This is a genomic window from Herbaspirillum sp. LeCh32-8 (genome assembly GCF_017814915.1).
In the GTDB taxonomy this organism is placed as follows: Bacteria; Pseudomonadota; Gammaproteobacteria; order Burkholderiales; family Burkholderiaceae_D; genus Herbaspirillum.
In genome coordinates, this window is record NZ_JAGIPZ010000009.1 from 1 (window position 1) to 115,343 (window position 115,343).

Consider the following 115,343-nt stretch of genomic DNA (forward strand, 5'->3'; position numbering starts at 1 on the left):
GATTGTGGTCTAAACATGGGTCAACTTAGGGTGCAAATTTCCTGGAAAAGTGGGTCAGTTTTCAGTGCAATTCAACAGCACCGATCTAGCAAGATGCAAGACTTGCAAAAACACATCGCAATCAGCCTCATCAAGCTGCTCACCAGTGAAAAATATTGTGGCATCACTTCTACAAGCAAGCTTTGTATTTTCGTGCTGCGACCTCGCCCCACGCCCTATGGGAGCAAACAGATTGGAGCGCGCAAGGTGATTAGGCATCGCTCTTTGATGTTCCTCCCAGGGCGGGAGGTATGTCCGCGCCGGAACAGCGGCTGATCGAGCGAAGCTACGGTTTTCAATTTTGCGGAGTATCGCATCTGACCTGGCTCGATATTGCGCCCTGCGCAACGTATTGAGATCACCCAGGTCAGCTTCCCCCGCTAAAGAAGTCTCTAGGGGAATCAATCCTTCACTCCCATCAAGAATTGAGATTGCTGGTTTAGCAACTGCTGAACCTTCGTGGGCCTCCCACGCTTTGGAAGCTTTCTCGATGGGTGACTGACATCGCTCATACATTGCTGGTCGATGTACGCTGCAACATCGATCAACCGGAATAGACGTTTCCGGCCGATCTTGAAGGAAGGGATCGGGTACTGATTCTTGGACAACTTGTTACGGATGGTCTGCTCATGCTCGCTTGTGATCTCACTGAGCTCATGAACAGACAACGTGGGGGGATAGTGATTGCCGAGAAAATCGACAGTAGAAATTGATACCTGGAGCATCTGAACACCTTGTGTAAGGAGCCAACCCATTGGGTTGGCGTCACACGAGTCGTGTCCGGTGTCCCTCGCGCAAGTACGTCACGCGGCTTCACGGCTGTTCGTTTTATTTTCCCAAGCAAATGAATCCGCAGTTCTCGCAACCTGCTGATCCCACCTGCTCTCTCCAAGCGCTACCTTGGGGCCGTATCACATTAGCGTTGGCCGTCCCTGATCACGTATTTTTAAGCGGTCAAACCATCATGCTCGCACCTCATCCCATCGGCGCCATACCATGATGGATTTTTCATATGGCCGCCGTAAAACGAAGAAGAAGTTTGGCGAATTATAATCGCATGTACCGACTGTAGATCAAGCATTTTTTGCCCCAATTGCTTGTCCAAAATTTGTCCAAATCGGGACTGTGTTGATACGGTAGAATGAAAAATAATTGGATGTAATTGAAAATACCGAATCTCTCCCAAGCCTTTGTTTTCATTCTAAATTTATAAAAATTTAGCTTTGAAATCAAAGCTCTAGAATTTTCAGAATCGGCCTTCTAAGCCGTAGGTTAGGGGTTCGATTCCCTTAGGGCAGGCCAGTTTTCCCCTCCATCAGTTTCCCCGTCGTTGTCAGCCCTGCCCGCCCTGCTGGTAGATGTCCGGCCGCGAAATGTGCCAGACGAAGTCTCCCCGGTTGATCGCCTCGAAACCGCAGCGCGCGTACAGCCACGGCGCGGTCGACGTGGTCAGCATCACGCGGCGCAGCTTTTGCAGCGTCGGGTGCTGGTTGCAGGATTCGATCAGCCAGCGGCCCAGGCCGTGGCCGCGCAGGTCTTCGACCATGAACACGTCGCACAGGTAGCCGAAGGTGGCGTGGTCGGTCACCACGCGGGCGAAGCCGATCTGCTGGCTGCCGCGGTAGACGCCGAAGCACAGGCTGTTGGCGATGGCCGTGCGCACGGTGTTGAGGTCGATGCCGGGCGACCAGCTGGAGGCCGTCAGCACGCTATGGATCAGTGGAATGTCCAGCCGGTCGGGATCGGTGTCGATGAGGTAATCATCGCGCCGCCAGATCAGGTGTTGGCTCATGCTCTTCCCTTGTTTTGATGATTGTTGGAATGTTGTAGTGGAAACAGTTTAGCTTTTGCGCAAATGATGCGCCAGCGTCGGGGCCGCCGTGCAATCCGGGCGCGCTTGCCATCCAGGCAACATTGATTGCCCCACCGATGGCTTGAAACACCGCTTGCAATTCCGTTACACCTCCTGCGGCCGTCCTGGCCGACCATAGGATCACCGTTTTTGCGCCGGGTTTCGCATTGATGCGATGGAGACCTCAAATTCTACCGGCGCCGCATCCAACACAACTCAGGAGAGACGTCGTGAACAAGAAGACTCTGGCCTGGGCCGCCTGCCTGGTGTTTTCGCTGGTTTCCGGCATGCCCATGGCGCAGGCCCAATCGAATTATCCCGTTTATCCCACCGCCTCTTATACCCAGGAGCAGCTGGACCAGATGCTGGCGCCGGTGGCGCTGTACCCGGACTCGCTGCTGGCACAGGTGCTGATGGCCGCCACCTATCCGCTGGAAGTGGTGCAGGCGCAGCGCTTCGTCGAGGCCCGCCCCGGCTTGCAGGGCGACGGCCTGGCGCGCGCGGTGGCGCCGATGCCCTGGGACCCCAGCGTGAAGTCGCTGGTGCAGTTCCCCTCGGTGTTGGCAATGATGAACGACCGCCTGGACTGGACCCAGCAGCTGGGCCAGGCCTTCCTGGCGCAGCAGGGCTCGGTGATGGATACCGTGCAGGATCTGCGCGAGCGCGCCCAGGTGGCCGGCAGCTTGCAGTCCAGCCCGCAGCAGCGCGTGCTGGCCGATGACGGCCTGATCGTGATCGAGCCGATCAACCCGCAGGTGGTCTACGTGCCCTACTACAACCCGGTGGTGGTGTACGGCAGCTGGTGGTGGCCGTCGGCCCCGCCGATGGTGTGGACGCCGCCGCCGCGTTATCGTCCGCCGCATTACAGCCCGGGCGTGGCGGCCAGCATCAGCTTTGGCAGCGGCATCGGCGTGATGCGCGCAGCCTTCGGGGATGCGCGCCCGGACTGGCGCCAGCGTCAGGTGATGGTGACGCAGACGCGCATCACCAACGTGACCAACGACAACGTCACCAATAACGTGACGATCAATCGCAACGTGACCGTCAACCAGCGCCCGGTGGTGTGGCACCACGACGCCCGCTTCGGCGGCCCGCGTGCGCAAGCGGGACAGCGTCCGGGCCAGACCCCGCAGCAGGCCGGTGGCCGGCCGGAAGGACCGCGCGGCGCGCCGCCACAGCAGGCGCAGCAACAAGGCCAACCAGGCCCACAGGCGCATCCGGCAGCCCAGTTCGCCCCGCCGGCAGCGCAGCCGGGCCGCCCTGCCCCGCAACCCAATGCCCAGCAGCGGGTGGTGCAGCAAGACCAGGAACGCCAGCGTGAAGCGCGCGAGCAGCAACTGACGCAGACGCGTGAAGTCCAGGTGCAGCAACGCCAGCGTGAGCAACAGGCGCATGAGCAGCAACGCCAGCGCGAGCAGATGGTCAACGACCAGCAGCGTCAACGCGAACAGATGGCGCGCGACCAGCGGCAACAGCAGCAAGCCCAGGAGCGCAACGTGCAGCAACGCCAGCAGCAGATGCACGACATGCAGATGCAGCAGGCCCAGCAGGCGCGCGAACAGCAACATCAGGCGCAGCAGCAACAGCAGCAGCGCCAGCAACAGGAGCAAGCGCGTCAGCACCAGGAACAGGCGCGCCAGCAGCAGGATCAGGCTCGTCGCGAGCAGCAGGCGCGGCCGCCGCAGCATGATCGCCGCGACGAGCGGCGTGACGATGGCAAATAAGCCACGGCCCGCAAGCTGCCGGTTTGCGGCGGGCGGGGTTGCCTGCCGGAAAACCGGGCCGCCGACGGGTCGAATCGGCACCCCGGATCAGGTATAATCCTGCACTTTCCAGAGCTTTCCGAACATGCCGCGCGTGCCCGCCGGGCCACGCATGCAGGGCCATCAAGGGTTGGATTTTCCAGCCCTTTTTTCGTTGGCCTCCGTGACGGCAGCCAGTCCCGAACCGACAGATCCGACATGCAAGAACCCAACGACATCAACGACGCAGACGCAACTGCCGCCGCCGACGCCAATGACACCGGCAGCAGCCGCAAGGCCTCGACCGACCTGATCGCGCGCGAAGTGAAGCGCCGCCGCACCTTCGGCATCATCTCCCACCCTGACGCGGGTAAAACCACGCTGACCGAAAAGCTGCTGCTGTTCTCGGGCGCGATCCAGATGGCCGGCACCGTCAAGGCGCGCAAGAGCGCGCGCCATGCGACCTCGGACTGGATGGAGATTGAAAAGCAGCGCGGCATCTCGGTGGCCAGCTCGGTGATGCAGTTCGAATACCGCGACCACGTGGTGAACCTGCTCGACACCCCGGGCCACCAGGACTTCTCGGAAGACACCTACCGCGTGCTGACCGCGGTCGACTCGGCGCTGATGGTGATCGACGCCGCCAAGGGCGTGGAAGAGCAGACCATCAAGCTGCTCAACGTCTGCCGCATGCGCAACACGCCCATCATCACCTTCATGAACAAGCTGGACCGCGAAACCCGCGATCCGCTGGAACTGTTGGACGAGCTGGAGTCGGTGCTGAAGATCCAGTGCGCGCCGGTGACCTGGCCGATCGGCATGGGCAAGAATTTCCGTGGCGTATATCACCTGTTGCGCGACGAGATCATGCTGTTCAAGGCCGGCGAAGAGCGCGCCAACGGCAACGTGGAAATCATCAAGGGCATCGACAACCCCAAGCTGGCCGAGATGTTCCCGCTGGAGATCGAACAGCTGAAGATGGAAGTGGAGCTGGTGCACGGCGCCTCCCACCCCTTCAGCCTGGACGACTTCCTGGCCGGCGTGCAGACGCCGGTGTTCTTCGGTTCCGCGGTCAACAACTTCGGCGTGCGCGAGATCCTCGACGCGCTGCTGGACTGGGCGCCGGGCCCGGGCGGTCGCGATGCGACGGTGCGTGAGGTCAAGCCGGTGGAAGAGCCGTTCTCCGGTTTCGTGTTCAAGATCCAGGCCAACATGGACCCGGCGCACCGCGACCGCATCGCCTTCCTGCGCGTGTGCTCGGGCCGCTTCGAGCGCGGCATGAAGCTGAAGCACCTGCGCCTGAACCGCGACATCAAGGTGTCTTCGGTGGTGACCTTTATGGCATCGAGCCGCGAGCAGGTCGAAGAAGCCTACGCCGGCGACATCATCGGCCTGCCCAACCACGGCAACATGCAGATCGGCGACAGCTTCTCCGAGGGCGAGATGCTGCAGTTCACCGGCATCCCCTACTTCGCGCCGGACTTCTTCCGCGTCGCGCGCATCCGCAACCCGCTGAAGATCAAGCAGCTGCACAAGGGCCTGCAACAGCTGGGCGAGGAAGGCGCGGTGCAGGTGTTCAAGCCGGTCACCGGCAGCGACCTGATCCTGGGTGCGGTGGGCGTGCTGCAGTTCGAAGTGGTGGCGAGCCGCCTGCTGAACGAATACGGCGTGGACGCCGTGTTCGAAGGCACCAGCATCAGCAGCGCACGCTGGGTCACCTGCGACGACAAGAAGAAACTGGCCGACTTCGAACGCTCCTCCGCGGGCGCCAACCTGGCCACTGACGCCGCCGGCAACCTGGCTTACCTGGCCAGCTCGGGCGTGAACCTGCGCCTGACTCAGGAGCGCTGGCCTGAGGTGGTGTTCCATGCCACGCGCGAGCACGCGGCCAAGCTGGATTGAGCTGCATCGTGATGCATTGAAAACGCCCGGTCAGGCTTGGTCTGACCGGGCGTTTTTTATCATTCTCCCTGCACCGCTCCCGCACTTCACCCTTCACCGTCGTCCCGGCGCAGGCCCGGATCCAGTATCGTCCGTTGTATCCAGATGCCGCCGGTGGAGCTCAACGAACGACACTGGGTCCCTGCTTTCGCAGGGACGACACGGCGTTGATGATCAAGCGCGATGCGATGGACTGAACTACCGCAGAAAGACGACTGGCGGCGTTAGGTGATCAAGGGCAATACGATGAACCGTTCAGTCGGTGTCAATTTGTCTGCCGTCGCCGTTGCGACATCTGCGCGATACTGCTGGCCCTCTCACCCCGCCGTCATCCCGGCGCGGGCTGGGATCCAGCGTCGTCCGTTGTATCCAGCTGCCGCTGGTGGAGCGCAGCGAACGACACTGGGCGCCTGCTTTCGCAGGGACGACGGCGCCGATGATCAGGCGCAATGTGATGGGCCAACCGGCCGGCGGCGGGCGACAGACGGCGTCAAATGATCAAGCGTGATGAGATAGATTGGCCGCCCCCCCTGATCCCATGCTCCGTCGCTCCTGCGAAAGCAGGAGCCCAGTGGCGTTTTTTCTCGTAGCGTACTTGCATGGGGTGTAAGTACGCACCAAACAAAAAAGCCGACCAAAAGGTCGGCTTTTTTACTTGCGGAAATCGACAGCTTACTTGGCAGCCTTCTTGAAGGCTTCCACGCCCGCCAGGATTTCTTCGCGGGCGGCGTCCGGGCCTTCCCAGCCTTCAACCTTGACCCACTTGCCCTTTTCCAGGTCCTTGTAGTGCTCGAAGAAGTGCTTGATCTGGTTCAGGCGCAGTTCGTTCAGGTCTTCCGGCTTTTGCCAGTGGGTGTAGATCGGCAGGATCTTGTCGACCGGCACGGCCAGCAGCTTGGCGTCGATGCCCGACTCGTCGCTCATCTTCAGCACGCCGATGGGACGGCAGCGCACCACCACGCCCGGGATCAGCGGGAACGGGGTGATCACCAGCACGTCGACCGGGTCGCCGTCTTGCGACAGGGTCTGGGGGATGTAGCCATAGTTGCACGGGTAGTGCATGGCGGTACCCATGAAGCGGTCGACGAAGATCGCGCCGGTGTCCTTGTCCACTTCGTACTTGATCGGATCGGCGTTCATCGGGATTTCGATGATCACGTTGAAGTCATTCGGCAGGTCGCGGCCGGAGGGGACGTTGTTCAGGCTCATGGGATTCTCACTAAGGGGAAAGAAAACAGAAAAGCGGAATTCTGGATCGCGCAACTCTACGAATAAAGCGTCGGAATACGCAGAAAGCGGCAATTATAGCGGCATTCTGGCCCGCGCCCGCCCTTCCCCGCGGAAAAGCTCATCAGCAGCGTTTCTACGCATCAAGGCGAGTCGAGCACCTACCCGTACGATCCAGCGACTGCCGCCAACATAGCGGCGGCAACTTACGCCAGCATGACGGCGCCGGCAGGCGACAAAAAAGGCGGAAGGGCCGGGGCCGCTTCCGCCTTTGTCAGGATCCCGGCGATTTGGTTCAGCGAATGGCGGTCGCCAGCGCGCACTGCTTGTAGTGGGCTGCGGCTTTTTCAGGCTGGTCCAGCGCCTCGTGCAGCTGGGCCAGGGCCAGGTGCGACTCGCGCACGGTGCGCGGCTCGATGGCGTCCGACAGGGCCTGCTCCAGGTGGCGCTGGGCCTTGCCCCACAGCTTCTGGCGCAGGCAGAACATGCCCAGCGTCAGCGCCAGCTCGGCGTCGGTCGGGTTCTTGGCCAGCCAGGCTTCGCAATGCTCGATCTGCACCAGCAGCGCGGCCGAACCGGCCTCGGCGGTCGATTCGCGGTACGCGCGCAGCAGGCGGATGTCCCAGTCGGCGGCCAGCGCGCGCTCCAGCAGGGTGCGCGCCTCGTCGTGCAGGCCGCGGCTGGAGAAGGCGTGGGCCGCACGCGCGGCAATGAAGGGCTTGAGCTTGTCGGCGCTGGGCACGCCGGACCACAGCAGGCGGATCGACTCGGCGTCGTGCGAGCGGTCCGACATCAGGGCATCGTAAGACATCTCGCGCAGGCGGTTCGACAGCGCCGGATGCAGCGCATTGCGCTTGTCCAGCGTCTGCACCAGGCGCAGCACCTCGGGCCAGTTCTTGGCTTGCTGGTTGGCCTTCAATGCCCATTGCAGCGCCTGGATGTGACGGGTGCCATTGGCGTTGAGTTCTTCAACGGTTTCCAGCGCCTGCTTGAAGTGGTGCTCGTCGACCTGCAGCTCCAGCGCGGTCATCAGGCGCGCGGCCTTCAGGCTCGGATCGACTTCGGTGCTGGCCAGCCAGATGTCGCGACGGTCGCCCTGGCGCATGCGGTGGGCGGCGCGCGCGCCGATCAGGGCGGCGATGCCGGCGTTGTCGACCAGGTCGGAGGCTTGCGTGGCCGACTTTTCAGCCTGGCCGAAGCGACCTTCGAAGTAGGCCTTGAGCGAGTCGCGCAGGGCCTTGTTGCTTTCATTCTCGCGCTTGGCGCGGCGATAGGCGATCACGCGGCCGGGCAGCTTCTGCGTCAGGCGCACGGCGCGGATGACGACGTAGATCGCCAGGAACAGCGCCAGCACCAGGAAGATGAAGAAGTTCAGCGAGAGGTCGATGCGGTACGGCGGGTAGAACAGCACCACGTTGCCGGGATTGAAGCGCGCCAGCACGGCCAGGCCGATGGCGGACGCGAACAGGGTAAGAAGCCAGAGCAGAATTTTCATATCGCTATCCCGTCTGCGCTCAACGACGTGCTTTGTAGTTGCGCACCGCGTTCAGGCTCTCGGCCAGCGTCGGCATCTGGATGGCCAGGTTGCTGCCCTGCACCTGCTTCAACAGCGACTGCGTGGTCTGCACTTGCTTGGCGCGGGTGTCGAAGTACTTGGCGATGGTGTCCTGGGCCGCCGACAAGTCGTTGCGGAAGGCGAACTCGTTGCGCGAGAGCAGCGCCAGGCGCGCGTTCAGCAAACGCAGCTTGAGGTTCTCGCGCACGAAGTAGGCCTGGCCCGGCGACAGCAGGATCGCCTCGGGCGTTTGCACTTCGCGGATACGCACCAGCTGGCGCAGCTCGGCCAGCATCTCGGTGCTCATGCTTTGCCAGGTGTCCTGCGCGCCGGCCAGCCATTGCGACCAGGCCGAAGGCTCGACAGCCGGCGCGGCGTCGGCCTTGCCCTTGGCGGGCTTGGCGTTGGAGGCCTTCACGGGTGCGGGTTGCGGCGCCATGCGCGGCTTGGGTTCGCTGGCCGACTCGACCGGCTTCTCATCCACCAGCAGCGGCATGTTGTCGACCTGGCCGATGGCGCTGTCCAGGCGCACGGCGATGCCGGCGATGTCGACCTGCGGCAGCGCCTTCAGGCGGTCGATGTCACGCGCGATGGCGCGGCGGATGGCGATGAATTGCGGCTTGTCGGAGCGCGACAGGCTCTTGTCGGCGTTCTGCAGCGCGATCAGTGCACCCTGCACGTTGCCGGCCAGTTCCAGCTGCTGGTCGGCGGTCGACAGCACTTCCTCGATCTCGGAGAGCGCCCAGTCGTCGCGGTTCTTGTTCAGGTCCTGGTACATCTGCTCCAGCGCCAGCTGCTGGCTCTGGGACTCGGCCTGTTTGCTGTCGAGCACGCTGACCTTGGATTGCAGTTCCTTGGTGCTTTCCTGCACTGTCTTCAGGACGCCCTTGAGCTCGTTGTTGCTGTTGTCGCCCGTCTGCAGGCGCTGCGCGACTTCACCGCGCAGCTCGCGCAGTTCGGTGCGCGACAGCCACCACTGGGCGGCCAGGGCGACGATCACCAGCAGCAACAGGATGGTCAGTATGCGCTGGCGGCGGCGCAGGGGCGCGGTGCCGTCCGGGGCCGATGAATAGAAAGTGGGAGCCGACGTGTTGCTGTAGCTCGCCTCCGGCTTGGTCTCCGGCAGATTGGACTCTGGTGTGGATTGCTGTTCGGTCATGGGCAGGATTGTAACGCGGCAAGTAGTCGTTCGTCGCCCGAACCGGTCAGGGTTACCGCACAAAAGCCCAGCGACTGGGCGACCTGCGCGATCCTGTGGTGCGAGACGAAGATCCGTTGTCGTTGCAGTTTTACCACACGATCATCGCCTCCGGCTAGTCTTGTCATCTCGAGCAAATTGCGCAAGGCCTCGGAACTGGTGACCACCCAGTCCGCGCCGTCATCGGCCAAAGCCAGCAAGCGCGCGCGATTGCGCTCATCCAGCGGGGGTGCCAGACGGCGGTAGGCGGTCACGTGCTCAACGGCCACACCCTGCTCTTGCAGGGCATCGCTGAGGAAGTCGCGCCCGCTCTGCCCGCGCACGATCAACGCGCGTTTGCCGCGCAACTGCGCCAGCGGCAAAGTCTTGAGCAGCTCTTCGGAATCCATCTTGCCTTCGCCCTGCGGCGCGAAGATGCGGGCATTGCCCTCATCCACGCCATGCGCGCGCAAGGCAACGCGGCTGCCTTCGCCGACGATGCCGATGGGCAGTCCGCCGGGCCAGGCCGGGATGAAGCGAAACGCAGCGTCGATCGCGTTGGGGCTGACGAACACCACCAGCGCAAACTGATCCAGGCGCGCCAGCGCAGCCTGCAGTTCGGTGGCGTCCGCCACCGGTTCGATGACCAGCAAGGGGAATATCTCGGCGCGCCGCCCCAGCGCTTCCACGCGCGAGGCAAACGGTTGCGCCTGCTGCAGCGGCCGCGTCACCACGACCGGCACAGCGTGCGCAACAAGATCAGGTCGATTCGACATCGGCCTGCGCCTTGCAGGCGGCGAGGATGGCGTCGGCGTCCCTGGCCTTGAGCAGGTCGGCCACCTGTTCACCCAGCGCTTCGGGCGCATCGACCGAACCCTCGGCCTCGGCAGCGGCGCTGCGGCTGCCATCTGGAGTGGCGATCATGGCGCGCAGGTGCACGCGGTGTCCGTCCACGGTGGCGTAGGCGGCCAGCGGAATCTGGCAGCTGGCGCCGAAGATGCGCGAAACCGAACGTTCGGCGGCCGAGGCCACGGCGGCGGTGTCGTCGTGCAGCGGCGCCAGCAGGCGGCGGATGTCTTCACGGCCGGCCGGGATCTCGATGGCCAGCGTGCCCTGCCCCGGCGACGGCAGGCTTTGTTCGGGCGCCAGCCAGGCGCGGATGCGCTGCTTCAGGCCCAGGCGGTTCAGGCCGGCGACCGCCAGGATGATGGCGGCGTAGTCGCCGCGGTCGAGCTTGGCCAGGCGAGTGTCCAGATTGCCGCGCAGCGGCTTGACCACCAACTGCGGATACCGCGCGGTGATCATGGCCTGGCGGCGCAGGCTGCTGGTGCCGATAATGGCGCCGGCCGGCAGCGCGTCCAGTGAGTCATAGTCGTTGGAGACGAAGGCGTCGCGCGGGTCTTCACGCTCCAGGATCGCGGCCAGCTCGAACCCTTCCGGCAGCTCCATCGGCATGTCCTTGAGGCAATGCACGGCGAGGTCGGCGCGGCCTTCGGCCATCGCCACTTCCAGCTCCTTCACGAACAGGCCCTTGCCGCCCACCTTGGACAGCGTGCGATCGAGGATCTGGTCGCCGCGGGTGGTGGTTCCGAGGATACTGATGCTGCACTGCGGATATAATGTTTTGATCCGGTCGCGCACGTACTCCGCCTGCCACATGGCAAGACGGCTTTCACGCGAGACGATGACGATTTTGGAAGGAGGAAATTCTTTCAAGACGGGCTTTCCGATTCAGTCGTGGCACCCGCGGCAGAGGAGACAAAGGAAAGCAGGCGGCCGGCGATTGCAGACTGAAAATAATTAGACAGAGACAAAAATATCGCAGCAAATTCTAGCACGCAGCATCTGGCAGTCCGATCCACAAGCACGACTTTCTCCCTCGAAAACCGCAGCAAACGTTGATCATGGCAACTACAAATCAAACTAAACGCAGTGCCCGCTCCGCTTCCCCATCCACTTCCGTTTCCCGTCCCGCCGACGCCAAGGGCGCAGCCGCCGGCAAAGCCGTGCGCGGCGCCGACAAGGACGCCCCGCTCAAAGAAGACATCCGCCTGCTCGGCCGCCTGCTGGGCGAGGTGGTGCGCGAGCAGGAAGGCGACGACGTCTTCAACGTGGTGGAAACCATCCGCCAGACCGCCGTGCAGTTCCGCCGCGAGTCCGATGCCAAGGCCGGCGCGGAGCTCGACAAGCTGCTGAAAAAACTGACCCGCGACCAGACCAATTCGGTGGTGCGCGCCTTCTCGTATTTCTCGCACCTGGCCAACATCGCCGAGGACCAGCATCACAACCGCCGCCGCCGCGCCCACCTGCTGGCAGGTTCGGCCGCGCAGCCGGGCAGCGTGGCCTATGCGCTGTCGCGCCTGGATGACGCCGGCGTGTCCGGCGCGCAGGTGCGCAACTTCCTCAAGGATTCGCTGGTGTCGCCGGTGCTGACCGCGCACCCGACCGAGGTGCAGCGCAAAAGCATCCTGGATGCCGAGCGCGAGATCGCCCGCCTGGTGGCCGAGCGCGACAATCCGCTGACGCCCAAGGAACTGCGCCACAACACCGAGCTGCTGCGCGCGCGCATCGCCACGCTGTGGCAGACGCGCATGCTGCGCTACACCAAGCTGACGGTGGCCGACGAGATCGAGAACGCCCTCTCCTACTACCGCATCACCTTCCTGCGTGAGCTGCCGGCGCTGTACGACGACGTCGAAGCCGAGATCGACAGCCAGTTCCCCGCACGCGGCAAGTCGCGCGCGGCGCCCGAGCTGCCGCCCTACCTGCAGATGGGCAGCTGGATCGGCGGCGACCGCGACGGCAACCCCAACGTCAACGCCGGCACCATGCAGCACGCGCTCAAGCGCCAGTCGGCCACGATCTTCGACTATTACCTGGAAGAAGTGCACACGCTGGGCGCCGAGCTGTCGATTTCCACCCTGATGGTGGACGCCAGCCCCGAGCTGCTGGCGCTGGCCGAAGCCTCGCCCGACCACTCCGACCACCGCGCCGACGAGCCCTACCGCCGCGCGCTGATCGGCGTCTACGCGCGCCTGGCGGCGACTGCCCGCGCGCTGGGCGTGGTCAACATCCTGCGCCAGGAAGTGGGTGCGGCCGCGCCCTACGACGCGCCGGCCGACTGTGTGGTCGAACTCGAGGTGCTGGTGGCCTCACTGCTGGCCAACCACGGCGCCGCATTGATCAAGCCGCGCCTGGCGGGCCTAAAGCGCGCGGTCGAGATCTTCGGCTTCCACCTGGCCACGCTGGACATGCGCCAGAGCTCGGACATCCACGAACGCGTACTGGCCGAACTGTTTGCCAAGTCCCAGGTCGAGGCCGACTACGCCGGTCTCACCGAAGAGCGCAAGATCGCGCTGCTGCTGGGCGAACTGGCCAAGCCGCGGCTGCTGTATTCGCCTTACCTGCACTACAGCGACGAGACCAATTCCGAGCTGGAGATCCTGCGCACCGCGCGTGAGATCCGTCGCCGCTACGGCGAACGCGCCATCCGCAACTACATCATCTCGCACACCGAGACCCTGTCCGACCTGATCGAAGTGCTGCTGCTGCAGAAGGAAACCGGCCTGCTGCACATCGAAGGCAACCAGTTGAAGGAACTGGAGCTGATGGTGATACCGCTGTTCGAGACCATCCCCGACCTGCGCTGCGCCGCCGACATCATGCGCGGCTGGCTGACGCTGCCGCAGGTCAAGCCGCTGATCACCAGACAGGGCAAGCTGCAGGAAGTGATGCTGGGCTATTCGGACTCCAACAAGGACGGCGGCTTCCTGACCTCCAACTGGGAGCTGTACAAGGCCGAGAACCAGCTGGTGGCGCTGTTCGACGAGGCCGGCGTCAAGCTGCGCCTGTTCCACGGTCGCGGCGGCACCGTCGGTCGCGGCGGCGGCCCCAGCTACCAGGCCATCCTGGCGCAGCCGCCGGGCACCGTGAACGGTCAGATCCGCCTGACCGAACAGGGCGAGATCATCGCCTCCAAATTCTCCAACCCGGAAATCGGCCGCCGCAACCTGGAGCTGCTGGTGGCCGCCACGCTGGAAGCCAGCCTGATGCCGACCGTCGGCGACGGCAAGGAAGCCAGGAAGATCGCCGAGTTCGAGCGCGTGATGGAGGAACTGTCGGAGCGCGCCTATCGCGCCTACCGCAACCTGGTCTACGAGACACCGGGCTTCACCGACTACTTCTTCGCCGCCACCCCGATCGCCGAGATCGCGCAGTTGAACATCGGCTCGCGCCCGGCATCGCGCAAGGCGACCCAGCGCATCGAGGATTTGCGCGCGATTCCCTGGGGCTTCTCGTGGGGCCAGTGCCGCCTGCTGTTCCCGGGTTGGTACGGCTTCGGCAGCGCGGTCTCGGGCTGGCTGGCCGACACCGGCAACGCCAAGGAAACGGCCAAGCGCCTGGCTACGCTGAAGGCCATGTGTAAGGAGTGGCCGTTCTTCGCGGCGCTGCTGTCAAACATGGACATGGTGCTGTCCAAGACCGACCTGGCGGTGGCCTCGCGCTACGCCGGCCTGGTGGCCGACCGCAAGCTGCGCAACACCATCTTCGGCCGCATCACCGACGAGCACGAGCGCACCAGCGCCCTGCTGTCGCAGATCACCGGCAGCAAGGATCGCCTGGCGGCCAACCCGCTCTTGGCGCGCTCGATCAAGAACCGCTTCGCCTACCTCGATCCGCTGAACCACTTGCAGGTCGAGCTGATCAAGCGTCACCGCGCCACCATCGCGGCCAAGCGCACGCCGGAAGAACGCGTGCAACGCGGCATCCACCTGACCATCAACGGCGTCGCCGCCGGTTTGCGCAACACCGGCTGAGCCGCGGTTGCGATCAGGCATGCAAGCCCCGCCGGAGTCTTCCGGCGGGGTTTCTTTATTGCGGCGCGGAAATTCAGGAAAAAGATGATACGTAACGTCTCAAGATGCGGGTTAGCATGCCGATAACCTATGATCAGGATGGCATTTGACCGGCCGACAATTGTGTTGCGCCGGCCGGACAGGCGATGCCGCTTCCTGCGCTGGATCAGTTTTTTGCACCGCAAAAATGACGTTTGCCCGACATGCGCGGGCTTCATTTTGTAAAATTGAACCTCAACAAGGATTACACCGCAGCCGCCGCACGCCGGACATGGCCTCTTGTCGAAGAGCCAAGATCCCGGGCAAGGGGCTCCGTCGAGAACGGCGGCGCGGAGTTCGACACGGGGAATCACACACACATGCGTATCCGGGGAAAATCTCTCGTTTCGTTTTGCATCGGCGCCCTCTTCATCGCCGCAACGACGCTCGTCCATGCCGCGCCCAATTCGGCGCCGCCGCCACCGCTGCAAGCCCAGCGCGTCTCGCTGACCAGCGTCGACGGCAAGGGCGGCCGCGCTACCTCGCTGTACGGCGTCTGGATCAAGTCGCGCAAGTCGCTCGCCGCCGATCGCGGCGGCAAGTTCCCGACCGTGATCGCGCTGCATGGCTGCGGCGGCCTGTACAGCATGGTGCGCGACGGCAAGGGTGAATTCACGCCGCGCCACCTGGCGATGGCCCGCGTGCTGACCGACGCCGGCTACAACGTACTGTTCCCGGACAGCTTCACCCCGCGCGGTCGCCGCTCGACCTGCCAGGACACCTTGGCCCAGCGTGAAGCCAGCGCCATGAACCGTCGCTATGACGTACAGGCGGCGCTGCACTGGGTCGGCACCCAGAAGGACGTGGACATGTCGCGCGTGGTCCTGCTGGGCTGGTCGCATGGCGCCTCCACCCTGCTGGCCTCGCTGAACCTGGCCGACACCGACGTCGCCGTGCGCAAGGTGCAGCCGCGCGCGGCCGTGGCCTTCTATCCGGATTGCCGTCCCTACGCCAAGCCCAGCGAGCCGTTCAAGCCGGCCGCGCCGCTGCTGATCCTGATGGGCGAGAACGACGACTGGACGCCGCCGCAGGCTTGCGAAGCGATGGAAAAGAAGATGACCGGCAGCGATACCGAGATCGCCCTGCGCCTATATCCGGATACCTACCATGACTTCGACGCGCCCGGCATGCCGGTGCACGTGCGCATGGACATCGCCGGCATCGGCAAGCGCGGCGAAGGCGTAACCAGCGGCGCCAACCCCGAGGCGCGCGACCAGGCCTATCGTTCGATGCTGAACTTCCTCGATGCCAAGCTGAATTACTGATCACGCCAAGGCACGCACTCAAACGCGTGCAAGCGCAGTCAGCCAAACAAAAATGCCGGCCACTTTCGTGAACCGGCATTTTTGTTTGGACCCGCGCAGGGCGGGCCCGGGATCACCAGCGCGGAGGATCAGTTGATCAGTTCCTGCATGCCCTCACCCAGCTCCGCCAGCGGCGGCATTTCATCGGTGATGTCGCTGAACTTCACGCCCAGCTTGTCGGCCACATCCGACGGGAAGGTCGACTCCAGCTCGTCGGCGGAGTACTTGTTCTCTTCCGCACGGGCGCGCCATGCCGCCAGGTGCACGATGGCGGCGAACACGTCGAACTTGCCTTCCAGCGGCTGCGGGAAGGCCTTGATGACGGCCGAGAACTCTTCGGGGAAGCGCCAGCGCTTGGCCAGCTCGGCGCCGACGTCGGAGAAGTCGTAGCCGAAGGACTTGCGTTCCACATCCAGGCGACGCGCATCCAGCGGGCCGGCGACCTTGTCCACCTGCAGCGCCTGCTCCGGCATGCCGGCATGCATCACCAGCTGGCCGATGGCGTGCATCAGGCCGACGGTGAAGGCGAAATCGGAGTTCACCTTGACCCGCTTGGCGAGCCACTTGGCGACGATCGCGGTGTCCAGGCTGTAACGCCAGAACAGTTTCAGGTCCACGCCCGGCAGCTTCTTGAAACTGCCGGCCATGCCGGTGGAGACCACCAGCGTGCGCACGGTCATGAAACCCAGCATCAGCACGGCGTCTTCGACGGTACCGATGGTGCGCGAGACGTGGTAGTACGAGGAATTGGCCAGGCGCAGGATCTTGGCGCTGAGCACCTGGTCCGCGGCCAGTTTCTTGCCGATCTCTTCGATGGAGACGGATTCGTTGTTGAAGCTTTCGATGACTTCCTGCACCACCTTGGGAATGCTTGGCAGTGCGGTTTGCTGCTGAAACAGTGCTTCCAAATTCATGACCTTCTCTCCTATAAGACGACCCCCAAAACATCTATCTTCAGCACTTCTGACTTAACTTTTCCGGTTGATTACCGGGTCAGTCATCGCCATTCGAGTATAGCGGCTTGATTTGCCAATCGGGCAAGCTTTTTCTGCTTTGCGGAAGAGACTGCACAGAAACAACAAGCGTAAATAATGCCTCATGGAAACTGCATGAATTCGCAGCTCATCGCTGGGCGTGAGACGGCTTCCCGGGCAATGGAAAAAGCATGCGCGCCACAGCGCGGCGGATGCGAAAAAACCGCATTGCTCAGCATTTCCGGCTGCGAGGGAATACCTTGGCGCTGCTGCGCTTGCTATAATCGCCCATTCTCCGGAATTCCCTATATGACAGACCAATTTTCGAAAAAGAGCGAAGCCTGGTCGGCTCGCTTTTCTGAACCCGTTTCCGATCTCGTCAAGCGTTACACCGCATCGGTCTTCTTCGACAACCGCCTGGCCCAGGTCGACATCCAGGGCTCGCTCGCGCACGCCGAGATGCTGGCCCACCAGGGCATCATCAGCGCGGCCGACTACGCCGAGATCCAGCGCGGCATGGCCCAGATCAAGGGCGAAATCGACGCCGGTAAGTTCGAATGGCTACTGGACCTGGAAGACGTCCACCTGAACATCGAGAAGCGCCTGACCGAACTGGTCGGCGACGCCGGCAAGCGCCTGCACACCGGCCGCTCGCGCAACGACCAGGTCGCCACCGACATCCGCCTCTACATGCGCGGCGCCGTGGACGACATCATCGGCCTGCTGCGCGAACTGCGCAGCGCGCTGCTGGACCTGGCCGAGCAACACGCCGACGTCATCCTGCCGGGCTTCACCCACATGCAGGTGGCGCAGCCGATCACCTTCGGCCACCACGTACTGGCCTACGTCGAGATGTTCGGCCGCGACGCCGAGCGCATGGCTGATGCCCGTAAGCGCATCAACCGCCTGCCGCTGGGCGCGGCGGCTCTCGCCGGCACCACCTTCCCGATCGACCGCCTGCGCGTGGCCAAGACCTTGGGCTTCGACGACGTCTGCCGCAACTCGCTGGACGCCGTCTCCGACCGCGACTTCGCCATCGAATTCTGCGCCGCCGCTGCGCTGGTGATGACCCACATCTCGCGCATGTCCGAAGAGCTGGTGATCTGGATGAGCCCGCGCGTGGGCTTCATCGACATCGCCGACCGCTTCTGCACCGGTTCGTCGATCATGCCGCAGAAGAAGAACCCCGACGTGCCCGAGCTGGCGCGCGGCAAGACCGGCCGCGTCAACGGCCACCTGATTTCCCTGCTGACCCTGATGAAGGGCCAGCCGCTGGCCTACAACAAGGACAACCAGGAAGACAAGGAACCGCTGTTCGACACCGTCGACACGCTGACCGACACCCTGCGCATCTTCGCCGACATGGCGCGCGGCATCACCGTCAAGCCGGACGCCATGCGCGCCGCCGCGCTGCAGGGCTACGCCACCGCCACCGACCTGGCCGACTACCTGGTCAAGAAGGGCTTGCCCTTCCGCGACGCCCACGAAGCCGTCGCGCACGCGGTACGTACCTGCGTGGACAAGGGTTGCGACCTGGCCGACCTGTCGCTGGACGAACTGCGCGCCTTCTCGTCGCTGGTCGGCGAGGACGTGTTTGACGTATTGACGCTGGAAGGCTCGGTCGCCGCGCGCGACCACATCGGCGGCACCGCGCCCAACCAGGTGCGCGCGGCCATCGCGCATATTCGTAACGAACTGAAGTAAGCACCACCCGCCGTTCCCTCGGGAGCGGTCATTCGCATGCCGCGTCGGCGCGCCTTACCCGGGCGCGCCGGCGCGGGTTGTCAAAGCCGGCGCCAGCAGCTTTTTGAGTTATGCTGTGCCGGCTGTATCGAAAGAGGCCGCACAACGGTCTTCAGAGGATGGAGCACAAGTCCCGTTATCCCGGGCGCCTTTTGCATCATCCTCGATGAAGGAGTCACTGTGAACATTCGCGCCGGGCTGCGCGGGTCGAGGCAGTCGATTCCAAAATATCTAACTGAGGAGAGAACTCGATGCAAATCAATACCATGCTCAAGACCATTCCCGCGCTGCTGCTGGGCGCGACCCTGTCGACCGGCGCCATCGCCGCCGACATCAAGCTGGGCGTCGCTGAAGCGCTGACCGGCCCGGCCGCCAAGTACGGCGTGGCCATCAAGAACGGCTTCACGCTGGCCGCCGAGGAAGTCAACGGCAAGGGCGGCGTCAACGGCAACAAGCTGGCCCTGGTCGTCGAAGACGAACAAGGCAAAAAAGAAGAAGCCATCAACGTCTTCAAGAAACTGATCTTCCAGGACAAGGTGCTGGCAGTGTTCGGCCCCACCCTGTCGAACTCGGCCTTCGCCGCCGACCCGATCGCCAACGCCGCCAAGGTCGTGGCCTTCGGCACCAGCAACACCGCTGACGGCATCACCGCGATGGGCCCGTTCACCTTCCGCAACTCCGTGATGGAAGCCGACGTGCTGCCCGTCACCGTCAAGGCCGCCGTGAAGCACTTCGGCATCAAGAAGGTCGCCGTGATCTACGGTAACGACGACGCCTTCACCAAGTCCGGCTACGACGTCTTCAAGGCCACCCTGGAACAACAGAAGATCCCGACCACCACCACCGAGGCCTATGCCAAGGGCGACGTCGACTTCAAGGCCCAGCTGACCAAGATCAAGGCCGGCAACCCGGACGCCATCGTCTGCTCCTGCCTGGCCGAAGAAGCCGCCAACATCATCCTGCAGACCCGCGCGCTGGGCATGAAGCAGCCCTTCATCGGCGGCAACGGCCTGAACTCGCCGAAGCTGTTCGAGATCGCCAAGGACGCCGGCGACAACACCCTGATGGGCAGCCCCTGGTCGTCGGAAAACCTGACGCCGGCCAACAAGGCCTTCATCGCGGCCTACAAGGCCAAGTTCGGTTCCGATCCTGACCAGTTCGCGGCGCAAGCGTATGACGCCCTGTACATCATGGTGGAAGCGCTGAAGAACGTGAAGCTGTCCGGCAACCTGGCCAACGACCGCGACGCGCTGCGCAAGGCGCTGCCGGCCGTGAAGATCGACGGCGCCACCGGCAAGTTCGCCTTCCGCGCTGCACCGGCCGTGGCCGGCAAGCAGGTCGGCTACGACGCCGACCAGGAAGCGATCGTCAACATCGCCAAGGGCGGCAAGTTCGTCCTGCTGAAGTAATCGCCGAAGCGATTCGGCATTCGCAGCACCGCTCTCCTCTGCAAGTACGGACATGGCCGCCGCGTTGGCGGCCATGTCCGCGCCCGAGGCGCGCAAGCATTACCGGCTGCCAATCCGGTTCACACAGCACGGAAGACAGAACAGGCCCGGGTCGACTGACCCGCACGATTCAGCGCAAGGCCGCGGCTCCGTCGATGTAACCAGGGCATCATCGCCCGCCTGCCGAGGGAGTCGTCAGGCGCGAGAGCGAACCCATCACCTAATGCAGGCCCTATGTTAGAACAACAGCTCATCAATGCCCTCTCGCTGGGCAGCGTGTATGCGCTCTTTGCGCTCGGATTCACGCTGGTCTTCGGCGTGCTGGGCGTGATCAACCTTTCGCACGGCGCGATCTTCATGCTGGGCAGCTATGCCGCCCTGCTGCTGGTCGAGCAAATGGCGCTGCCGCTCTGGCTGGCGCTGATCCTGGCCATGGTGGCCACCGGCCTGATCGGCCTGATCGTCGACGTGCTGGTGCTGAAGCCTTTGCGTAAGCGCAATGCACCTCACCTGATCCCGATGATCGCCACCATCGGCGTGGCCATCATGATCACCAACATTTCGCAGGGCATCTTCGGCGCCGAGAACAAGCGTTTCCCGGTGGGCACCATCCCCGAGGAAAGCGTCAGCCTGGGCAACCTGCACATCACTGCGGTGCAGGTGGCGATCGTGGTGATCGCCTTCGTGCTGATGGTGGTGCTGCTGGGCGTGATGCGCAAGACCCAGCTCGGCCGCGCGCTGCGCGCCATCGCCGAGTCGCCCAAGGCCGCCTACCTGCTGGGCATCAACGTCGAAGGCCTGTTCCTGCTGACCTCGTTCGCGGCCGCCGCTCTCGGCGGCGCTGCCGGCGTGCTGGTGGGCGTGTCCTTCAACGCGATCTCGCCCTTCATGGGCCAGCCGATGCTGCACAAGGGCATCGCCGTGATCATCCTGGGCGGCATGGGCGACATCCGCGGCGCGATGATCGGCGGCCTGTTCCTCGGTTTTGCCGAGGTGCTGACGGTGGCCTATATCTCGAGCGACTTCCGCGACGCGGTGGCCTTCGGCCTCCTGTTCCTGATCCTGCTGGTCAAGCCGTCCGGCATGTTTGGCAAAGTGCTGGAAAGAAAGGCATAAGACCATGAGCTTTATGGAATGGTGGGATGGCTTCTGGGCCACCTACAACACAGTCATTTTCAGCATCGGCGTCAACGCCATGCTGGCCCTGTCGATCTACGTGACGCTGTCGTGCGGCCTGCTCTCGCTGGCCAACGCGGCGTTCATGGGCATCGGTGCCTATACCGCATCGCTGCTGACCATGCAGTACGACCTGCCGCTGCCCATCGCGCTGGCCGCGGGCGGCGTGCTGCCGTCGCTGGTGGCGCTGGTGATCGGCATCCCGACGCTGCGCCTGTCCGGCGTCTACCTCGCGATGGCCACCCTGGGCTTCGGCGAGGTGGTGCGCGTGATCGTGCTCAATCTCGACATCACCGGCGGCCCCATGGGCCTGAACGGCGTACCGCCGTTGACCGAGTGGTGGCATATCGTGCTGATCCTGGGCGTGACCATCTACGCGCTGGCGCGCCTGCGCCGCTCCAAGACCGGCCGCGCCTTCGAGGCGATCAAGGAAGACGAAGTGGCGGCGCGCCTGATGGGCGTGAACGTGGCCGGCTACAAGCTCTTGGCCTTCGTGATCGGCGCGGCGATTGCCGGTGTGGCGGGCGGCCTGAACGCCCACTTCACCTTCACCATCGGCCCCAACAACTACGGCTTCGAGAACGCGGTCGACATCCTGACCATGGCGGTCTTCGGCGGCACCAGCAACCTGATCGGCCCGATGATCGGCTCGACCATCCTGTCGCTGCTGCCTGAGGTGCTGCGCCACTTCAAGGACTTCCGCCTGGCCATCAACGGCCTGATCCTGATCCTGGTGGTGCTGTACCTGCCCAAGGGCATCTGGGATCCTCGCCGCATCCGCGGCTTCCTCGGCCGCAATGCCGAACAAGCCGGAAAGAAGGTGAAGTGATGCTGTTACAACTCAACCAGATCAGCAAGAACTTCGGCGGCCTGCAGGTGCTGCAGGGCGTGAACTTCAACGTCAACGAAGGCGAGATCTTCGGCCTGATCGGCCCCAACGGCGCCGGCAAGACCACCGTGTTCAACCTCATCACCGGCCTGTTGCGCGCCTCCTCGGGCAGCATCAGCTTCAACGGCGAAGACATCGGCGAAGTCGCTCCGCACAAGATCACCGAACGCGGCATCGCGCGCACCTTCCAGAACATCCGCGTGTTCAAGGAAATGACGCTGCTGGAAAACGTGGTGGTGGGCATGCACGACCACCTCAACTACGGCGTGGCCAGCATGCTGTTCAACCTCGGCGGCTTCCGCAAGGTCGAAAAGGAAGCGCGCGAGCGCGCGCTGGAGCTGCTGTCGTGGGTGCGCCTGGAGCACAAGGCGCACATGCTGGCCGACAGCCTGTCCTATGGCGAGCAGCGCAAGCTGGAGTTCGCCCGCGCGCTGGCCACCCGCCCCAAGCTGCTGCTGCTGGACGAACCCGTGGCCGGCATGAACCCGTCGGAAAAAACCGAACTGATGGCCGAGATCGTCAACATCAAGCAGCGCGGTTTCTCGATCTTCATGATCGAGCACGACATGCGCTTCGTGATGGGCCTATGCGAGCGCATCGCCGTGCTCAACTTCGGCAAGATCATCGCCGAAGGCACGCCGGACCAGATCAAGAACAATCAGGAAGTGATCGAGGCCTACCTCGGCAAGGAAGAAGCATGACCGGCAACACCAAACCCATCCTGCAGGTCGAGGACCTGGCGGTCGCCTACGGTCACATCGAGGCGGTCAAGGGCATCAGCCTGACCCTGAACGAAGGCGAGATCACCGCCCTGGTCGGCGCCAACGGCGCCGGCAAGAGCACCTCGCTCTTGGCCATCTCCGGCCTGGTAAAGGCGCAGCGCGGCCGCGTGCTGTTCAACGGCCAGGACCTGACGCAGCAGTCGCCGCACAAGATCGTCGAAGGCGGCGTGGTGCAGGTGGCCGAAGGCCGCGCCACGCTGACCACGCTGACCGTCGAAGAGAATCTGGCGCTGGGCGCCTATACCCGCCGTGACAAGGACGGCGTGGCGCGCGACCTGCAGTGGGTCTATTCGCTCTTCCCGGTGCTGAAGAACCGCGCCGCCGGCCTGGCGGGCAACCTCTCCGGCGGGGAGCAGCAAATGTTGGCGATCGGCCGGGCGCTGATGGCCAAGCCCAAAGTGCTGCTGCTGGACGAGCCGTCGATGGGCCTGGCGCCGCTGATCATCCAGGAAATCTTCCGCATCGTGCAGGAGATCAACAAGACCGGCATGACCGTGCTGCTGGTGGAGCAGAACGTACGCCAGGCGCTGCGCATCGCGCAACGCGGCTATGTGCTCGAGACCGGCAAGATCGTGCTGGAAGACACCGGCGCCAACCTGCTGGGCAATCCCAAGGTGGTCGAGGCTTACCTGGGCGGTTGATCGGCGCGATCGAGGCGTGATGAAAAACGGCGGCCTTTTTCGGTCGCCGTTTTTCTTGCGCGGCAGACAATCCGCGCCTGCCCTGGCACGACGAACGACACTGGGCCCCTGCTTTCGCAGGGACGACGCTGCGGAGATGACCAACACCACCCCACGCTTGAGCCACGCCCCTGCTTGTCGTTCCTGCGAAAGCAGGAACCCAGCGTCGTCAAGCTGACGCAAAGATGCGATGAAAAGCGCCGGTCTTTGGGTCACTGTTTCTTGCGCGGCAGAGAATCGGCGCCTGCCCTGGCGCGACGAACGACACTGGGCCCCTGCTTTCGCAGGGACGACGCTGCGGAGATAGCCAACAACCGGCCCACGCTCGAGCCACGCCCCTGCTCGTCGTTCCCGCGAAAGCGGGAACCCAGTGTCGTTAAGCCGACGTTGGGACACCACCAACGCCACTGGATCCCGGCCTTCGCCGGGATGACGACGGGAGGAAAATGAACGCCAAAACAGTCGACATGAATGCCCCGCAAAATAATTCGTAAAAAATTCAAATTAGCTGTTGACCACCTCCTGAATTACCCTTAATATGCAGCCTCTTTCAAGCACAGCAACAAGCAGCAACGCAGTGCAGAAGGCCCACGTGGCGGAATTGGTAGACGCGCATGGTTCAGGTCCATGTGCCGCGAGGTGTGGGGGTTCGAGTCCCTCCGTGGGCACCAAAACATAAAAGGTCGATTAACGAAAGTTAATCGGCCTTTTGCGTTTTTGGGCTCACGAGCAAAGCGCCTGCGCGCTTTGCGCGAGGGACTCGAAAGCCCGGCCTTGCAAGGCCGGGCGGGGTCGAGATACGTGACCGAGTCCCTCCGTGGGCACCAAAACATAAAAGGTCGATTGATGAAAATCAATCGACCTTTTGCGTTTTCCGGACGCGCAATATCAAAGGCCGGTTCAGCGATGATGCTCAACCGGCCTCTGTATTTGCATAAGCCGGAAATCCCCCGGCTCGTCTCCCCTAGCGTTTCGTCTTCCCGTCTCCACGCGGTCGCTCCACCGCGCCGCGCACTTCAAATCGCACGCTGTCCAACTCCTTGCCGCTCGCGTCCTGCAAGCTCAACACATGACGGCCCGGCCACGGCATCCAGTCGTAGGCCAGGTCTTCCTGCGCCTTGTTGGCGGCGATGCGCTGCAGATGCGGCTGCCCGGCTTTCATCACCGCCTCCGGCATCGCCTTGCCGTCCAATACCCAACGACTGCCGGGCGGCACGCCTTGCGCGCGGAAGCGGATGCGCTGGCGCGCCGGCGGAATATCCGGGTCGAGCGCGCTCAGCATGCCGGCGGTGGGATACATGATCGCCGGCCGGATGTCGCGCGCGCGGGCGATCATGATCTCGGACTGCCCCGTACCCGGCAGGAAGTATTCGGTGCGTGCCGCCTCGACCTCGTCCTCGTAGCGAATCGCCCGTGCCTCGACGCCGGCCGGTTTGGCCGGCGGCGCGCCCGGTGTGCGCGCATGCAGGTACTGCATCACCTCCTGCCACACCGGCGCCGCACCGGTGACGCCGGAGACGTCCCACATCGGCGCGCCCGAGGCATTGCCCACCCACACGCCCACGGTGTAGCGGCCGGAATAGCCGACCGCCCAGTTGTCGCGCATGTCCTTGGAAGTGCCGGTCTTGACCGCGCTCCAGCTGCGCGTGGAGAGCGCGTTTTCCAGGCCGAAAGTACGTGCGCGGGCGCTGCGGTCCGACAGGATGTCGCCGATGATATAAGACGCGTCGGCATCCATCGCGCGGGTGAAGTGCGGCGCGGTGCCGGATTCATCCAGGCGCGTGCGCAACGGCGAATAGCGCCCTTGGTTGGCCAGCGCGCGATAGGCGTTGGCAAGGTTGGCCAGCGTGACATCGGCGCTGCCCAGCGCCAGGCTGTAACCATAGTAGTCGCCGCCCTCGCGCAGGTTGAAGCCGAGCGTCTGCAGGCGCTGGAAGAAGCGCTCTGGCGACACCATCACCAAGGTGCGCACGGCCGGGATATTGAGCGAGGAGCCCAGTGCGGTGCGCAGGCTGACCAGCCCCTTGAACTGCTTGTCGTAGTTCTGCGGAATGTAGAGCCCGGCCGAGGTCGCCAGATTCACCGGCGAGTCGTCCAGCAGCGAGGCCGCGGTCAGCCACTTCTTTTCGATCGCCAGCTCGTACAGGAAAGGCTTCAGCGTCGAGCCCGCCTGGCGCTGTGCCACCACACCGTCGACATTGGCCGCGGCCGACAGGCTGCCGCTGGAACCGACCCAGGCCAGCACCTCGCCGCTGGCGTTGTCGATCACGATCACCGCGCCGTCTTCGATGTTGCGTTCGGCCAGGCCTGCCAGCTGGTGGCGCAGCGACTGCGTGACGAAGCGCTGCAAGGGCGCGTCCAGCGTCGCCCGCAGTTGCTGGCCGGGCCGGCTCAACAGCTTGCGCGCCAGATGCGGCGCGAGCTGCGGCGCGTCGCTGGCGCCCGGCAGATCACGCTTCGCGGCCACGCGCGCCAGCGCCAGCTCGGTGGCGCCATCCATGCCGTTGCATTGCTCCGGCGCACCCTCTTCCTTGAGGATGGCGCAGGCGCGCTCGGCCACGCGACGCGGGGCGGCGTTGGGTGCGCGGATCAGCGCCACGGCAATCGCCGCCTCGCTCTGGTTCAGGCCGCTGGGATGCTTGCCGAACATCACGCGCGACAGCGCATGCACGCCCACCAGCTCGCCCCGGAACGCCACCATGTTGAGATAGGCCTCCAAGATCTGGTCCTTGCGCCAGGAGCGCTCCAAGGCCTGCGCCACGAAGGCCTGCGACACCTTCTGCGTGATGGAGCGCGCCGACGACTTGCGGCGCAGGTCGTCATAAATCAGCCCGGCCAGCTGCATGGTGATGGTCGAAGCACCGCGCGTGCGGGTGTGCCACAGATTGCCCCAGGCGGAGGCGGCCACCGCATTCCAGTCGATGCCGCTGTGCTGGTAGAAGCGCCGGTCTTCGGAGGCAATCAGCGCATTGCGCAAGGCCGGCGATACGTCTTCCAGCTTCACCCAGGCCAGCTTGCGCTCATCCATGTTGACGCGCAGGCGCTGCAGCAGTTCGCCGTGCCGGTCGTAGAGGCTGGCCTCGGACGGCAGGAAATCCTGCTTCACCTCGGCGAACGTGGGCACGGCGGATGCGGCCACGGGCGCCAGCAGCGCCGCGCCCAAGACCAGCGCAAGCAGCGTACGCGGCAGCCTCATGGCGAAAGCCCTCGCTGGCATGCCGGCGTGCTCATTGTGCGGCCTTGACCACGATCTTCTGGTTCGGGATCTCGCCGAACATCTCGGGCGCATACATCGCCTCCACCCGCGTCGGCGGCAGGTTGAACTCGCCGGCGTTGTTCAGGCGCACGGTGTAGCTGATGCTGGTGCGGCCCTTGGGCATGGATTCGTAGTAGGCGCGATAGGCCTCGAAGCTGCGCTCCTCGTAGGCCATCCAGCCCAGGCCGCGGTCGCGTGGCTTGTCTTGATTGCCCTGCGCGATCACCGAGTCGCGCCCCAGCCCCGAGCCCAGCAGCGTGGCGCCGCCCGGCACCGGATCGCTGACCACCACCCAGGTCATGTCGGTCTGCGCGTCGATGTCCAGCGTCACGCGCAGCACGTCGCCGCGGGTGTAGACGCCGGCCTGCTTCTGCTCGACCGCCTCGATCTTGCGCACGATGCGGTAGCCGCTGGAGAACGGCTGCTTCAGCGGCACCGCAGCCAGGCTCTGCAACGTCACCCAGGGCCTGCCGCTGCCTTCCTGGGTGAAGCGCGCCGTCGCCGCCGCACCATCGGCCTTGGGCCATGGCAACTGCAGCTTGCCGCCGCTGGCCGCGCCACCCCACGCCAGAGTTTGGCTACCCACGCTGGCGCCGCCCTGCTCCACCGTCGCCCGCGTGCTGCCGGTGACCGGTTCGGACTCGAACTTGCGTGCGAATTTTTCCAGCGCGAGGCTGCCCCAGACGTTGGCGGTGGTGGTGCCCCAGTGACCGCGTTGCTGGCGACTGATGGCGCCGGCCACCAGGCGCGGCATGTCTTCACGCCAGGCAGGATTGTTCAGCTCCAGCAGGATCAGGCGGTTGGCGTTGGCGTCGCCGCTGCTCATCAGCCACCACCAGTAGTCGCCCTCTTCATTGGAGAAGCCCATGCGCGTGCCCTGGAAGTTCAGGCGCGCGCGCAGGATCTGCTCGGCCTCGTCGAGCTTCTTCTGGCGCTCGGGAATGGCGGGCACGCGCTGCAGGACGGCGACCCAGTCCAGCAGGCCGGAGGTCGGCCACTGGTTGGGATTGATCTGCAGCGAACCGAGCATGGACGGCTGCACGCGGTTGAAGCGCGACAGCGCCTCCAGCGCGGCCAGCTTGCGCACGTCGAGGTCTTTCTGCGGCGACCAGAAGTCGCGCGTGATGCGCCCTTCCACGAAGCTCGCCAGGCCGTCCAGCATCTTGTCGCGGCTGGCCTGCGGGATGGCGTAGCCGGCTTCGCTGGTGGCGGCCAGCAGGTAGGCCGTCAGCGTATCGCTGCCGCGCCGCGCGCCGCTGTCCGAGGGTGGGAAGTAGTAGGCCAGGCCGTCGCCGTCCAGATAGGTCGGCAGGTCCGCCGCCACCTTTTGCCAGCCGGCCTCATCGCGCAGGCCGATGGCCTTGGAGGTTTTCTGCTCCAGGCAGGAGAAGGGATAGTCGGCAAAGTAGCGCGTCAACGCCTCGCTGCCGCCGGCCAGGCTGGGCTTCAAGGCCACCGCCAGCCCACCGCGTCCCGGCAGGTTGCCGGCCGGCTGCGAGATCGGCAGCGAGACGCTCTTGTCGAGCTGGAACAGCGTGGCCTGCTGCACCGTCACCGGTACTGCGGGCGCCACGCGCTGGGTGAACTTCATCGCGTCCTTCGCACGCTGCCCGCCCTGCTCTTGCGCGGAAATCTCCCACGCCAGCTGGGTCACGCCTTCCGGCGTCTGCACCGGCCACACGACTTCGGCCGATTGCCCTGCCGCCACCGCGACTTCGCGCTCGGGCAGGTTCAATGCCGTCGCTGCGGAAGTGACCGCCGCGCCTGCGCCGGCGCGCGCCGACACCTTGATCTTCATGTCATGCGCGGTGGTGTTGCGCACCGTGACGGCGCCGTTGAAGCTGTCGCCCTCGCGCACCAGCGGCGGCAGGCCGGAGATCAGCTGCACGTCCTGCGTGGAACGGATGTTGACGCTGCCGGTGCCGAAGTACGCCGTGCCGCTCTCGGCCACCGCGACGATGCGGAACGACGTCAGCGCATCATTGAGCGGCACCTCCAGCGTGGCGCGCCCTTCGGCATCGAGCACCACGCTGGGTTTCCACAGCAGCAGCGTGTCGAACAACTCACGCGTCGGCGCGCGGCCGCCGCCACCACCGGCCGGCGTGGCCTTCTTGCCGTAGTGGCGCTTGCCGACCACCTGCATCTGCGCGGTGGAGGTCTCGACGCCGTAGCTGCGCCGCTGCAGCATGGCGTGCAGCACGTCCCAGCTGGTGTTGGGTTGCAGCTCCAGCAGCGCCTCGTCCACTGCAGCCAGCGCGAACTCGGCGCCGGCGGCCGGCTTGCCGTCCGGCAGCTTGACCTGCACCTGCACCTTGGCGGTGGCGCGGATCGGATAGCTCGGCTTGTCGGTGCTTACCGTCACCTGCAGCTTGTGGCCGGCGTCACCGACGTTGATCTCGGCGATGCCGTATTTCCATGCCGGCTTGGAGAGATCGACGATGGGCCCCGGCCCCTGGTATTCGCGGAACTCATGCCACCAGTTGATCGGCTCCTTCCAGCCCCAGATAAAGAAGGAATACCACGGCACCTCGCGCATGCGCCCGCGCACCGCCAGCACCGAGACGTAGACGTTGGGGCCGTACTCGGCCTTCACCGGCACGCTCACGGTGGGATCCTGGCCGGACAGCTGCACCACTTGCGTATCGATCACTCCTTCGCGCTCCACCGCCACCAGCGCCGTGGCGTAGCGGAACGGCATGCGCACCTGGAACTTGGCGGTTTCGCCAGGCTGGTAGTTCTTTTTCTCGGCCAGGATGTCGATGCGGTCCTGGTTCTCGCCGTCGAACCACAGCTCGCCGCGACCGGTCACCCACACCGAGGACGAGGCGCGCGCTGCGTTACCCTTGGCATCGCTGGCGGAGGCGACGAGGTCGACGTTGCCCGGCTCAGCCAACTCGATATCGCAGATGAACATGCCGTGCTGGTCGCTCTTGCCCGAGCACAGCTTGCCGAGGTCCTTGCTGCTCTGGTCGTTTTCATAGGCATAGAAGCCGCCGACCATGCGCTTGCGGTGCGAGTTGGTCTGGCGCGCGGTGCCGCTGATCTCCACCGGCACGCCGGCCTGCGGCTTGCCCGCGGTATCCAGCGTGACGGCGCTCAGCGTCAGCTTTTTCCTGACCGAGATCCAGTTGCCCGCGCGCAGGCCGACCACTACCGCCGACGGCCACAGGGGCGTGGCGCTGGAGATGGTCTGCACTTCGCCGTTGGGATCGTTGTAGCTCATCTCGGTCAGCAGTTCCTGCGCACGTTGCGAGGCCGGCAGCTTGCCGACCACGGCGCGGCCGGCGCCGTTCTTGTCCAGCGTCACGGGCAGCTTGTCGGCCACGATCTTCTGGTCGTCGGCATTGCTGTCGTCGTCCGCGCGCGGCGGCGCGAACGAGAAACCGTCGTAGCCGGCGATGTTCACCGACCGCGCGCGCAGCAGGCTGGACACGCGCACCTGCTGGTTGGCGGCGCCGCCGTTGATGTAGTTCAGCTGCAAATCCAGCGGCAACTCCTTGACTGCCACCTGCGCGCCCTTGGGCGGCGTGATGCGGCCCTGCATCAGCGGCAGGCGGAATTCCTCGACCCGGAAAGTGCCGGTGTAGTAGGTACCGCGACCGTACCAGCCGCGTTCTTCCTCATTGTCGTTGTTGCCGGCGCTCTGGCTGTTGGCCTCGACCTTGCCTTGGTCCATCGTGACCTGGTAGGTGCCCAGCTTGGCCTCCTTGGGCAAGGGGAAGCTGGTCTCGGCGCTCTTGTTGCCGCGCCAGTTCAGCGCGAACTGGTACTCCTGCCCGCTGCCCTGGTGCGTGATGCGCAGCCGCGTGGGCAGGTCTTCCTTCTTCACCAGGCCGAAGCCCTGCATGGTCTCGGTGCGGATCACGTGCTTCATCGACACCGTCTCGCCGGCGCGGAACAAGCTGCGGTCGAATACGGTGGTGGCGCGCGTGGTGGCGGCCTTGTCGGTGTCGGTGGGCAGGTTGAAGCGCCAGGATTCGATGCCGTCATTCCATGAGCTCAGGGCAAAGGCCATGTCGGCACGCCCCTTCTCGTCGGTCTTGCGCGCGCTGACGAACAGGCCGTTGATGCTGTCGGCGTTGGCGGCGCTATACGGACGGTTGGCGCAGGCGTCTTCCAGCGCCGGCATCACCGCCACGCCGCGCGCGTCGGTCTTGCCCTGCCAGATCTGCACGCCGTCGCAGTTGGAGACGCGCACTTCGGCATCAGCCACCGGCCTGGCGTTGTCCAGACGGGTCACCCACACGGCGCCGTTGGCGCGGCCCAGCTTCACGTGCACCGCCATGTTGGTGACCAGCGCGCTGGTGCGCACGTACATCGGCTGCGGCTTGCCCAGCAGCGATGCACCCAGCTTCTGTGACTCCAGCTCCACCACGTAGAAACCCGGATCCTTCAGCGGAATGCCGATCACCTCGAACGGCCACTCGCCGTCCTTGGCGTCCTTCAGCGCCGGCAGGTCGAGCTTCTTCGCGCCCGGCTCGTTGGAGAGCAGGCTGACGCTGCGCGAGTCGACCTTCTTCGGGTCGCCCCATTTTTCGTGGTACTTGTTCAGGCGCGTCAGCCAGGCGATCACGCCCTTGTCGCCGTTGCTGCCGTCGACCTTCAGGTCCGCCACCTTGCCCGGCAACGCGCGACCATCCTTGCCGCGCACCTGCAGGCCGGCCTCGACCCGACGCAAGGTCACCGGCAACGTCGGGTCGGCATTGAGCTCGATGATGCCGAACGGCGCGGCCGGGAATTTCGCCAGCGGCGGGAAATCGGCCAACGCCGACTTCAGCGGGAAGGACGAGGCATTGCCCAGGCTGCGGCCGTCCTCATCCTGGAAGCCGCTGGGCAGCGTGATGGTGAAGTCGGACTTTTCCGGGAACGGCGGCTTGAAGCTCAGGTCGCGCACCGACTCGCCCTGGTTGCTGTCCAGCGTCGGCTTGATCTTGCCGGTGGTGGCGTTGAGAGTCACCTGCTCGGCCAGCTTGCGCGGCACCGGCGAGGAGAACGACAGCGTCACCGGCAGGATCGGCGAGCAGGCCGCGTTGGCGTTCTCGCGCTGGCAGGAGAAGCTGGCGTTGAACTCGCTGCGCACCTGGAACTTGAACACCTGCGGCTGCGACGTAACGACGGCCGGCGCGTTGGCGGCGGCGATGCCGCGATCCCAGACCAGCTTCACGTGCGCCTCGTTGGGCAGGCGCTGCTGGCATTGCACGATGGTGACGGTGGCCGGGTCGACGCCCTTGGCGAACTCGCTGAGCAGCGCCTTGCGATCGGCTGCGCCCACGGCCTTGGTCGGGATGCGCTCGTTGATGCCCTCGGCCTCGCAATACAGGTGATCGCGCACCGAGGCCTCGGTGGCGGCGCCGTTCTGGAACAGGATGAAGGCCTGGTCTTCGGCGATCTGCGACTCGTTGTAGGGCTGCGCACGGACCACGGCCGGACCGCCGGTGCTGAACTGGAAGCGGCCCTTGCCTCCCAGCGTGTTCCCGGCAACCGACTTGATGCCGGTGCGCACATTGAAGCTGCAACGGGTGCCCGGGGGCAGGTCGCGCTCGAAGTCGAAGACCCAGTTCTTGTCGTCCGCCCAGCGCGACGTGCCGGCCACGCTGCAATCCACATCGAAGGGCGACGCCGCCTTGGGGTCGCCGAACTTGACCATGGGTTCGGAAAAGCGCGCCCGCACCTGGCGGATGCGCGCCACCTCGCCCTGCGGCGAGAACGACACCACGCCGGCGTTGGCGGCGGTTGCCGTACCGGCCGGCAACGCCAGCCCCGCGGCCATGCCCAATGCAAGCAGGCCGCTGCGCCATGCCTGCCATGCCTGTTTGAAGATGTTGATCTGCTTGCCGCCTGTGGCCATGCCAGCCTCCGTTTGCTTCATCTTGTTCTCCGGATCGATCTTGTTGTGTGCGGCCGCAGGCGGTTCCCCCCTGTCGACGGCGTTGGCGCTCAGACTTGAATTACGGCAAAACGTTGCGCGACTAGAGCTTGCATTGCAAAAAATCGAGAAAGCAGCTGATGCGGCGAGAAAGCTGGGTATTGCGGTAGTACACCGCCGAAATCTTTTGCTGGTAGCCGCTATAGGCCGGCTCCAGCAGCTTGACCAGCTGGCCGGTGGCGATGTCGGCGTCCGACATGAAGTTGGAGAGCGAGGCAATGCCCTGCCCGTGCAGCGCCAGCTGGCGGATGGTTTCGCCGCTGGAGGCGCGGATCGCCGGCTTGACCGGATAGCGATCGCCGCCGGCGTGGCGCAGCGGCCACTGGTTCAGCGACTCGGGCTGGGAGAAGCCGATCAGGCGGTGGCGCTCCAGCTCCTCCACCGAGCTCGGCTCGCCGTAGCGCGCCAGATAGCCGGGACTGGCGACGATGTTCAGGCGCGCCGAACTGAGCGGCTTGGCGTGCAGCGTGGAATCCTGCAGCTCGCCGATGCGGATCGCGATGTCGGTGCGCTGCTCCACCAGGTCGATGAAGCGGTCGTTGGTGTTCAGCTCCAGCTCGATGTCGGGATAGGCCTCGCGGAAGGCGCCCACGTGCGGCACCACGCAATGGAGCATGAAGGGGACGGCGGCGTCCACCCGCAGCTTGCCGACCGGCTTCTGGGTGCGCATGCGCACGGTGTCCTCGGCGGTCTCCATGGCGGCCAGGATGTTGCGCGCCTGTTCCAGAAAGGCGTGGCCCTCCTCGGTCAGGTCCATGCGGCGCGTGGTGCGCGTGAGCAGGCTGGCGCCCAGCTTCTCCTCCAGCCGCGACAACGCGCGGCTGACGCCCGAGGTGGTCTGCTCCAGTACCTCGGCGGCGGCCGACAGCGTGCCGGCCTCCACCACCGCGACGAAGGTGCGCAGCTCTTCCGATTGAATAGCCATCGTTGACTCCAGATCAAATATTCTTTGATTCTAACGGTATTTTTCTCAACAAAGTCCGCAGGCACAATCCTTCCCATGGCTGGCAGAGCGATCCGGCTCAAGCTTGCCGCCTCACCAAGGTTCCAATTAATCAACTTTTCAACCAGTTAAAGCGACCTGCCCGTTGCGGGCATCGGGGAAGGAATTGAAATGCCAATAGCACTTTGGGCGCTGACCATCAGCGCATTTGCGATCGGAACCACCGAATTCGTGATCATGGGCCTGTTGCCGGAGGTGGCGGCCAACCTGGGCGTGAGCCTGTCTTCGGCCGGCCTGCTGGTGACCGGCTACGCGCTGGGCGTGTTCGTCGGCGCCCCGCTGGTGACCGCCACCACCGGCCGCCTGCCGCGCAAGACGCTGCTGATCGCGTTGATGGTGGTGTTCGTCATCGGCAACCTGGCCTGTGCCATCGCGCCGGGCTACGCCACGCTGATGATCGGCCGCGTGGTCGCCTCGTTCGCCCACGGCGCGTTCTTCGGCGTCGGCTCGGTGGTTGCCACCAGCCTGGTGCCCAAGGAAAAGCAGGCGTCCGCCATCGCCCTGATGTTCACCGGCCTGACGGTGGCCAACGTGCTGGGCGTGCCCTTCGGCACCTGGCTGGGCCAGATGTACGGCTGGCGCGCCACGTTCTGGGCGGTGACCGTGATCGGCGTGGTCGCGCTGGCCGCCACCGCGCTGCTGGTGCCGCGCTCGCAAGGCGGCGAGGAAGCCGACTTCGGCCGCGAGCTGCGCGTGCTGGCCCGTCCACAGGTGATGCTGGGACTGCTGATGACGGTGCTGGGCTTCGGCGGCGTGTTCGCAGCCTTCACTTATATCGCACCGATCCTGACCGATATCAGCGGCTTCCCGCCGGCTGCGGTCTCGCCCATCCTGCTGCTGTTCGGCGTGGGCCTGGTGATCGGCAATCTGCTGGGCGGCAAGCTGGCCGACAAGAAACTGATGGCCACGCTGATCGGCAGCATGGTGGCGCTGGCGGTGGTGCTGGTGCTGTTCGGCCTGACCAATGAGCACAAGATCGCCTCCATCATCGGCGTCGGCCTGATGGGCATGGCCGCCTTCGCCACCGTGCCGCCGTTGCAGATGCGCGTGCTGGAAAAGGCGACCGGCGCACCCAACCTGGCGTCGTCGGCCAACATCGCCGCCTTCAACCTGGGCAATGCCGCCGGCGCCTGGCTGGGCGGCCTGACCATCGACCACGGCCCCGGCCTGCACGCGGTGCCCTACGTCGCCGCCCTGCTGCCGATTGCCGGCATCGCCGTGGCGCTGGTGAGCTGGAAGATGGATGGCAAGAACGCTGTCGTACGTTCTACCGAAGGCGTCGAAGCCTGCTGAAGCCAACCGCCCCGGCCAGACCGGGGCATTTTTTTATCTGCAGCACGAGAGGAGAGATTCATGTCCATCACGAGATCAAACAAGCAGACCGCATTGGTGGTCGGCGCCAACGGCGTCATCGGCAGCAGGCTGATCGAGCACCTGGTCACGCTGCCGGATTGGGATGTGATCGGCCTGTCGCGCCGCGGCGGTGAAGACGGCGCGAACGGCAAGCTGCGCCACGTCGCCGTCGACCTGCTGGATGCGGGCGACGCGCGCGCAAGGCTGGCGCCGCTGGAGCACGTCACGCATGTGTTCTATGCCGCCTACCAGCATCGTCCGAGCTGGAGCGAGCTGGTGGCGCCCAACCTGGCGATGCTGCAGCATACGGTGGAAGCGGTCGAGGCGAGCGCGCCGGGCCTGCGCCACGTCAGTCTGATGCAGGGCTACAAGGTCTACGGCGGCCATCTCGGCCCGTTCAAGACGCCGGCGCGCGAAACCGATGCGCAATTCATGCCGCCCGAGTTCATGTTCGACCAGCAGCGCTGGCTGGAGCAGCGCCAACGCGAATGCGCCCGGCGCTGGAACTGGTCGGCGATGCGCCCGGCCGTGGTGGGCGGCGCGGCGCTGGGCAATCCGATGAACCTGGCGTTGGCCATCGCCATGTATGCGGTGATGTCCAAGGCGCTGGGCCTGCCGTTGCGCTTCCCTGGCAAGCCCGGTGCCTATGACAAGCTGGTGGAGATGACCGACGCCGACCTGCTGGCCAAGGCTACAGTATGGGCGGCCACCAGCGAAGCCGGTGCCAACCAGGCCTTCAATATCGGCAACGGCGACCTCTTCCGCTGGAGCGAGATGTGGCCGAAGATCGCGCATTACTTCGGCATGGAGGTCGGCCCGCCGCTGCCGCTGAACCTGGCCGACGTGATGAGCGACAAGGCGCCGCTGTGGCAACGCATCGCCGAGGCGCATGCGCTGGCGCCGCATGCCTACGAATCGCTGTCCTCATGGGGCTTCGCCGACTTCGTGTTCTCGTGGGACTACGACATGTTCGGCGACGGCAGCAAGGCGCGCCGCTTCGGCTTCCATGACTATGTGGAGACCGAGCGCATGTTCTATCGCCTGTTCGACGAATTCCGCGCGCGCAAGATCATCCCCTGGTCGTAAGCGCTGTATGCGCGCTAGCAGGCGACGCAAGAAGCAAGGCATAAAAAAAGAGCTTGCCGCGGCAAGCTCTTTTTTCATTGGAACGAAGGAAACGGCAAGCGCTTAAGCCGCGCCGCCCTTCTTGATCCATGCGGCCAGCTGATGCGGACCCAGACCGTCGTAGTCTTCGAACGGCTGGTGGATCCACGGGTTGGTCGCCAGGTAGTCGACGTGGTAATCCGGCTCCACGACCGAGCAAGCCTTCCACCACACCACGGCGCTCTTGATCTCAGTGACGGACGGGTAATGCTCCTTCAGGTGCACCATCACCTTTTGCAGCGTCACGCCGGAATCGACCAGGTCGTCCACCAGCAGGATGCGGCCACCCAGGGTGCCCTTGGTGATGGTGATGTACTTGGCGATGTCCAGCGAGCTGCGGATGGTGCCGGCGGCTTCGCGGTAGGAGCTGGTCGACAGGATCGCCAGCGGGACATCAAAAATGCGCGACATCACGTCACCCGGACGCAGGCCGCCGCGCGCCAGGCACAGCACCTGGTCGAACTGGTAGCCGGACTCATAGACTTTCAACGCCAGACGCTCGATCAGGCGGTTGTAGCCTTCCCAGGAGACCCACAGGTCTTTGTCATCAGAGATCTTCATGTTGTGTTTCTTGCTTCTTGTTGCTCGTGTTGCTTGATACGGATTACTTGAACGGGTGGCGCAGGACGATGGTCTCTTCGCGGTCAGGGCCGGTGGAGATCATGTCGATGGGCACGCCCACCAGCTCTTCGATGCGCTTGATGTAAGCGCGTGCGTTGGCCGGCAGCGCGTCCATCGACTTGGCGCCGACGGTGGTCTCGGACCAGCCCGGCATTTCTTCGTAGATCGGCTCGCAGGCAGCAGCTTCTTCAGCGCCGACCGGGAAGATGTCGACGGTTTTGCCGTTCAACTTGTAGCCGGTGCACAGCTTCAGGGACTCGATGCCGTCCAGCACGTCCAGCTTGGTCAGGCACATGCCGGACACGCCGTTGATCTGCACCGAGCGCTTGAGCAGCGCGGCGTCGAACCAGCCGCAGCGGCGCGCACGGCCGGTGACGGTGCCGAATTCGTGGCCCACGGTCGCCAGGTGCTTGCCCACGTCGGCGTCGGTCGGCAGTTCGGCCGGGAACGGACCGGAACCCACACGGGTGGTGTAGGCCTTGGTGATGCCCATGATGTAGTGCAGCATGCCCGGGCCCACGCCGGCGCCGGCGGCCGCGTTGCCGGCCACGCAGTTGCTCGAGGTGACGAACGGATAGGTGCCGTGGTCGACGTCCAGCAGGCTGCCCTGCGCGCCTTCGAACAGGATCTTGCCGCCGGCGTTGTGCACGGCGTACAGGTCGCTGGAGACGTCGGTGACCATGGGCTTGATGCGCGGCACATTGGCCAGCGCGTCGTCCAGGGTCTTCTGGTAGTCCACCGGCTGGGTCTTCAGATAGTGAGTCAGGACGAAGTTGTGGTAGTCCAGGTTGGCCAGCAGCTTCTCGGCGAAGCGCTTTTCGTTGAGCAGGTCGGCCACGCGGATGGCGCGACGCGCCACCTTGTCTTCGTAGGCCGGGCCGATGCCCTTGCCGGTGGTGCCGATCTTGGCGTCGCCGCGGGCGGCTTCACGCGCCACGTCCAGCGCCACGTGATACGGCAGGATCAGCGGGCAGGCGTCGGACACCTTCAGGCGCGAGCACACTTCCACGCCGGCGGCTTCCAGCTTGTCGATCTCGCGCAACAGGTCGGGCACCGACAGCACCACGCCGTTGCCGATGTAGCAGGCCACGCCTTCGCGCATGATGCCCGAGGGGATCAGTTGCAGCGCAGTCTTCTTGCCGCCGATGACCAGCGTGTGGCCGGCGTTGTGGCCGCCCTGGAAGCGCACCACGCCTTGCGCGTGATCGGTCAGCCAATCGACGATTTTGCCCTTACCTTCATCGCCCCATTGCGTACCGATGACGACGACATTCTTTGCATTGCTGTTCTGTAACATGATCAACCCAAGTTTTTGATAATCCAGTTTCCATTGCTGAATTCGACGGCGCGGTCGCAGTCGAATTCGTCCTGATCGTTTTCGTGGCCCGGCAGGCTTTGGATCACGATCTCTCCCGCCTGGCGCAATTGCGCTATTTTCTCACGCAGACCGGCTTCGGTGCCCCACGGGGCGCGAATTGCGGTTTTTCTTTCGGCGCCCGGCATCAGGCGGGCCAGCTCGCGCAGGTCCATCGAGAAGCCGGTGGCCGGACGCGCGCGGCCGAAGGCCTCGCCGACGTGGTCGTAACGGCCGCCGCGCACCACCGCATTGGGCAGGCCCGGCACATAGGCGGAGAACATCACGCCGCTGTGGTAATGATACCCGCGCAGGTCGGCCAGATCGATGGTGACGGCCGCGCCTTCATGGCCGGCGGCCAGCTCGACCAGCGCCTGCAGCTCATCGAGCGCCTGGGCGATGCCCGGCAGTGCCGGCAAGGTGATGCGCGCGCGGGCGATGACCGAGATGTCGCCGTACAGGTTGGGCAAGGCCAGGAGCGCCTTGCGCGTGCCTTCCTGATAGGCGGCGGTGATCTCTTGCAGGCCCGGCACGTCCTTGGCTTCCAGCAGGCCGAACAATTGCGCTTCCTGGCGCTTGGCGGCCGGGTCGTTGGCGATAATGGCGCGCAGCACGCCGACGTGGCACAGGTCCAGGCGGATGGTGCGCATGCCGGCCAGGGCCAGCGAATTGAGGGCCAGTTCCTGGATCTCGGCGTCGGCTTCGATGCCGGCATGGCCGTAGATCTCGGCGCCGATCTGGATCGGTTCGCGGGTGGCGTGCAAGCCCGTCGGCCGGGTATGCAGCACGCTGCCGGCGTAGCACAGGCGGGTCACCGAGGCACGATTGAGCAGGTGGGCATCGATACGCGCCACCTGGGTGGTCATGTCGGAGCGCACGCCCAGGGTGCGGCCGGACAACTGGTCCACCAGCTTGAAGGTGCGCAGGTCGGTGTCCTGGCCGGCGCCGGTCAGCAGCGATTCCAGGTATTCGAGCAGCGGCGGCATGACCATTTCGTAGCCGTAGAGGCGGAAATTGTCGAGCAGCCGGCGGCGCAGTTCCTCGATCTTGCGCGCTTCGGACGGCAAGACGTCGGCAATGTTTTCAGGAAGAAGCCAATTAGGCATAGACAAAAAGATAATTCAGAAAAAAAAACAGGACGGTCGGTCCGGCAATCGCGCATCCTACAACGCTTTGGGGAGTCCGGACGAAAAACCGGGGCGGTTGAACATCCTGTGCCGCCCCAATCCTGTGTTCCGGGAAACTTGCCAAGCCGGAACAATGCGCCGGACAAAAAAGCAAAGATGCCCTCAACCAGCGGCATCCGTCTTTTCGCCCCGCTCCGCCCTTCTGATCCGGGCGGAGGGAGCTGGTCCACGTTGTATTTACTTCTTGGAAGAACTGTTGCTGTTGCCGATACCTTTGAAATATTTAAAGAATTCCGAGCTCGGATCCACCACCATCACATCGTGGCGGGTCTTGAAGCTGGCGCGGTAGGCCTCGAGGCTGCGGTAGAACTTGTAGAAGTCCGGGTTCTGGCCGAAGGCCTGGCCATAGATCTGCGAGGCCTTGGCGTCGCCGGCGCCGCGCACCTTTTCGGATTCGCGATAGGCTTCAGCCAGGATCACGACGCGCTGACGATCGGCGTCGGCGCGGATCTTCTCGGACTCGGCCGCGCCGGTCGAACGCAGCTCGTTGGCCACGCGCACGCGCTCGGACTTCATGCGCTCGAACACCGAGTTGTTGATCTGGTCCACGTAGTCGACACGACGCAGGCGCACGTCGATCACCTCGACGCCGATCTGCTTGGCCTCATTGGCGGTGCGCGCCTGGATTGCGTCCATCACGCTGTTGCGCTGGCTGGAAATCACTTCACGCACGGTGCGCTTGGTGATCTCGTCGTTCAGCGCCGCCTTGACGATCTGCGACAGGCGATCTTGGGTGCGACGCTCGTCGGCGCCGAAGCTGACGTAGTACAGGCGCGGATCGACGATACGCCACTTGACGTAGGCGTCGACCAGCACGTTCATCTTCTCGGCGGTGATGAAGCGGTCTGCATCAGGCGTATCCAGGGTCTGGATGCGCTTGTCGAGATACATCACGTTCTGGAACGGCGGCGGCAGCTTGAAATGCAGGCCCGGTTCGTTGATCACCTGCTTGACTTCACCCAGGGCGAAGACGATTGCCGAGGAACGCTGGTCGACCACGAAGATGGTGGAGGATGCCAGCCAGATCGCCACGACGGCGACGATGACGGATGTGACGAGGCGGCCCATCAGCGCACCTCCCTTTCACGCGACTCGCGCGGATCCCGGTTTCTCATGTCGCGCATCACTTCGGAGGAGTACACAGTGTCATTTCCCGAATTCGAATTGTTCGACGCCGCTGCGCCCGCTGCCGGCGCCTGGGTCGACGACGACGCCGATGGCTTGCCGGCCGGAGCCGCGCCCTCGCCGGTCTGCTGGATCAGCTTGTCCAGCGGCAGGTAGAGCATGTTGCTGCCGTTCTTGGCATCGACCATCACCTTGGTGGTATTGGCGAAGATCTGCTGCATGGTCTCGATGTACATGCGGTCCCGCGTCACGGCAGGCGCCTTCTGGTATTCCTCCAGCACCTGCTTGAAGCGGGCGGCGTCGCCTTCGGCGTTGGCCACCACGCGCGAGCGATAGGCTTCCGCCTCTTCCAGCAGACGCGATGCGGCGCCGGAAGCACGCGGAATCACGTCGTTGGCATACGCCTGGCCTTCGTTCTTCAGTCGCTCGCGATCCTGGCCGGCCTTGACGGCGTCGTCGAAGGCGGCCTGCACCTGTTCGGGCGGCTGCACGCCCTGCATGGTCACGTTGGTGATCTGCACGCCGGACTTGTAGCGATCCAGGATCTGCTGCATGCGCTGGCTCACATCCAGGGCGACCTTCTCGCGGCCTTCGTACAGGACGAAGTCCATCTTGCTGCGGCCGACGATCTCGCGGATCGCGGTCTCGGCGACCTGGCGCACCGAGTCGTCCTGGTCACGGTTGTTGAACAGCCATTCGGCGGCGTTCTTCAGCTTGTACTGGACGGCAAACTGGATGTCGATGATGTTCTCGTCATCGGTCAGCATCAGCGACTCTTTGAGCTGCTTGTTACGCACGTTGCCGCGGTAACCGATCTCGGCGGTACGCACCTGCGACATGTTGACGATCTCATGGCCCTGGATGGGATACGGCCAGCGCCAGTTGAAGCCCGGCAGCGTGGTGTGGCTGTAGCGGCCGAAGGTGGTGACCACGGCGGTCTGGCCTTCCTGCACGATGAAGAAACCGCTGGCCAGCCAGAGGAAAGCGACGATGATGGCAATCACGCCCACGCCGATGCCGGCGCCCTTGACGTCGCCGCGGTTGAAGCCACCGCCACCGTCGGAAGAACCGCCGCCGCCCTTGCGGCCGAACATGCCGGACAGGCGCTGGTTGAAATCGCGCCAGAGCTGGTCGAGATCCGGCGGGCCGTCGTTGTTGCCGGACGGTTTCTCGGGTCGTTTGTCGGGTCGGTTATCGCCGTTACTTCCGTTATTCTGATTCTCGCGGTTGTCGTCTTGCGAACCACGTCCCCATTGGGGATCGTTCAACGAAAACTTCACACCGATTTTCTTGAATAAAGACACAAGCATGCGTTTGCGATCCGGCTGTAGTTATTGATTAAGAGAATCAAGGAGGAATGCGCGCGTGGGCGGAACTGCGTTGCCGTTATGCGTGCATGTCTTCGGAATCGACTGGCTGGGAATGGCTGCGGCCCCTGGCCTCCAATGCGGCCTTCAACGAAGCGGCGATCGCTTCGCGCAGCAGATCCAGGCCAGCACCAGACTTCGCACTGACGAAAACCCGCTGGATTTTACCATACTCGTCATATTCGACCGACGGCTCCAGGCCCGCCGCGTCGATCTTGTTCCAGACCAGGATCTGCGGCACGTGGTCGGCGCCGATCTCGCGCAGAACCTCGTTGACCTGCTCGATCTGCTCCATGCGCACCGGGCTGGCGGCATCCACCACATGCAGCAGCAGATCGGCATGAATGGTCTCTTCCAGCGTGGCGCGGAATGCATCCACCAACTGGTGGGGCAATTCGCGAATAAAGCCGACCGTGTCGGAGATGACAACATGCCCCACCTCGCCCAGATAGACTCGACGCGAGGTGGTATCCAGGGTGGCGAACAGCTGGTTGGCTGCATACACGCCGGCTTTCGTCAGCGTGTTGAAAATGGTCGATTTGCCAGCGTTGGTGTACCCCACCAGCGACACCGAAAAGGTTTCGCTGCGCCCCCGCGCACGGCGTTGCGTGGCGTGCTGGCGGCGCAGCTTGGCCAGCACTGCGCGCAGCGCCTTGACCCGCTCGCCGAGCAGCCGGCGGTCGGTTTCCAGCTGGGTTTCACCCGGGCCGCGCAGGCCAATACCGCCCTTTTGTCGCTCCAGGTGGGTCCAGCCGCGAATCAGGCGGGTCGAGAGATGCTGCAACTGCGCCAGTTCGACCTGAACCTTACCCTCGTGGCTTTTGGCGCGCTGCGCAAAGATATCGAGGATCAGGCTGGTACGGTCGAGCACACGCGCCTTCAGCACGCGCTCGAGGTTGCGCTGCTGGGCCGGCGACAAGGCGTGATTGAAGATGACGAGTTCGAGCTGAAGATCGGCAACGGCGTCGGCGACTTCTTGCGCCTTGCCGCTGCCGACAAAAAGAGCTGCGTCCGGACTGGCACGACGCCCGGTGATGGTGATCACCGGTTCCGCGCCGGCCGATTTTGCCAACAGGAATAATTCATCCAGACTTGCGGCGAAGTCGTTCTTGCCGAAGTCCAGGCCGACTAACGCGGCACGCATATCAAGATGCACACGGCGTTGCGCCGGCTTGGTAGACCATTATTCGCCGTCGGACGAGGATTCGAGACTCAGGTTGACCGCGCGTGCGGGCACGACGGTGGAAATAGCGTGTTTGTAAACCATTTGCGTAACGGTGTTACGCAGCAGGACCACGTATTGATCGAAAGACTCCACATGGCCTTGCAGCTTGATGCCGTTGACCAGGTAGATAGAGACGGGAACGTGCTCTTTTCTCAATGCGTTCAGAAATGGGTCTTGTAACAATTGCCCTTTGTTGCTCATGGCAGCTCCACGGTGTTGTTGTGATTAGGACTTGGAGGCACTTTTAAAGAAAACAAGTGCTTTACCAATTTATGCTTTATCAATTTAAACGATTTTCTCTGCAACGCCAAAAATCATTAATTAAATTACAGCATTATTTCGACTTATTTCTCTTGCCGGGCAAATGGATTCTTGCCGGAACGGAACTCGATACGCAGTGGAGTGCCAACCAGGGAGAAAGTTTCCCGGAAGTGCTTTTCCAGATAACGTTTGTAGTTATCGTCGATGGCATCCAGAGCATTGCCGTGGATGACGACCACCGGCGGATTCTGCCCGCCCTGGTGCGCATAACGCATCTTGGGACGGATCGAACCCTTGCGGCGTGGTTGCTGGTGCTCCAGCGCCTCCTCCAGCGCGCGCGTCAGGCGCGGCGTGCTGAGCTTGGCCATGGCGGCGGCGTATGCGGAATCGATGGACTTCATCAGCGGGCCGATGCCGGTCGACTTCAGCGCCGAGATGAAATGGAATTTGGCGAAGGACAGGAAGTTGAGCTTGCGCTCCAGGTCCATCTTGATCTGGTCACGCTGGTCACTTTGCATGCCGTCCCACTTGTTGACGCCCACCACCAGCGCGCGGCCGGATTCCAGCACGAAGCCGGCGATGTGCGCATCCTGCTCGGAAATGTCTTGCTGTGCGTCCAGCAGCAGCAGCACGACGTTGGCGTCCGAGATCGATTTCAGCGTCTTGACCACCGAGAACTTCTCGATGGCCTCGAACACCTTGCCGCGGCGACGGATGCCGGCGGTATCGATCAGGGTGTAATGACGGCCTTCGCGCTCGAAGGGGATCTCGATCGAGTCGCGGGTGGTGCCCGGCATGTCGAAGGCGATCACGCGCTCTTCGCCCAGCAGCGTGTTGACCAGTGTCGACTTGCCAACGTTGGGACGGCCGACGATGGCGATCTTGGTGCCGCGCACGACTGCCTCGTCCAGCTCGGGCTCGGGCTGGCGCTGCGCCTCGGCCGTATCCAGCGCTTCCTGCACCAGGTCGGCCACGCCGTCGCCGTGGGCGGCGGAGATCACGTACGGATCGCCCATGCCCAGCTCATAGAAGTCGGCGGTGACCGAGGTGTACTTCATGCCTTCGGACTTGTTGACCACCAGCATCACCGGACGGCCGCATTTGCGCAGGAAGTCGGTGATGGTCTTGTCGTGCGGGGTCAGGCCCTGGCGACCGTCGACGATGAATACCACGACGTCGGCCTCGACCACCGCCTGCTTGGTCTGCTTGGCCATCTCGACCATGATGCCTTCCTTGGCAACAGGTTCGAAGCCACCGGTATCGATCACCAGGAACGGGCGTTCGCCGACCCGGCCTTCGCCGTAGTGACGATCGCGCGTCAGGCCGGGCAGGTCCGCCACCAGCGCATCACGGCTGCGGGTGAGCCTGTTGAACAACGTCGACTTGCCGACGTTGGGACGGCCTACGAGTGCAATTACCGGTTTCATTTCAATTCTTTTGCGGTCACTCTGTCACGACAGAGACCACGGTTCCTGATTTGGTTTGGAAAACGACAGACTGGCCGGTCGAGACCGGGGGAGCCTGGATGGGGCTGCCGTCGCTGGAGATGCGGGCCAAGAAGGAGCCATCTTCACGCGACAGGAAGTGAATATACCCCTGGTAGTCGCCCACCGCCACCGCGCGGCCGATGCCGATCGGGGAGGACAGCTGGCGATTCTTCAGGCGGTCATTGCGCCACACGACAGCGCCGGTGTCGCGTGCGAATTCGGTGACGGCGCCGCCGATGTCGGCAGCATAGACGTAGCTGTCATCGAGCGTGACGCCGACATCGCTGGAAAACTCCTTGATCCAGCGCACATTGCCATTGAGCAAATCGAAGCAGCCGATACGACCCTGGTAGGCCACTGCGCAGATGTCGCGCGCGCCCAGCGCCGGCACGCCCGACACATCGGAGATACGCTCCAGCTCGGTGGTGCCGCGCGGATCGCCGACCGGGACTTCCCAGCGCGGGCCGCCGTTGTTCAGCGCCAGCGCCGACAGGCGGCCGCCCGGCAGCGCCACAAAGGCGGTCTGCGCGCCCACCACGATACCCGGCGCATTGCGCAGCGTCAGCGACGGCACATTGCGCTGGACCATCCAGCGTTGGGTGCCGTTGTCGGCGTCATACGCAGTCACGCGGTTGTCGATGCTGCGCACCACCACCAGGCCCTCGCCCACGGCCGGGGCCGACAGCACTTCGCTGGACGCCTGCGCGGTCCAAGTCGCCTTGCCGGCGGCGTCGAACGCCTGAATCTTGCCCTTCTCGCCCACGACCACGACGGTGCTGCCGTCGGTGCCGACGCCGGCTGTCAGCGACATGTCGGTACGCACGCGCCACACGGTCTGGCCGGTCTGCGCATTGATGCGCACCACCGAGCCGTCATTGGCGGCGGCAAACACGCTGCCCGCAGCGTAGGCCGGAGTGAAGCTGAAGTTGCCGGCCTTGCCGACCGATACCGACCACGCCGTCTGCGCGCGCAACTTTTGTGCGAACTCGACCAGCGGCGCCGGCGGGTTCGGGTCCTTCTTGCCGGAGAACCACGAGCAGCCCGACAGGGCCACGACCGCGGCAGCGGCGGCCAGCTTCAATGCCAGCTTGCCGGCGGACTGGGATCGAGCAAAGGATGTTGCCTTGGCAGCAGTCGCTGTCACACTACGCATATTGTTGTTCCTCTAAGCGATGGATGGGTTCGCGGTGGGATTGCGGTTGAATTGTTTTCCGGCCTTGCACACGGCCGCTGCATCGATGTCCGACGTGCATCCGCGCCTGCCTGCAAATTGCGGATGCGCACGCCCGGCGAGGCCGGACGCGCGCGCATTATTCTTGTCAGGCCTTGGGCGCTTCGCCGCCGATGGCGTCCAGCTTGATCTGGATGAGCTGGCGACCCGGATCCTTGGATTCGGTCTTTTCCAGCGCCAGCTTGTAGGCGGCGCGGGCATCGTCGCGCTTGCCCTGGGCCAGCAGCACGTCGCCCTTGCGGTCGGCGACGGCGCCGGCGAACTGCGCCGGGAAGTCACCCGACAGCACCTTCAGCGCCTCGTCGTATGCCTTGGCGTCCAGCAGCACGCCGGCCAGGCGCACTGCGGCGATGGCCTTGTATTCGGCGCCGCGGCCATGGTCAACCACCCATTGCAACTGTTTCTTGGCCGTCTCGCCGTCGTTGGCGTCGAAGGCCGACTTGGCAGCCACCAGCGCGCTCATCTCGGCATAGGCGGTGCCGCTGAACTTGTCCTGGATGTCGGCCGCGGCTCGTTGCACCTTGGCGTTGTCCTTGGCGGCCAGCGACTTCTGCTGCTCTTCATAGAGCACCGAAGCCTGCGCCGCCTGACGGCCCTGGTAGGTGTTCCAACCGGTCCAGCCGGCGTAGGCCGCCAGCGCGATGATCACCAGCCAGGTGACCAGGTTGCCGTACTTCGCCCACCAAGCCTTGATGGAGTCGAGCTGTTCTTGTTCTTCGAGATCGTATGCCATGTAACTCTGAAAAAACGTAACTGTTAGGGATGGTAGTGCACGTGATCATGGTCGCCCACGATCTGATCCACGATGTAGTCGACCACCGCATCGAACGCCATGTTGCTCTGGTTGGCCTTGCCCTCTTCGGCATCGCCTTCGCGCAGATGTTTCACCGTCGCGGTGCCGGCCTTAACTTCGTCTTCGCCGATGATCACAGCAAACGCCGCGCCGCTGCCGTCGGCGCGCTTCATCTGCGCCTTGAAGCTGCCGCCGCCGTTCGACGATGCGCAATGTAGCACAACATCGAGCCCGGCAGTCCGCAAACGCTCCGCCAATACGAAAGATTGCATCTGCGCATCTTCGCCCTGATGCACCAGGTAGACGTCGCACTGGTTGGGCGCGTACTGCTCGCCGCTGGCCTTCATCAGCTCCAGCAGGCGCTCCACGCCCATGGCGAAACCGCAGGCCGGGGTCGGCTTGCCGCCGAACATTTCGATCAGCGGATCGTAACGACCGCCGCCACACACCGTGCCCTGCGAACCGAGCTGGTCGGTGACCCACTCGAACACGGTACGGTTGTAGTAGTCCATGCCGCGTACCAGGCGCGGATTGATGGTGAACGGCACATTGTTGTGGCGCAGGATCTTCTGCACGCCTTCAAAGTGCGCGCGCGACTCCTCGCCCAGGTAATCCAGCAACTTGGGCGCGCCATTGACCATCTCCTGCATCGTCGGATTCTTGGTGTCCAGGATGCGCAGCGGATTGGAATGCAAACGGCGCTGGGCGTCGGTATCGAGCACGTCCTTGTGCTGCTCGAAGTAGGCGATCAGGTCGGCACGATGCTTGTTGCGCTCTTCGGCGTTGCCGATCGAGTTCAGCTCCAGGCGGATGTCGGCCAGACCCAGGTCATCCCACAGGCGCTGGCACATCATGATCAGCTCGGCGTCGATGTCCGGGCCGGTGAAGCCGACGGCCTCGGCGCCGACCTGGTGGAACTGGCGATAGCGGCCGCGCTGCGGACGCTCATGGCGGAACATCGGACCGACGTACCAGAGGCGCTTGGGGCCTTCGTAGGTCAGGTTGTGCTCCAGCGCGGCGCGCACCACGCCGGCGGTGTTTTCCGGACGCAGGGTCAGGTTGTCGCCGTTCATGGAGTCGGTGAAGGAATACATTTCCTTCTCGACGATATCGGTCACTTCGCCCAAGCCGCGCGCAAACAACGCGGTCGGCTCGACGATGGGGGTGCGGATCTGCTGGAAACCGTAGCTCTTCAACACCGATTGCACGGTGTTTTCGAACAGTTCCCACAGCGGCGCATCAGCGGGCAGGATGTCGTTCATCCCTTTCACGCCGACAATTTTTTCGACTTTCTTTTGTTCTGACATACCGATACCGGATAGTGTTGTCTTCAATTCAAATGGCGGACCCGGCGCGCCGCGCTTACCGCGGTGCGCGCCAGGCGCAAGTGTACTGCATGGCATCCGGCGCAAGGCCGGATGAAGGTCGCACAGGACTGTAACGAATCAGGCCTGGCCGTAGTGCGTCTGCACGTATTCCAGCACCACGCTCTGGAATTCCTCGGCGATGCGCTCGCCGCGCAGGGTCATCTTCTTTTCGCCGTCAATGAACACCGGCGCCGCCGGCGACTCGCCGGTGCCCGGCAGGCTGATGCCGATGTTGGCGTGCTTGGATTCGCCGGGGCCGTTGACGATGCAGCCCATCACGGCGACGTTCATGCCTTCCACGCCGGGGTATTTACCCTTCCATACCGGCATCTGGTCGCGCAGGAAGGTCTGGATCTTGTCGGCCAGATCCTGGAACACGGTCGAGGTGGTGCGACCGCAACCAGGGCAGGCAATCACCATCGGGGTGAACTTGCGCAACCCCATGGTCTGCAGAATCTCCTGACCGACCACCACTTCCTTGGTGCGGTCGCCTCCCGGCTCGGGGGTCAGCGAAATGCGGATGGTGTCGCCGATGCCCTCCTGCAGCAGCACCGACAGTGCAGCCGTGGAGGCGACGATGCCCTTGCTGCCCATACCGGCCTCGGTCAACCCCAGGTGCAGCGGATAGTTGCAGCGGCGGCCCAGCTCGCGGTAAACCGCGATCAGGTCCTGCACGCCGGAGACCTTGCAGGACAAGATGATCTTGTCGCCGGCCATGCCCAGCTCTTCGGCGCGCTGCGCGTTCTCGATTGCGGACGTCACCAGCGCCTCATACATCACGGCCTGGGCCGACCACGGCTCGGCGCGACCGGCATTCTCGTCCATGATGCGCGCCAGCAGCGCCTGGTCCAGACTGCCCCAGTTGACGCCGATGCGCACCGGCTTGTCGTACTTGCAAGCCACTTCGATCATCTGTGCGAACTGCGTGTCGCGCTTGGCACCCTTGCCGACGTTGCCCGGGTTGATACGGTACTTGGACAGCGCCTGCGCGCACTCAGGATAGTCCGTCAGCAGCGTGTGGCCGTTGTAGTGGAAATCGCCCACCAGCGGCACGTCCACGCCCATGCGGTCGAGCTGTTCGCGAATGGCCGGCACGGCGGCCGCAGCCTCGGGCGTATTGACCGTCAGGCGCACCACCTCGGAGCCGGCGCGCGCCAGGTCCTTGATCTGGATCGCGGTACCGATGGCATCTGCGGTGTCGGTGTTGGTCATCGACTGCACCATCACCGGCGCGCCGCCGCCCACGATAATTTCGCGCGCGCCGTGGCTGATCACCACGCGGCGGCTGTTGCGGCGGGCCAGCGGCCCGGAAGCGATCGGAGAAGAAGACATGGCGTACGCTTGGCTACTCGATTAACAACTTGGATGGACTAAGGACTTAATTCAGGTTCAGGCGCGCGACGTTGCTGCCGCCCGGCGCCTTCAGATCCAGCGGTTGGCCGCGCAGCGTGGCATCCACGCCGGCCGCATTGCCGATCACCAGAGTCGTCGCATCCGATACATCGAAGGCCTCGGTGGTTCCCGCCTTCAGCAGGCGCGAAATGACCGTGGTCTTGTCGGCGCGGCGAATTTCCACCCAGGAATCCTCGCGGAAGCTCAGGCGCAGCAGATCCTTGCTGTTGACGATGTTCAGGCCGCTGGGAACAGCGCCGGCGGACGACTGCGCGGCGGCCGGGGCCGGCGTCGCAGCGGTGCTGGCCGCGGTTGCCGCAGGAGCGCTTGCTGCCGGCACCGACGCCGACGGCGTGGCCGACTGCACCGGCGCCACCTTGGCAGGTTCGACGGCAGCCGCCGTCGGAGCCGCTTCCTTGGCCGCATCATCAGACGCGGTCGGCGTGATCGTCTCCACGCGGGCGTTGACCGGCGTGTCCGACGAGGCAGCGCCGGCCACGGCGTCGTTGCCAGCTTGCGCGCCCTCGGGCGCCGCTTCCGGCGCGGAAGACGAGGCGTCATCCTTATGCGCCTTGAGCCAGGCCAGCTGCGGCACGTTCTCGCCGAGATCGGTCCAGCGCACGGCAGCAGCGCCCGCCGCCACGGCAATCACCACCACGCCGACAATGGCCGCCACCGGCGAGCTGTTGCCGCGGGTGCTCATCATCATGGCTGGCAACGGGCCTTCCGAGAACGGCGTCGACAGGGAGTGCTGGGGCACGATATGGTCGCGCTGCGCCACGGGAGACTCCTGCGGCATGCCGGAGGTCAACACGTTGGCGTCCAGGCCCACCGCCTTGGCGTAGCTGCGCACGAAACCGCGCGCCACCGCCAGGCCCGGCAGGGCCGAATAATTGTCCGCCTCGATGGCCTGGATCTGACGCGGCGACAGCTTCACCAAGCTCGCCACCTGCTCGACCGTCCACCCCTTCTTCTGACGCTGCGCCGCCAGCGCGGCGCCAGGCAGAACCGCTGCGGGCGCCTGAGCCGGCTGCCCATCCTCTTGCGGTTGCGACGAAGGCACTTCGTTCATTTGTTGATCACTCATCAAATGCTCCACATAGAAAAGCTTTTTTTAAACCGGACCTTGCCGGATTCTTCTGGAGCGTCCCGACGCGGCGCCCACCGCACCCGTCCGGGAAATTCGACAACTTCAACAGCCGCCGCACGGTACCTTCGGCGGCTGCACAACCCTCAACAAAAACACAAAAAGGACGCCCGGCCGCGGCAAAAAAACGCGCCACCGGGGTCCTTGCGGGTACTTCCAACGACATTGCCGGGAATGCTGCCATCGTCCTGGCGACAACGCCGGCTGATGCGTTCAGACAACCAGCCGTCACCCGGAGATCTCCACGATGCGGCCAAAATCCTTGCCGAACTTGTTCTGGTATTCGGCCATCTTCTGCATGCGCTCCTGCACCCGGGTCCGATCCTTGACGTCGCCGGCCAGCTGGCCGCAGGCGGCATCGATGTCGTCGCCGCGCGTCTTGCGGATGGTGGTGACGATGCCTGCATCCATCAGGATCTGCGCGAACGCCTTGATGCGCGGATTGTGCGAGCGTTTCAAACCCGACTCGGGGAAGGGATTGAACGGAATCAGGTTGAACTTGCAGGAAATGGCGGTATCGCCGTGGGTCACCAGCTCGACCAGCTCGCGCGCGTTCTGGTCGCTGTCGTTGACGCCGTCCAGCATGCAGTATTCGAACGTGATGAAATCGCGCGGCGCGAACTCCAGATAGCGCTGGCAGGCCGCCATCAGTTCGCGCAGCGGATGCTTGCGGTTCAGCGGAATCAAGGAGTCGCGCAGCGCGTCGTTGGACGCATGCAGCGACACCGCCAGCGCCACCGGGCACTCCTGCGACAGCTTGTCGATCATCGGCACCACGCCGCTGGTGGACAGCGTGACACGGCGGCGCGACAGGCCGTAGGCGTTATCATCCAGCATCAGGCGCAGCGCGGTGACGGTCGGCTCGAAGTTCAGCAGCGGCTCGCCCATGCCCATCATCACCACGTTGGTGATCTGGCGCTCGCCCTTGGGGCCGGGCTCGATGCCCTTGGTGCGACGCAATTCGAATTCCGCCATCCACAACTGGCCGATGATTTCGGCCACGGTGAGATTGCGGTTGAAGCCTTGCTTGCCGGTCGAGCAGAACCGGCAATTGACTGCACAGCCCGCTTGCGAGGAGATGCAAAGCGTGCCGCGATTTTCTTCGGGAATGAACACGGTTTCCACCGCGTTGCCCTGCCCCACGTCGACCAGCCACTTGCGGGTGCCGTCGGCGGAGGTATGGTCACTGATGATGGCCGGCGCGCGAACTTCGGCGCGGGTCTTCAACTTGTCGCGCAGCGATTTGGCCAGGTCGGTCATCTGATCGAAATCAGCGACGCCGAACTGGTGTATCCAACGCTGCAACTGCTTGGCGCGAAACGGCTTCTCACCCAACTCGCCGCAGTAAGCGACGAGTTGCGCGGGATCCATATCCAGCAGATTGGTGAGAGCTGTAGTCATGACGCTATCGGCTCAGGCCAGGGCTCGAAGACGCTGCAGGAATTGCCGCGCCGATCCAAACCCCACCCGAAAACCGGAAAAAACAATTACAGATTAACGCGAATAAACGTTCAGTGCCGGGAAGAAGTAGGCGATTTCGACCTTGGCGGTCTCATCAGCGTCCGAACCGTGCACGGCGTTGGCATCGATGGAATCGGCGAAGTCGGCGCGGATGGTGCCCTTTTCTGCCTTCTTCGGATCGGTGGCGCCCATCAGGTCGCGGTTCTTCAGGATCGCGCCTTCGCCTTCCAGCACCTGGATCACGACCGGACCGGACACCATGAAGTCCACCAGGTCCTTGAAGAAAGGACGCTCGCGGTGCACGGCGTAGAAGCCTTCGGCTTCAGCGCGGGACAGTTGGGTCATGCGCGAAGCGATGATCTTCAGGCCGGCGTTTTCGAAACGGGTGTAGATCTGACCGATCACATTCTTAGCGACGGCGTCCGGCTTGATAATCGACAGGGTGCGTTCAATTGCCATGAGAAAAACTCCAATAAAAATAATGGCTTAAGGCCAATAGGTGATAATTCAATGAACCTTGTATTTTAGCATGAAACCATCAAATAACATGGCAATTCGAGGCGTATCGACGGGCTTTACGCTTGATGTCGCGCAGATTGCCTGCCAGCCCCGAACTTGACGGCCCGGCAACTTGTCTTGAAAAGGGCTTGCCGTGCTATGCTGCAACTTGCATTTCAACGCAACCGGAGGACAAATGAATCAACATCTGGACACGACTTTCGGCCACTCGACCACGAGCTCGGCCGCTCGCAACCGCGTGCTGCGCAACACCTACTGGCTGCTGGCGCTGTCGATGATCCCGACCGTGCTGGGCGCCTGGCTGGGCGTGCAGCTGCATTTCAGCCTGTTCGCGGGCAGCCCGATGATCGGCTTCGTGCTGTTCCTGGCGATCGCCTTCGGCTTCTTCTACGCTATTGAGAAGACCAAGAACTCCGGCCTCGGCGTCGCCGTGCTGCTGGGCTTCACCTTCTTCATGGGCCTGATGCTGTCGCGCCTGATCGAGTTCACACTGGGCTTTTCCAACGGCGCAGGCCTGATCATGACGGCCTTCGGCGGCACCGCCATCATCTTCGGCGGCATGGCCACCATCGCCACCGTCTCCAAGCGCGATTTCTCGGGCCTGGGCAAGTGGCTGTTCGCCGGCGTACTGGTGATCCTGGTGGCCTCGCTGGCCAATATCTTCCTGCACCTGCCCGCGCTGCAACTGGCCATCTCGGTGGTCGCCATCGCGATCTTCTCGGCCTACATCTTGTTTGACGTGCAGCAAGTGGTCAACGGCGGCGAGACCAACTACATCTCGGCGACGCTGGCGATCTACCTGGACGTCTACAACGTGTTCGTCAACCTGCTGTCCATCCTGGGCATTCTCGGCGGCAATCGCGACTGACGCCGCCACCGAACATTTCCTGAGCAGCAACAAAAAAGCCGGCTTACGCCGGCTTTTTTATTTCACACTCGACAATCACTCAGGCAGGTCAAACACCGCAATCGATTCGACGTGGGCGGTATGCGGGAACATGTTGACCACGCCCGCATTCTTCAGCACATAGCCGCCCAGATGCACCAGCACGCCCGCATCCCGCGCCAGGGTGGCCGGATTGCAGGAGACGTAGACGATACGCTTGGGCTTCAGGTGCTGCTGCTCCTGCGGCAATTCCACCAGCGCCTTGCACACTTCCATTGCGCCCTCGCGCGGCGGATCGATCAGCATGCGGTCAAACTTCCCCAGCGCCACGAAATCCTCAGGCTTGGCTTCGAACAGGTTACGGCAATAGAAGGTGGTCTTGGCGTCCACACCGTTGACCTTGGCGTTTTGCAGCGAGCGCTCCGTCAGCGCCGTGCTGCCCTCGATACCCACTACCTCGCGCGCCTGGGTCGCCAGCGGCAGCGTGAAGTTGCCCAGGCCGCAGAACAGGTCGGCCACACGGTCTTGCGGCTGCACATCCAGCAGACGCAGCGCACGCGCCACCAGCACACGGTTGATCTGGTGGTTGACCTGGGTGAAGTCGGTCGGCTTGAACGGCATGCGCACGCCGAATTCGGGCAGCGTGTATTGCAGTTTCGATTCCGGCGGATAGTACGGCGCTGCAGTGTCCGGCCCCTTGGTCTGCAGCCACCACCCGATCTTGTGCAGGTCGGCGAAGGCCTTCAGGCTGTCTTCGTCGGCCGGCGTCAGCGCTTCCATGATGCGCAATACCAGCACGGTGATCTTGGCGCCGTCGTCGCCCTCGCCCACCGCCAGCTCGATCTGCGGCATGCGGTCGCGAATCGACAGGCCAGCCACCAGCTCGCGCAGCGGCATCAGCATGGCCGAGACGTTGGGCGGCAGGATCTGGCAAGTCTTCATGTCGGCAATGAAGGAGGACCGCTTCTCGTGGAAGCCCACCAGCACGCCGCCCTTCTTGGCCACGTAGCGCACCGAGATGCGCGCGCGGTAACGATAGCCCCAGGTCGGCCCGTAGATCGGGCGCAACATGGTTTCGGCGCGGGTCTTGCCGAGGTGCCACAGGTTGTCTTCCAGCACGCGCTGCTTCATGGCGACCTGGGCCGATGGCTCCAGATGCTGCATGGCGCAGCCGCCGCAGACGCCGAAATGCTCGCAGCGCGGCTGCACGCGCAGCGACGACTCGCGGTGCAACTCGGTCATGACGCCCGCTTCCCACTTGGGCTTCTTGCGATAGGACTGGAAGCTGACGCGCTCGCCCGGCAGCGCGCCCTCGACGAAGATGACCTTGCCTTGCGTGCCGTCCTCGTTCTCGAGATGACCGACGCCGCGCCCGTCCATGTCGAGCGACTTGATTTCGATGATGTTGTCTTGTTGCATGAAGGAAACTGCAGGGTGGGACGGATGTCCGCTGCCGAAGAACAAAAGAAGGCGGTATTGTCCGCGATCCGGCTGCGTGAGGGAAGCGCGTTACGCATCCGGCGCAACGCGAGGAGCAAAAAAGAGGCGGCGTCGCGACGAAATCGGCCGCGCCGGGATCAGAACAGCGCGTCGCGCCCCACGCCACGCGAGGTCAAGAGGCGCTTCAACTTCACCAGCGCCTCCTGTTGCACCTGACGCACGCGTTCGCGGGTGATGCCCATCTCGCTGGCCAGTTGCTCGAGCGTGGAAGGATCGTCGTTATCCAGGCCGAAACGGCGCGCCACCACCACGCGCTGCTTTTCAGACAGGCTCTTGAGCCACTCGCGGATCAGCACCGCCATTTCATGACTCTCGGCACGGGTGTCCGGGTGTTCTTCTACGGCGCTGGGCAGGAGATCCATCAAGCTGGCCTGGGGATCGTTGTCCAGCGGCGTATCCAGCGAGGCCGCGTGCTCGGACAGCGCCAGCACGTCCTGCACCTCTTCCACCGGGCGCTCGACCAGATGGGCGATGTCCTCGGCGCTGGCGTCGCGGCCGTCGCGCTGTTGCGCCTCCAGATGGTACTTGGCGCGCAGGATCTGGTTCAGCTCGCGCACCATGTGCACCGGCAGGCGCACCGTGCGCGCCTGGTTCATGATGGCGCGCTCGATGCTCTGGCGGATCCACCAGGTGGCGTAGGTAGAGAAGCGGAAACCGCGCTCAGGCTCGAACTTGTCGATGGCGCGCATGAGACCGAGGTTGCCCTCCTCGATCAGGTCCAGCAAGGCAACGCCACGATTGATGTAGTGCTTCGCGATCGACACCACCAGGCGCAGGTTGTGCTCGATCATCTTCTGCCGCGCCTCGAATTCGCCCTGCTTGGCCAGCGTGGCGTAGTGCAATTCTTCAGGAGCGGTCAGCAGCGGCTTGGCGCCAATCTTGTTGAGGTAGTGCTGGGTGGTGTCGGTGGAGAGCTCCGCCGCGAGCACCTTCTTGAGCTCGTCGACGCCACCTTCCGTTGCGGCAGGCTCCTGCTGCTCGGCAGCGGCGGCCGGATCGACATCGCCGTCGATCACTTCAGGTTCATCGATCTCACTAACTTCATCAATGGGATCGTCAATATCCTCGTTGCGAGGATCATGGTCTGGCAAGTGATCGCGGCGATTGCTTGTCATACGCTAGCGTGGCGGTAGGTATTTTGAAGGATCAACAGGCTTGCCCTGCTGGCGGATCTCGAAGTGCAACTTGACGCTGTCGCTGTCGGAGTTGCCCATCTCGGCAATCTTCTGGCCCTTGGTGACGCTTTGCCCTTCCTTCACCAGGATGGTCTTGTTGTGCGCGTAGGCCGACAGCAGGTTGTTCGTGTGCTTGATGATCACCAGGTTACCGTAACCGCGGATACCGCTGCCCGCGTACATCACCTTGCCGGCGCCTGCAGCCATCACAGCCTGGCCTGCCTTGCCGGAAATGTCCAGACCCTTCTTGCCGCCGTCGAAGGTGCCCACCACCTTGCCTTCTGCCGGCCACATCCAGGAAACGCCTTCATCGTCACCCGCAGCCGCCGCAGCCGCCGGCTTGTCGGCCGGATGCGCAGGCTCTGCCTTGGCAGGCGCGGCCACCGGCGCTGCCGGTGCGGAGGTGCCGGACGAATCAGGCTTTTCCAGCTCGGCCAGCGCGCTTTCCGAATACGCGCGCTTGTCGCCGCGCGGACCGGACTTGTTCGACGCGCCCGCCACAGGAACCGGCGCCGCCGGCGCCGATGTGCCCGGCGCGCCCAGTGGCTTGACCTCGATGCCGGCGCCCGGCGCCGCGGCGATAGTGGCCGTCTGCGTGGTGCCCGGCGCGCCTGGGGGCGCCACACGCAGCACCTGGTCGACCTTGATATCGTTCGGGTTGCTCAGGTTGTTCCAGGTCACCAGGTCGTGATAGCTCTGCCCCACTTCCAGCGCGATGCGGTACAGCGTATCGCCCTTCTTGACCGTGTAGTAGCCGCGCCCCGAAGGCACGGGGGTCGCGGGCGACACCGTCGCCGGGCCGACTTCAGCGGCCTTGCCGGTGCTGGAGGTGCGCTCCACGACGGGCGCCTGCTGATTCGGTGTCGAGCTGCAAGCAGCCAGGAGACCCACTACGCTCCCCAACACAGCCAAACGAATTTTCTTCATGCTCTTACATTAAATTTTGTACAACGCTAGTTGACCCGCAGCCAGCGTGAGAAGTTCATCAGGGAAACCCGGCCCTTGCCTGTTTGTCATGATGCTGTTGCCGCCCTCGCCGCGGCGCCCATCAATGGCCCCCTGCAACGGTTTCGACAATTTGCAGCCGATCTTGATACCCGCGCGATTCCGACCTATAACGAGCCAGTAGGCGCCGGACATATCAAGCAGGCCGTCTCCCTCAAACAGTACCTGGCCGCAGCGGCACGAAATGGCATTGCTCCATGGTCGTGCTGCGCCATTCATTCTGGCTGACGCGCTCGATCAGTTCCAGCACCTGCTCGCGCCCGCCGACCGGCGCGACCAGCCTGCCGCCTACCGCCAGCTGCTCCAGCAATGCCTGCGGCACTTCCAGTCCCGCGGCTGCCAAAATGATACCGTCGAACGGCGCCACCTGCGGCAAACCAAGCATACCATCTCCGTAATGCAAGCGGATATTTGCGATCCGCAGCGGACGCAGGTTGGTCTTGGCCAATTCATGCAACGGCTTGATGCGCTCGATGGAGTACACCTCGCCCGCCACGCGCGACAGCACGGCCGCCTGGTAACCGCAGCCGGTGCCGATTTCCAGCACGCGCTCCAGCTTTCCGCCCTTTCTGTTCTGGCGCATGATTTCTATCATGCGCGCCACGATATAAGGCTGGGAAATGGTCTGGTGATGGCCGATCGGCAAGGACGCGTCGATATATGCCTGGCTGCCCAGCCCGGGCTCCACGAACATGTGCCGCGGCACGGCCTCCAGCGCCGCCAGCACCTTGGCATCGGCCACGCCCTGCTTGGCCACGCGCGCCACCATGGCCCGCCGCACCGCTTCGGACGCCAATGGCGAGGCGTGGCTGGAATTGTTGGTCTGGGTCACCGCCATCACGTTCTTGACGGCCGTCCTGGGCGCCGGCGTTGCACTCAGCAGCGGCTGCGCAGGCGCCTGTGGACGACTGGCCGAGGGCAACGGCGCGGGCTGCGGGCGCAGCGCTTGCGACAGGCCCTGCTGCACCGGCTTCAGCGCGGCGCGCTGGGCGGACGACTGCGATTGCGACTGCGCCGCGTTCTTGGCCGCCGTCTGCGTGGTCGCCTGCGCACGCGTGCCGGGCACCGTCTTGCCCGAGGCAGCCCCCTTGCCCTTCTTGTCGACCACCGAAGAGAGCGTCAGCGGAAAGCGGCTGGACTTCTCGCTCATGCAAGCGCCTTCTTCAGGTTGTCCAGCTGTGCGTTGTGGGTCAGGTCGATCTGCAAGGGCGTAATGGACACGTAGCCATTGGCGGTTGCGTGGAAATCGGTGCCTTCGCCGCCGTCCTTGGCGGCGCCGGCCGGGCCGATCCAGTACAGGTCGCGACCGTGCGGGTCGGTCAGCTTGTGCACCGGCTCCGACATGTGGCGCTTGCCCAGGCGGGTTGCCACGCAACCCTTCAACTGCTCGTAGGGCAGGTTGGGAATATTGACGTTGAACAGGTAAGGCTTGGGCAGCGCGTCGAACTGGCGCTCCACCACTTCACGCGCGATGCGCGCGGCCGACTTCAGCTCGGCCCAGCCCTTGTGCATCTGCGAAAACGCGATCGAGGGAATGCCGAACAGGAAGCCCTCGGTCGCTGCGGCGACGGTGCCTGAATACAGCGTATCGTCGCCCATATTCTGGCCCTGGTTGATGCCGGAGACGATCAGGTCCGGCCGCTCCTTCATCAGCCCGGTCAGCGCCACGTGAACGCAATCCGAGGGCGTGCCGTTGAGGTAGTAGAAGCCGTTGGCGGCCTGCTCCACCCACAGCGGGCGATCCAGCGTCAGGGAATTGGAGCTGCCGGAACGGTTGCTGTCCGGGGCGACGACGGTAAGGTCGGCGATAGGCGCGAGCGCCTCGGCCAGGGCGATGATGCCGGGCGCGAGGTAGCCGTCGTCGTTGCTGATCAGGATTTTCATGGGCTGCATTTTAACCGAAGCCCGGGCCCAACAATCGGCCGCCGGAGACACAAAAATGCAGGCGCCGCCGCCCTATTCCTGGATGCTCAGTTCCTGGTAGACATACGCCGACAGCACCAGCTTGTCGCGGGTGGGCAAACCGGCGAATTCCACCCCGTATTTCAGGAAGTTCGGGTCGCCCAGCGACTCCACGGCGCGCAGCACCAGCGGCAGCTCCAGGCTCAGCTGCTGGTCCGCCACCGCAGCCACGAACCGCAACGAGCCGGTCGCCCCCTTCTGGGGCGCCATCCGGCCCGACAAGGGCGGCGCCACCAGCGACGCCCCGCCCAGGCTCAGATCGATGACGCTGGCCGGCAAGGGATGGGCGCCGGCCAGCGTGAGGAAGCCCTCGGCGCCAACCGGCACGCGGGCATCCTGGCGGATCACCGTGCAACGCACTTCACGCGGGATCGACAAATGCATGTACACGAACGGCGTCTGCTGGTACTTGATGAGCTGGGCGCCGAAGGCATAGGCGCGCTTGCCGGCTAGGGCGCGCACCACAAAGGCCTGCCCATCGCGCACGAACAGCTGCTTGCCGTCCTTCACCGGGGCGCTCACCAGAATGCTGCGGTTGGGCAGGCTGCCGACCAGGTTGACTGCATAACGCTGGGTCGCATCGTCGGCAAACTGCAGCCACAGCGTATCGCCGATCTGCCAACGCACCTCGTCGATGGTGATCACGCTCTCAGCGCCGCGCGCGGCGGCCGAGGGCTTGAGCGGCTTCTTGCCTGCGCCCAGCTTCTTGCGCAACACGTCGCGCGCCTGCGGCAGCGGCACGGATTCGGTATCAGGCTCGCTGACCCAGTTGGCGTTGCGGTAGAGGCCGTTCTCCACCAGGCCGTCCAGCTGGTCCTGGGTTTCGATGACGGTGCCGCGCGCCAGCAGCAACTTGCCCGCGTCGTTGTAGATCGGCCAGGGAGCGGCCTTTCCCAGCATCAGTTCGGAAGCCCTTACCGGCACCAGTGAAGTCGAACTGGACATGTCGTTTCCCTCGCGGCGGCCTTCTGTGCGCGCCACGACCGTATTGTTGTTGAAGTGGACACTACCTTAACCAAAAATCCAGTTTCATGCAGCATTGGCATGAAGTGCGGCAGCACCGGATCACGCCAGGTCGGGCTCGGCCTGGGTCGCCGGCATGGCGCCGGAGGCAGCGGCGGCACGGCGCGCATCCTGTTCGCGGAAAAATTCCTGCACCATCGCCAGTTCGCGCGTGCGCTTGAACGGCGGCAGGCTCTGCCAGATGCGGCGTCCGTAGTTCTTGGTGATGATGCGCGGGTCGCAGATCATCAGCACGCCGCGGTCGCCCTCGTCGCGAATCAGGCGGCCGGCGCCCTGCTTGAGGTTGATGATGGCCGACGGCAGTTGGTGATGCACGAAGCCGTTCAGGCCCTGCTTTTCCATCTCGGAAATGCGCGCGGCCAGCACTGGGTCGTCCGGCGGCGAGAACGGCAGCTTGTCGATGATCACCAACGACAGCGCATCGCCGCGCACGTCCACGCCTTCCCAGAAACTCTGGCTGCCGATCAGAACGCCGTTGCCGGCGGCGCGGAAGCGGTCCAGCAGCTCGGTGCGCCCGGCCTCGCCCTGCACGAAGAGCGGGAAATTCAGGCCGCGTTCCTCGAACTCGACGCGCAGGCGTTCGGCCGCGCGGTTCACCGCACGCAGCGTGGTGCACAGGAAAAAGCAGCGGCCACCGGCGGCCTCGATGGTCGGCAGCGCAGCATCGATGACGGCATCGGTGTACTCGAAGGAGTTCGGCTGCGGCAGGTTCTGCGGCACATACAGGATGCCCTGCTCGCCGTAGTTGAACGGGCTGGGCCAGGACTGCGCCGGCGCATTCCACAAGCCCATCTGCGCGGCATAGTGATTGAAGTCGCGCTTCACCGCCAACGTGGCCGAGGTGAAGATCCACGAGCGCGGCGTGCCTTCGCGCTGCCGGTTGAAGATGGGCGCGATCGACAGCGGCGTGCGGTGCAGCTGCAGCGAGGACGAGAAGGCCTCGACCCACAGCACATAGAACGGTTTTTCTTCCGGCGCTGGTTCCTCTTCCTCGCCCTCCTTCTTTGCTGCAGCCGGTTTGCTCGGCTTGGCAGGCTTGGCCGATGCCAACTCCTCGGGCGCGTTCCAGGTCTCCAGCTGACGCAGGATTTCGTTGGCGCGATCACGACATTGCTGGATGCTCTCGGCGCGCTCGGCCTGTTTTTCCAGCACGGTGATCATGTCATCCATGCAGTCCTTCAGGGTGTCAAGCGCGGGGAAGAAAGCGGCCGACGGTGCGATCTGGTTCAGCGCCAGCCGCACTGAATCTTCCGGGAAGGCCAGCCGGAGATCGCGCGCGGCGCGCTCCACCGGCGCCACCACGCGCGGCCAGTCGGCGCCGTCGCGGGCATGCGACAGCCCCTCGGCCAGCACGTCGCGGCACAACTCCAGCACCTGCGAGGTGGAGACCGTCTCGCCGAAGAACAGCGTGGCGGTTTCCGGCAACTGGTGCGCCTCATCGAAGATCACGGTATTGGCTGACGGCAGCAGCTCGGCAATGCCGGTGTCCTTCAAGGCGACGTCGGCGAAGAACAGGTGATGGTTCACCACCACCACGTCGGCCTGCTGCGCTTCCTTGCGCGCCTTCATGACGAAGCAATCCTGGTAGTACTGGCATTCGGCGCCGAAACAGGTATCGCGGGTAGAAGTCACCAGGTTCCAGACCGAGGCGGTCTCCGGCACCTGGGTCAGCTCGGCCTTGTCGCCTGACGAAGTGGTCTTCACGAAGCGCGAGATGTCGCGCAGGTAACCCACGTCCTCACGCGCAGTGAGGCGCCCGTTTTGCAGCGTGCGCTCGAGATGGAAATGGCAGACGTAGTTGCTGCGGCCCTTCAGCAGCGCCACCGACACCGGCGCCTGCAGGGCGCGACGCACGGTCGGGATGTCGCGATTGTAGAGCTGGTCTTGCAGCGTCTTGGTGCCGGTGGAGACGATCACCTTGCCGCCCCACAGCAAGGCCGGCACCAGATAGGCGAAGGTCTTGCCGGTGCCGGTGCCGGCCTCGGCGATCAGGGTGCCCTGGCCGGCGATGGCCGACGCGATCGCCTTGGCCATTGCGGTCTGCGAATGACGCGGCTTGAAGCTGCCCACGGCGCCGCCCAGCGGCCCGCCGGCGCCAAATAGCGCGTCGATCTCGGCATCGTGGATACCCGGTGTTTCCGGTACGGCGATATCGTCTGGGGCACTCACTGCGGCAAACCTGTGGCAAGAAAAACTGAATGGCGGAACGCCGGCATCAAGCCGGTTCCGGGCGAAGCGAAATCACATCGGGAAATGCGTGACAGGACGCTATTTTAGCGGAGACGAGACAGCCGGGCCCAAACGCTGCCGACGGCGGATCAGGCGGGGATGTCGGGCACCAGCTGCATCTTCAGCAGCGAGATGTGGTCCTTCAGCTGGAGCTTGCGTTTCTTCAGGCGACGCAGCTGCAGATCTTCCGAGCGGGAATCGCGGGTAAGCATGTCGATCACGCTGTCGAGGTCGCGGTGCTCGACTTCGAGTTCGATGATGCGGCGCTGGATGTCTTCGCGATGCGTGCTGGTCATGGTGTATGGCGGTTGCTGGCTGGTGTCGTATCGGATGTCGTGCTGGCTTCGGCCCCAAGCCATGGGCTCGCACTGCCGCCGCAACTTACCTCAGGGAATGAGCGCTAGTGTAATCCACCGGCAGCGGCGCGCCAACCTCGCGCAGGCGGCCGGGCTGCCCCGGTGGCGGCCGACCAACAGTCGGCGCGCCGGGGCGATGGCGGGATCGCCCCGCTTACTTGGCGGCCGGCGTGGTGGCCGACTGCGCCTCACGCTGCTTGCGCTCGGCGCGCTCGCGCTCGTTCTCGGCCTTCTTGCGCTCCACGTCCAGGCGATGCGCCTCGGCGTCCTTGATGCGCTGCTCGCGGGCGGCGGCGTTGGCCGCGCGCTCAGGCGCCTTGGCGGCCTCTTCCGCCTGCTGCTGGCGCACCTTGGCTTCGTGCTCACGCACGCGATAGTCGGCGGGCACATCCTTATTCTGGTCGATGCGCTGCTGCACATCGCGGTTCTTGGCGTTGCTCTCCTGCACCTTGCGGGCGGAGGCGGCTTCCTTGTCCTTCTGCTCGGCGAGACGGCGCGCCGACTCTTCCTGATCCTTGGCGTGCTGCTCGGCCAGCGAGCGGTCGCGCTCGTCGACATTGGCCTGGCGCTGGTAGACGTTGGCCTCGACCTCGACCTGCTTGATGTTCTTCTCGGCCACGCGCTTGCGCTCCTTGGCCGCCTCCAGACAGGAGTTCACCAGGAACTTGCCGTAGCAGGTGCGCTGGTCCAGCGTGTAGCGGACATTGGCGGCCTCGCGATCTTCCTTGGCCTCGTCCAGCGCCTTTTGCGCCACGTCGCCGGACTTGATGGTGCCGGCCGGATAACGCTGGTTCAGCGGCGCGCGGGCTTCCAGCTCGGCGAAGCGCTCGCGGCTCATCGTCACCGGCTGTACGGCGGCCGGCGTGGTCCCGGTAGCGGTGGCGTCACCGCCCGTGTTGGTTGCGGCCGATGCCGCCGGCGTTTGCGCTGCGCTCCAGCCCGCAGCACCGGTCAGCAGCAGGCCGCCCAGCACGCGCGAAAGTTGGGAAACGCTAGGAAAGCGGAAAACGCCCTTGGCATCAGCGAAAAAGCCTTGCATGTAGTTCTTGTCCATCTGGTAGTTGATCATGACAGCCGGTCGGCGACGGTGCGACGATCCGCCTCCAGGTATTCCTTCGACTGCATCTCAATGATACGTGAAACGGTGCGGTGGAACTCGTTGGACAGGGTCCCCGCAGTGTAAAGCTCGTCCGGCTCGACCTCGGCCGACATGATCAGCTTGACCTTGTGATCGTAGAACACGTCGATCAGCCAGGTGAAACGGCGCGCCTCCGAGGACATGGCCGCCGACATGCGCGGGATGCCCGAGAGGATCACCGTCTGGAAGCGGCTGGCCAGTTCGAGATAGTCGTTCTGCGAACGCGGACCGCCGCACAGCGTGGCGAAATCGAACCAGATGGCGCTGCCGGCGCGGCGCAGGGCGCGGATCTCGCGCGCCTCGATATGCACGCGCGGCTCCTCCTCCTTGGCCTCGGCCACGGCGGCGAAGGCGGCGCGCAGCTCTTCGTCAGTCTTGGCGTTCAAGGGCGTGTGGTAGACCTTGACCTGCTCCAGCACGCGCTTGCGGTAGTCGATGCCGGCATCGATGTTCATCACGTCCAGCCGTTCCTTGAGCAGCGCGATGGTGGGCATCATGCGGTCGCGGTGCAGTCCGTCCGGATACAGCGTGCTCGGCTCGTAGTTGGAGGTCATGACGAAGGACACGCCGTTGTCGAACAACCCCTTCAGCAGGTTGTACAGGATCATCGCATCGGCGATGTCGGAGACGTGGAATTCGTCGAAGCAGATCAGGCGATATTTCTTGGCGATACGCTTGGCGACCTCGTCCAGCGGATCGGAAATGCCCTTCAGCTCGTCGAGCTGGCGGTGCACGTCGCGCATGAACTCATGGAAGTGCAGGCGCGTCTTGCGCACCACCGGCACCACGGAATAGAAGCTGTCCATCAGGAAGGACTTGCCGCGACCCACGCCGCCCCACATGTAGACGCCGCGCGGCACGGCCGGCCGGCTGATCAGGCGCTTGAAGGTGGACGCGCGCTGCGCCTTGTAGGCAACCCATTCCTCATAGGCGCGCTGCAGGCGATCGATCGCGCGCAGCTGCGCCTCGTCGGATTGGTAGCCGCGCTCGCCCAGCGAGTGCTCGTAGAATTGGCGGACATCCATGGTGTGGTCTTTATTTTGTATTCATGACAGCGGGTTCTCCCCTCGCCTTGCGGCCGCTGCCCGCGCTCCTCGCGAACGGGAGCGCATGCTCGAATCTGCAGATCTGTCATCTGCACATCGTCAAAACAAAAATGGGCGAGCCAGGCTCGCCCATCGGTAAAGCATCTCAATGCTCAATACGCGCGCTTGGATGGCCGTGCGGCCATGGGCGACGCGTATTGTCGCATTGATCGCGCATCAGAAGTTCAGTGCGCGCTTGTCGACCGCCAGGGCCGCTTCCTTGGTTGCTTCGGACAGCGACGGGTGAGCGTGGCAGATACGGGCGATGTCTTCCGACGACGCACGGAACTCCATGGCCACCACGGCTTCGGAAATCAGCTCGGAAGCCATCGGGCCGACGATGTGCACGCCCAGGATTTCGTCGGTCTTGGCGTCGGCCAGGAACTTGACCATGCCCGAGGTATCGCCCAGCGCACGTGCGCGGCCGTTGGCCAGGAACGGGAAGGTGCCAGCCTTGTACTGCACGCCGTCGGCCTTCAGTTGCTGCTCGGTCTTGCCGACCCATGCGATTTCCGGCGAGGTGTAGATGACCCAGGGAATGGTGTTGAAGTTGACGTGGCCATGCTGGCCGGCGATACGCTCGGCCACTGCAACGCCTTCTTCTTCGGCCTTGTGCGCCAGCATCGGGCCGCGCACGACGTCACCCACAGCCCACACGTTGGGCAGGCTGGTCTTGCAGTCGCCGTCGACGGCGATGAAGCCGCGCTCGTCCAGCTTCAGGCCCACGCCTTCGGCGTTCAGGCCGATGGTGTTCGGGGTACGGCCGATCGACACGATCAGCTTGTCGAACTCGCCCTTCTGCGCGTCGCCCTTGGCGTCGGTATACTCGACGGTGACGCTGTTCTTGCCGGTCTTGATGGCGCCGATCTTCACGCCCAGGTTCACGGCCAGGCCCTGCTTGGTCAGCAGCTTCTGGGCTTCCTTGGCGATCTGCTCGTCAACTGCACCCAGGAAGGTCGGCAGCGCTTCCAGCACGGTCACTTCCGCGCCCAGGCGACGCCACACCGAACCCATTTCCAGGCCGATCACGCCGGCGCCGATCACGCCCAGCTTCTTCGGCACTTCGGAGATGGCCAGCGCGCCGGTGTTGGACAGGATCAGCTTTTCGTCGAACTCGGCGCCCGGCAGTGCACGGGCGTTGGAGCCGGTCGCCACGATCACGTGCTTGGCGGTGATGGTTTCTTCAGCGGCGCCTGCCACCTTGATCTCGTAGCCGTTGGCGTCGCCCTTGACGAAGGAGCCGCGGCCGTGGAAGAAGGTCACCTTGTTCTTCTTGAACAGGTACAGGATGCCGTCGTTGTTCTGCTTGACCACGGTGTTCTTGCGACCCAGCATCTTGTCCAGGTTCAGGCCCAGGCCCTTGACTTCGATGCCGTGCTCGGCGAAGCCGTGGCTGGCGTGCTCGTAGTGCTCGGACGATTGCAGCAGCGCCTTGGACGGGATGCAACCGACGTTGGTGCAGGTGCCGCCGGGAGCGGGACCGCCCTTCTCGTTCTTCCATTCGTCGATGCAGGCTGCGTTGAAGCCCAGTTGCGCTGCGCGGATGGCAGCCACGTAACCGCCGGGACCGCCGCCGATGACGACCACGTCAAAATTCTTGCTCATGTTTTTTCCTAATGTTTTGTCGCGGACAGTTGCTATCCGCGGATACAAAAAAAGCGCCGAACGAAGTTAGCCGTTCAGCGCCTATCCGGCTCTGTGGCGTGGCGGGCAAGCGTAGCGAGCAGTCCGAGGTCGCTGCGAGAAGCGCAGCCGTACCGTTGTACGGCGAGCATCACAGCAGCGAGATCGGGCTGCGCAGTAGCTTGCCCGGTACGCATTACAAATCGAGCAGGAGGCGTGCGGGATCTTCCAGCGCTTCCTTGATGGCCACCAGCGACAGGACGGCTTCGCGGCCGTCGATGATGCGGTGGTCATAGGACAGGGCGAAGTAATTGATCGGGCGCACGACGACCTGACCATTTTCCACCACAGCGCGTTCCTTGGTGGCGTGGATGCCCAGGATTGCCGATTGCGGCGGGTTGATGATCGGGGTCGACAACATGGAACCGAAGGTGCCGCCATTGGAGACGGTGAAGGTACCGCCCGACAGTTCTTCGATCGACAGCTTGCCGTCCTTGGCCTTCTGGCCGAACTCGACGATCTTCTTCTCGATGTCGGCGATGGACATCTGGTCGGCATCACGCAGGATGGGCACCACCAGACCACGCGGCGAACCGACAGCCACGCCGATGTCGAAGTAGCCGTGGTAGACGATGTCGTTGCCGTCCACCGAAGCGTTCACGATCGGGTACTTCTTCAGGGCGTGCACGACGGCCTTGACGAAGAAGGACATGAAGCCCAGCTTGACGCCGTGTTCCTTCTCGAACTGGTCCTTGTACTTGTTGCGCAGGTCGATGACCGGCTTCATGTTGATTTCGTTGAAGGTCGACAGAATCGCGTTGGTCGACTGCGATTGCACCAGGCGCTCGGCGACGCGGGCGCGCAGGCGGCTCATCGGCACGCGCTGTTCCGGACGGCTTTCCAGGCCGGCCTTGACCGGTGCGGCGACTTGCGCCAGTGCCGGCTTGGCGGCGGCAGCAGGAGCGGCGGCAGGCGCCGACAGTGCGTTGAGCACATCACCCTTGGTGACACGGCCATCCTTGCCGGTGCCGGTGACTTGCGAGGTCGACAGGTTGTTGTCGGCCAGCAGCTTGGCTGCGGCCGGCATGGCGACGTCGCCCTTGTTGGCCAGTTCCGGAGCGGCGACCGGGGTCGGCTCGTTGCCTGCTTGCGGGGCCGGTGCGGCCTTGACTTCGCCCGGCTCGACCTGTGCCGAAGCGTCGGTATCCAGGATCGCGATGACCTGGCCGGCGACCACGGTGGCGCCGTCGGCGGCGATGATCTGGGTGATGACGCCTTCAGCCGGCGCCGGCAGTTCCAGCACGACCTTGTCGGTTTCGATGTCGATCAGGTTTTCGTCGCGAGCAACTTTCTCGCCGACTTTCTTGTGCCATTGCAGCAGGGTTGCTTCTGCAACGGATTCCGACAATTGCGGGACCACTACTTCGATTTGAGCCATTTATATTTCTCCAATTCGGGTAATTCGTTCAATCAGACACGGGCGCGCCGCCCTCGCTGCGCGCCCGGTTCTCAACACTGTTATTTGGTCAGCACAAAGCCCTTGAGCTTGGAGAAGGCGGTTTCGATCAGTGCCTTCTGCTGAGCGTAGTGCTTGTCGTAGTAACCGACGGCCGGCGATGCGCTTGCCGGGCGACCGGCGTACGCCAGCTTCTGACCTTCGGACAGGTTCTCGAAGATGTTGTGCTGGATCTGCAGCCATGCGCCCTGGTTTTGCGGTTCGTCCTGCGCCCACACCAGTTCGTTGAAGTTCGGGAACTGCTTCAGCGCGGCAGCGAAGGTCTTGTGCGGGAACGGATACAGCTGTTCCACGCGGATGATCGCGGTGTCGGTCTGGCCGCGTTCCTTGCGGGCGTTGACCAGGTCGTAGTACACCTTGCCCGAGCAGGCGATGATGCGCTTGACCTTCTTGGCGTCGATGGTTTCGTCGACTTCCGGGATCACGGTCTGGAACGAACCCTTGGCCAGGTCGGACAGCGGCGAACCGGCGTCCTTGTTACGCAGCAGCGACTTCGGCGTCAGGATGATCAGCGGCTTGCGGAACAGGCGGATCATCTGGCGACGCAGCACGTGGAAGATCTGCGCGGCGGTGGTCGGCTGGACCACTTGCATGTTGTTGTCGGCGCACAGCTGCAGGTAACGCTCCAGGCGCGCGGACGAGTGTTCCGGACCCTGGCCTTCGTAGCCGTGCGGCAGCATCTGCACCAGGCCCGATGCGCGACCCCACTTCACTTCGCCCGAGCTGATGAACTGGTCCATCACCACTTGGGCGCCGTTGGCGAAGTCGCCGAACTGGGCTTCCCAGATGGTCAGGGTGTTCGGCTCGGCAGTCGAGTAGCCGTATTCAAAGCCCAGCACTGCTTCTTCGGACAGCACGGAGTCGATCACGGTGAAGACGGACTGGTTCTCGGCCACGTTCTGCAGCGGCACATAGGTGCCGGCATCCCAACGCTCGCGGTTCTGGTCGTGCAGCACGGCGTGACGGTGCACGAAGGTGCCGCGGCCGGCGTCCTGGCCGGTCAGGCGCACGGCGTAGCCGGACGACACCAGCGAGGCGTAGGCCAGGTGTTCGCCCATGCCCCAGTCCAGGTTCATTTCACCGCGGGCCATGGCGGCGCGGTCGTTGATGACCTTCTCCACCAGCGAGTGGGCCTTGAAGCCTTCGGGGATGGTGGTGATCTTGGCGCCCAGGCGCTTCAGTTCAGCCAGCGGCACGGCGGTTTCCGCGGCGTCGGTCCACTTGCGGTTCAGGAACGGCAGCCAGTCGACGGCGTACTTGCTCTTGAAGTTGGTCAGCACCGGATCGATGGTGTGCTTGCCGGCATCCATGGCGGTGCGGAAGGCCTTGACCAGCTCTTCGCCGCCGTCGGCAGCGATGGTCTTCTGCGCAGCCAGCTTGTCGGCGTACAGCTTGCGGGTGCCCGGGTGCTGGGCGATCTTCTTGTACATCAGCGGCTGGGTCAGCGCCGGGGTGTCCTGCTCGTTGTGGCCGAGCTTGCGGAAGCAGATGATGTCGACCACGATGTCCTTCTTGAACTTCATGCGGTAGTCGACAGCGATCTGGGTCGCGAACACGACGGCTTCCGGATCGTCGCCGTTGACGTGCAGCACCGGTGCTTCGATCATCTTGACCACGTCCGAGCAGTACAGCGTCGAACGGGAGTCGCGCGGGTCGGAGGTGGTGAAGCCGATCTGGTTGTTGATCACGATGTGAACCGTGCCGCCGGTGCCGTAGCCACGGGTCTGCGCCAGGTTCAGGGTTTCCATCACGACGCCCTGGCCGGCGAAGGCGGCGTCGCCGTGCACCAGGATCGGCAGCACTTGCGAGCCGTCCTTGTCGCCGCGGCGATCCATACGTGCCTTGACCGAACCTTCAACCACGGGGTTGACGATTTCCAGGTGCGACGGGTTGAACGCCAGCGACAGGTGGACCGGGCCGCCAGGGGTGGAGACGTCGGACGAGAAGCCTTGGTGGTACTTCACGTCGCCGGCCGGCAGGTCGTCTGCGTGACGGCCTTCGAATTCGGAGAACAGTTCCTGCGGGGTCTTGCCCAGGATGTTGACCAGCACGTTCAGACGGCCGCGGTGGGCCATGCCGATGACGATTTCCTGCACGCCGTTTTCGCCGGCGCGCTGGATGGTTTCATCCAGGGAGGCGATGAAGGATTCGCCGCCTTCCAGCGAGAAGCGCTTCTGGCCGACGTACTTGGTGTGGAGGTAGCGCTCCAGGCCTTCGGCCGCGGTCAGGCGCTCCAGGATGTGCTTCTTCTTCTCGGCGGAGAAGCTGGGCACGGCGCGGGTCGGCTCCAGGCGCTCTTCCAGCCAGCGCACTTCGGCCATGTCCGAGATGTAGGTGAACTCGGCGCCGATGGAGCGCGTGTAAGTGTCGCGCAGCATCTGCAGCAGGTCGCGCAGCGATGCGGTCTCAGGGCCGAAGTAAGTGTTGTTGATGTTGAACACGATGTCCAGGTCGGCATCGGTGAAGCCGTAGAAGGCCGGATCGAGTTCGGGAATGCTGGGGCGTTCCTGGCGTTGCAGCGGGTCCAGGTTGGCGAAACGGGAACCGAGGTCACGGTAGCCGGCGATCAGCTGGGTAACAGCGACGCGCTTGCGGCCCATGTCGGAGTCGGCGGAGGCGATGACGGTGCGGATCGGGCCTTGCTTGGCGCGCTCGGCGAAGGAGGCGACCACGGGAGCGTGGGCGACGTCGGGACGGTTCGAGCCATCGGTGGCGGGAACGTGCTGGACGGCGTCAAAGTAGGCGCGCCAGTTGTCGGGGACGGATCCGGGATTGTTCAGATAGGCTTCGTACAGTTCTTCGATGTACGGAGCATTCCCACCGAAGAGGTAGGAGTTGATGTTGTATTGCTCGTAGAGCTTTGTCATTTGCTCACCTTTCTTCGCGTTTCGCGAGATTAGCGGGTTTCTACACCTTCCGCGACACGGCCTGACCGGTTAGCGGATTGCATCAAGTTGTGGGGGAAGGACTTTGTCTACCTGAACTTCTGTATTCTGTACGTCATCCAGTCAGCGCTCCGGAATTATATATCCTTCTCTCCAATAAAAAAGCGAATCCTGATGGATTCGCTTTTTTATTTGCAGCCGCTTGCAGCGGGCGTTTCAAACCACCAACACCCACCTGCCAGGCCTTTTTGCACAAGCCTTGCGCCCTGCTCCGCCAATCCTCACAAGACAGGAAAAACAAGCGCACGAACGTGCTTTGTTGCCCGCCGAGAAACACCGGCGGGCAGGCCCGGCAGAGCCGATCAGCGCTTGTCGATCGGGGCGACGTCGCGACGTGCAGAGCCGACGAACAGCTGGCGCGGACGACCGATCTTTTGCTCCGGATCAGAGATCATTTCGTTCCACTGGGCGATCCAGCCGACGGTACGCGCCATGGCGAAGATGCAGGTGAACATCGAAGTCGGGATGCCCAGCGCGCGCTGGACGATGCCCGAGTAGAAGTCGACGTTCGGGTACAGCTTGCGGCTGACGAAGTATTCGTCTTCCAGCGCGACCTTTTCCAGTTCCATGGCCAGCTTGAACAGCGGATCGTCGTGCAGGCCCAGTTCGTTCAGCACTTCGTGGCAGGTTTCGCGCATCAGCTTGGCGCGCGGGTCGTGGTTCTTGTACACGCGGTGACCGAAGCCCATCAGCTTCACGCCGGAGTTCTTGTCCTTCACTTGCTTGATGAACTCAGGAATCTTGTCGGCCGAACCGATTTCTTCCAGCATGTTCAGCGCGGCTTCGTTGGCGCCGCCGTGAGCAGGACCCCACAGGCAGGCGATGCCGGCGGCGATACATGCGAACGGGTTGGCGCCGGAGGAGCCGGCCAGACGCACGGTCGAGGTCGATGCGTTCTGCTCGTGGTCGGCGTGCAGGATCAGGATGCGATCCAGCGCGCGCACCAGCACGTCGTTGACCTTGTACTCTTCGCACGGGTTGGCGAACATCATGCGCATGAAGTTGGCGGTGTACGACAGGTCGTTACGCGGGTACACGAACGGCTGGCCGATGCTGTACTTGTACGCCATGGCGACCAGGGTCGGCAGCTTGGCGATCATGCGGATGGCCGAGACTTCGCGATGGTTGGCGTTGGAGATGTCCAGCGAGTCGTGATAGAAGGCCGACAGTGCGCCCACCGAGCCGGTCAGCACCGCCATCGGGTGCGCGTCGCGACGGAAGCCACGGAAGAAGAAGTTCATCTGCTCGTGCACCATGGTGTGCTTGGTCACGGTGTCGGTGAACTCGGCCTTCTGGGCCGCGGTCGGCAGTTCGCCGTGCAGCAGCAGGTAGCAGGATTCCAGGAAGTCGCAGTTCACGGCCAGCTGCTCGATCGGGTAGCCGCGGTACAGCAGCTCGCCCTTGTCGCCGTCGATGTAGGTGATCGAGGAGTTGCACGACGCGGTCGACATGAAGCCGGGGTCGTAGGTGAATTTGCCGGTGCCGACGTACAGCTTGCGGATGTCGATCACGTCAGGGCCGATGGTGCCCTTGTAGACAGGAAAATCTACGGATGGAGACCCGTCGGAGAATGACAGGGTAGCTTTGATATCGGTATTGGACATAGCTTTTCCTTTTGCTGGGATGGTGAAACCGTTAATCAAAACCGCGGCAGCACTGCCTGGCGACATCTGAGCAACGATGCGCTGGGTGGCATGACAAAAAACAGGCCGCGTTCGAGCAAAATCCGTCTGGCTTGTGGCCAGGCGCAAAAATCAGGCTGTACGCAGCTTTTTCAGCAACGCGTGCACCTGCGGCAGATCGACCGCCGCTTCCGGCTCCTTGCGAGCCAGCAGCAAGTCCATCAGGTCGATGTCGGACAAGTCCATCAAGCGCGAGAACGCGTCGACCTCGTCGTCGCTCATCGTGGCCTCGTTGGCATCGAGATAGCGCGTCAGGATCAGGTCGTTCTCCAGCAGCCCGCGGCGTGCGCGCCAGCGCAGACGCGCTCTCTTGGCCGGATCATCCTGGTGACGTTCAGTCATGAACTCGCTCGCTTCAATCATACTTATTAATCTTTGATATTGCCGGAGGCCGGCATTGCCGGTCCGGCGGCGGGAAGCCCCTTGATCCTGCTTCCCGCCTCGGGCCGCCCAGGCATTGCAGCCTGCGGGCGGACGGCCCGTGTCTCCTGCTCACCGTCTTGCGCTTATACCGCGCGACGAACCATCAGTTCCTTGATCTTGCCGATGGCCGCGTTGGGGTTCAGACCCTTCGGGCAGACGTCGACGCAGTTCATGATCGAACGGCAGCGGAACAGGCGGTACGGGTCTTCCAGGTTGTCCAGGCGCGCGCCGGTGGCTTCGTCGCGGCTGTCGGCGATGAAGCGGTAGGCTTGCAGCAGGCCGGCCGGGCCGACGAACTTGTCCGGGTTCCACCAGAACGACGGGCACGAGGTCGAGCAGCAGGCGCACAGGATGCACTCATACACGCCGTCCAGCTCTTCACGCTGCTCGGGCGATTGCAGACGCTCCTTCTCGGGCGGAATGCTCTCGTTGATCAGGTAAGGCTTGATCGAGTCGTACTGCTTGAAGAAGTTGGTCATGTCGACGATCAGGTCGCGAATGACCGGCAGGCCCGGCAGCGGCTTCAGAACGATGGGTTCGGTCAGCTCGTTGAGGTTGGTGATGCAGGCCAGGCCGTTCTTGCCGTTGATGTTCATCGCGTCGGAACCGCACACGCCTTCGCGGCAGGAGCGGCGCAGCGACAGCGAGTCGTCGACGTCGGACTTGATGCGCTGCAAGGCGTCCAACAGCATCTTGTCGGTCGGCTTGAGCTCGACCGTCAGATCCTGCATGTATGGCTTCTCGTCCTTGTCCGGATCGTAACGGTAGATTTTGAATTTCAGGGTGCGAGTCATGTTGCGACCTCTTAGAAAGTACGTGCTTTAGGTTTAAATGTCTCGACGGTCAGCGGCTGCATGTTGACCGGCTTGTAGTCGAGACGATTCCCCTCGGAGAACCACAGCGTGTGCTTGAGCCAGTTCACGTCGTCGCGCTGCTCGTAGTCGCTGTGCGCGTGGGCGCCGCGCGATTCCTTGCGGGCGGCTGCCGACGTGATGGTGGCCTTGGCCGTTTCGATCAGGTTGTCCAGCTCCAGGGCTTCCTGGCGCGCGGTGTTGAACACCTTGGACTTGTCCTTGAACGAGACATGCTTGCGACGCTCGTCCAGCTCCATGATCTGCTTGTAACCTTCTTGCAGCAGCGCATCGGTACGGAACACGCCGCAATACTTCTGCATGGTCGAACGGATGGTGTTGGCCACGTCCTGCACGCGCTCGGAACCGGTGCTGCTTTCCAGGCGGGCGATGCGCTCCAGCGACTTGTCCAGCGCGCCGGCCGGGATCGGACGGTGGCTCTGGTCTTGCAGCTTGGTGCCCACGATGTGGTTGCCGGCGGCGCGACCGAACACCACCAGGTCCAGCAGCGAGTTGGTGCCCAGGCGGTTGGCGCCGTGCACCGAGACGCAGGCGCATTCGCCGATGGCGTACATACCCTGCACCACTTCCTTCATCGAACCGCCCTTCGGCGCGACGACCTGGCCGTGCACGTTGGTCGGGATACCGCCCATCTGGTAGTGGATGGTCGGCACGACGGGGATCGGCTCCTTGGTCGCGTCAACGTTGGCGAACTTGTGGGCGATTTCCAGAATCGACGGCAGGCGCTTCTTGATGGTGTCGGCGCCGATGTGGCGCAGATCCAGCAGCACGTGATCCTGGTGCTGGCCGACGCCGCGGCCTTCCTTGATTTCCTGGTCCATCGAACGCGACACGAAGTCACGCGGCGCCAGATCCTTCAAGGTCGGCGCATAGCGCTCCATGAAGCGTTCGCCGTTGCTGTTGATCAGGATGCCGCCTTCGCCGCGCACGCCTTCGGTGATCAGCACGCCCGCGCCGGCCACGCCGGTCGGGTGGAACTGCCAGAACTCCATATCCTGCAGCGGCAGGCCGGCGCGTGCGGCCATTCCCATGCCGTCGCCGGTATTGATGAAGGCGTTGGTCGATGCGGCCCAGATACGACCTGCACCGCCGGTGGCGAACAGGGTGGTCTTGGCGTGCAGCATCATGATTTCGCCGGTTTCCATTTCCAGCGCGGTCACACCGAGGACATCGCCCTCTTCGTTACGGATGATGTCGAGCGCCATCCATTCGACGAAGAAGTGAGTCTTGGCGCGCACGTTGCGCTGGTACAGGGTGTGCAGCAGCGCATGACCGGTACGGTCGGCAGCGGCACAGGCGCGCTGCACAGGCTTCTCGCCCAGGTTGGCGGTGTGGCCGCCAAACGGACGCTGATAGATGGTGCCGTCGGGGTTGCGGTCGAACGGCATGCCGAAGTGTTCCAGCTCGTAGACAGCCTTCGGGGCTTCACGGCACATGAACTCGATGGCGTCCTGGTCGCCCAGGTAGTCCGAACCCTTGACGGTGTCGAACATGTGCCAGTACCAGTTGTCTTCCGACATGTTGCCCAGCGAAGCGCCGATACCGCCTTGTGCGGCAACGGTGTGCGAGCGGGTCGGGAAGACCTTGGACAGGACGGCGACGTTCAGGCCGGCTTCGGCCAGTTGCAGCGAGGCGCGCATGCCGGAGCCGCCGGCGCCGACGATGACCGCGTCAAAACGACGGGTGGTGATTGCGGATTTGATGGCAGCCACGATTTAATTTCTCCACAGAATCTGCGCGGCATAGCCGGCGCAACCAACCAGCCACAGGATAGCGGCTACTTGCAGGACCAGACGCAGGGCGACCGGCTTGACATAATCCATGAACGCGTCACGCACGCCGATCCAGGCATGGAAGAACAGCGCCATGAAGACCGCGAACGTCGCGACCTTGAACCATTGATGCGAGAACAGCGCCGCCCAACCTTGGTAGGAAAAGCCGACCGAGGTGAAGAAGCACACCAGCAGGATGACGGTATAGGCGGCCATGACCACGGCGGTGGCGCGTTGCGCCAGCCAGTCACGCATGCCGTAGTGGGCGCCGACGACCAGGCGCTTGGATCCGATATTGTTGTTAGCCATTTTCAGAATGCTCCGAACAGTTTCAATGCAACCAGGATCATCAGGACGATGCTCACGGTGAGCACGGTGGCCGACGACTTGCGCGCGCTATCCTTGTCCAGACCGATATGGAGGTCCATGATCAGGTGGCGGATACCGGCGCAGAAATGATGGAGATAGGCCCAGGACAGGGCGAGGATGACCAGCTTGACGAACCAGTTGGAGGCGAAGCCCTTGAGGTACTCGAAAGTCCCCTCGGAGAGCAGGCTGCTGTCCAGCATGAACAGAATGAACGGCAACATCAGCAACAGGAACAGACCGCTAATGCGGTGCATGATCGACACCAGCGCGGCCAGCGGCATACGGTAACTGGCGATTTGGGTCAGCTGTATGTTACGAAATTGCGGCCGTGGTGGTTTAGCGGCTTCAGACATACAAGGTTCTCCTCAGATTAAAACAATCCTGCAATTTTCGCCGATTTTACAAATCGTCATCAACAATTATTCCGCTTCGCAGCAAAGCCAAAACGCCGAACACGCACCGCCTTCCCACCCTTCAGGACGAAACGACGCGTTCCCCGCCGGGCTTCAGCTCAACTCGCTTTGATAATGATGATTCGTGGTCAGGTAGAGCCCGCGCCGCATTTCCACCGGCTTGTCGCCGTAGGTATACGATGCGCGCTCCACGCTGAGCAACGGCGTTTGGGGCGACACCCCCAGAAATCCGGCGGACTCGACGTCCGCCCCCACGGCACGGATGCGCTCCTCGGCGCGAATCATGCGCGTACCGAATTCCGACTCAAACAGGCCATACAGCGGCCCTCTGTATTCCATCAGACGCTCGGCTGTCAGCCCCTTGAAGATGGCGCCAGGCAGCCAGATGTCTTCGAGGATGATGGGAACGCCGTTGAATGATTTGACGCGACGAATGAAGATGACCGAATCCCCGGAGCGCATATCCAGCTGCCGGGCAACCTCGGCCGAAGCGCGCACGCGCTTGACTTCGATGATCTTGTTTTCGGGACGCTGGGGCTCGTCGCCGTCGGCCATCAGGCGCAGGAAGCGGAACTGCGCCTGCGTCTCGTGATGGGTGGCGACAAAGGTGCCCTTCCCCTGACGGCGCACCACCAGGTTTTCGGCCGCCAGCTCGTCGATGGCTTTGCGCACCGTCCCCTGACTGACCTTGAAACGGCCGCCCAGCTCGACTTCACTGGGAATGAGCTCACCGGGCTTCCACTCGCCGGCCTCAAGGCGCTGCATGATGAGCGCCTTGATCTGCTGATACAGCGGACTGAAGGTCGGCGCCGGACTGGCGACACCGCTCCCCGCGCCTTGCGCGTCGACGCTGTTCGAATTGGGCAAGATCGAGCTCATAACCCCGAATTTCACCACAAAACCCCTTTCGGCGTCCAGCAAAAACTATGCAATAATATGTCTTATATAAGACATAAGATATTGATTGACAGGTGCCTTTTGCGGGCCTACACTCGCGAGCAACCTGAAAAGCCGCAAGGCAGGCGTGACGCGAACTTCCGGCCGGCCAACGATAACGAGAATCGATTGCATTTAGGCTGTTGAGATTTCGTGTTTTTATGTCGCCTGAACATGAGTGTGACAGGTTTTTGATCCGTCGGCATCGCCCTCAGCGAAAGCAACTGACTCACCGCGTTTTCGACGGTATCATGGCGCTCTAACAAGAATTCGAGGAAGTCCGCGCGAACATTCGCGCAAACAAGAAGCAACCGCAGACGGCCCTGCCGCGCCTCACGCGACACGACCGCAACGTGCGCTTCAATGCAGTCTGGAATGCTTTTTTTCATCACCTCTTTTGGAGATTCACATGGCTAAAGCCCCCAAGCGCGTTGCCGTTACCGGCGCCGCCGGTCAAATCGGTTACTCCCTGCTGTTCCGCATCGCCAACGGCGATCTGCTGGGCAAAGACCAACCGGTCATCCTGCAACTGCTGGAAATCCCCGATGAGAAGGCCCAGAAGGCGCTGAAGGGCGTGATCATGGAAATCGACGACTGCGCGTTCCCGCTGCTGGCCGGCGTGACCGCCCACAGCGATCCGATGACCGCGTTCAAGGATGCCGACATCGCCCTGCTGGTCGGCGCCCGCCCCCGCGGCCCCGGCATGGAGCGCAAGGACCTGCTGGAAGCCAACGCCCAGATCTTCACTGTGCAAGGCAAGGCTCTGGACGCCGTGGCTTCGCGCGACGTGAAGGTGCTGGTGGTCGGCAACCCGGCCAACACCAACGCCTACATCGCCATGAAGTCGGCCCCGAACCTGCCGGCCAAGAACTTCACCGCCATGCTGCGCCTGGACCACAACCGCGCCCTGTCGCAAGTGGCCGCCAAGATCGGCAAGCCGGTCTCCGCCATCGAGAAACTGTGCGTGTGGGGCAACCACTCGCCGACCATGTACGCCGACTACCGCTTCGCCACCGCTGACGGCGCTTCGGTCAAGGACACCATCAACGACCAGGAATGGAACGCTAACGTGTTCCTGCCCACCGTCGGCAAGCGCGGCGCAGCCATCATCGAAGCGCGCGGCCTGTCCTCGGCGGCGTCGGCAGCCAACGCGGCGATCGACCACGTGCGCGACTGGGTGCTGGGCACCAACGGCAAGTGGACCACCATGGGCATCCCGTCCGACGGTTCCTACGGCATCCCCGAAGGCACCATGTTCGGCTTCCCGGTGACCACCGAAAACGGCGAGTACAAGATCGTCCAGGGTCTGGAGATCGACGCGTTCTCGCAAGAGCGCATCAACATCACTCTGAAAGAGCTGATGGAAGAGCGCGAAGGCGTCAAGCACCTGGTCGGCTGATCGACCGGTAAGCGGCGGCGGGCACCCGTCGCCGCGCGACTCTGACTTTCCGACTGAATCGACCACTCATTCATTCAGCAGCAATGCATCCCTCCCAGGTCTTGTTCCCAGGTGCACAGCAACCGGCTTCCGTCCCGGTTTGCGATCACTATGCCGGCTCCGAAAAGCTGATGCGCAAGTCGATCGCCATGCAACAGGAGCTCGGCCCGATATTTGACATCACCCTCGACTGCGAGGATGGCGCCGCCGCCGGCAACGAAGCCCAACACGCTCAGCTGGTCGCCTCGCTCATCTCCGGCCCCGACAACCGCTACCGCCGCATCGGCGCGCGCGTGCACGACGTCGGCAGCCCGCACTTCGAGCAGGATGTGTCCATCATCTGTTCCGGCGCTGCGCGCGAGCTGGCCTTTGTCATGCTGCCCAAGCCGGAAGGCGTGAACGACGTGCTGCACGCCCTGGAGTCGATCAACCGCGTTTGCCTTGCGGCCGGGCGCCATGCGCTGCCGCTGCACGTACTGATCGAAACCCACGGCGCGCTGGCCGACGTCTGGAAGATCGCGGCGCTGCCGCAGGTCGAGTCCCTGTCTTTCGGGGTCATGGACTTCGTGTCCGCGCACTACGGTGCGATCCCGAGCGCTGCGATGCGCTCCCCCGGACAGTTCGACCACCCGCTGGTGCGCCGCGCCAAGCTGGAAATTTCCGCCGCCTGCCATGCGCACGGCAAGACGCCGTCACACAATGTGACGACCGACATCAAAAATCCCGCCGCGGTGGCCGACGACGCCCGCCGCGCAACCCAGGAATTCGGCTATACCCGGATGTGGAGCATTCATCCGGACCAGATCAGGCCGATCGTGCAGGCCATGTCGCCCTCCACCGAGGAGGCCGACCAGGCGGCACAGATTTTGCTCAAGGCTCAGGCAGTGCAATGGGGTCCGATCCAGCATCAGGGGAATCTGCACGACCGGGCCAGCTATCGCTACTTCTGGAGCATCCTGCAGCGCGCCCACGCCACCGGCGTGGAACTGCCGCGGGAAGCTGCAGACTGGTTTTCCGGCAGCGATTCCCTCACCAATACACAGTAAGTCACACATCACGCACCGTTCATGAAAAAGCAACTGACCGCAATCGCCCTCCTGGCAGCCCTGTTCGCCGTCGCCGGCATCTCGACCGCGCAGGCCGAAACCACTCCGGCCAAGCCGGCCGCCAAGAAGAAGGCCGTCGCCAAGAAAAAGGCGCCAACCAAAAAGGCGGCAGCCGCCGCAGCAGCGCCGGCCGCCAAGATGCCCTTCTCGTCCGACGCTGAAGACGACGACAGCGAACCCGAACTGGGCGGCACCCTGTCAGCCGACTACAGCTGCGAACTGGGCAACAAGCTGACCATCTGGAAGAACGAAGCCGATGACAAGCACATCGCCATCCGCTGGAACAAGAAGATCAACCGCCTGACCCGCGTGGACACCACCACCGGCGCCAACCGCTTCGAAAACCGCAAGGTCGGCCTGGTGTGGATCGGCATTCCGGCCAAGGGCCTGCTGCTGGATTCGAAGAAGGGTCAGCAGTTGGCCAACGAATGCAAGAACGCCGACCAGATCAAGGCGGCCGCAGCGGCAGCTGCACCCGCAGTGGCGGTTGCACCGAAAAACTGATCGGACTCCTCAAGGAATCCCGCATCAGGACGTAACACAGAATCAGGCAGCACCCAGCAGTTGGAACATTGCAACGCAAACCGGATTCGACTAGCTAACATCACTAATTGCCATCTAAGGAGAAGAGGCCATGTCTCGCAACACATTGAACACCCTAAAGGAATTCAAGATTTCCGGTTCCAAGAAAGGCAAGTTCTACTCCCTGCCCGCGCTGCAAAAGTCGCTGGGTGTGAATATCTCCCGCCTGCCGGTTTCCATCCGCGTGGTGCTGGAATCGGTTCTGCGTAACTGCGACGGCCAGAAGGTCACCGAAGAACACGTCAAGCAGCTGGCCGGCTGGGGCGCCAAGGCTGCCCGCGTCGACGAAATCCCGTTCGTGGTGGCGCGCGTGGTGCTGCAGGACTTCACCGGCGTTCCGCTGCTGGCCGACCTGGCCGCCATGCGTAACGTCGCCAGCAAGCTGGGCAAGAACCCCAAGAACATCGAACCGCTGGTCCCCGTGGATCTGGTGGTTGACCACTCGGTGCAGATCGACCACTTCCGCGAGAAGAAGGCGCTGGACCTGAACATGAAGCTGGAATTCACCCGCAACAATGAACGCTACCAGTTCATGAAGTGGGGCATGCAGGCATTCGACACCTTCGGCGTGGTGCCCCCGGGCTTCGGCATCGTCCACCAGGTCAACCTGGAATACCTGGCGCGCGGCGTGCACAACAAGACCGGCGTGTACTACCCTGATACCCTGGTGGGCACTGATTCCCACACCACCATGATCAACGGCATCGGCGTGGTCGGCTGGGGCGTGGGCGGCATCGAGGCGGAAGCCGGCATGCTGGGCCAGCCGGTCTACTTCCTGACCCCGGACGTGGTCGGCGTGAACCTGACCGGCGCGCTGCGCGAAGGCGTCACCGCCACCGACCTGGTGCTGACCATCACCGAACTGCTGCGCAAGACCAAGGTCGTGGGCAAGTTCGTCGAATTCTTCGGCGAAGGCACCGAGTCGCTGTCGCTGACCGACCGCGCCACCATCGCCAACATGGCTCCGGAATACGGCGCCACCATGGGCTTCTTCCCGGTTGACGACGCCACCATCGAGTACTTCAAGGGCACCGGCCGCACCAAGGCCGAGATCGACGCCTTCGAAGCCTACTTCAAGGCGCAGGAACTGTATGGCGTGCCCAAGGCAGGCCAGATCGACTACACCCAGGAAGTCTCGCTGGACCTGGGCTCGGTCGCCCCGTCGCTGGCCGGTCCGAAGCGTCCGCAAGACCGTATCGAAATCGGCAACGTGAAGTCGAACTTCGCCGACCTGTTCACCAAGCCGGTCGCCGAAAACGGCTTCAACAAGAAGGCTGAAGACCTGAACGCGGCCTACAAGAACGCCGACGGCGTGGACGTGCACAACGGCGACGTGCTGATCGCCGCCATCACTTCGTGCACCAACACCTCCAACCCGAGCGTGCTGCTGGCCGCCGGCCTGCTGGCCAAGAAGGCTGTCGAAGCCGGCCTGAAGGTGGCGCCGCACATCAAGACCTCGCTGGCGCCGGGATCGCGCGTGGTGACCAAGTACCTGGAAGCTGCCGGCCTGCTGCCCTACCTGGAAAAGCTGGGCTTCGGCGTGACCGCCTACGGTTGCACCACCTGCATCGGCAACGCCGGCGACCTGACTCCTGCCATGAACGAAGCCATCGTCAAGAACGACGTGGTGGCGGCGGCCGTGCTGTCGGGCAACCGTAACTTTGAAGCGCGTATCCACCCGAACATCCGCGCCAACTTCCTGGCATCGCCCCCGCTGGTCGTGGCTTACGCCATCGCCGGCAACGTCACCCGCGACCTGATGACCGAACCGGTCGGCAAGGGCAAGGGCGGCAAGGACATCTACCTGGGCGACATCTGGCCGACCTCGCAAGAGATCGAAAAGCTGCTGAAGTTCGCCATGAACGCCAAGACCTTCAAGGAGAACTACGCCGACGTCAAGGGCGCTCCGGGCAAGCTGTGGGAAGCCATCAAGGGCGTCGCCAAGGGCGAAGTCTACAACTGGCCTGGTTCCACCTACATCGCCGAGCCGCCGTTCTTCGAGAACTTCACCGAAGAGCCGAAGATCACCTCGGCCGGCATCACCGGCGCGCGCGCGCTGGGCGTGTTCGGCGACTCGATCACCACCGACCACATCTCCCCGGCCGGTTCGATCAAGGAATCCAGCCCGGCCGGCAAGTGGCTGCAAGCCAACGGCGTGCTGAAGGCTGACTTCAACTCCTACGGCTCGCGTCGCGGCAACCACGAGATCATGATGCGCGGCACCTTCGCCAACGTGCGTATCAAGAACCTGATGATCCCGGCCAAGCCTGACGGCTCGCGCGTGGAAGGCGGCATCACCCTGCACCAGCCGACCGGCGAAGAAATGTCGATCTACGATGCAGCGATGAAGTACGTTGCAGCGGAAACCCCAACCATGGTGTTCGGCGGCGAAGAGTACGGCACCGGCTCCTCGCGTGACTGGGCCGCCAAGGGCACCCAGCTGCTGGGCGTGAAGGCCGTGATCGCTCGTTCCTTCGAGCGTATCCACCGTTCCAACCTGGTCGGCATGGGCGTGCTGCCCTTGCAGTTCAAGGGCAGCGACAGCGTGCAGTCGCTGGGCATCACCGGCGACGAAACCTTCGACCTGAAGGGCCTGGACGGCGAAATCAAGCCGCAACAGGACGCCACCCTGGTGATCCACCGCAAGAACGGCGAGACCAAGGAAGTCAAGGTTCTGCTGCGCATCGACACCCCGATCGAAGTGGACTACTACAAGCATGGCGGCATCCTGCCGTTCGTGCTGCGTCAACTGCTGGCAGCCTAAGCAGGTCGACGGGACGGCGATGCCCTGGTGCATCGCCATCAATAAAAACGCCGGATTCGTCCGGCGTTTTTTATTGTCCGCAGCACCGGCAGCGCGCCCGGGAACGCAATTTGCGCGTTGCCGCTTGCACGGCCTGAATGTGGCCCCAAATCATCTACAATACAAAGTTTCGTCTATACAGAATCTCATCCATGCGTCGTCCCGCCAAACGTTCTTCTTCCAAGCTTTCTTCCGACAGCCAGCACCTGGTCACCTTCGCGCAAGCCATCGCGCAGGCCTCCAGCCGGCTTGAGGAGCGGGCCTGGCTCAAGCCGCTGGACACCCTGCTCAACAAGCTGCTGCGCACCGACCACCAGACGCTGATCGACGCCGCCCTGGACCACCTGTTCAAGGCCGACCTGGACGCTTATGACGTGCTGATCGAGGCGGTCGAAGCCGGCAGCGAATCGACCACACTGGAGGTCGATGGCGTCGATTACGACGTGCAGTTGCTGGTGCTGCCGGTGCTGGCCTGGACACGTTTCGCCATCGGCTCGGGCAACATCGCCGGCGACATGCAAAGTGCCGTGGCGGCGCACCTGCACGCCCACGTGCTGGCCAAGGACGCCAAGCTGGCGCTGGCCCCTACCCTGTACGCCATCGAGCAGCTGCCGCGCTACCACACCGAAGTATTCGCGCTGACCCGCCAGATGGGCCAGGCCGCGTTGAAGAGCGCGCCGGTACAGCTGCGCGGCGAGCAACAACCGACCGCCGCCTTCCTGGCCGATACCCGTTATGTAATTGCCGCCGTCGCCGTGCCCACCGGCACTGCGTTGTTCCATTGGCAGGAAAGCGAACAGCAAAGCCACTTCTCGGCCAATAAGACCGCCGCCTTCGACGCCTGGAAGCAGCAGGTCACCCCGCTCTTCGCGCGCATGCTGCCCGGCTGCAACGTCGAGCTGCTGCTGCCGCAGGCCTATTACTTCGGCTGCCGCGAGGCTGACAAGCGCATCCGCCCGGCCTCGATCCGCGCGGCGGATTACTTCCTGACGCAGACGCTGGACATCTCCTCGGCCGAGCTGCACGCCAGCATCGGCGGCTTCTCCGAGGATATCAACGGCCAGGTCGACGAGTATCGAATCGGATTTTCCATCGGCAATGACCCGACCGTGGTCTACGGCACGGTGTGGCCGCTGTACGAGCAGGAAAGCGGCGAGGACATGCCCTTGCTGCCGGCCGAGGTGGGCCTGATGGAATCACTGCGCCCCAGCCCGCTGCAAGAGATCCTGACGGTGCTGCGCGAGTGCGGCATCGTACACATCAAGCATCATGGCGAACGCTTCACAATGGAGTTTTGCGACGATTGCGGCGCCCCGCTGTTCCCGGATCGCGAAGGCGAACTGGTGCATGCGGAGATGCCGGAAGATACGCCGCCGGCGGCCGAGCACTTCCACTGATGGACAAACGCAAACCCGGCCCCGGCCGGGTTTTCTTCATCGGGCGCGGACATGCTGATCGTGAAGCACGCAGGGTGACAATCGCGGTGCCACTCAAAATACGCAAGACAATAAAAAAGGCATCTGCCGCACGGCAGATGCCTTTTTCTTTTCTGTATCGGGCGCCGGCGTCGAGGCTCCTGCACCCGTTTCCCGAATAAGGCGGTAACGCCCCATCCGGCCTTCGTCTCCTCCGAATCCGGAGTACTTAAGGCCGTGCGTCGATCAGGCGGCCAGCTTTTCGATCAGGCCCATCTCGGCGCTGGACATCAGCTTGTCGATGTCCACCAGGATCAGCATGCGCTGTTCCAGGGTGCCCAGACCGATCAGGTAGTCGGAATCGAACGTGGTGCCCATTTCCGGGGCCGGCTTGATCTGCTCCTGGGTCAGGGTGATCACGTCAGACACGCTGTCGACCACCATGCCGACCACGCGGCCGCCGATGTTCAGGATGATGACCACGGTGAACTGGTCATAGGTCGGCTCGCCTAGCTGGAACTTGATGCGCATGTCGACGATCGGCACGATGATGCCGCGCAGGTTGACCACGCCCTTGATGAAGTCCGGGGAATTGGCGATACGGGTCACGGCTTCATAGCCGCGGATTTCCTGAACTTTCAGAATATCGATGCCGTATTCTTCCTTGCCCAGAGTGAAGGCAAGGAATTCATTCCCGTTGCTGTCGGCTTTTTCGCCGAAGCCGGACAGATTCTTGGTTGCAGTGTCAGACATGTTGAGGCCCTCTAAAAATCAGGAAAATACAGATTCGTCGTTCAATTGGCGGCTGGATCGCAGCAAGGCTGCCACATCGACAATCAGGGCAACGCCGCCGTCACCCAGAATGGTAGCACCTGAAATGCCGGCTACCTTGCGATAATTCGATTCAAGATTCTTGACGACGATCTGTTGCTGGCCGATCAAGTCGTCCACGAACAGCGCCGCCTTCTTGCCATCGGACTCCAGGATCACCACCAGCCCCTGGGACGGATCGGTGAAGGAAGGCACGATGTTGAAAATCTGATAAAGCGGTATCAACGGCAGGTATTCGCCACGAACGCGCAGCACTTGGCCTTGCCCACTGATTTCCTTGATATCTTGCGCTATCGGCTGCAAAGATTCAACTACATATCCCAGCGGCAATATATAAACTTCTTCGCCGATGCGAATCGACATGCCGTCCAGGATCGCCAGGGTCAGCGGCAGCGAGATCGAAATCGTGGTGCCGAAGCCCTTGCTGGAGCGGATATCGACCGCGCCGCCCATGGCCAGAATGTTGCGTTTGACCACATCCATGCCCACGCCGCGACCCGACACGTCGGTCACTTGCTCGGCAGTCGAGAAGCCGGGCTCGAAGATCAGTTGCCACACATCCGCATCGGTAATGTTGTCCGATACCGGCATGCCCTGCGACTTGGCCTTGGCCAGGATCTTGTCGCGGTTCAGGCCGCCGCCGTCGTCGGAGACCTCGATGATGATATTGCCGCCCTGATGCTCGGCTGACAGCGACAGTGTGCCGGCCTCGCTCTTACCGGCCTCGCGGCGGGCGTCGGGCAGTTCGATGCCGTGGTCGATGCTGTTGCGCACCAGGTGGGTCAGCGGATCGACGATGCGCTCAATCAGGCCCTTGTCCAGCTCGGTAGCGGCGCCGTGGGTCACGAACTCGACCTGCTTGCCCAGCTTGTGCGCCAGGTCGCGCACCATGCGTGGGAAGCGCGAGAACACGTAATCCATCGGCATCATGCGGATTGACATTACCGATTCCTGCAAGTCGCGCGTGTTGCGGCTCAACTGGCTGACGCTGTTCAACAGATGTTCGTGCGTCATCGGGTCAAGCTTGCCGACGCGCTGCTCGATCATGGCCTGGGTGATCACCAGCTCGCCCACCAGGTTGATCAACTGGTCGACCTTCTCGACGCTGACGCGGATGGACGAGGACTCGTGGCCGGCTGCCGCGCCGCCGCCCTTGGCGGCCTTCTTCTCGGCCGCAACGTGCTCGGTGACCGGCAGCGGCGCTTCGTCCGGATGTCCTTCGGTGTCCACCTCGGCCTTCTTGGCCGTGATGTCCAGCGGCACGAAGGGAGCGAAGAAGCCGTAGCCCTGCTCGCGCTCCTTGTCTTCGATTGCGGTGTGATTGTCAAAGAATCCGTAACCCTGGGCGCGCTCGCGATCTTCCTGGGTGGTGAAATTATCGAAGAAGCCGTAGCCCTGCTCCTCTTCCTTGGAGCGCGTCGGCTCGACCGCCTGCGAAATCTTCAGGTCGGCCACGTTGACGATGAAGGCGAAGATCGCGACCACGTCATCGATAGGCTCGGCGGTGTCGAGGATGAAGACCCAGCGGCCTTCGGGCGACTTGGATTTCTCGATCTTGCCCAGCATCGACAGTTCGTCGGCCAGGGCTTCGGCATCCTTGTCGGTGATGACCGGCATGTCGATGCGGTAGCGGCGCACGCCGCCTGGACCCACCAGAGCGCCCGCCGGTTGTGCGGTATCGGCGGCCGATGCGGCCTTGGCCGGAGCCGTGGCCTTGCCCTCGGACAGTTGCTGCAGCAGCATGCGCACGTCGGCGACCGCTTCCTGGTCGACTTCGGCGCCATGCTTGTGGCCGTCCAGCATGGACTTGAGTACATCCTTGGCTGCCAGGAAGGCATCGACATGCTCGGCGGTCAGCGCCATCTGGCCCTGACGGATGCGGTCCAGCAGCGACTCCAGCACGTGGGTCACGCCGGCAATATCAGAAAGCCCGAAGGTGGAAGAGCCGCCCTTGATCGAATGGGCTGCGCGGAAAATCGCGTTCAGATCCTCAGGATCCGGCGAGGCCACATTGACGGCCAACAACAGCTTTTCCATCTCGGCAAGCCCCTCCTCGGCCTCGTCGAAAAAGACCTGGAAAAACTGGCTCATATCAATGCTCATGCCTGGGCTCCGTCATGAATGCGGTACGTGTCGTCGTTGTTATTGGAGGATCAGCCGATCACTTTCTTGACGACTTCGGTCAGGCGTTGCGGGTCGAATGGCTTGACCAGCCAGCCATTGGCGCCGGCGGCCTTGCCCTTTGCTTTCATCTCGTCGCTGAATTCGGTGGTGAGCATCAGGATGGGCACACGTGCGTAGCTGGTCAGCTCGCGCAGGGAGCGAATCAGCGTCAGGCCGTCCATGCGCGGCATGTTCTGGTCGGTCAGCACGAGGTCGAAAGTCTGCAGCTTCGCCTTCTCCAGCGCGTCCACGCCGTCGACCGCTTCAGTGACGTTGTAACCCGCAGCCTTCAGACTGAATACCACCATCTGACGCAAAGATCCGGAATCATCTACTGCGAGAATCGTTTTGGACATTGTTACTCCCTGTTTCTTCAATAAGGCATCAATCGCAATGCCGGATTATGCCGTACCATCGCCATCAATCGCACTGTCCCGGCAAGACCGGGATGACCTAGTTCAATCTTGTTGCACTCCGCACCGCGCTAGAACAGCTCGATGTCGCCGCTTTCCATCCGAGTCTGGCGCACCGCTTTCCACAGGCCGTTGTCCAGCACGGTCAGGCGCTCTTCGATGGCCTTGACGGTATCGGCCAGCAAAGCCTCCAGCTCCTCATCGGTCTGGCCCTGCTCCGGCAGGATTTCAAAGCTGTTGGCACTGAGCACGCCCAGCGCTTCACGCAGGCCGATCACGCGACGCACGATACGCTCGAGCAGCTGGCTGGTCATGTCCTGGAACTGCAGCCCGGTCACGGCAGCGTTGACGTGGTGACTGACTTCCCCCTGCGTTTCCTTGAGCCTGGCGATGCTGTCGGCGGTAAGCTCCCCTTGCCCGCTCATCAGCTCGCCGAGAATTTCCTGCTGCGCCTGAACCGACCGATGCAGGTCCATGAAGCTGTTGCCCAGCTTGCCAATGGCCTCGCCCAGCAGGATGTTGGTCTGGACCAGGTCCGACTCCACTTCCGTCAGTTGGCGGCTGCCGCCGCTTGCCGTGTCGAGCAGCAAGCGCTTCAACTCATGCAGCATAGTCTTGGTCGGCATATCCGGCTCTCTTCCCCTGAACAATTAAAACAACGACTGCTTCAATTCTTGGCCGGTACGCTCAGGCCATCCTGCACGTCGCCATCGGTGGCATCGGTCGGGACGTTGAGCGAGCCGCTATCTTTTTCCACCAGCTCCTCGGCCTTCTTGTTCATCACGATGATGCTGATACGGCGGTTGATGGGGTTGAACGGATCTTCCTTGTCCAGCAGCACGGCGGACGACAGGCCCACCACGCGCAGCACCTTGGACTCGTCCATGCCGCCCAGGATCAGCTCACGGCGCGACGCGTTGGCGCGGTCGGCGGACAGTTCCCAGTTGCTGTAGCCCTTCTCGCCGCTCGAATAGGGCGTAGCGTCGGTGTGGCCGGACAGGCTGATCTTGTTGGGCACGTCGTTGAGCGTGCGGCCGATCTCATGCAGGATGTCCTTGGTATAGGGCTGCAGCTGCGCGCTGGCCAGCGAGAACATCGGACGATTCTTCTCGTCGACGATCTGGATACGCAGGCCTTCGGAGGTGATGTCAATGAGCAGCTGGTTCTTGAACTGCTTCAGGGTCGGATTGGAATCGATGGCCTTTTCGATGCGCTGCTTCAAGTCTTCCAGGCGTGCGCGTTCTGCGCGCTCCAGCTCCTGCTGGGCCTGCTTGAGCGTCTGCTTGCGGGTGACGGTGTCGTTTTCGCCCTTGCGCAGCTGGCCGTCCTGACGGGTCAGGTCCTTGCCGCCGCCGGGAATCACGGTGTTGGCGTCGCCGCTGCCGGAACCACCGGCCATGGCGACCTTCAACGGAGTCTTGAAATATTCCGCGATGCCGTTGAGGTCGCCCTTGGCGGTCGAACCCAGCAGCCACATCAGCAGGAAGAACGCCATCATCGCGGTCACGAAGTCGGCGTATGCGATCTTCCAGGCGCCGCCGTGGTGACCGCCGCCGCCCTTCTTGATCCGCTTTACGATGATGGGCCGTAGCCCTTCGTCGGCCATGTTTCTACTCCTGCTTCAATACTGTGGTTGCTGTGGAATCGATCGGCGTCAAAGTCGCCTTACTTGCTCTTGGCCTGCTTCACGTGCTCTTCCAGCTCCATGAAGGTCGGGCGCTCGGTCGAGAACAGGACCTTACGGCCGAATTCGATCGACAGTGCCGGTGCATAACCATTCAGGCTGGCCAGCAGCGTGACCTTGACGCATTGGAAGATCTTGGTCGATTCGTGCAACTTCTGCTCCAGCAGGCTCGACAGCGGGCCCACGAAACCGTAAGCCAGCAGAATACCGAGGAAGGTACCCACCAGCGCGTGCGCAATCAGCATGCCCAGCTCGGAAGGCGGAATACCCACCGACTCCATGGTGTGCACCACGCCCATCACCGCAGCCACGATACCGAACGCCGGCAGGCCGTCACCCAGTTTGGCGATGCAATGCACCGGGATTTCGCCTTCGTGGTGGTGCGTCTCGATTTCGTTGTCCATCAGGTTTTCGATCTGGAACGCATCCATGTTGCCCGACACCATCAGGCGCAGGTAATCGGTCATGAATTCGATCAGGTGATGGTCAGCCAGCACGCCGGGGTACTTGCTGAAGATCGGGCTGCTTTCCGGCTCCTCGATGTCGCCTTCGATGGACATCAAGCCTTCCTTGCGCGACTTGGTCAGGATCTCGAACAACAGCGCCATCAGCTCCATGTACAGAGCCTTGGTGTAGCGCGAGCCCTTGAACAGCGATGGCATGGCGCCCAGCGTAGCCTTGATGGCCTTGCCGTTGTTGCCGACCAGGAAGGCACCTGCCGCGGCGCCGCCGATCATGAGCAGTTCGAGCGGCTGAAACAGCGCCCCCAGATGGCCCCCAGCCATGGCAAAACCGCCGAAAACGGAGGCGCAGACGATGACGTATCCAATAATGACTAACAAGTACCTACTCCCGTCCAGGTGGCGTTGAGTGTATTTTCACGTTCGTCAGGTTACATGTATTCCAATCAAGCAAATGAGGGAATACATATCCGAAAAACGTCCTTCCTTTTCGATTTACGGCTGAATTTGCGCAAACTTAAGACGTTGCGTCTCGCCGCCCTCAATTCTCTACATGCGCCATCCATGCAGCACCGGTCCGCCCCCCTCCGGCTGGATCGCAACATCAGGCGGCGCGCCCGGAATATGGAATTCGTAACTGAGCAACAGCGAACCGGGCCGCATTTCCGCACGCGCCTTCTGCCACAGCGCCACCATCGCGGCGGGCGACAGGTAAGCGAACACTACGTCGTAGTCGGCGAAATCCAGCAACAGGTAATCGCCCCGCACGAAGCGGCAGCGGTTGCCGGCCAGCGCCGCGCGCACGCGGCTGACCAGCCAGGGCAAGGGCGCGATCTCGATCCCGATGAATTCACTCTCGGGCCGCCGACGCGCCAGATTCAGTACGGCGCCGCCCAGGCCGCTGCCGATGTCCATGAAGCGCACCGGACGCCCCTCGGGCAGCAGACCGGCCACCGCATCCCAGGCCGGCTGACCGGACGGATAGAACGGCACCTGGCTGCGGAAAGTGGACCAGAACAGGAAGAGCATGAACAGGAAGACGGCCAGAAACAGCCAGGAAGGGAGATGCAATCGCCCTACGCCGAGAGCGGCCGCGGGAAACACCAGCAGGATGAACCACCACCATGCCGCCATGCGACGCAGGCGCGCCAACAGCGCAGCGATCACGCCGTGCAGCAGTGAAGTCTGAAACGGGGAAAACGGCTCAAAACCGGCGCGCTGGGCGAGCACATCCAGCACATTGGCGCCGATCAGGCCGATGAAGAAAAGGAACAGCGCCTGCACCGCCGGCGCCTGCAGCAAGGGCCTGCGGCGGGCGCCGGAATCATTCTCGTGTTCTGACATCTATGCAACCGGCCCTCATGCTGTTGAATGCTTGCGCCCGCTGCAGGAAGGTACGCGCCAAACCTCAGGCCACGGCAACCAGCGGCGCCGAAGCGGCCACAGGCATCATCGCCGATTGCTCAGTCATGGCGACCACCACGGCATCCTTGGCCTTCTTGGTCTTGCCGGCGCGCGATGGCATGTGGCACAGGCCGCAAAGATAATCCTGATGCAGGTCCAGGCGATGCACGACGAAATGACCGCTGCACTTGCAGCATGGCGTGGTCATCAGCATCTTGCTTTCGAAGAAGCGCACCAGCGTCCAGGCGCGGGTCAACGACAACACCGGCTCGCCCGAGTCGGTCTGGCCGACCTGCTCCAGATAAAGCTTGTAGGCCTTCATCACGGCTTCGATTCCGGAGATGCGGGCATACTCGACCAGGTACTTGTGGATGTTGATGAACAGCGAAGAATGGATGTTGGGCTGCCAGGTGATGAACCAGTCCGTCGAGAAAGGCAGCATTCCCTTCGGCGGCGAAACGCCCTTCAACTCCTTGTAGAGCTTCAGCAGGCGCTCACGCGACAGCGAAGTCTCCGATTCCAGCAACTGGAGGCGTGCCCCCAGATTGATCAGCTCTATGGCCAACTGAATTTCCTGCGCCTCTGTGACAACGCTTTTCTTAGCCATGTTACTACCCCCGATGATTTCGTAACGATTCTGCCTGACCCCATCTCCGCCACCCGTTTTCCGGCGAAGCATCAGGCTTCAACTTCCAAGACCAACTTATATGCTGCTAACGTCTTCCCCACCGGCGCGTTGACTGCGTGACGCTCAACGCCGGTCCTGCTCGTCTTGTTGTTTTACGAAATTTGTTCGCTGGGCTGACAAGCCATCAGAATGGCCGCATGCGACTGCGCCAGACTTTTGTCTTTGTTGTAGTTGGTCAGCATGCCGAGGATCGCGCCATCGTCGAAGCGAAAACGCGTCAGCATCATGTTCGTGGCGGCCAATTTCATGATCTGCGCATTGGAGAGACCTTCGATCAGATCTGCGATTTCTGCACTGATGCCCAGTCGGAAAATCGCCGTCGGCTTATCAGAACGAATCATCTGCTGCGCCAGCATCAGATAGCTCAGATTGGCGTCGCGAATCTCCGCCATCATGTCGTTGGTATTCATTTGCACCCCGCCTCGAAAGAAAACTACTTACAGTCAGTTACATTTACTTGACTGCAAGCCAATTCTGAGGGGGGGCCGAAAGGCGGGAAATTAGACTTGGTCGGTATTTTTCGTCTCTGGGGACACCGACATTCTTGTAGGATTTTGTCTTACAAAAAACAGAATTTGTTTTCAATTCGACAAATGTATCGAATGAGAAGGCAGGCCCCAGAAGACTTTCGAGCGGATAATCAAACTTCTAACTAAAAAAATTTCCGCAGTGAAATCATGCTGAGAAGTTATTAAATCGCCAATAAAAGCATATGTAAATTATTTGCATATGCCCCTCTTATGTTGCTTGGCAACGACTAGCTCATCAGCAAAGCGCACAAGGCCTTGATGCCCGACTTTAGTTTGCCCGGGCGTGCAAACGGTCATAACTTGCATCTTTTTACAAATGCTTACACCGTTTGCGCAACAGGATGATGACAAGCTTATTTTAGAACGACTGTGCTGCCGCCAAAACGACAAAGAAGGGGCAACATTTCCCTCAATTCAATTGTCGGCAAGTAAATTGTCTACCCGCCGCCTCGCGCACCAGACCTCTCCTGCGAGAAGACTACATCCGCCCCAGCGCCTGTTCGATATCGCGGATCAGATCCTCCGGCGACTCCAGCCCGATGTTAAAGCGCACCAGTTGCCCTTCCCGCATCCACTCGCGCCGCATGCCGCGCATCCGGTAAGGCACGCACAGGCTGTGTGCGCCGCCCCAGCTATAGCCGATCTTGAACAGACTCAGGCCATCGACGAAGCGATCGGTCTGTTCTTCCCTGAAACGCGGATCAAAGATCACCGAGAACAAACCACCGGCGCCGGTGAAATCGCGCTTCCAGAAGGCGTGGCCGGGGCAATCTTCAAAGGCCGGATGCAGCACCGCCACGATCTCCGGCCGCTGCTTGAGCCAGGCGGCGACCTGGCGCGCAGCGGCGTCGTGCGCCTCGAATCGCAACTTCATCGACGACAGGCTGCGCAGCACCAGATAGACGTCGTCCATGCCCACACCGAAACCCAGACGCATATGCGCCAGCTCCAGTTTTTCATTGAGCGCCTGGTCACGCACGATCACCGCCCCCATCAGCACGTCTGAACCGCCCGACTGATACTTGGTCACCGCCTGCATGACAATGTCCACGCCGTGCTCGAAGGCCTTGAACGCCAGGCCCGCCGCCCAGGTATTGTCGATCGCCACCAGCACGCCCTTTTCATGCGCCGCGCGGCAGATGGCAGGAATATCCGGCACCTCCATGGACACCGAGCCTGGCGCTTCGGTCCACACCAGGCGCGTGTTCGGCTGGATCAGATCGGCGATGTCGGCGCCGATCATGGGATCGTAGAAGCGCGCGGCGATCTTGAAATCGCGCTCCAGCCACAGCCCCAGATCCTTGCTCGGACCATAGACATTATCGGGAAGCAGCACATCGTCACCGGTCTTGAGGAAGGCGAAGTTGACCATCGCAATCGCCGCCAGTCCGCTGGGAGTCACACGGCAGTAATTCCCGCCCTCAATCTCGGCCAGGCGTGCCTCCAGCACAAAGCTGGTCGGCGTACCGTGCAGGCCGTAGGTGTATCCCAGCTTTTCACGCCAGTCGCGCGAACGCATCGCCTCGACATTGGGGAACAGCACGGTGGATGCATGGTGGATGCCGACCGGGAAGGCCTCGAAGCCATCCGGGGCACGGTACTCGCTATGGATAAGGGAAGTCTGCGGGGTATTTTTTTGCTCTGACACGTATCGACCTCTGGAAACAATGACGCGCGGTTGGCGCTACTTGCCGCGGAAAAACCTCACTATACGCGGACAGCAAGCGATGCGCTGCGTTCAGTGAGCGGGGAAATAAGCGGAAGAAAAATGCAAAACGGCAGCCGCTTGGCTGCCGTCAACAACATGGCGGGACAATCCCGCCGATGAACGCCGTGAGTTCAGCTCAAGGCATCTGCAACGAAAACGGCTTGGTCACCGAGCCGTCCGCATTGGACCAGGTGCCGATGATGGCATTGCCCTGGCGATGACCTTCCCACTGGCCCGACACATCCTTGCCGTTGACTGACTCCTCCATCACCAGATCATCCCCCTCGACCTCGCCGGCCACCAGAATCTCGGGCGAACCGCCGAAGAAGAAGTAACGCCCTTCCAGGCCATCCTCATTCCTCTTGGGCTGCAGCGACAATTGAATGGTGCGGCCATCGATATCACCACGCAGCACCACGGCGCGGGTCATCAGATCCTGCTGCAAGGTGGCTGCCGATGCAGCATCCAGAAACGCCAGCGAGGCCAGCAGCGGCAAGGCGCGCAGGCCACGCCGCATCAACGGGGATCCAATCACTCGGCCGCGCCCCACAGGTCGTGCGCGTCGGCGGCGGTGATGCGCACATCGACGAACTGGCCAACGGCCAGCTTGCGGTGCGGTTCGAACGGCGGCTTGACGTAGACCACGCCGTCGATCTCGGGCGCATCCGAATAGGTACGACCGACGCCGCCATTGCGATCGACTTCGTCGATCAGCACGCGCAAGGTCTTGCCGACCTTGGCCTGCAGGCGCTTCTTGGAAATCTCTTCCTGCAGCTGCATTACGCGCGCGCGACGTTCTTCGCGCACTTCTTCCGGCACTGGATTGGCGATCTGGTTGGCGGTCGCGCCTTCCACCGGCGAATAGGCGAAGCAGCCCAGGCGGTCGATCTCGGCTTCCTTGAGGAAGTCCAGCAGGTATTCGAATTCCGCTTCGGTCTCGCCGGGGAAGCCGGCGATGAAGGTGGAGCGGATGGTCAGGTCCGGGCACATGGCGCGCCAAGCCTGGATGCGCTCGATGTTCTTCTCGCCGCTGGCGGGACGCTTCATGCGTTTCAACACGTCCGGGTGGGCGTGCTGCAACGGCACGTCCAGGTACGGCAGCACCAGGCCCTCGGCCATCATCGGGATGATCTGGTCCACGTGCGGATAGGGGTAGACATAGTGCAGGCGCACCCAGGCGCCGTACTGCTTAGCCAGCTCGCCCAGCGCGCCCACCAGCTGGGTCATGTGGGTCTTGATCGGCTTGCCGTTCCAGAAGCCGGTGCGGAACTTCACGTCCACGCCGTAGGCGCTGGTGTCCTGCGAGATCACCAGCAGCTCCTTGACGCCGGCCTTGAACAGGTTCTCGGCTTCCAGCATGACGTCGGCGATTGGGCGCGACACCAGGTCGCCGCGCATGGACGGGATGATGCAGAAGCTGCAGCGATGGTTGCAGCCCTCGGAAATCTTCAGGTAGGCGAAATGCTTGGGCGTGAGCTTCACGCCCTGCGGCGGCACCAGGTCGATGAAGGGCTCGTGCGGCTTGGGCAGGTGCTTGTGCACCGCCTGCATCACCTCACCCACCGCATGCGGGCCGGTCACCTCCAGCACTTTGGGATGGATTTTCTGAATGATGTCGTCACCGTCGGCGTCCTTCTTGGCGCCCAGGCAGCCGGTCACGATCACTTTGCCGTTTTCGTTCAGCGCTTCGCCGATGGCGTCCAGCGACTCCTGCACCGCGGCATCGATGAAGCCGCAGGTGTTCACGATCACCAGGTCGGCGCCGTCATAGGACTTGGCGGTGTCATAGCCTTCGGCGCGCAACTGGGTCAGGATCTGCTCGGAATCGACCAGCGCCTTGGGGCAGCCGAGGGAGACAAAACCGACCTTGGGCAGGACCGGGGCGTTGGAAGAGGATGAATTGGACATGGCAGGCTGGCAGGAAACTGGCGAAAACGGAAAAATGCTTTAAAAATCAGGGCGATATTGTACCTCGTCCGCCCATCCCCGCCCCGCTTTGCCCGCAAATCAGGGCATGGAGATGTGCATTTGTTGCCAAAAAAGCAAACGGCCCATACGGGCCGTTGCGGATGAAGCCGGTTTGGCGCCTGCCGAATCTCCCGATCGGATCAGCAAGGCGGCGCGCCGGATCACTTTTTCTGGTCTGGCGGATTGCCGAAGGGGAAGGTGCCGAACATGTTCTTGGTCTGGCTTTGCATCTGCTCCTGCATCTGGATGAACAGGTTCTTGCTCTGCTCGATGTAGTTGCTCATCATGCCCTGCATCATCGGCCCCTGGACGTTCATGAACTGGGTCCACATCTCTGGGCTGAAGGGCTTGCCCTCGTAGAAGCCCTTGGAATTCTCGGCCAGCTTGTTCTGGATGTCGATGAAGGTCTGGATGTTCTTTTCCAGATAGTTGCCCATCATCCCCTGCATCGCGTGACCGTAGTAACGGATGATCTGCGACAGCGCCGCGCTGGAGAACATCGGCACGCCGTGCGACTCTTCTTCCAGGATGATCTGCAGCAGGATACTGCGGGTCAGGTCGTCGCCGTTCTTGGCATCGACCACAGTGAACTCTTCGTTGTCCAGCACCAGCTGCTTGACGTCGGTCAAGGTGATGTAGGAACTGGTCTGGGTATCGTAAAGACGGCGATTGGGATATTTCTTGATCAGGCGATCTGCCGAATTTTTTGCATTAGTCATCTGAAGTCCAGTCTCTCTTTTCAAGCCGCTGTCATTGGTGCGGCTATTGTTTGCAGCGATTGCGGGCCGCTTCAGTTACCACTCCCAGCCCGCAGACGTCCGGGACATTTACCTGTCCTCTCTCTTACCTCACTTGATTTTTGCTTTTTTTGATCCGGCCCGCGCTCGTCGCTCAGGCCTGATGCCGCGCCCGATCTTGCAGGGCAGCACGCCGAACATTATAGGGGGGAAAGAGTGGTAACGGGCAAAGCAATATTGCAATGCGAAGAACAAAGCTTCGCAAAAAATGCTGCAGTCGGAGCCAGGCGCCGGCACTGCAGCATTTTTTGCTGCGGGCAGACCTCCCGGTCCGCCTGCAGCCATACCGATCAACCCATGTACAGGCCGCCGTTCAGCGAGAAGTCCGAACCGGTAGCGTAGCCGCCCTCGTCCGACGCGATCCAGGCGACGATGGAAGCGATTTCTTCCGGCTCGCCCAGGCGTTTGACCGGGATGCCCGAGACGATCTTCTCCAGCACTTCCGGACGAATCGCACGCACCATGTCGGTACCGATGTAGCCGGGCGACACGGTGTTCACGGTCACGCCCTTGGTCGCCACTTCCTGCGCCAGCGCCATGGTGAAGCCGTGGATGCCGGCCTTGGCGGTGGAGTAGTTGGTCTGGCCGAACTGGCCCTTCTGGCCGTTCACCGAGGAGATGTTGATGATGCGGCCAAAACCGCGCTCGACCATGCCGTCGATGACCTGCTTGGTGACGTTGAACAGCGAGTTCAGGTTGGTGTCGATGACGGCGTCCCAGTCGGCCTTGCTCATCTTGCGGAACTGGCCGTCGCGGGTGATGCCGGCGTTGTTGACCAGCACGTCGACTTCGCCGATCTCGGCGCGCACTTTCTCGAACGCGGCCTTGGTGGACTCCCAGTCGGACACGTTGCCTTCCGACGCATGGATGTCGAAGCCCTGCTCGCGCATGGTCGCCAGCCATTTATCCTTGCGCGCGGAATTCGGGCCGCAGCCTGCCACGACGGTATACCCGTCCTTGCACAGACGCGTGCAGATGCTGGTTCCGATGCCGCCCATGCCGCCGGTCACATATGCGATACGCTTGCTCATTGTGCTGCCTCCTAGTGTGGATGGTTATTGGGGTACTGCATGTCTCCCCTCTCTCGCGTTTGCTCTGCGTCCGCATTTGCCGGGCCGCCCGCGTTACCGCCGACGGCCACGAATCTGCATGATCCAACCGTTCGCTGCGGATGCGAACAGCCGTGTCATTACGCATGCGCCGTCTGCCTGCCAGCCGGCCGCATACCCTCTTTGTTGTCGCCGCCGGATCTGCGTCCGGCTCCGTTGATTGCCGGGTCGCGCTTGTCGCGACGCGGATAACTCAGATGACCTTGTCGGCCTTGACCTTGACGTAGCGCCCCGGCGCCGGCTCGATCTGCTTGTACTTCGCCGAACCCGCAGCCTTGGGCGCGGCCACCTTACGGCCGGCGTGCTTGGCCAGGAAGGCGGCCCATTCGGTCCACCAGCTTCCGGGATGCTCCTTCGCCCTGGCGAACCAGGCATCCGGATCAATTTCCAGCTTGTCGTTGATCCAGTAGTTGCGCTTGTTCTTCGAGGCCGGATTGATCACGCCCGCGATGTGGCCGGACGCGCCCAGCACGAAACGGTTGTTGGAACGCTTGGAAGCATTGATCAGCGCCACCGAGGCATAGGCCGACTTCCACGGTACGATGTGGTCGTCGCGCGAGGCGTAGATGAAGGCCGGCGCGGTGATCTTGCGCAGGTCGATCTTCTCGCCGGCCACCGTCAGCCGGCCCGGATCCTTCAGCGCGTTTTCCAGGTACATGTGGCGCAGGTAATAGCAGAACATCGGCCCCGGCAGGTTGGTGCTGTCGGCGTTCCAGTACAGCAGGTCAAAGGCGGTCGGCGCCTCACCCTTCAGGTAGTTCGATTCGACGTAGTTCCACAGCAGGTCGTTGGGCCGCAGGCTGGAGAAGGCGCTGGAGAAATCGCGCCCGGCCATCAAACCGCGCTTGCCGATCATCTGCTCGCGCATGGCCAGCTGCACTTCATCAATGTAGACATCGATGGCGCCGGTGTCGACGAAGTCCAGGAACGTGGTCAGCAAGGTCAGGCTGGAGACCGGATCCTCGCCGCGCGCTGCCAGCAAGGCCAGCGCGCAGGACAGGATAGTGCCGCCCACGCAGAAGCCCAGCGCGTTGATCTGCGGCTGCTTGCTGACCTCCTGGGCGACGTGGATGGCCTTGACCACGGCGTCGTCGACGTACTGGTCCCAGGTGGCGCCGTCCAGCGACGCATCGGCATTGCGCCAGGAAATCAGGAACACCGTGTGACCCTGTTCGACGGTATAGCGCACCAGCGAATTCTGCGGCTGCAGGTCGAGGATGTAGAACTTGTTGATGCAAGGCGGCACGATCAGCAGCGGCACCGCATGCACGGTCTTGGTCAGCGGCTTGTACTGGATCAGCTGGAACAACGCGTTCTCGTAGATCACCGAACCTTCGCTGGCGCCGACGTCGCGGCCGACCTCGAATGCGGTTTCATCGGTCTGCGAGACGTGACCCTTCTGCAGGTCGGCCACCAGTTGCGCGATGCCCTTGGTCAGGCTTTCGCCCTTAGTTTCCAGCAGCTTCTGCTGGGCCACCGGATTGGTCGCAAGAAAATTGGCGGGCGACATCGCGTCGATCATTTGCTGCACCGCAAAACGCAGCTTGTGGCGCACCTTGTCGGTGCCCTTCACTGCGTCGGCCATGGCCAGCATGAAGCGGGAGTTCAACTGGTAGGCCGCAGCCTGAAACGCGAAGTAAGGATTCTCTTGCCAAGCCGGCGCCGACAGGCGGCGATCGGTGATGGCAGGCGGCCTGGAAGCCGCCATCGCCTGCCACAATTCGGAGAATTGCTGCGCGTAATCCTGCTGCAGACGCACGACATCGGCGGGATCCAGCGACGCGCCCATGTCGCCCAGCTGTTTGGCCAGAGAGGACGGGTCGAACTGTCCCGCTCCCGGCGGCAAGCCCATGCCGGGAAACGTCTGCAGTTGCGTTGGAATCTGTTGGAATTGGGACTGGAATTGCGATTGCAGGGAGGACCAGAATTTCGGGTCGGACATCTGCGCCAGCCAAGCGGATACATCAGGAGAAGGTTGCTGCGGATTCTGCTTGTTCATGCTCGGATCTGCAATTTTCGCGTATCTTTACGGTTTGTCTCGAAGCCCCGGTCACCATGTATATCGTTGCTATCGCATGGCTCTACGTCGTCTTCATGATGTCGATCACCGAACAATCCGCGGTCGCCGGAGTGATCACGTTTCTGCTGTACGGTGTATTTCCCTTGACCATCGTTTTATACCTGATGGGTACGCCGCAACGCAAGCGGAATCGACAAAAGATGGAGAAAATGAAAGCCTCCCGCAAGGAAGAGCAGGCAAATGTCGAGCAGGGGAAATGCGAGCAAAAAAACGAAAAAAACGCCACTGACAAAACGATCGGATGACGTATCGGCAACGTGCCGCCTGCCCCGCAGAGCACCCCGACGCACCAAGCCGGTGATCGCGCAAACCCGCGCGACACCAGGTCTTGCGCGATGCATCATCGCCATTGCGGCACGTCAGTACCGACGCGCGCGCAGCACCGCGATCTCACGGTACCTTCCTTTGAGCACCGTCAGCATGTCGCGCAAGACGCGGGTTCCGCGCCAGGGCGGCGACACGTAAGCCATACGTAACTGCACGCCGCCGCCACGTAACTCGCAGTCAAGCATGCCGATCATCTGGCCATTCACATACGCATAGACATGGACCTCGTTCTGCTGTTGCAGCAGACGAGGTCCCTCGATGTTCCAGCCGCGCGCGACGCCGTAGCTATTCATCATCAATCACCTGCGATGTGCGAGGCCAGATGCAGACCGAGCAAAAGCAGCCCGGCGAAGAAACAGCGGCGGAATGTCTGCGCCTTCACGCGGCCGCGCACCCAGGTGCCGACGGCCATGCCCAGCAACGCCGGCAACAGCACCACCGCGGACGCACCGGCCACGCTGCCGCCGAAGGCGCCACCCTGCCCAAGATTGATCGCCAGCGCCGCGGTCGACACGGTGAACGACAAACCCAGGGCCTGGATCAGTTCGTCGCGTTCGAGATTGAGCGCCTGCAGGTAAGGCACGGCCGGGATCACGAACACGCCGGTCGCGGCGGTGACCAGGCCGGTGGCCAGGCCGATCACCGGCGACCACCATTTCTCCTGCCCTGCTGGCACCGAGAATTTGAACGACGCCAGGCCCGCCACCGCATAGACGACCAGCGCCGCGCCCAGCGCGATGATGGCGCGTCGCCCGCCGTCGGCGCCCATGAACCCGCTGCCGGCCAGCGTACCGATCACGATGCCAACCAGCATGCCCCACAGGCGGCGCGCCAGCGCGAGGAAGGCACCGCCGGCCAGCAGCTGCCATACGTTCGTCACCATCGAAGGCACGATCAGCAGCGCCGCCGCCTGCACCGGCGGCATCACCAGGCTCAGCAAGCCCACCGCCACGGTCGGCAAGCCCAGACCGATCACGCCCTTGACGAAGCCGGCGAGCAGGAACACCGCCAGACAAGCCGCCAGCACGGTGGCGTTCATGTCCATGAAAGAGAGAACGGTTTGCATGAGGAAATGGAAAGGAGCAGGAAAGAAAAGCGGCAACGGGTTTCAACTGACAGCAGTCTGCCAGCCATCGCGCCGCCTGAAAATGTGGAATACACTTAGCCAGCCTTCGGTTTGGACGAAGGCATGATCCCCCTACCCACCTATGAGCAACCGATTCGAGCTTTCCGACCTGCGCCTGTTCCTGGCCATTGTGGAGACCGGCAGCATCACCGCCGGCGCGGCGCGCTCGCACATGGCGCTGGCCTCGGCCAGCGCGCGCATCCGCAACATGGAAGACGCGCTGGGCGCCGCCCTGCTGGAGCGCGGCCGGCGCGGCGTGCAGACTACCGACGCCGGCCGCGCGCTGGCGCATCACGCCCGCATGATGGCCCAGCAGATGGAACAGCTGCGCGACGAGCTGGGCCAGTACGCGCAAGGCCTCAAGGGCCACATCCGCCTGCTGTGCAACACCTCCGCCATGACCGAATTCCTGCCGGAGGTGCTGGCCGAATTCCTCGCGCGCCATCCCCATACCGACATCGAACTGGAAGAAAAACTCAGCTACGAAGTGGTGCAGTCGGTGGTGGACGGCGTGGCCGACGTCGGTATCATTGCCGACTCCACCGACAGCGGGCCGCTGCAGACCTTCCCGTTCCGCCAGGACAACCTGGTCGCGGTGCTGGCCAAGCGGCATCCGCTGGCCAAGCGCAAGTCCTTGGCCTTCGGCGAACTGCTGGGCGAGGACTTTGTGGGCCTGTCCGGCGACAGCGCCCTGCAGCAGCATCTCTCCGGACACGCTACGCGCGCCGGCAAGCGCCTGCAATACCGCGTACGCCTGCGCAGCTTCGACGGCATTTGCCGCATGGTCGAACAGCAGGTCGGCGTGGCAGTGATTCCGGAGACTGCGGCGCATGCCGGCGCCGCCCACATGGACATCCGCGCCATCCCGCTGTCCGACGCCTGGAGCCGGCGCCAGCTGCTGATCTGCGTGCGCGGACTGGATGGCATGCCGGGCCACACGCGCGAGCTGATCCAGGCGCTGCAGGCGCATCCGCAGCGCCACACGGCGCGACCTGCCTGAGCGCTTGACGGCGCAAGAACGAAAAATGGCGGCCACGCTTGCGCGTGTGCCGCCATGTTGATCACGTCGATGCGGTCAGGCCGATGACCGCATCCGGATTACTTGAGCCAGACCAGCGACGCCATCCGCCCTGTCGTCTTGTCGCGCCGATATGAATAGAAACGCTCGTCGGCGACGGTGCACAAACCGCCGCCGGTTACGTCCATCACACCAATGGCGCCCAGGCGCAGGCGCGCCAGCGCGTAGATATCAGCCAGATATTTGCCTGGACGGCCTTCATAGCCCCGGAACGCCTCGCCGGCCGCGGCGTCGTGACGGAGGAAAGCCTCGCGCACCTCGGCGCCGACTTCAAAACGCTCGGCGCCGATGGCCGGGCCCAGCCAGGCCATGATGTCCTGCGCGCCGCGCGCGCGCATTGCCGCCACGGTGTTTTCCAGCACGCCGGCGGCCAGGCCGCGCCAGCCGGCATGGGCCGCGCCCACCACCTTGCCGCCGCGATCGCAGAACAGCACCGGCAGGCAATCGGCGGTCATCATCACGCACACCGCACCGGGCGTGCTGCTGACGGCGCCGTCGCCTTGCGCTTCGAGCGGCAATGCGGCGGCGTCCAGCACCGCGGTGCCATGCACCTGCGACAGCCAGGCCGGCTCCTGCGGCAGCAGGCGGCGCAGCTGCGCACGATTCTTCGCCACCAGCGCCGGATCGTCGTCCACATGGGTGCCGAGATTCAAGCCCGGGCCGCCCTTGCCGTCGCCGTATGGCGCGGGGCTGTGGCCGCCTGCGCGCAAGGTCACCAGCGCGCCAACATTGTCAGGCGCTGGCCAGTCTGGAATCAACAGCTCCATGGGCGAGCGTTCAATACTCGTCATCCTCGTCATCCATCTCGTCGGTCACGGGATCGGGCTCCTCGGACATCTCCGGCACCACCGCCAGCGCGGGGTCGATGCCGGCGCGTTGCAGCAGCTCGGCGATATCGGCCGGCAACGGTGCCTCCCACTGCCGGAACTTGCCTGAGGTCGGGTGCACCAGGCCCAGACGCGCCGCCAGCAGCGCCTGACGCGGAAACACCGAGACCAGGTGATGCTTGCCGTACAACGCATCGCCCACCAGCGAGAAGCCAAGCGATTGCAGGTGCACGCGGATCTGGTGCGTGCGCCCGGTCTCCAGGCGGCAATGCACCAGGCTGACGGGCTTGCGGTCGATCTCGCCGGTCGCCAGGCGACGGTAATGCGTCACCGCCGGCTTGGCCGTCATGCTCTGCGAGACGGCCATCTTGATACGGTCGCGCGGGTGGCGCGCCATCGGTGCATTGATCGTGCCCGACAACTGCGGCAGCCCCCACACCAGCGCCAGATATTGACGCTTCATGCTGCGCTTTTGCAACTGGCGCACCAGATCGGTCTGCGCCGCCAGGGTCTTGGCCACGACCATCAGGCCGCTGGTTTCCTTGTCCAGGCGGTGCACGATGCCAGCGCGCGGCACCTGGGCCAGCGCCGGGCAGTGATGCAGCAGGCCGTTCAACAGCGTGCCGCTCCAGTTGCCGGCGGCGGGATGCACCACCAGGCCGGCCGGCTTGTTGAGAACGATGATGGATTTGTCTTCGTGCAGGATCTCCAGTGCCATCGGTTCCGGGGCGTAGGCATGGTCTTGCGGCGCGGCCTGGGGCGCGACTTCCACCAGCTCGTCGCCCAGCATGGTCATCTTGGCCTTGGCCGGGGCGCCGTTGACGGTGACGTGACCATCCTCGATCCATTGCTGGATGCGGTTGCGGGAAAACTCGGGAATCAGGCCGGAGAGCACCTTGTCCAGCCGCTGGCCGATGGCGTCGTCGTCCAGGCGCAGCGAAATGGGCTCCAGGCCCGCTGAGGACTCTTCGGCGTCGTCCGATTCAACGGACGCGTCCTCGCCTTCGGGCAACTCGTCGTGCTCGGGCAGGTCAATCTTTACAGGCTTCTCGCCATTTGTAATCTGAGGGGGTTTCTTACGTGACATCAGCTATAATCGCCGGATTGGGCGGGTTGTATTTCGGGTAACCATGCAACCAGCCCGGACAGGCGCCCGCGCCTGATAGGCAAAAACGGTAAGCATCCAGACAAGTACACAAGAGTCATGCACAAAATCTTATTGAAGTTCATCACCGTCGGCTTCGCCCTGTCCCTCACGGCCTGCGGCCTGTTGCCAGAACAGAAAGACGAGACCGTCGGCTGGTCTGCCGCGAAATTATACTCGGAAGCCAAGGACGAACTGAACGCCGGCGGCTATGAGAAGTCGATCAAGTATTTCGAGAAGCTGGAATCGCGCTACCCGTTCGGCACCTACGCCCAGCAGGCGCAGATGGACATCGCCTACGCCTACTACCGCCAGAATGACCAGGCGCAAGGCCTGGCCGCGACGGACCGTTTCATCAAGCTGCACCCGAACCATCCCAACGTCGACTACATGTACTACCTGCGTGGCCTGATCAACTTCAATGATCGCACCAGCATCTTCGACACCTTCACCGACCAGGACAACACTGAGCGCGACCCCAAGGCAATGCGCGATGCGTTCGACTCGTTCAAGCTGCTGGCCGAACGTTTCCCCGACAGCAAGTACACGCCTGACGCCGTGGCCCGCATGAAGTACCTGGTCAACGCCATGTCGCAATACGACGTGCACGTGGCCAATTACTACTTCCGCCGCGGCGCCTATGTCTCGGCCGCCAATCGCGCCCAGGCGGCCATCAAGCAATACCCGGACGCACCGGCCAACGAAGAAGCCCTGTTCATCCTGATGCGCTCCTACGACGCGCTGGGCCAGACCAAGCTGCGTGACGACACCCAGCGCATCATCCAGGCCAACTACCCGAACAGCCCCTGGTTCACCGGCGGCCCGAAGCAAAAGGCCAAACCCTGGTGGAAGCTCTGGTAAGCCCTCGCGGCCCGACGCCACCCAACAAAAAGCCCCGCACTGTGGGGCTTTTTTATTGCCGGAATTGCATCACGCCGATCCTCCGGGCTGCCGGCTGATCACGCCTCCAGCTTACGGCGAAACACCCAGCTGCTCTCGGTCGACGCGTCTTCAGCGAAGGCGTAGCCGTCCAGGTCGAAGCCCTTGAGCTTTTCCGGCTGGCTGATGTTCTTCAGCGCCGCATAGCGCGCCATCAGGCCGCGCGCACGCTTGGCGTAGAAGGAAATGATCTTGTACTTGCCGCCCTTCCAGTCTTCGAACACCGGCGAGATCACCTTAGCCTTGAGCAACTTCGGCTTGACCACCTTGAAGTACTCCTCCGAGGCCAGGTTCACCAGCACCGGCGCCTTTTGCGACGCCAGCTCCGCGTTCAGCGCCTCGGTCACTTCATTGCCCCAGAACGCATACAGGTCCTTGCCGTGCGGATTAGCCAGCTTGGTGCCCATCTCCAGGCGGTAGGGCTGCATCAGGTCCAGCGGACGCAGCATGCCGTACAGGCCGGACAGAATGCGCACGTGATTCTGCACGAAATCGAGCTGCTTGGCATTCAAGGACGCCGCATCCAGCCCTTCGTAGACGTCACCGTTGAAGGCCAGCACCGCCTGCTTGGAATTCTTGGCGCTGAACTTGCGCGACCAGCTTGCATAACGGTTCACGTTCAACACCGCCAGCTGGTCGGAAATGCCCATGAGGCTGCCGACCTGGGCCGGCGACAATGCCTTGAGCACCTCGATCAGTTCGGCCGAGCGGGGGATGAAGGACGGCGTGGTGTGGACATCGGTAGTGGGCGCCGTGTCGTAGTCGAGCGACTTGGCGGGAGACAAAACAATCAGCATGGGATTTCATCCAATCAACAGGTTCGCGCCATGATACAGAAAGCTCGGCCATTGCGTACGCCGGCGGCACCCGCGCGCCGGGCCGATACGCGAATTTGCCAAGCAAAGACAGCGCTATTGCGACCTTTGCCGCACCCTCGCCGCTTCTACACTGTGCCGGCAAGCCATGCGGGCGCGCCCCTGCCCGCGTGGTTCGTTTGCCCACTCCATTGACACAAGGGAACCCATCATGAACTGGTTCTACGACCTGCGCATCGCGCGCAAGCTGCTGCTCACCTTCGCCGCCATCCTGGTACTGACCGCCGTCCAGGGCGTGTTTTCCATTGTGCAACTGGCCAAAGTCAACCAGGCGTCGACCGACATCGCAAGCGACTCCCTTCCAAGCATCCGCTACCCGCTGGAATCCAAGGTCGCGCTGGCGCGCATCCGCACCGTCCAGTTGCAGCATCTGTTGCCCGGCAACGAAGGCAACGTCGAGAACAACGAGAAGCTGATCGCCGGCCAAATGGCAGTGCTCAATGCAGCGCTCGACAAATATGCGCCACTGACCGACACCCCCGAAGAAAAGACTTACTTCAACGCCATCAAGACCGACCTCGCCACCTTCAACACGCTGCATCAGAAGGTGGCCGGCGACGTGCGCGCGCAAAAGATCGACGAAGCGCGCGAAGTCCTGATCAAGGAAGTCACGCCGGTCTACCTGCGCATCTTCGATACGCTGGACAAGGTGGTGCAGATCAACGTCAACGCCGCCGACGCCACCGACAAGGAAGCGCAATCGCGCTATGAAAATTCGCGCACCATGATCATGCTGATCCTGGCCTGCTGCATCGGCCTGGGCCTGGTGCTGGCGACCTGGGTCGCGCGCATCGTCTCGCGCCCGCTGCAGGACGCCATGCACGTAGCTGAGCGCGTGGCCGAGGGCGATCTCACCGTCGACATCAAACCCTCCGGACGCGACGAGACCGGCCGCCTGATGCATTCGCTCAAGGCCATGAACGACAGCCTGCAGCGCATCGTCAGCCAAGTGCGCCAAGGCACCGACACCATCAGCACCGCCTCGCGCGAGATCGCCAGCGGCAACCTTGACCTGTCCCAGCGCACCGAAGAGCAAGCCAGCTCACTGGAAGAAACCGCCTCGGCCATGGAAGAGCTGACTTCCACCGTCAAGCAGAACGCCGACAACGCGCGTCAGGCCAACCAGCTGGCCAACTCGGCCTCGGACGTCGCCGTCCAGGGCGGCAGCGTGGTCGGCCAGGTGGTCGACACCATGGGCGCCATCAACGAGTCGTCGCGCAAGATCGTGGACATCATCAGCGTGATCGACGGCATCGCTTTCCAGACCAATATCCTTGCGCTGAACGCTGCGGTGGAAGCAGCGCGCGCCGGCGAACAGGGCCGCGGCTTTGCGGTGGTGGCCTCCGAGGTGCGCTCGCTGGCGCAGCGTTCGGCCTCGGCCGCCAAGGAGATCAAGCAGCTGATCGACGACTCGGTCGCCAAGGTCGACACCGGCAGCAAGCTGGTCGAGCAGGCCGGCGCGACCATGACCGAAGTGGTCTCCAGCGTGCGTCGCGTGACCGACATCGTCGGTGAAATCACCGCCGCCAGCTCGGAGCAGAGCGACGGCATCGAACAGGTCAACATCGCCATCACCCAGATGGATGAAGTGACGCAACAGAACGCCGCGCTGGTGGAACAGGCGGCCGCCGCTGCCGGTTCACTGCAAAGCCAGGCGGAAAAGCTGGCTGAGCTGGTCAGCGTGTTCAAGCTGGATCGCCACCAGATGAACGCCAACGATGCGCCAGCCACCCGCGCCACCCCGCGCCCGGCCCCGGCGTCGATGCCGAAACCCGCCGCCAAGGCAGCGCCTGCGATCAAATCGGCAGCTGCCCAAGCGCCTGCGCTGCCGCCCAAGAAAGCGGCGTCCAAACCGGCGCCGGACAACGACGGCGATGCGTGGGAGCAATTCTGAAGCGATGTTCAGTAAAGACAGCCTCCTACGGGGGCTGTTTTCACATAGGCGGCGTTGCTGGCGTCACATCCTGCTCAAGTGCGTGGCGCGACTTGCCGATAATCAAGTTGACAGGCACTTGCCGCGCGCTTTGCGGTCAACGCAGGTGAAGACTACATTGGTATTGCAAGGCTTATCAAAAGCGCAATACCCCGATTGCAGCAGCCTGGCCATCAGGCAAGGAGGAGACCATGAAACGCGACAAAGCCCTGATGGGCGAAATCCTGAAACAGCTCGCCTCGTTCGGCACCATCTACGGCGACGTGGAAAAAATCCAGAGCGCCCTGCCAGGCCAGATTGCGCCCGAGGTCATCCTGCACCACCTGCGCCTGCTGCATGACCGCGGACTGGCGGCGGTGGACATGCATAATTTCTGGCGCGTCACCGACCAGGGGTATGATGCGCTTGAAAGCGGCGGCCTCTTCGCCGCGCAAGGCATGCCGCCGGTCGAGAACCGCGGCATCGACAACTAGATTTTTGGATTCAATGAGCCTTTCAGCAACACCCGCTTCAAACGCACGCCCTACCCCCACCACCCCGAGCGCGCCCGCCACTGGCCTGCGCCAGCGGCTGGTGCTCGACACCAACGTCTGCCTCGACCTGTTCGTCTTTCGCGACCCGCGATGGAGCGCGCTGATGCAAGCGCTGCAGGAGCGCAGCGTCGACGCCTACACGCGCGAGGATTGCCGCGCCGAATGGATGGCGGTGCTGGACTATCCGCACCTGGCGCTGCGCGTGGCCGACAAGGCCGCCCTGTGCGCCGAGTTCGACGACCTGCTGCAATGCCTGCCGTTGGCCGAGGTCAATACCTTCGGCCTGCCACTGTGCACCGACCGCGACGATCAGAAATTCCTGGAGCTGTCCCTGCAATGCCGCGCCCATGTGCTGGTGAGCAAGGACAAGGCCGTGCTCAAGCTGGGCAAGCGCACCTTGCGCCAGGGCATGTTCGCCATCGTCGCTCCGCAGCACTGGCGCATCGACGCTTTCCTGCCGGCGGGCTGAACGGCCCTGATGCGGCGTCCTGATGCAGCGCAAAAAATGCCGTCGGCGAATCCGGCTAAAATAACGGCCTTGCGAAACCATCAGGATTAGGCCCAGCAGCAATGAGCACCGCCAACATCGTCACCAAACTGCCCAACGTCGGCACCACCATCTTCACCGTCATGTCCGCGCTCGCCAGCGAAAAGGGCGCGGTCAACCTGGGCCAAGGCTTCCCGGACTTCAACTGCGATCCCTCGCTGGTGCAGGCCGTCACCAACGCCATGCAGGACGGCCTGAACCAATACCCGCCGATGGCCGGCGTGCAGGTGCTGCGCGAAGCCATCGCCGACAAGGTGGAGAAGCTTTACGGCCACCGCTACGACGCCGCCACCGAGATCACCGTGACCGCCGGCGCCACCCAGGGCATCCTGACCTCGGTGCTGTGCGCGGTGCATGCCGGCGATGAAGTGATCGTCATCGAGCCGGTGTACGACTGCTATGTACCGGCCATCGAACTGGCCGGCGGCGTCCCCGTGTTCGTGCAGATGACGGTGGACCAGCGCGGTTACAGCATCCCCTGGGACAAGGTGAAAGCGGCCGTCACGCCCAAGACCCGCATGATCATGGTCAACACCCCGCACAACCCCACCGGCAGCGTGATGAAGGCAACCGACGTCGCCGCGCTGGCCGACATCGTGCGCGGCACCGACATCCTGATCCTGTCCGACGAAGTCTACGAGCACATGGTCTACGACGGCGCCCCGCACGAATCGCTGGCGCGTCACCCCGAGCTGGCGCAACGCACCTTCATCAACTCCAGTTTCGGCAAGACCTACCACGTCACCGGCTGGAAGGTCGGCTTCGTCGCCGCGCCGGCCGCGATGACCGCGGAGTTCCGCAAGGTGCACCAGTTCAACGTATTCACCGTCAACACACCGGTGCAATACGGCCTGGCCGCCTACATGAAGGATCCGTCGCCCTACCTCGACCTGCCGTCCTTCTACCAGCACAAGCGCGACCTGTTCCGCGCCGGTTTGGCCGGCACCCGTTTCGAGCTGCTGCCTTCCGAAGGCACCTACTTCCAGTGCGTGAAGTACGGCGCCATCTCGGACCTGCCCGAGGCTGAGTTCTGCAAATGGCTGACCACCGAAATCGGCGTGGCCGCCATTCCTGTTTCGGCCTTCTACAACACCCCGCGCGAGTCGGGCATCGTGCGCTTCTGCTTCGCCAAGAAGGACGAGACCCTGCGCCTGGCGCTGGATCGCCTGGCCAAGCTCTGAACCGGTTCCCCCCGAAAAAAGGCGTCCGTGGACGCCTTTTTTTATTGCTGCGCGACGCGACGAACGACGCTGGGTCGCGGCCCGCGCCGGGACGACAGGTTGTGGGTGAACTCGACCGACCGGAGGTTCAAGCACTCTGCCCGATTGTCATCCCGGCGCAGGCCGGGACCCGGTGACGTTAGCTGACTCGGCAATCGCGCTTTGCTATCATCACCCGGCCCGACGGACCCAAGGCGCAACAAGAACAGCACAGCCCACCATGACCGCAGAACTGAAGGCCGCACGCCAGGACGCCACCCTGACCATCACCCTGTCCAACCCCGGCAGCGACAATGCGTTGGATCCGTCCATGCTGGTGGCGGCGATCGAAACACTGTCAGCCGTCGATCGCGACGAGTCGGTACGCGCCGTGGTGATCACCGGCGCCGACGGTCAGTTCTGCCGCGGCCTGGATCTACCCAAGGACATGCCCTCCCGCCTGCTGGCGCTGGAAAGCCTGCACAGCCTGATCGACCTGCTGCGCAGCTACCGCAAACCGGTGATTGCCGCAGTCGACGGCATCGTCGCCGATGCAGGCGTAGCGCTGGCCCTGGCCTGCGACCTGGTGGTGGCCACCCGGCAGGCACACTTCTCGCTCTCGCCCGCGCAGCGCGGCGTATGGGCCAACGGCGGCGTCGCCTGGTTGCTGGCGCACGCGCTGCCGCCGGCGCTGCTGGCCGAGCTGCATCTGGATGCGACGCCGATGCCGGCGCAACGCCTGCACGCGGCCGGCGCCCTCAACCGCCTCGCCGCCGACGGCCGCGCACTGGAAGAGGCGCAGGCCTGGGCCGAACGCATCGCCGCGCAAACGCCGGCGGCGCCGCAAGCGGTCGAACAGTTGAAGGAGTTGCTGCACGGCGCGCGCAGTCAATCGCTGGGGGAACATTTCAGCGGCGAGAAGCATCGCCTGGCAGCACAACGCGGCTGATTGCCGCGCATCAAGCGGGGCGAACGCATCCGGCGCTCGCCCTGCCGTCGCCTGCAGCCTGCGTTCCCTTCCGCTACACTAGCCGGGCGAAAAACAGACGGCACCGCTCCCCATCGCCACACCAGGCAGCCTTCGCAGGTGCCACTCCCCTTACAAGGACACCCATGATCGACGTCTACAGCTGGGCTACGCCCAACGGCCACAAGGTTCACATCATGCTGGAAGAATGCGGCCTGCCCTACACCGCGCACGCCATCGATATCGGCGCCGGCGACCAGTTCACGCCGGAATTCCTGAAGATCTCCCCGAACAACAAGATTCCCGCCATCGTCGACCCCGACGGTCCGGACGGCCAGCCGATCTCGCTGTTCGAGTCCGGCGCGATCCTGATCTACTTGGCGGGCAAGACCGGCCGCCTGCTCGGCAATACCGACCGCGAGAAGTACGAAGTGCTGCAATGGGTGATGTTCCAGATGGGCGGCCTCGGCCCGATGCTGGGCCAGGCGCACCACTTCCGCCTGTACGCGCCGGAACAGATCGAATACGCCGTGAACCGCTACAGCAACGAAGCCAAGCGGCTCTACCAGGTGATGGACAAGCAACTGGGCCAGCACGCCTACCTGGCCGGCGACGCATACACCATCGCCGACATCGCCTGCTTCCCGTGGACGCGCTCGCACAAGAACCAGGGCATCGCCCTGGAGGATTATCCGAACGTGAAACGCTGGTTCGACGCCATCAGCGCGCGTCCGGCCGTGCAACGCGGCGTGGCCGTGCTGGCCGACAAGCGCAAGCCGCTGCATGACGACAAGGCCAAGGAGCTGCTGTTCGGCAAGAGCCAGTACCAGAAGCGATAAAACGATGGAGAGGAAAGCCGGCGGCGAACGCCACCGGCCCTGAATCTACATGCCCGCCTGAGCAATCAGGCCGAAACGGGCGCGACCTCGAAACGGTTGCGCCCGTTTGCTTTGGCGCGATACAGCGCGTTGTCGCTTTCGCGCAGCACCGCCTCCTAGTCGGGAGAACCGGCATGCATGATGGCGATGCCGATGGACAGCGTGACGGCAATGGTCTTGTCGTCCAACACCAGCGGCCGGGCGGCGAAGCTGCGCTGCAGGCGCTCGGCAAAACCGATCGCCACCGCGGCATCGGCGTCGGCCAGGATCACCGCGAACTCCTCGCCGCCGAAGCGGCCCACGGTGTCGCTCTTGCGCAGCTGCTCGCGCAGCACGTCGGCGAAGTTCTTCAACACCAGGTCGCCCACCGCATGACCGTGGGTATCGTTGACGACCTTGAAATGATCCAGGTCGCACATCAGCACCGCCGCGCGGCCATCGACGTTGCGCAGCAGGCGGCCATGCTCCTCCTCCAGCCGCTTCATGAAATAGCGGCGGTTGGGCAGTTGGGTCAGGAAGTCGGTCAGCGCAAACTCCTGCAGCTCCAGCTCGATCGCCTTGCTTTCGCTGACATCGCTGACGAAGCCGTGCCACAGCACCGTGCCGTCGGCCAGACAGCGCGGACGTGCATGGCCGCGCAGCCAGCGCATGGCCAGGCCGGGCGGCAGCACGCGGTATTCCAGGCGCCAATGCGCGGCGCCGTCGGCGATCGCCTGCCGCGAGGCCTCATACAGCGGCACATCATCGGGGTGCATGATGGCGAGAATCAGCGAGGGATCGCCCAGCAACTGATCCGGCGACAAACCGTAAGTCTCGCGCGAGCCTTCGCTGACATAGGTGAAATAGCCCTCCTCGCCCGGCGGAACGCGTTACTGGAAGCCCATGCCCGGAATCTCGCTGGTCAGGTCGGCCAGCAGCTCGCTGCTCTTGCGCAGCTTGTCGGTAAGCTGCTTGACCTCGGTGATGTCGGTGGTGGTGCCGATCATGCGCAACGCGTTGCCCTCGCTGTCGCGCGCTACCACCTTGCCGCGGCTGCTGATCCACTTGTAGCTGCCGTCGCGGCAGAGGATGCGATGCTCGACCACATAGGTGTCGGATCTGGCCTGGAAGTGCTTGCGGATGGTCTCCTGCACATAGGCCAGGTCGTCGGGGTGCACGCGCTTGTAGGCGTCTTCGATGTGGTTGGACAGCTCCCAGTCCTCATAGCCGAGGATGGCCTTCCAGCCGCGCGAATAGTAAATTTCGCCGGTCACCGCGTTGCGGTCCCAGATACCGGTGCCGCTGCCCTCGATGGCCAGCGCCATGCGTTCGTGCGAAGGGCCGGCCGTCTCGATGGGCGGGCGGATGTGGTCAGGCGCGAGGGAACGCTCAATCGACAGCATCGCCATCGATACCGCCGCGCCGACGGTCTGGCGGTAGGCGGGATCGGCGTGCAGGCCATCGTCAGCGGCCCCCGGCGCACCGCATACCACCAGGATGCCGGCCACATCACCGGCGAAGGACCGCAGCGGCAGCATCTCGGCCACCGTCGCGCCGTGGATCGACGCCACCGCCTGGAACAGCGCCCAGAACTGCGGGGTATCGGGGGCGTCGACCTCCAGCGTCTCGATGTGTTGCACGTGCGGCGGCGCCATGCAAGGCGCGGCGCCCACGCGCATGCGGCGGGCCGAGGCGTCGAACAGGAATACGGCCAGCGAACGCGTCGGGTAGGTCTGGGAAAATCCGCCTGCGATGCGATCGAGCAAATGGTCGAGCGGCGCTCCGCGGGCGATGTAGGAAAGGGTCACATTGTTGAATGCGAGCGCCTTCTGGTGAAAAGCGGTGGTAGCTTGGCTTGCTGGGTGTTCAAACGTCATGGCATTCATGGGCAAACGCGCGGCGACGCTTGCAGCCTGCCGCGCCAGCGTCCGTCGGCAGAGCCATCCCCCATGGCGGCTGCGCCGGACGTCCTCGCGCGCGCTTTGCGCTACGCGTCGGCACCAAATTGGCGCAGTGCCGAGTTCGTCCACATTAGCATCTTCTCAACAAGCCTAGAAGGCAAATCACGTCGAGAAATCGTTGCGATGTTGTATGACAACAAATACCGTGACTATTGACGAGGATATCTCGCCAAGCCCTGCCTCAATAGCGCCGCACCAGGAATTCGGCTACGCATACAGGCTTCTCCGAGCCCTCGCATTCGACGGTGATTTCCCACGCCAGCTGGGCGCCGCCGGG

96 protein-coding genes, 1 tRNA gene and 1 pseudogene (1 of these 98 running past the window's edge) are annotated in these 115,343 nt (G+C 63.3%); 29 read left to right on the forward strand and 69 right to left on the reverse strand.

Going from position 1 to position 115,343, the window contains the following annotated elements:
• Positions 1-315 (forward strand): hypothetical protein (locus tag J8I26_RS15735; protein WP_209608057.1); only part of this gene is annotated, 315 nt, incomplete at its 5' end.
• Between the two features lie 1,057 nt (positions 316-1,372).
• On the opposite strand, the gene J8I26_RS15745 is transcribed toward J8I26_RS15735, so the two are convergent.
• Positions 1,373-1,831 carry a GNAT family N-acetyltransferase gene (locus tag J8I26_RS15745; RefSeq protein WP_209608059.1) on the reverse strand — a complete coding sequence of 153 codons (459 nt, stop codon included), beginning with the start codon at positions 1,829-1,831 and terminating at the stop codon, positions 1,373-1,375.
• A gap of 290 nt (positions 1,832-2,121) precedes the next feature.
• Between J8I26_RS15745 and J8I26_RS15750 the strand changes: the two genes are divergently transcribed.
• The gene (locus tag J8I26_RS15750) at positions 2,122-3,615 is read left to right on the forward strand and encodes a DUF3300 domain-containing protein (RefSeq protein WP_209608060.1); all 1,494 of its coding nucleotides are present in this window, start codon (positions 2,122-2,124) and stop codon (positions 3,613-3,615) included.
• Positions 3,616-3,852: 237 nt separating this feature from the next.
• Positions 3,853-5,535 carry a peptide chain release factor 3 gene (locus J8I26_RS15755; protein WP_209608061.1) on the forward strand — a complete coding sequence of 561 codons (1,683 nt, stop codon included), beginning with the start codon at positions 3,853-3,855 and terminating at the stop codon, positions 5,533-5,535.
• Positions 5,536-6,246: 711 nt separating this feature from the next.
• On the opposite strand, the gene ppa is transcribed toward J8I26_RS15755, so the two are convergent.
• The 5 genes from ppa to hemC all read right to left on the reverse strand — a co-directional run bounded on the left by ppa (position 6,247) and on the right by hemC (position 11,249).
• Complete coding sequence (ppa, locus tag J8I26_RS15760; protein WP_209608062.1) at positions 6,247-6,783, reverse strand: inorganic diphosphatase; 537 nt, start codon at positions 6,781-6,783, stop codon at positions 6,247-6,249.
• Positions 6,784-7,096: 313 nt separating this feature from the next.
• Positions 7,097-8,296 (reverse strand): heme biosynthesis protein HemY, encoded by a 1,200-nt coding sequence (locus J8I26_RS15765; protein WP_209608063.1) that lies wholly within the window; start codon positions 8,294-8,296, stop codon positions 7,097-7,099.
• A 19-nt stretch (positions 8,297-8,315) separates the two neighbouring features.
• A complete protein-coding gene (locus J8I26_RS15770) occupies positions 8,316-9,515 on the reverse strand; it encodes a uroporphyrinogen-III C-methyltransferase (RefSeq protein WP_209608064.1) in 1,200 nt (399 codons plus the stop codon).
• Entirely contained in the window at positions 9,512-10,309 is a 798-nt protein-coding gene (locus tag J8I26_RS15775) for a uroporphyrinogen-III synthase (protein ID WP_209608065.1), read from the reverse strand. The genes J8I26_RS15770 and J8I26_RS15775 overlap by 4 nt, the downstream gene beginning before the upstream one ends.
• A complete protein-coding gene (gene hemC, locus J8I26_RS15780; RefSeq protein ID WP_209608066.1) occupies positions 10,293-11,249 on the reverse strand; it encodes a hydroxymethylbilane synthase in 957 nt (318 codons plus the stop codon). Before hemC ends, J8I26_RS15775 begins: the two co-directional genes overlap by 17 nt.
• Before the next feature lie 188 nt (positions 11,250-11,437).
• Between hemC and ppc the strand changes: the two genes are divergently transcribed.
• Both ppc and J8I26_RS15790 read left to right on the forward strand, forming a co-directional pair.
• Positions 11,438-14,350, forward strand: a complete 2,913-nt coding sequence (ppc, locus tag J8I26_RS15785) for a phosphoenolpyruvate carboxylase (protein WP_209608067.1) — start codon at positions 11,438-11,440, stop codon at positions 14,348-14,350.
• Positions 14,351-14,748: 398 nt separating this feature from the next.
• Positions 14,749-15,693, forward strand: a complete 945-nt coding sequence (locus J8I26_RS15790; protein WP_209608068.1) for a dienelactone hydrolase family protein — start codon at positions 14,749-14,751, stop codon at positions 15,691-15,693.
• Between the two features lie 128 nt (positions 15,694-15,821).
• Here J8I26_RS15790 and J8I26_RS15795 read toward each other — a convergent pair whose 3' ends face one another.
• On the reverse strand, positions 15,822-16,646 hold the full coding sequence (locus J8I26_RS15795; RefSeq protein WP_209608069.1) for an HDOD domain-containing protein: 825 nt from the start codon (positions 16,644-16,646) through the stop codon (positions 15,822-15,824).
• A gap of 369 nt (positions 16,647-17,015) precedes the next feature.
• Between J8I26_RS15795 and argH the strand changes: the two genes are divergently transcribed.
• From argH to J8I26_RS15830, 7 genes are all read left to right on the forward strand, one after another.
• Positions 17,016-18,410 carry an argininosuccinate lyase gene (gene argH / locus J8I26_RS15800; RefSeq protein ID WP_209608070.1) on the forward strand — a complete coding sequence of 465 codons (1,395 nt, stop codon included), beginning with the start codon at positions 17,016-17,018 and terminating at the stop codon, positions 18,408-18,410.
• 290 nt (positions 18,411-18,700) lie between these two features.
• On the forward strand, positions 18,701-19,858 hold the full coding sequence (locus J8I26_RS15805; RefSeq protein WP_209608071.1) for an ABC transporter substrate-binding protein: 1,158 nt from the start codon (positions 18,701-18,703) through the stop codon (positions 19,856-19,858).
• 273 nt (positions 19,859-20,131) lie between these two features.
• Positions 20,132-21,013 (forward strand): branched-chain amino acid ABC transporter permease, encoded by an 882-nt coding sequence (locus J8I26_RS15810; protein ID WP_209608072.1) that lies wholly within the window; start codon positions 20,132-20,134, stop codon positions 21,011-21,013.
• 4 nt (positions 21,014-21,017) lie between these two features.
• A complete protein-coding gene (locus J8I26_RS15815; protein WP_209608073.1) occupies positions 21,018-21,902 on the forward strand; it encodes a branched-chain amino acid ABC transporter permease in 885 nt (294 codons plus the stop codon).
• Positions 21,902-22,663, forward strand: a complete 762-nt coding sequence (locus tag J8I26_RS15820) for an ABC transporter ATP-binding protein (RefSeq protein WP_209608074.1) — start codon at positions 21,902-21,904, stop codon at positions 22,661-22,663. The genes J8I26_RS15815 and J8I26_RS15820 overlap by 1 nt, the downstream gene beginning before the upstream one ends.
• Positions 22,660-23,385 carry an ABC transporter ATP-binding protein gene (locus tag J8I26_RS15825; RefSeq protein WP_209608075.1) on the forward strand — a complete coding sequence of 242 codons (726 nt, stop codon included), beginning with the start codon at positions 22,660-22,662 and terminating at the stop codon, positions 23,383-23,385. The genes J8I26_RS15820 and J8I26_RS15825 overlap by 4 nt, the downstream gene beginning before the upstream one ends.
• 625 nt (positions 23,386-24,010) lie before the next feature.
• Positions 24,011-24,095 (forward strand) — tRNA-Leu (locus J8I26_RS15830).
• Positions 24,096-24,388: 293 nt separating this feature from the next.
• Here J8I26_RS15830 and pbpC read toward each other — a convergent pair.
• The 3 genes from pbpC to J8I26_RS15845 form a co-directional block, all read right to left on the reverse strand.
• The gene (pbpC, locus tag J8I26_RS15835) at positions 24,389-26,620 is read right to left on the reverse strand and encodes a penicillin-binding protein 1C (protein ID WP_209608076.1); all 2,232 of its coding nucleotides are present in this window, start codon (positions 26,618-26,620) and stop codon (positions 24,389-24,391) included.
• A 31-nt stretch (positions 26,621-26,651) separates the two neighbouring features.
• Positions 26,652-32,549, reverse strand: coding sequence for an Ig-like domain-containing alpha-2-macroglobulin family protein (locus J8I26_RS15840; RefSeq protein ID WP_209608077.1), 5,898 nt, complete (start codon positions 32,547-32,549; stop codon positions 26,652-26,654).
• A gap of 100 nt (positions 32,550-32,649) precedes the next feature.
• On the reverse strand, positions 32,650-33,531 hold the full coding sequence (locus tag J8I26_RS15845; RefSeq protein ID WP_209608078.1) for a LysR family transcriptional regulator: 882 nt from the start codon (positions 33,529-33,531) through the stop codon (positions 32,650-32,652).
• 189 nt (positions 33,532-33,720) lie between these two features.
• Between J8I26_RS15845 and J8I26_RS15850 the strand changes: the two genes are divergently transcribed.
• Both J8I26_RS15850 and J8I26_RS15855 read left to right on the forward strand, forming a co-directional pair.
• On the forward strand, positions 33,721-34,902 hold the full coding sequence (locus J8I26_RS15850; protein WP_209608079.1) for an MFS transporter: 1,182 nt from the start codon (positions 33,721-33,723) through the stop codon (positions 34,900-34,902).
• Positions 34,903-34,962: 60 nt separating this feature from the next.
• Entirely contained in the window at positions 34,963-36,048 is a 1,086-nt protein-coding gene (locus J8I26_RS15855) for an SDR family oxidoreductase (protein WP_209608080.1), read from the forward strand.
• Positions 36,049-36,150: 102 nt separating this feature from the next.
• Here J8I26_RS15855 and J8I26_RS15860 read toward each other — a convergent pair whose 3' ends face one another.
• The 15 genes from J8I26_RS15860 to ndk form a co-directional block, all read right to left on the reverse strand.
• Positions 36,151-36,687, reverse strand: a complete 537-nt coding sequence (locus J8I26_RS15860) for a phosphoribosyltransferase family protein (RefSeq protein ID WP_209608081.1) — start codon at positions 36,685-36,687, stop codon at positions 36,151-36,153.
• A 43-nt stretch (positions 36,688-36,730) separates the two neighbouring features.
• The gene (locus J8I26_RS15865) at positions 36,731-38,044 is read right to left on the reverse strand and encodes an adenylosuccinate synthase (RefSeq protein WP_209608082.1); all 1,314 of its coding nucleotides are present in this window, start codon (positions 38,042-38,044) and stop codon (positions 36,731-36,733) included.
• A gap of 2 nt (positions 38,045-38,046) precedes the next feature.
• A complete protein-coding gene (locus J8I26_RS15870; protein WP_209608083.1) occupies positions 38,047-39,207 on the reverse strand; it encodes an ATP phosphoribosyltransferase regulatory subunit in 1,161 nt (386 codons plus the stop codon).
• Between the two features lie 258 nt (positions 39,208-39,465).
• Positions 39,466-40,356 (reverse strand): protease modulator HflC, encoded by an 891-nt coding sequence (gene hflC, locus J8I26_RS15875; RefSeq protein ID WP_209608084.1) that lies wholly within the window; start codon positions 40,354-40,356, stop codon positions 39,466-39,468.
• On the reverse strand, positions 40,356-41,723 hold the full coding sequence (hflK, locus tag J8I26_RS15880; protein ID WP_209608085.1) for an FtsH protease activity modulator HflK: 1,368 nt from the start codon (positions 41,721-41,723) through the stop codon (positions 40,356-40,358). Before hflK ends, hflC begins: the two co-directional genes overlap by 1 nt.
• Before the next feature lie 76 nt (positions 41,724-41,799).
• A complete protein-coding gene (gene hflX, locus J8I26_RS15885; protein ID WP_209608086.1) occupies positions 41,800-42,924 on the reverse strand; it encodes a GTPase HflX in 1,125 nt (374 codons plus the stop codon).
• A gap of 39 nt (positions 42,925-42,963) precedes the next feature.
• A complete protein-coding gene (gene hfq, locus J8I26_RS15890; RefSeq protein WP_209608087.1) occupies positions 42,964-43,206 on the reverse strand; it encodes an RNA chaperone Hfq in 243 nt (80 codons plus the stop codon).
• Positions 43,207-43,349: 143 nt separating this feature from the next.
• Positions 43,350-44,693, reverse strand: a complete 1,344-nt coding sequence (gene der, locus J8I26_RS15895) for a ribosome biogenesis GTPase Der (RefSeq protein ID WP_209608088.1) — start codon at positions 44,691-44,693, stop codon at positions 43,350-43,352.
• Between the two features lie 16 nt (positions 44,694-44,709).
• A complete protein-coding gene (gene bamB, locus J8I26_RS15900; protein ID WP_209608089.1) occupies positions 44,710-45,906 on the reverse strand; it encodes an outer membrane protein assembly factor BamB in 1,197 nt (398 codons plus the stop codon).
• Between the two features lie 166 nt (positions 45,907-46,072).
• Positions 46,073-46,717 carry a tetratricopeptide repeat protein gene (locus tag J8I26_RS15905; protein WP_209608090.1) on the reverse strand — a complete coding sequence of 215 codons (645 nt, stop codon included), beginning with the start codon at positions 46,715-46,717 and terminating at the stop codon, positions 46,073-46,075.
• 23 nt (positions 46,718-46,740) lie between these two features.
• On the reverse strand, positions 46,741-48,084 hold the full coding sequence (hisS, locus tag J8I26_RS15910; RefSeq protein WP_209608091.1) for a histidine--tRNA ligase: 1,344 nt from the start codon (positions 48,082-48,084) through the stop codon (positions 46,741-46,743).
• 138 nt (positions 48,085-48,222) lie between these two features.
• On the reverse strand, positions 48,223-49,476 hold the full coding sequence (gene ispG, locus J8I26_RS15915) for a flavodoxin-dependent (E)-4-hydroxy-3-methylbut-2-enyl-diphosphate synthase (protein ID WP_209608092.1): 1,254 nt from the start codon (positions 49,474-49,476) through the stop codon (positions 48,223-48,225).
• A gap of 46 nt (positions 49,477-49,522) precedes the next feature.
• Positions 49,523-50,623, reverse strand: coding sequence for a RodZ domain-containing protein (locus tag J8I26_RS15920; RefSeq protein ID WP_209608093.1), 1,101 nt, complete (start codon positions 50,621-50,623; stop codon positions 49,523-49,525).
• Between the two features lie 288 nt (positions 50,624-50,911).
• Positions 50,912-52,084, reverse strand: coding sequence for a 23S rRNA (adenine(2503)-C(2))-methyltransferase RlmN (gene rlmN / locus J8I26_RS15925; protein WP_209608094.1), 1,173 nt, complete (start codon positions 52,082-52,084; stop codon positions 50,912-50,914).
• A gap of 93 nt (positions 52,085-52,177) precedes the next feature.
• Entirely contained in the window at positions 52,178-52,603 is a 426-nt protein-coding gene (gene ndk / locus J8I26_RS15930) for a nucleoside-diphosphate kinase (RefSeq protein WP_209608095.1), read from the reverse strand.
• Between the two features lie 235 nt (positions 52,604-52,838).
• Here ndk and J8I26_RS15935 point away from each other — a divergent pair, with 235 nt between their 5' ends.
• Positions 52,839-53,531 carry a Bax inhibitor-1/YccA family protein gene (locus J8I26_RS15935; protein ID WP_209608096.1) on the forward strand — a complete coding sequence of 231 codons (693 nt, stop codon included), beginning with the start codon at positions 52,839-52,841 and terminating at the stop codon, positions 53,529-53,531.
• Positions 53,532-53,606: 75 nt separating this feature from the next.
• Here J8I26_RS15935 and rlmD read toward each other — a convergent pair whose 3' ends face one another.
• From rlmD to J8I26_RS16035, 20 genes are all read right to left on the reverse strand, one after another.
• A complete protein-coding gene (gene rlmD / locus J8I26_RS15940; protein ID WP_209608097.1) occupies positions 53,607-54,968 on the reverse strand; it encodes a 23S rRNA (uracil(1939)-C(5))-methyltransferase RlmD in 1,362 nt (453 codons plus the stop codon).
• A gap of 158 nt (positions 54,969-55,126) precedes the next feature.
• Positions 55,127-56,164 carry an RNA polymerase sigma factor RpoS gene (gene rpoS, locus J8I26_RS15945; RefSeq protein ID WP_209608098.1) on the reverse strand — a complete coding sequence of 346 codons (1,038 nt, stop codon included), beginning with the start codon at positions 56,162-56,164 and terminating at the stop codon, positions 55,127-55,129.
• 3 nt (positions 56,165-56,167) lie between these two features.
• On the reverse strand, positions 56,168-57,151 hold the full coding sequence (locus J8I26_RS15950; protein WP_209608099.1) for a peptidoglycan DD-metalloendopeptidase family protein: 984 nt from the start codon (positions 57,149-57,151) through the stop codon (positions 56,168-56,170).
• Positions 57,152-57,383: 232 nt separating this feature from the next.
• Positions 57,384-58,379, reverse strand: coding sequence for a protein-L-isoaspartate(D-aspartate) O-methyltransferase (locus J8I26_RS15955; protein WP_209608100.1), 996 nt, complete (start codon positions 58,377-58,379; stop codon positions 57,384-57,386).
• The gene (surE, locus tag J8I26_RS15960; RefSeq protein WP_209608101.1) at positions 58,376-59,113 is read right to left on the reverse strand and encodes a 5'/3'-nucleotidase SurE; all 738 of its coding nucleotides are present in this window, start codon (positions 59,111-59,113) and stop codon (positions 58,376-58,378) included. Before surE ends, J8I26_RS15955 begins: the two co-directional genes overlap by 4 nt.
• Positions 59,114-59,185: 72 nt before the next feature.
• A complete protein-coding gene (locus tag J8I26_RS15965) occupies positions 59,186-60,136 on the reverse strand; it encodes a flagellar brake protein (RefSeq protein WP_209608102.1) in 951 nt (316 codons plus the stop codon).
• Positions 60,137-60,256: 120 nt separating this feature from the next.
• Positions 60,257-62,383, reverse strand: a complete 2,127-nt coding sequence (locus J8I26_RS15970) for an ATP-dependent DNA helicase (RefSeq protein ID WP_209608103.1) — start codon at positions 62,381-62,383, stop codon at positions 60,257-60,259.
• A gap of 149 nt (positions 62,384-62,532) precedes the next feature.
• Complete coding sequence (locus J8I26_RS15975; RefSeq protein ID WP_209608220.1) at positions 62,533-62,739, reverse strand: YdcH family protein; 207 nt, start codon at positions 62,737-62,739, stop codon at positions 62,533-62,535.
• A gap of 214 nt (positions 62,740-62,953) precedes the next feature.
• Complete coding sequence (locus tag J8I26_RS15980; protein WP_348635326.1) at positions 62,954-63,868, reverse strand: hypothetical protein; 915 nt, start codon at positions 63,866-63,868, stop codon at positions 62,954-62,956.
• Positions 63,865-64,962 (reverse strand): cell division protein ZapE, encoded by a 1,098-nt coding sequence (zapE, locus tag J8I26_RS15985; protein WP_209608104.1) that lies wholly within the window; start codon positions 64,960-64,962, stop codon positions 63,865-63,867. Before zapE ends, J8I26_RS15980 begins: the two co-directional genes overlap by 4 nt.
• Positions 64,963-65,199: 237 nt before the next feature.
• Positions 65,200-66,627 carry a dihydrolipoyl dehydrogenase gene (lpdA, locus tag J8I26_RS15990; RefSeq protein WP_209608105.1) on the reverse strand — a complete coding sequence of 476 codons (1,428 nt, stop codon included), beginning with the start codon at positions 66,625-66,627 and terminating at the stop codon, positions 65,200-65,202.
• Between the two features lie 214 nt (positions 66,628-66,841).
• Entirely contained in the window at positions 66,842-68,083 is a 1,242-nt protein-coding gene (gene odhB, locus J8I26_RS15995; RefSeq protein ID WP_209608106.1) for a 2-oxoglutarate dehydrogenase complex dihydrolipoyllysine-residue succinyltransferase, read from the reverse strand.
• Positions 68,084-68,163: 80 nt separating this feature from the next.
• Positions 68,164-71,028: a 2-oxoglutarate dehydrogenase E1 component gene (locus J8I26_RS16000; protein WP_209608107.1), complete on the reverse strand. Its 2,865-nt coding sequence runs from the start codon at positions 71,026-71,028 to the stop codon at positions 68,164-68,166.
• 380 nt (positions 71,029-71,408) lie between these two features.
• Positions 71,409-72,710 (reverse strand): citrate synthase, encoded by a 1,302-nt coding sequence (gltA, locus tag J8I26_RS16005; RefSeq protein ID WP_209608108.1) that lies wholly within the window; start codon positions 72,708-72,710, stop codon positions 71,409-71,411.
• A 150-nt stretch (positions 72,711-72,860) separates the two neighbouring features.
• Positions 72,861-73,130 carry a succinate dehydrogenase assembly factor 2 gene (locus J8I26_RS16010; protein WP_209608109.1) on the reverse strand — a complete coding sequence of 90 codons (270 nt, stop codon included), beginning with the start codon at positions 73,128-73,130 and terminating at the stop codon, positions 72,861-72,863.
• Between the two features lie 164 nt (positions 73,131-73,294).
• Positions 73,295-74,005 carry a succinate dehydrogenase iron-sulfur subunit gene (locus J8I26_RS16015; protein WP_209608110.1) on the reverse strand — a complete coding sequence of 237 codons (711 nt, stop codon included), beginning with the start codon at positions 74,003-74,005 and terminating at the stop codon, positions 73,295-73,297.
• Positions 74,006-74,016: 11 nt separating this feature from the next.
• Complete coding sequence (gene sdhA, locus J8I26_RS16020; RefSeq protein WP_209608111.1) at positions 74,017-75,795, reverse strand: succinate dehydrogenase flavoprotein subunit; 1,779 nt, start codon at positions 75,793-75,795, stop codon at positions 74,017-74,019.
• Positions 75,796-75,798: 3 nt separating this feature from the next.
• Entirely contained in the window at positions 75,799-76,164 is a 366-nt protein-coding gene (gene sdhD / locus J8I26_RS16025; protein ID WP_209608112.1) for a succinate dehydrogenase, hydrophobic membrane anchor protein, read from the reverse strand.
• Between the two features lie 2 nt (positions 76,165-76,166).
• Positions 76,167-76,577: a succinate dehydrogenase, cytochrome b556 subunit gene (sdhC, locus tag J8I26_RS16030; RefSeq protein WP_209608113.1), complete on the reverse strand. Its 411-nt coding sequence runs from the start codon at positions 76,575-76,577 to the stop codon at positions 76,167-76,169.
• A gap of 153 nt (positions 76,578-76,730) precedes the next feature.
• A complete protein-coding gene (locus tag J8I26_RS16035) occupies positions 76,731-77,516 on the reverse strand; it encodes a GntR family transcriptional regulator (protein WP_209608114.1) in 786 nt (261 codons plus the stop codon).
• A gap of 466 nt (positions 77,517-77,982) precedes the next feature.
• Between J8I26_RS16035 and J8I26_RS16040 the strand changes: the two genes are divergently transcribed.
• The 5 genes from J8I26_RS16040 to J8I26_RS16060 all read left to right on the forward strand — a co-directional run bounded on the left by J8I26_RS16040 (position 77,983) and on the right by J8I26_RS16060 (position 84,899).
• Positions 77,983-78,972: a malate dehydrogenase gene (locus J8I26_RS16040; protein ID WP_209608115.1), complete on the forward strand. Its 990-nt coding sequence runs from the start codon at positions 77,983-77,985 to the stop codon at positions 78,970-78,972.
• 83 nt (positions 78,973-79,055) lie between these two features.
• Positions 79,056-80,057, forward strand: coding sequence for an aldolase/citrate lyase family protein (locus tag J8I26_RS16045; RefSeq protein WP_209608116.1), 1,002 nt, complete (start codon positions 79,056-79,058; stop codon positions 80,055-80,057).
• A gap of 21 nt (positions 80,058-80,078) precedes the next feature.
• Entirely contained in the window at positions 80,079-80,621 is a 543-nt protein-coding gene (locus J8I26_RS16050; RefSeq protein WP_209608117.1) for a hypothetical protein, read from the forward strand.
• A gap of 130 nt (positions 80,622-80,751) precedes the next feature.
• Positions 80,752-83,463, forward strand: coding sequence for an aconitate hydratase AcnA (gene acnA / locus J8I26_RS16055; protein ID WP_209608118.1), 2,712 nt, complete (start codon positions 80,752-80,754; stop codon positions 83,461-83,463).
• Positions 83,464-83,654: 191 nt separating this feature from the next.
• Positions 83,655-84,899 (forward strand): DUF2863 family protein, encoded by a 1,245-nt coding sequence (locus J8I26_RS16060; protein WP_209608119.1) that lies wholly within the window; start codon positions 83,655-83,657, stop codon positions 84,897-84,899.
• A gap of 264 nt (positions 84,900-85,163) precedes the next feature.
• On the opposite strand, the gene J8I26_RS16065 is transcribed toward J8I26_RS16060, so the two are convergent.
• The 15 genes from J8I26_RS16065 to phaC all read right to left on the reverse strand — a co-directional run bounded on the left by J8I26_RS16065 (position 85,164) and on the right by phaC (position 100,672).
• The gene (locus J8I26_RS16065) at positions 85,164-85,670 is read right to left on the reverse strand and encodes a chemotaxis protein CheW (RefSeq protein WP_180668327.1); all 507 of its coding nucleotides are present in this window, start codon (positions 85,668-85,670) and stop codon (positions 85,164-85,166) included.
• A gap of 18 nt (positions 85,671-85,688) precedes the next feature.
• On the reverse strand, positions 85,689-87,851 hold the full coding sequence (cheA, locus tag J8I26_RS16070) for a chemotaxis protein CheA (RefSeq protein WP_209608120.1): 2,163 nt from the start codon (positions 87,849-87,851) through the stop codon (positions 85,689-85,691).
• A 50-nt stretch (positions 87,852-87,901) separates the two neighbouring features.
• Positions 87,902-88,267 (reverse strand): response regulator, encoded by a 366-nt coding sequence (locus J8I26_RS16075; protein ID WP_209608121.1) that lies wholly within the window; start codon positions 88,265-88,267, stop codon positions 87,902-87,904.
• A gap of 128 nt (positions 88,268-88,395) precedes the next feature.
• Entirely contained in the window at positions 88,396-88,950 is a 555-nt protein-coding gene (locus tag J8I26_RS16080) for a chemotaxis protein (RefSeq protein ID WP_209608122.1), read from the reverse strand.
• A gap of 41 nt (positions 88,951-88,991) precedes the next feature.
• Positions 88,992-89,930, reverse strand: coding sequence for a flagellar motor protein MotB (motB, locus tag J8I26_RS16085; RefSeq protein ID WP_209608123.1), 939 nt, complete (start codon positions 89,928-89,930; stop codon positions 88,992-88,994).
• 59 nt (positions 89,931-89,989) lie between these two features.
• Complete coding sequence (gene motA / locus J8I26_RS16090; RefSeq protein ID WP_209608124.1) at positions 89,990-90,850, reverse strand: flagellar motor stator protein MotA; 861 nt, start codon at positions 90,848-90,850, stop codon at positions 89,990-89,992.
• A gap of 168 nt (positions 90,851-91,018) precedes the next feature.
• Positions 91,019-91,813, reverse strand: coding sequence for a class I SAM-dependent methyltransferase (locus J8I26_RS16095; RefSeq protein ID WP_209608125.1), 795 nt, complete (start codon positions 91,811-91,813; stop codon positions 91,019-91,021).
• A gap of 64 nt (positions 91,814-91,877) precedes the next feature.
• Entirely contained in the window at positions 91,878-92,480 is a 603-nt protein-coding gene (gene flhC / locus J8I26_RS16100; RefSeq protein WP_209608126.1) for a flagellar transcriptional regulator FlhC, read from the reverse strand.
• Positions 92,481-92,653: 173 nt separating this feature from the next.
• Complete coding sequence (flhD, locus tag J8I26_RS16105; protein ID WP_017451773.1) at positions 92,654-92,971, reverse strand: flagellar transcriptional regulator FlhD; 318 nt, start codon at positions 92,969-92,971, stop codon at positions 92,654-92,656.
• A gap of 598 nt (positions 92,972-93,569) precedes the next feature.
• Positions 93,570-94,739 carry a cystathionine beta-lyase gene (locus J8I26_RS16110; protein ID WP_209608127.1) on the reverse strand — a complete coding sequence of 390 codons (1,170 nt, stop codon included), beginning with the start codon at positions 94,737-94,739 and terminating at the stop codon, positions 93,570-93,572.
• Positions 94,740-94,935: 196 nt separating this feature from the next.
• Positions 94,936-95,316, reverse strand: a complete 381-nt coding sequence (locus tag J8I26_RS16115; protein WP_209608128.1) for a hypothetical protein — start codon at positions 95,314-95,316, stop codon at positions 94,936-94,938.
• A gap of 14 nt (positions 95,317-95,330) precedes the next feature.
• A complete protein-coding gene (rimO, locus tag J8I26_RS16120) occupies positions 95,331-96,707 on the reverse strand; it encodes a 30S ribosomal protein S12 methylthiotransferase RimO (RefSeq protein ID WP_209608129.1) in 1,377 nt (458 codons plus the stop codon).
• 221 nt (positions 96,708-96,928) lie between these two features.
• Positions 96,929-97,486, reverse strand: a complete 558-nt coding sequence (phaR, locus tag J8I26_RS16125) for a polyhydroxyalkanoate synthesis repressor PhaR (protein WP_209608130.1) — start codon at positions 97,484-97,486, stop codon at positions 96,929-96,931.
• A 368-nt stretch (positions 97,487-97,854) separates the two neighbouring features.
• Entirely contained in the window at positions 97,855-98,595 is a 741-nt protein-coding gene (locus tag J8I26_RS16130; protein ID WP_209608131.1) for a 3-ketoacyl-ACP reductase, read from the reverse strand.
• A gap of 271 nt (positions 98,596-98,866) precedes the next feature.
• On the reverse strand, positions 98,867-100,672 hold the full coding sequence (phaC, locus tag J8I26_RS16135; protein WP_209608132.1) for a class I poly(R)-hydroxyalkanoic acid synthase: 1,806 nt from the start codon (positions 100,670-100,672) through the stop codon (positions 98,867-98,869).
• 56 nt (positions 100,673-100,728) lie between these two features.
• On the opposite strand from phaC, the gene J8I26_RS16140 reads away from it, so the two are divergent.
• On the forward strand, positions 100,729-100,998 hold the full coding sequence (locus J8I26_RS16140) for a hypothetical protein (protein ID WP_245200365.1): 270 nt from the start codon (positions 100,729-100,731) through the stop codon (positions 100,996-100,998).
• Positions 100,999-101,112: 114 nt separating this feature from the next.
• Here J8I26_RS16140 and J8I26_RS16145 read toward each other — a convergent pair whose 3' ends face one another.
• Together J8I26_RS16145 and J8I26_RS16150 are read right to left on the reverse strand one after the other, a co-directional pair.
• Positions 101,113-101,376, reverse strand: a complete 264-nt coding sequence (locus J8I26_RS16145; protein WP_209608133.1) for a hypothetical protein — start codon at positions 101,374-101,376, stop codon at positions 101,113-101,115.
• Positions 101,376-102,146 carry a sulfite exporter TauE/SafE family protein gene (locus tag J8I26_RS16150; protein WP_209608134.1) on the reverse strand — a complete coding sequence of 257 codons (771 nt, stop codon included), beginning with the start codon at positions 102,144-102,146 and terminating at the stop codon, positions 101,376-101,378. Before J8I26_RS16150 ends, J8I26_RS16145 begins: the two co-directional genes overlap by 1 nt.
• Before the next feature lie 142 nt (positions 102,147-102,288).
• Here J8I26_RS16150 and J8I26_RS16155 point away from each other — a divergent pair, with 142 nt between their 5' ends.
• The gene (locus tag J8I26_RS16155; RefSeq protein WP_209608135.1) at positions 102,289-103,206 is read left to right on the forward strand and encodes a LysR substrate-binding domain-containing protein; all 918 of its coding nucleotides are present in this window, start codon (positions 102,289-102,291) and stop codon (positions 103,204-103,206) included.
• 98 nt (positions 103,207-103,304) lie between these two features.
• On the opposite strand, the gene pgeF is transcribed toward J8I26_RS16155, so the two are convergent.
• Positions 103,305-104,051 (reverse strand): peptidoglycan editing factor PgeF, encoded by a 747-nt coding sequence (gene pgeF, locus J8I26_RS16160; protein WP_209608222.1) that lies wholly within the window; start codon positions 104,049-104,051, stop codon positions 103,305-103,307.
• A 10-nt stretch (positions 104,052-104,061) separates the two neighbouring features.
• Positions 104,062-105,198 carry an RluA family pseudouridine synthase gene (locus J8I26_RS16165; RefSeq protein ID WP_209608136.1) on the reverse strand — a complete coding sequence of 379 codons (1,137 nt, stop codon included), beginning with the start codon at positions 105,196-105,198 and terminating at the stop codon, positions 104,062-104,064.
• A gap of 117 nt (positions 105,199-105,315) precedes the next feature.
• Here J8I26_RS16165 and J8I26_RS16170 point away from each other — a divergent pair, with 117 nt between their 5' ends.
• Entirely contained in the window at positions 105,316-106,116 is an 801-nt protein-coding gene (locus tag J8I26_RS16170; RefSeq protein ID WP_209608137.1) for an outer membrane protein assembly factor BamD, read from the forward strand.
• 98 nt (positions 106,117-106,214) lie between these two features.
• Here J8I26_RS16170 and yaaA read toward each other — a convergent pair whose 3' ends face one another.
• Entirely contained in the window at positions 106,215-106,991 is a 777-nt protein-coding gene (yaaA, locus tag J8I26_RS16175; RefSeq protein WP_209608138.1) for a peroxide stress protein YaaA, read from the reverse strand.
• Between the two features lie 229 nt (positions 106,992-107,220).
• Here yaaA and J8I26_RS16180 point away from each other — a divergent pair, with 229 nt between their 5' ends.
• The 6 genes from J8I26_RS16180 to J8I26_RS16205 all read left to right on the forward strand — a co-directional run bounded on the left by J8I26_RS16180 (position 107,221) and on the right by J8I26_RS16205 (position 113,087).
• Positions 107,221-108,963: a methyl-accepting chemotaxis protein gene (locus J8I26_RS16180; protein WP_209608139.1), complete on the forward strand. Its 1,743-nt coding sequence runs from the start codon at positions 107,221-107,223 to the stop codon at positions 108,961-108,963.
• Between the two features lie 230 nt (positions 108,964-109,193).
• Positions 109,194-109,475 (forward strand): hypothetical protein, encoded by a 282-nt coding sequence (locus J8I26_RS16185; RefSeq protein ID WP_209608140.1) that lies wholly within the window; start codon positions 109,194-109,196, stop codon positions 109,473-109,475.
• A 13-nt stretch (positions 109,476-109,488) separates the two neighbouring features.
• The gene (locus tag J8I26_RS16190; RefSeq protein ID WP_209608141.1) at positions 109,489-110,004 is read left to right on the forward strand and encodes a putative toxin-antitoxin system toxin component, PIN family; all 516 of its coding nucleotides are present in this window, start codon (positions 109,489-109,491) and stop codon (positions 110,002-110,004) included.
• Between the two features lie 101 nt (positions 110,005-110,105).
• The gene (locus J8I26_RS16195) at positions 110,106-111,263 is read left to right on the forward strand and encodes a pyridoxal phosphate-dependent aminotransferase (protein ID WP_209608142.1); all 1,158 of its coding nucleotides are present in this window, start codon (positions 110,106-110,108) and stop codon (positions 111,261-111,263) included.
• 259 nt (positions 111,264-111,522) lie between these two features.
• A complete protein-coding gene (locus J8I26_RS16200) occupies positions 111,523-112,230 on the forward strand; it encodes an enoyl-CoA hydratase-related protein (protein ID WP_209608143.1) in 708 nt (235 codons plus the stop codon).
• Positions 112,231-112,394: 164 nt separating this feature from the next.
• The gene (locus J8I26_RS16205) at positions 112,395-113,087 is read left to right on the forward strand and encodes a glutathione binding-like protein (protein WP_209608144.1); all 693 of its coding nucleotides are present in this window, start codon (positions 112,395-112,397) and stop codon (positions 113,085-113,087) included.
• 155 nt (positions 113,088-113,242) lie between these two features.
• Here J8I26_RS16205 and J8I26_RS22825 read toward each other — a convergent pair whose 3' ends face one another.
• The 4 genes and pseudogenes from J8I26_RS22825 to J8I26_RS16215 all read right to left on the reverse strand — a co-directional run.
• Positions 113,243-113,680, reverse strand: coding sequence for a GGDEF domain-containing protein (locus J8I26_RS22825; RefSeq protein ID WP_348635331.1), 438 nt, complete (start codon positions 113,678-113,680; stop codon positions 113,243-113,245).
• Positions 113,678-113,968 (reverse strand): annotated as a pseudogene (locus tag J8I26_RS22830) (PAS domain-containing protein); the annotation flags it as partial. The gene J8I26_RS22825 and the pseudogene J8I26_RS22830, both read right to left, overlap by 3 nt.
• Before the next feature lie 27 nt (positions 113,969-113,995).
• Positions 113,996-114,982: a PAS domain-containing protein gene (locus J8I26_RS22720; RefSeq protein ID WP_245200367.1), complete on the reverse strand. Its 987-nt coding sequence runs from the start codon at positions 114,980-114,982 to the stop codon at positions 113,996-113,998.
• Between the two features lie 265 nt (positions 114,983-115,247).
• Positions 115,248-115,343: the end of a MaoC family dehydratase gene (locus J8I26_RS16215; RefSeq protein ID WP_209608145.1), read on the reverse strand. It continues 360 nt past the right edge of the window; the window shows 96 of its 456 coding nt (coding positions 361-456); its start codon lies off the right edge, out of view; the stop codon is at positions 115,248-115,250.

Bases quoted from the DNA above. Each gene is read 5' to 3' on its own strand.
- J8I26_RS15745 (WP_209608059.1), bottom strand. From the start codon at position 1,831: ATGAGCCAACACCTGATCTGGCGGCGCGATGATTACCTCATCGACACC.
- J8I26_RS15755 (WP_209608061.1), top strand. From the start codon at position 3,853: ATGCAAGAACCCAACGACATCAACGACGCAGACGCAACTGCCGCCGCC.
- ppa (WP_209608062.1), bottom strand. From the start codon at position 6,783: ATGAGCCTGAACAACGTCCCCTCCGGCCGCGACCTGCCGAATGACTTC.
- J8I26_RS15765 (WP_209608063.1), bottom strand. From the start codon at position 8,296: ATGAAAATTCTGCTCTGGCTTCTTACCCTGTTCGCGTCCGCCATCGGC.
- J8I26_RS15770 (WP_209608064.1), bottom strand. From the start codon at position 9,515: ATGACCGAACAGCAATCCACACCAGAGTCCAATCTGCCGGAGACCAAG.
- J8I26_RS15775 (WP_209608065.1), bottom strand. From the start codon at position 10,309: ATGTCGAATCGACCTGATCTTGTTGCGCACGCTGTGCCGGTCGTGGTG.
- ppc (WP_209608067.1), top strand. From the start codon at position 11,438: ATGGCAACTACAAATCAAACTAAACGCAGTGCCCGCTCCGCTTCCCCA.
- J8I26_RS15790 (WP_209608068.1), top strand. From the start codon at position 14,749: ATGCGTATCCGGGGAAAATCTCTCGTTTCGTTTTGCATCGGCGCCCTC.
- J8I26_RS15795 (WP_209608069.1), bottom strand. From the start codon at position 16,646: ATGAATTTGGAAGCACTGTTTCAGCAGCAAACCGCACTGCCAAGCATT.
- argH (WP_209608070.1), top strand. From the start codon at position 17,016: ATGACAGACCAATTTTCGAAAAAGAGCGAAGCCTGGTCGGCTCGCTTT.
- J8I26_RS15805 (WP_209608071.1), top strand. From the start codon at position 18,701: ATGCAAATCAATACCATGCTCAAGACCATTCCCGCGCTGCTGCTGGGC.
- J8I26_RS15810 (WP_209608072.1), top strand. From the start codon at position 20,132: ATGTTAGAACAACAGCTCATCAATGCCCTCTCGCTGGGCAGCGTGTAT.
- J8I26_RS15815 (WP_209608073.1), top strand. From the start codon at position 21,018: ATGAGCTTTATGGAATGGTGGGATGGCTTCTGGGCCACCTACAACACA.
- J8I26_RS15820 (WP_209608074.1), top strand. From the start codon at position 21,902: ATGCTGTTACAACTCAACCAGATCAGCAAGAACTTCGGCGGCCTGCAG.
- J8I26_RS15825 (WP_209608075.1), top strand. From the start codon at position 22,660: ATGACCGGCAACACCAAACCCATCCTGCAGGTCGAGGACCTGGCGGTC.
- pbpC (WP_209608076.1), bottom strand. From the start codon at position 26,620: ATGAGGCTGCCGCGTACGCTGCTTGCGCTGGTCTTGGGCGCGGCGCTG.
- J8I26_RS15840 (WP_209608077.1), bottom strand. From the start codon at position 32,549: ATGAAGCAAACGGAGGCTGGCATGGCCACAGGCGGCAAGCAGATCAAC.
- J8I26_RS15845 (WP_209608078.1), bottom strand. From the start codon at position 33,531: ATGGCTATTCAATCGGAAGAGCTGCGCACCTTCGTCGCGGTGGTGGAG.
- J8I26_RS15850 (WP_209608079.1), top strand. From the start codon at position 33,721: ATGCCAATAGCACTTTGGGCGCTGACCATCAGCGCATTTGCGATCGGA.
- J8I26_RS15855 (WP_209608080.1), top strand. From the start codon at position 34,963: ATGTCCATCACGAGATCAAACAAGCAGACCGCATTGGTGGTCGGCGCC.
- J8I26_RS15860 (WP_209608081.1), bottom strand. From the start codon at position 36,687: ATGAAGATCTCTGATGACAAAGACCTGTGGGTCTCCTGGGAAGGCTAC.
- J8I26_RS15865 (WP_209608082.1), bottom strand. From the start codon at position 38,044: ATGTTACAGAACAGCAATGCAAAGAATGTCGTCGTCATCGGTACGCAA.
- J8I26_RS15870 (WP_209608083.1), bottom strand. From the start codon at position 39,207: ATGCCTAATTGGCTTCTTCCTGAAAACATTGCCGACGTCTTGCCGTCC.
- hflC (WP_209608084.1), bottom strand. From the start codon at position 40,356: ATGGGCCGCCTCGTCACATCCGTCATCGTCGCCGTCGTGGCGATCTGG.
- hflK (WP_209608085.1), bottom strand. From the start codon at position 41,723: ATGCTTGTGTCTTTATTCAAGAAAATCGGTGTGAAGTTTTCGTTGAAC.
- hflX (WP_209608086.1), bottom strand. From the start codon at position 42,924: ATGCGTGCCGCGTTAGTCGGCCTGGACTTCGGCAAGAACGACTTCGCC.
- hfq (WP_209608087.1), bottom strand. From the start codon at position 43,206: ATGAGCAACAAAGGGCAATTGTTACAAGACCCATTTCTGAACGCATTG.
- der (WP_209608088.1), bottom strand. From the start codon at position 44,693: ATGAAACCGGTAATTGCACTCGTAGGCCGTCCCAACGTCGGCAAGTCG.
- bamB (WP_209608089.1), bottom strand. From the start codon at position 45,906: ATGCGTAGTGTGACAGCGACTGCTGCCAAGGCAACATCCTTTGCTCGA.
- J8I26_RS15905 (WP_209608090.1), bottom strand. From the start codon at position 46,717: ATGGCATACGATCTCGAAGAACAAGAACAGCTCGACTCCATCAAGGCT.
- hisS (WP_209608091.1), bottom strand. From the start codon at position 48,084: ATGTCAGAACAAAAGAAAGTCGAAAAAATTGTCGGCGTGAAAGGGATG.
- ispG (WP_209608092.1), bottom strand. From the start codon at position 49,476: ATGTCTTCTTCTCCGATCGCTTCCGGGCCGCTGGCCCGCCGCAACAGC.
- J8I26_RS15920 (WP_209608093.1), bottom strand. From the start codon at position 50,623: ATGAGTGATCAACAAATGAACGAAGTGCCTTCGTCGCAACCGCAAGAG.
- rlmN (WP_209608094.1), bottom strand. From the start codon at position 52,084: ATGACTACAGCTCTCACCAATCTGCTGGATATGGATCCCGCGCAACTC.
- ndk (WP_209608095.1), bottom strand. From the start codon at position 52,603: ATGGCAATTGAACGCACCCTGTCGATTATCAAGCCGGACGCCGTCGCT.
- J8I26_RS15935 (WP_209608096.1), top strand. From the start codon at position 52,839: ATGAATCAACATCTGGACACGACTTTCGGCCACTCGACCACGAGCTCG.
- rlmD (WP_209608097.1), bottom strand. From the start codon at position 54,968: ATGCAACAAGACAACATCATCGAAATCAAGTCGCTCGACATGGACGGG.
- rpoS (WP_209608098.1), bottom strand. From the start codon at position 56,164: ATGACAAGCAATCGCCGCGATCACTTGCCAGACCATGATCCTCGCAAC.
- J8I26_RS15950 (WP_209608099.1), bottom strand. From the start codon at position 57,151: ATGAAGAAAATTCGTTTGGCTGTGTTGGGGAGCGTAGTGGGTCTCCTG.
- J8I26_RS15955 (WP_209608100.1), bottom strand. From the start codon at position 58,379: ATGAGCGAGAAGTCCAGCCGCTTTCCGCTGACGCTCTCTTCGGTGGTC.
- surE (WP_209608101.1), bottom strand. From the start codon at position 59,113: ATGAAAATCCTGATCAGCAACGACGACGGCTACCTCGCGCCCGGCATC.
- J8I26_RS15965 (WP_209608102.1), bottom strand. From the start codon at position 60,136: ATGTCCAGTTCGACTTCACTGGTGCCGGTAAGGGCTTCCGAACTGATG.
- J8I26_RS15975 (WP_209608220.1), bottom strand. From the start codon at position 62,739: ATGACCAGCACGCATCGCGAAGACATCCAGCGCCGCATCATCGAACTC.
- J8I26_RS15980 (WP_348635326.1), bottom strand. From the start codon at position 63,868: ATGATCAACTACCAGATGGACAAGAACTACATGCAAGGCTTTTTCGCT.
- zapE (WP_209608104.1), bottom strand. From the start codon at position 64,962: ATGGATGTCCGCCAATTCTACGAGCACTCGCTGGGCGAGCGCGGCTAC.
- lpdA (WP_209608105.1), bottom strand. From the start codon at position 66,627: ATGAGCAAGAATTTTGACGTGGTCGTCATCGGCGGCGGTCCCGGCGGT.
- odhB (WP_209608106.1), bottom strand. From the start codon at position 68,083: ATGGCTCAAATCGAAGTAGTGGTCCCGCAATTGTCGGAATCCGTTGCA.
- J8I26_RS16000 (WP_209608107.1), bottom strand. From the start codon at position 71,028: ATGACAAAGCTCTACGAGCAATACAACATCAACTCCTACCTCTTCGGT.
- gltA (WP_209608108.1), bottom strand. From the start codon at position 72,710: ATGTCCAATACCGATATCAAAGCTACCCTGTCATTCTCCGACGGGTCT.
- J8I26_RS16010 (WP_209608109.1), bottom strand. From the start codon at position 73,130: ATGACTGAACGTCACCAGGATGATCCGGCCAAGAGAGCGCGTCTGCGC.
- J8I26_RS16015 (WP_209608110.1), bottom strand. From the start codon at position 74,005: ATGACTCGCACCCTGAAATTCAAAATCTACCGTTACGATCCGGACAAG.
- sdhD (WP_209608112.1), bottom strand. From the start codon at position 76,164: ATGGCTAACAACAATATCGGATCCAAGCGCCTGGTCGTCGGCGCCCAC.
- sdhC (WP_209608113.1), bottom strand. From the start codon at position 76,577: ATGTCTGAAGCCGCTAAACCACCACGGCCGCAATTTCGTAACATACAG.
- J8I26_RS16035 (WP_209608114.1), bottom strand. From the start codon at position 77,516: ATGAGCTCGATCTTGCCCAATTCGAACAGCGTCGACGCGCAAGGCGCG.
- J8I26_RS16040 (WP_209608115.1), top strand. From the start codon at position 77,983: ATGGCTAAAGCCCCCAAGCGCGTTGCCGTTACCGGCGCCGCCGGTCAA.
- J8I26_RS16045 (WP_209608116.1), top strand. From the start codon at position 79,056: ATGCATCCCTCCCAGGTCTTGTTCCCAGGTGCACAGCAACCGGCTTCC.
- J8I26_RS16050 (WP_209608117.1), top strand. From the start codon at position 80,079: ATGAAAAAGCAACTGACCGCAATCGCCCTCCTGGCAGCCCTGTTCGCC.
- acnA (WP_209608118.1), top strand. From the start codon at position 80,752: ATGTCTCGCAACACATTGAACACCCTAAAGGAATTCAAGATTTCCGGT.
- J8I26_RS16060 (WP_209608119.1), top strand. From the start codon at position 83,655: ATGCGTCGTCCCGCCAAACGTTCTTCTTCCAAGCTTTCTTCCGACAGC.
- J8I26_RS16065 (WP_180668327.1), bottom strand. From the start codon at position 85,670: ATGTCTGACACTGCAACCAAGAATCTGTCCGGCTTCGGCGAAAAAGCC.
- cheA (WP_209608120.1), bottom strand. From the start codon at position 87,851: ATGAGCATTGATATGAGCCAGTTTTTCCAGGTCTTTTTCGACGAGGCC.
- J8I26_RS16075 (WP_209608121.1), bottom strand. From the start codon at position 88,267: ATGTCCAAAACGATTCTCGCAGTAGATGATTCCGGATCTTTGCGTCAG.
- J8I26_RS16080 (WP_209608122.1), bottom strand. From the start codon at position 88,950: ATGCCGACCAAGACTATGCTGCATGAGTTGAAGCGCTTGCTGCTCGAC.
- motB (WP_209608123.1), bottom strand. From the start codon at position 89,930: ATGGCCGACGAAGGGCTACGGCCCATCATCGTAAAGCGGATCAAGAAG.
- J8I26_RS16095 (WP_209608125.1), bottom strand. From the start codon at position 91,813: ATGTCAGAACACGAGAATGATTCCGGCGCCCGCCGCAGGCCCTTGCTG.
- flhC (WP_209608126.1), bottom strand. From the start codon at position 92,480: ATGGCTAAGAAAAGCGTTGTCACAGAGGCGCAGGAAATTCAGTTGGCC.
- flhD (WP_017451773.1), bottom strand. From the start codon at position 92,971: ATGAATACCAACGACATGATGGCGGAGATTCGCGACGCCAATCTGAGC.
- J8I26_RS16115 (WP_209608128.1), bottom strand. From the start codon at position 95,316: ATGCGGCGTGGCCTGCGCGCCTTGCCGCTGCTGGCCTCGCTGGCGTTT.
- rimO (WP_209608129.1), bottom strand. From the start codon at position 96,707: ATGTCCAATTCATCCTCTTCCAACGCCCCGGTCCTGCCCAAGGTCGGT.
- phaR (WP_209608130.1), bottom strand. From the start codon at position 97,486: ATGACTAATGCAAAAAATTCGGCAGATCGCCTGATCAAGAAATATCCC.
- J8I26_RS16130 (WP_209608131.1), bottom strand. From the start codon at position 98,595: ATGAGCAAGCGTATCGCATATGTGACCGGCGGCATGGGCGGCATCGGA.
- phaC (WP_209608132.1), bottom strand. From the start codon at position 100,672: ATGAACAAGCAGAATCCGCAGCAACCTTCTCCTGATGTATCCGCTTGG.
- J8I26_RS16140 (WP_245200365.1), top strand. From the start codon at position 100,729: ATGTATATCGTTGCTATCGCATGGCTCTACGTCGTCTTCATGATGTCG.
- J8I26_RS16145 (WP_209608133.1), bottom strand. From the start codon at position 101,376: ATGATGAATAGCTACGGCGTCGCGCGCGGCTGGAACATCGAGGGACCT.
- J8I26_RS16150 (WP_209608134.1), bottom strand. From the start codon at position 102,146: ATGCAAACCGTTCTCTCTTTCATGGACATGAACGCCACCGTGCTGGCG.
- J8I26_RS16155 (WP_209608135.1), top strand. From the start codon at position 102,289: ATGAGCAACCGATTCGAGCTTTCCGACCTGCGCCTGTTCCTGGCCATT.
- pgeF (WP_209608222.1), bottom strand. From the start codon at position 104,051: ATGGAGCTGTTGATTCCAGACTGGCCAGCGCCTGACAATGTTGGCGCG.
- J8I26_RS16165 (WP_209608136.1), bottom strand. From the start codon at position 105,198: ATGTCACGTAAGAAACCCCCTCAGATTACAAATGGCGAGAAGCCTGTA.
- J8I26_RS16170 (WP_209608137.1), top strand. From the start codon at position 105,316: ATGCACAAAATCTTATTGAAGTTCATCACCGTCGGCTTCGCCCTGTCC.
- yaaA (WP_209608138.1), bottom strand. From the start codon at position 106,991: ATGCTGATTGTTTTGTCTCCCGCCAAGTCGCTCGACTACGACACGGCG.
- J8I26_RS16180 (WP_209608139.1), top strand. From the start codon at position 107,221: ATGAACTGGTTCTACGACCTGCGCATCGCGCGCAAGCTGCTGCTCACC.
- J8I26_RS16185 (WP_209608140.1), top strand. From the start codon at position 109,194: ATGAAACGCGACAAAGCCCTGATGGGCGAAATCCTGAAACAGCTCGCC.
- J8I26_RS16190 (WP_209608141.1), top strand. From the start codon at position 109,489: ATGAGCCTTTCAGCAACACCCGCTTCAAACGCACGCCCTACCCCCACC.
- J8I26_RS16195 (WP_209608142.1), top strand. From the start codon at position 110,106: ATGAGCACCGCCAACATCGTCACCAAACTGCCCAACGTCGGCACCACC.
- J8I26_RS16200 (WP_209608143.1), top strand. From the start codon at position 111,523: ATGACCGCAGAACTGAAGGCCGCACGCCAGGACGCCACCCTGACCATC.
- J8I26_RS16205 (WP_209608144.1), top strand. From the start codon at position 112,395: ATGATCGACGTCTACAGCTGGGCTACGCCCAACGGCCACAAGGTTCAC.
- J8I26_RS22720 (WP_245200367.1), bottom strand. From the start codon at position 114,982: ATGACGTTTGAACACCCAGCAAGCCAAGCTACCACCGCTTTTCACCAG.